Source organism: Oceanobacillus luteolus (genome assembly GCF_023715655.1).
GTDB classification, from domain to species: Bacteria; Bacillota; Bacilli; order Bacillales; family Amphibacillaceae; genus Oceanobacillus; species Oceanobacillus luteolus.
The window spans coordinates 115,344-230,686 of sequence record NZ_JAMBON010000001.1 but is presented as its reverse complement, the minus strand read 5'-3'; the positions used below and the strand labels follow the sequence as shown (position 1 = coordinate 230,686).

At 37.8% G+C, this 115,343-nt stretch carries 126 protein-coding genes (1 of these 126 only partly in view); 10 read left to right on the top strand and 116 right to left on the bottom strand.

Features of this window, described 5'->3' with window-relative positions; translation table 11 throughout:
* The 6 genes in view from M3210_RS01255 to M3210_RS01230 are tightly spaced (at most 29 nt apart) and all read right to left on the bottom strand, a layout consistent with a single transcriptional unit that may run on beyond the window.
* Positions 1-428, bottom strand: the start of a protein-coding gene (locus M3210_RS01255) for a biotin--[acetyl-CoA-carboxylase] ligase (RefSeq protein WP_285853502.1). Its footprint begins 562 nt before the window's first position; the window shows 428 of its 990 coding nt (coding positions 1-428); it begins with the start codon at positions 426-428; its stop codon lies beyond the left edge, outside the window.
* Positions 395-1,594: a CCA tRNA nucleotidyltransferase gene (locus tag M3210_RS01250; protein WP_251510381.1), complete on the bottom strand. Its 1,200-nt coding sequence runs from the start codon at positions 1,592-1,594 to the stop codon at positions 395-397. Before M3210_RS01250 ends, M3210_RS01255 begins: the two co-directional genes overlap by 34 nt.
* Positions 1,595-1,612: 18 nt before the next feature.
* Positions 1,613-2,731: an N-acetyl-alpha-D-glucosaminyl L-malate synthase BshA gene (bshA, locus tag M3210_RS01245; RefSeq protein WP_251510379.1), complete on the bottom strand. Its 1,119-nt coding sequence runs from the start codon at positions 2,729-2,731 to the stop codon at positions 1,613-1,615.
* Positions 2,732-2,734: 3 nt separating this feature from the next.
* On the bottom strand, positions 2,735-3,145 hold the full coding sequence (gene mgsA / locus M3210_RS01240; RefSeq protein WP_251510370.1) for a methylglyoxal synthase: 411 nt from the start codon (positions 3,143-3,145) through the stop codon (positions 2,735-2,737).
* 21 nt (positions 3,146-3,166) lie between these two features.
* Positions 3,167-3,961 (bottom strand): 4-hydroxy-tetrahydrodipicolinate reductase, encoded by a 795-nt coding sequence (dapB, locus tag M3210_RS01235; protein ID WP_251510361.1) that lies wholly within the window; start codon positions 3,959-3,961, stop codon positions 3,167-3,169.
* Positions 3,962-3,990: 29 nt separating this feature from the next.
* Positions 3,991-4,317, bottom strand: a complete 327-nt coding sequence (locus tag M3210_RS01230; protein WP_251510351.1) for a nucleotide pyrophosphohydrolase — start codon at positions 4,315-4,317, stop codon at positions 3,991-3,993.
* Between the two features lie 161 nt (positions 4,318-4,478).
* Between M3210_RS01230 and M3210_RS01225 the strand changes: the two genes are divergently transcribed.
* On the top strand, positions 4,479-5,345 hold the full coding sequence (locus tag M3210_RS01225; RefSeq protein ID WP_251510348.1) for a YitT family protein: 867 nt from the start codon (positions 4,479-4,481) through the stop codon (positions 5,343-5,345).
* A 56-nt stretch (positions 5,346-5,401) separates the two neighbouring features.
* On the opposite strand, the gene M3210_RS01220 is transcribed toward M3210_RS01225, so the two are convergent.
* The 36 genes from M3210_RS01220 to prsW form a co-directional block, all read right to left on the bottom strand.
* Complete coding sequence (locus tag M3210_RS01220) at positions 5,402-6,076, bottom strand: zinc metallopeptidase (RefSeq protein ID WP_251510345.1); 675 nt, start codon at positions 6,074-6,076, stop codon at positions 5,402-5,404.
* A 62-nt stretch (positions 6,077-6,138) separates the two neighbouring features.
* Positions 6,139-6,387 (bottom strand): sporulation protein YpjB, encoded by a 249-nt coding sequence (locus tag M3210_RS01215; protein WP_251510343.1) that lies wholly within the window; start codon positions 6,385-6,387, stop codon positions 6,139-6,141.
* Positions 6,388-6,441: 54 nt separating this feature from the next.
* Entirely contained in the window at positions 6,442-7,020 is a 579-nt protein-coding gene (lhaT, locus tag M3210_RS01210) for a lipoprotein heptaprenylglyceryl N-acetyltransferase LhaT (protein ID WP_251510340.1), read from the bottom strand.
* A 185-nt stretch (positions 7,021-7,205) separates the two neighbouring features.
* On the bottom strand, positions 7,206-7,991 hold the full coding sequence (locus tag M3210_RS01205; RefSeq protein ID WP_251510338.1) for a menaquinol-cytochrome c reductase cytochrome b/c subunit: 786 nt from the start codon (positions 7,989-7,991) through the stop codon (positions 7,206-7,208).
* An 18-nt stretch (positions 7,992-8,009) separates the two neighbouring features.
* On the bottom strand, positions 8,010-8,684 hold the full coding sequence (qcrB, locus tag M3210_RS01200; protein WP_251510336.1) for a menaquinol-cytochrome c reductase cytochrome b subunit: 675 nt from the start codon (positions 8,682-8,684) through the stop codon (positions 8,010-8,012).
* A 4-nt stretch (positions 8,685-8,688) separates the two neighbouring features.
* The gene (locus M3210_RS01195) at positions 8,689-9,204 is read right to left on the bottom strand and encodes a QcrA and Rieske domain-containing protein (protein WP_251510333.1); all 516 of its coding nucleotides are present in this window, start codon (positions 9,202-9,204) and stop codon (positions 8,689-8,691) included.
* A 191-nt stretch (positions 9,205-9,395) separates the two neighbouring features.
* Complete coding sequence (locus M3210_RS01190) at positions 9,396-9,857, bottom strand: YpiF family protein (protein ID WP_251510330.1); 462 nt, start codon at positions 9,855-9,857, stop codon at positions 9,396-9,398.
* A 53-nt stretch (positions 9,858-9,910) separates the two neighbouring features.
* A complete protein-coding gene (locus M3210_RS01185) occupies positions 9,911-10,483 on the bottom strand; it encodes a ReoY family proteolytic degradation factor (protein ID WP_251510328.1) in 573 nt (190 codons plus the stop codon).
* Positions 10,484-10,496: 13 nt separating this feature from the next.
* Positions 10,497-11,756 carry a tetratricopeptide repeat protein gene (locus tag M3210_RS01180; RefSeq protein ID WP_251510326.1) on the bottom strand — a complete coding sequence of 420 codons (1,260 nt, stop codon included), beginning with the start codon at positions 11,754-11,756 and terminating at the stop codon, positions 10,497-10,499.
* Positions 11,757-12,331: 575 nt separating this feature from the next.
* The gene (gene aroA / locus M3210_RS01175) at positions 12,332-13,627 is read right to left on the bottom strand and encodes a 3-phosphoshikimate 1-carboxyvinyltransferase (protein WP_251510324.1); all 1,296 of its coding nucleotides are present in this window, start codon (positions 13,625-13,627) and stop codon (positions 12,332-12,334) included.
* Positions 13,628-13,646: 19 nt separating this feature from the next.
* A complete protein-coding gene (locus tag M3210_RS01170; RefSeq protein WP_251510321.1) occupies positions 13,647-14,750 on the bottom strand; it encodes a prephenate dehydrogenase in 1,104 nt (367 codons plus the stop codon).
* Between the two features lie 4 nt (positions 14,751-14,754).
* The gene (gene hisC / locus M3210_RS01165; RefSeq protein ID WP_251510319.1) at positions 14,755-15,849 is read right to left on the bottom strand and encodes a histidinol-phosphate transaminase; all 1,095 of its coding nucleotides are present in this window, start codon (positions 15,847-15,849) and stop codon (positions 14,755-14,757) included.
* A gap of 4 nt (positions 15,850-15,853) precedes the next feature.
* A complete protein-coding gene (gene aroH / locus M3210_RS01160; RefSeq protein WP_251510318.1) occupies positions 15,854-16,231 on the bottom strand; it encodes a chorismate mutase in 378 nt (125 codons plus the stop codon).
* Between the two features lie 2 nt (positions 16,232-16,233).
* Entirely contained in the window at positions 16,234-17,298 is a 1,065-nt protein-coding gene (gene aroB / locus M3210_RS01155) for a 3-dehydroquinate synthase (protein WP_251510317.1), read from the bottom strand.
* Positions 17,298-18,467 (bottom strand): chorismate synthase, encoded by a 1,170-nt coding sequence (gene aroC / locus M3210_RS01150; protein ID WP_251510315.1) that lies wholly within the window; start codon positions 18,465-18,467, stop codon positions 17,298-17,300. Before aroC ends, aroB begins: the two co-directional genes overlap by 1 nt.
* 117 nt (positions 18,468-18,584) lie before the next feature.
* On the bottom strand, positions 18,585-19,364 hold the full coding sequence (locus M3210_RS01145; RefSeq protein WP_251510313.1) for a CheR family methyltransferase: 780 nt from the start codon (positions 19,362-19,364) through the stop codon (positions 18,585-18,587).
* Between the two features lie 163 nt (positions 19,365-19,527).
* Positions 19,528-19,974 carry a nucleoside-diphosphate kinase gene (ndk, locus tag M3210_RS01140; protein ID WP_251510311.1) on the bottom strand — a complete coding sequence of 149 codons (447 nt, stop codon included), beginning with the start codon at positions 19,972-19,974 and terminating at the stop codon, positions 19,528-19,530.
* 79 nt (positions 19,975-20,053) lie between these two features.
* Positions 20,054-21,025, bottom strand: a complete 972-nt coding sequence (hepT, locus tag M3210_RS01135) for a heptaprenyl diphosphate synthase component II (protein ID WP_251510309.1) — start codon at positions 21,023-21,025, stop codon at positions 20,054-20,056.
* 42 nt (positions 21,026-21,067) lie between these two features.
* On the bottom strand, positions 21,068-21,781 hold the full coding sequence (gene menG, locus M3210_RS01130; RefSeq protein WP_251510306.1) for a demethylmenaquinone methyltransferase: 714 nt from the start codon (positions 21,779-21,781) through the stop codon (positions 21,068-21,070).
* Between the two features lie 3 nt (positions 21,782-21,784).
* Positions 21,785-22,576 (bottom strand): heptaprenyl diphosphate synthase component 1, encoded by a 792-nt coding sequence (locus M3210_RS01125; protein WP_251510304.1) that lies wholly within the window; start codon positions 22,574-22,576, stop codon positions 21,785-21,787.
* 111 nt (positions 22,577-22,687) lie between these two features.
* Complete coding sequence (mtrB, locus tag M3210_RS01120) at positions 22,688-22,906, bottom strand: trp RNA-binding attenuation protein MtrB (RefSeq protein ID WP_251510302.1); 219 nt, start codon at positions 22,904-22,906, stop codon at positions 22,688-22,690.
* 193 nt (positions 22,907-23,099) lie between these two features.
* Positions 23,100-23,372 (bottom strand): HU family DNA-binding protein, encoded by a 273-nt coding sequence (locus tag M3210_RS01115; protein WP_251510300.1) that lies wholly within the window; start codon positions 23,370-23,372, stop codon positions 23,100-23,102.
* A 328-nt stretch (positions 23,373-23,700) separates the two neighbouring features.
* Entirely contained in the window at positions 23,701-25,179 is a 1,479-nt protein-coding gene (gene spoIVA / locus M3210_RS01110) for a stage IV sporulation protein A (protein WP_251510297.1), read from the bottom strand.
* 475 nt (positions 25,180-25,654) lie between these two features.
* Complete coding sequence (locus tag M3210_RS01105) at positions 25,655-26,380, bottom strand: YphF family lipoprotein (protein WP_251510295.1); 726 nt, start codon at positions 26,378-26,380, stop codon at positions 25,655-25,657.
* An 18-nt stretch (positions 26,381-26,398) separates the two neighbouring features.
* Positions 26,399-26,596, bottom strand: a complete 198-nt coding sequence (locus tag M3210_RS01100; protein WP_251510293.1) for a DUF2768 domain-containing protein — start codon at positions 26,594-26,596, stop codon at positions 26,399-26,401.
* A gap of 229 nt (positions 26,597-26,825) precedes the next feature.
* The gene (locus tag M3210_RS01095; protein ID WP_251510291.1) at positions 26,826-27,086 is read right to left on the bottom strand and encodes a stage VI sporulation protein F; all 261 of its coding nucleotides are present in this window, start codon (positions 27,084-27,086) and stop codon (positions 26,826-26,828) included.
* 63 nt (positions 27,087-27,149) lie between these two features.
* Positions 27,150-28,184, bottom strand: coding sequence for an NAD(P)H-dependent glycerol-3-phosphate dehydrogenase (locus tag M3210_RS01090; RefSeq protein WP_251510289.1), 1,035 nt, complete (start codon positions 28,182-28,184; stop codon positions 27,150-27,152).
* 19 nt (positions 28,185-28,203) lie between these two features.
* The gene (gene der / locus M3210_RS01085) at positions 28,204-29,514 is read right to left on the bottom strand and encodes a ribosome biogenesis GTPase Der (protein ID WP_251510287.1); all 1,311 of its coding nucleotides are present in this window, start codon (positions 29,512-29,514) and stop codon (positions 28,204-28,206) included.
* Positions 29,515-29,599: 85 nt separating this feature from the next.
* Positions 29,600-29,785 (bottom strand): capping complex subunit for YIEGIA, encoded by a 186-nt coding sequence (locus M3210_RS01080; protein ID WP_251510285.1) that lies wholly within the window; start codon positions 29,783-29,785, stop codon positions 29,600-29,602.
* Positions 29,785-30,678 (bottom strand): YIEGIA family protein, encoded by an 894-nt coding sequence (locus M3210_RS01075; protein WP_251510283.1) that lies wholly within the window; start codon positions 30,676-30,678, stop codon positions 29,785-29,787. Before M3210_RS01075 ends, M3210_RS01080 begins: the two co-directional genes overlap by 1 nt.
* 124 nt (positions 30,679-30,802) lie before the next feature.
* Positions 30,803-31,933 (bottom strand): 30S ribosomal protein S1, encoded by a 1,131-nt coding sequence (gene rpsA, locus M3210_RS01070; protein ID WP_251510281.1) that lies wholly within the window; start codon positions 31,931-31,933, stop codon positions 30,803-30,805.
* An 89-nt stretch (positions 31,934-32,022) separates the two neighbouring features.
* A complete protein-coding gene (gene cmk, locus M3210_RS01065; protein WP_251510279.1) occupies positions 32,023-32,709 on the bottom strand; it encodes a (d)CMP kinase in 687 nt (228 codons plus the stop codon).
* A gap of 118 nt (positions 32,710-32,827) precedes the next feature.
* Positions 32,828-33,496, bottom strand: coding sequence for a flagellar brake protein (locus M3210_RS01060; RefSeq protein ID WP_251510276.1), 669 nt, complete (start codon positions 33,494-33,496; stop codon positions 32,828-32,830).
* A gap of 91 nt (positions 33,497-33,587) precedes the next feature.
* Positions 33,588-34,931, bottom strand: coding sequence for a germination protein YpeB (gene ypeB, locus M3210_RS01055; RefSeq protein ID WP_251510274.1), 1,344 nt, complete (start codon positions 34,929-34,931; stop codon positions 33,588-33,590).
* A 15-nt stretch (positions 34,932-34,946) separates the two neighbouring features.
* Positions 34,947-35,729, bottom strand: coding sequence for a spore cortex-lytic enzyme (sleB, locus tag M3210_RS01050; RefSeq protein WP_379597714.1), 783 nt, complete (start codon positions 35,727-35,729; stop codon positions 34,947-34,949).
* A gap of 145 nt (positions 35,730-35,874) precedes the next feature.
* Positions 35,875-36,522: a glutamic-type intramembrane protease PrsW gene (prsW, locus tag M3210_RS01045; protein WP_251510270.1), complete on the bottom strand. Its 648-nt coding sequence runs from the start codon at positions 36,520-36,522 to the stop codon at positions 35,875-35,877.
* An 89-nt stretch (positions 36,523-36,611) separates the two neighbouring features.
* On the opposite strand from prsW, the gene M3210_RS01040 reads away from it, so the two are divergent.
* Positions 36,612-37,574, top strand: coding sequence for an asparaginase (locus M3210_RS01040; RefSeq protein WP_251510268.1), 963 nt, complete (start codon positions 36,612-36,614; stop codon positions 37,572-37,574).
* Positions 37,575-37,636: 62 nt separating this feature from the next.
* Here M3210_RS01040 and M3210_RS01035 read toward each other — a convergent pair whose 3' ends face one another.
* The 21 genes from M3210_RS01035 to M3210_RS00935 form a co-directional block, all read right to left on the bottom strand.
* A complete protein-coding gene (locus M3210_RS01035) occupies positions 37,637-38,626 on the bottom strand; it encodes a YpdA family putative bacillithiol disulfide reductase (RefSeq protein ID WP_251510266.1) in 990 nt (329 codons plus the stop codon).
* A gap of 231 nt (positions 38,627-38,857) precedes the next feature.
* Complete coding sequence (locus tag M3210_RS01030) at positions 38,858-40,138, bottom strand: Glu/Leu/Phe/Val family dehydrogenase (protein WP_251510264.1); 1,281 nt, start codon at positions 40,136-40,138, stop codon at positions 38,858-38,860.
* A gap of 202 nt (positions 40,139-40,340) precedes the next feature.
* The gene (locus M3210_RS01025; RefSeq protein WP_251510262.1) at positions 40,341-40,919 is read right to left on the bottom strand and encodes an adaptor protein MecA; all 579 of its coding nucleotides are present in this window, start codon (positions 40,917-40,919) and stop codon (positions 40,341-40,343) included.
* A 141-nt stretch (positions 40,920-41,060) separates the two neighbouring features.
* Positions 41,061-41,363: a hypothetical protein gene (locus M3210_RS01020; protein ID WP_251510260.1), complete on the bottom strand. Its 303-nt coding sequence runs from the start codon at positions 41,361-41,363 to the stop codon at positions 41,061-41,063.
* Positions 41,360-41,980 (bottom strand): CPBP family intramembrane glutamic endopeptidase, encoded by a 621-nt coding sequence (locus M3210_RS01015; protein WP_251510258.1) that lies wholly within the window; start codon positions 41,978-41,980, stop codon positions 41,360-41,362. The genes M3210_RS01020 and M3210_RS01015 overlap by 4 nt, the downstream gene beginning before the upstream one ends.
* A complete protein-coding gene (locus M3210_RS01010) occupies positions 41,938-43,470 on the bottom strand; it encodes a RecQ family ATP-dependent DNA helicase (RefSeq protein ID WP_251510256.1) in 1,533 nt (510 codons plus the stop codon). Before M3210_RS01010 ends, M3210_RS01015 begins: the two co-directional genes overlap by 43 nt.
* Entirely contained in the window at positions 43,463-44,554 is a 1,092-nt protein-coding gene (locus M3210_RS01005; RefSeq protein ID WP_251510254.1) for a YpbB family protein, read from the bottom strand. Before M3210_RS01005 ends, M3210_RS01010 begins: the two co-directional genes overlap by 8 nt.
* Before the next feature lie 299 nt (positions 44,555-44,853).
* Positions 44,854-45,789: a hypothetical protein gene (locus M3210_RS01000; RefSeq protein ID WP_251510252.1), complete on the bottom strand. Its 936-nt coding sequence runs from the start codon at positions 45,787-45,789 to the stop codon at positions 44,854-44,856.
* The gene (locus M3210_RS00995; protein ID WP_251510250.1) at positions 45,776-46,321 is read right to left on the bottom strand and encodes a sigma-70 family RNA polymerase sigma factor; all 546 of its coding nucleotides are present in this window, start codon (positions 46,319-46,321) and stop codon (positions 45,776-45,778) included. Before M3210_RS00995 ends, M3210_RS01000 begins: the two co-directional genes overlap by 14 nt.
* 151 nt (positions 46,322-46,472) lie before the next feature.
* Positions 46,473-46,883 (bottom strand): DUF4430 domain-containing protein, encoded by a 411-nt coding sequence (locus M3210_RS00990; RefSeq protein ID WP_251510249.1) that lies wholly within the window; start codon positions 46,881-46,883, stop codon positions 46,473-46,475.
* Between the two features lie 31 nt (positions 46,884-46,914).
* Positions 46,915-48,678 (bottom strand): ATP-binding protein, encoded by a 1,764-nt coding sequence (locus tag M3210_RS00985; RefSeq protein ID WP_251510248.1) that lies wholly within the window; start codon positions 48,676-48,678, stop codon positions 46,915-46,917.
* Positions 48,678-49,397: a response regulator transcription factor gene (locus M3210_RS00980; RefSeq protein ID WP_251510247.1), complete on the bottom strand. Its 720-nt coding sequence runs from the start codon at positions 49,395-49,397 to the stop codon at positions 48,678-48,680. The genes M3210_RS00985 and M3210_RS00980 overlap by 1 nt, the downstream gene beginning before the upstream one ends.
* A gap of 178 nt (positions 49,398-49,575) precedes the next feature.
* Positions 49,576-50,766, bottom strand: a complete 1,191-nt coding sequence (ccsB, locus tag M3210_RS00975) for a c-type cytochrome biogenesis protein CcsB (protein ID WP_251510246.1) — start codon at positions 50,764-50,766, stop codon at positions 49,576-49,578.
* 45 nt (positions 50,767-50,811) lie between these two features.
* A complete protein-coding gene (resB, locus tag M3210_RS00970) occupies positions 50,812-52,449 on the bottom strand; it encodes a cytochrome c biogenesis protein ResB (protein WP_251510245.1) in 1,638 nt (545 codons plus the stop codon).
* A 97-nt stretch (positions 52,450-52,546) separates the two neighbouring features.
* Positions 52,547-53,119, bottom strand: a complete 573-nt coding sequence (gene resA, locus M3210_RS00965; RefSeq protein ID WP_251510244.1) for a thiol-disulfide oxidoreductase ResA — start codon at positions 53,117-53,119, stop codon at positions 52,547-52,549.
* A gap of 77 nt (positions 53,120-53,196) precedes the next feature.
* Complete coding sequence (locus M3210_RS00960; RefSeq protein WP_251510243.1) at positions 53,197-53,919, bottom strand: pseudouridine synthase; 723 nt, start codon at positions 53,917-53,919, stop codon at positions 53,197-53,199.
* Between the two features lie 121 nt (positions 53,920-54,040).
* On the bottom strand, positions 54,041-54,571 hold the full coding sequence (locus M3210_RS00955; protein WP_251510242.1) for a spore maturation protein: 531 nt from the start codon (positions 54,569-54,571) through the stop codon (positions 54,041-54,043).
* Between the two features lie 2 nt (positions 54,572-54,573).
* Positions 54,574-55,158 (bottom strand): nucleoside recognition domain-containing protein, encoded by a 585-nt coding sequence (locus M3210_RS00950; RefSeq protein ID WP_251510241.1) that lies wholly within the window; start codon positions 55,156-55,158, stop codon positions 54,574-54,576.
* Positions 55,152-56,084: a D-alanyl-D-alanine carboxypeptidase family protein gene (locus M3210_RS00945; RefSeq protein ID WP_251510240.1), complete on the bottom strand. Its 933-nt coding sequence runs from the start codon at positions 56,082-56,084 to the stop codon at positions 55,152-55,154. The genes M3210_RS00950 and M3210_RS00945 overlap by 7 nt, the downstream gene beginning before the upstream one ends.
* A 286-nt stretch (positions 56,085-56,370) precedes the next feature.
* On the bottom strand, positions 56,371-56,979 hold the full coding sequence (gene scpB / locus M3210_RS00940; protein ID WP_251510239.1) for an SMC-Scp complex subunit ScpB: 609 nt from the start codon (positions 56,977-56,979) through the stop codon (positions 56,371-56,373).
* Between the two features lie 2 nt (positions 56,980-56,981).
* Complete coding sequence (locus tag M3210_RS00935) at positions 56,982-57,719, bottom strand: segregation/condensation protein A (protein WP_251510238.1); 738 nt, start codon at positions 57,717-57,719, stop codon at positions 56,982-56,984.
* 147 nt (positions 57,720-57,866) lie between these two features.
* Here M3210_RS00935 and M3210_RS00930 point away from each other — a divergent pair, with 147 nt between their 5' ends.
* Positions 57,867-57,962 carry a YjcZ family sporulation protein gene (locus M3210_RS00930; RefSeq protein WP_251510237.1) on the top strand — a complete coding sequence of 32 codons (96 nt, stop codon included), beginning with the start codon at positions 57,867-57,869 and terminating at the stop codon, positions 57,960-57,962.
* Between the two features lie 88 nt (positions 57,963-58,050).
* On the opposite strand, the gene M3210_RS00925 is transcribed toward M3210_RS00930, so the two are convergent.
* The 18 genes from M3210_RS00925 to M3210_RS00840 all read right to left on the bottom strand — a co-directional run bounded on the left by M3210_RS00925 (position 58,051) and on the right by M3210_RS00840 (position 74,266).
* Complete coding sequence (locus tag M3210_RS00925) at positions 58,051-58,410, bottom strand: GNAT family N-acetyltransferase (RefSeq protein WP_251510236.1); 360 nt, start codon at positions 58,408-58,410, stop codon at positions 58,051-58,053.
* 187 nt (positions 58,411-58,597) lie between these two features.
* Complete coding sequence (locus M3210_RS00920) at positions 58,598-59,032, bottom strand: peptidylprolyl isomerase (RefSeq protein ID WP_251510235.1); 435 nt, start codon at positions 59,030-59,032, stop codon at positions 58,598-58,600.
* A 76-nt stretch (positions 59,033-59,108) separates the two neighbouring features.
* Positions 59,109-60,416: a diaminopimelate decarboxylase gene (gene lysA / locus M3210_RS00915; protein ID WP_251510234.1), complete on the bottom strand. Its 1,308-nt coding sequence runs from the start codon at positions 60,414-60,416 to the stop codon at positions 59,109-59,111.
* 125 nt (positions 60,417-60,541) lie between these two features.
* Positions 60,542-62,008 (bottom strand): spore germination protein, encoded by a 1,467-nt coding sequence (locus M3210_RS00910; RefSeq protein ID WP_251510233.1) that lies wholly within the window; start codon positions 62,006-62,008, stop codon positions 60,542-60,544.
* A gap of 22 nt (positions 62,009-62,030) precedes the next feature.
* Positions 62,031-62,459 carry a stage V sporulation protein AB gene (locus tag M3210_RS00905; protein ID WP_251510232.1) on the bottom strand — a complete coding sequence of 143 codons (429 nt, stop codon included), beginning with the start codon at positions 62,457-62,459 and terminating at the stop codon, positions 62,031-62,033.
* A complete protein-coding gene (locus tag M3210_RS00900; RefSeq protein WP_251510231.1) occupies positions 62,446-63,054 on the bottom strand; it encodes a stage V sporulation protein AA in 609 nt (202 codons plus the stop codon). The genes M3210_RS00905 and M3210_RS00900 overlap by 14 nt, the downstream gene beginning before the upstream one ends.
* Positions 63,055-63,685: 631 nt before the next feature.
* A complete protein-coding gene (gene sigF / locus M3210_RS00895) occupies positions 63,686-64,441 on the bottom strand; it encodes an RNA polymerase sporulation sigma factor SigF (protein WP_251510230.1) in 756 nt (251 codons plus the stop codon).
* An 11-nt stretch (positions 64,442-64,452) separates the two neighbouring features.
* On the bottom strand, positions 64,453-64,893 hold the full coding sequence (gene spoIIAB / locus M3210_RS00890; RefSeq protein ID WP_251510229.1) for an anti-sigma F factor: 441 nt from the start codon (positions 64,891-64,893) through the stop codon (positions 64,453-64,455).
* Positions 64,890-65,243: an anti-sigma F factor antagonist gene (gene spoIIAA / locus M3210_RS00885; RefSeq protein ID WP_251510228.1), complete on the bottom strand. Its 354-nt coding sequence runs from the start codon at positions 65,241-65,243 to the stop codon at positions 64,890-64,892. The genes spoIIAB and spoIIAA overlap by 4 nt, the downstream gene beginning before the upstream one ends.
* Before the next feature lie 104 nt (positions 65,244-65,347).
* The gene (locus M3210_RS00880) at positions 65,348-66,526 is read right to left on the bottom strand and encodes a D-alanyl-D-alanine carboxypeptidase family protein (RefSeq protein ID WP_251510227.1); all 1,179 of its coding nucleotides are present in this window, start codon (positions 66,524-66,526) and stop codon (positions 65,348-65,350) included.
* Between the two features lie 123 nt (positions 66,527-66,649).
* Complete coding sequence (locus tag M3210_RS00875) at positions 66,650-67,954, bottom strand: pyrimidine-nucleoside phosphorylase (RefSeq protein ID WP_251510226.1); 1,305 nt, start codon at positions 67,952-67,954, stop codon at positions 66,650-66,652.
* Between the two features lie 5 nt (positions 67,955-67,959).
* Complete coding sequence (locus M3210_RS00870) at positions 67,960-68,793, bottom strand: purine-nucleoside phosphorylase (protein WP_251510225.1); 834 nt, start codon at positions 68,791-68,793, stop codon at positions 67,960-67,962.
* Positions 68,794-68,798: 5 nt separating this feature from the next.
* Positions 68,799-69,980 carry a phosphopentomutase gene (gene deoB / locus M3210_RS00865; protein ID WP_251510223.1) on the bottom strand — a complete coding sequence of 394 codons (1,182 nt, stop codon included), beginning with the start codon at positions 69,978-69,980 and terminating at the stop codon, positions 68,799-68,801.
* Positions 69,981-70,005: 25 nt separating this feature from the next.
* Positions 70,006-70,896, bottom strand: coding sequence for a site-specific tyrosine recombinase XerD (gene xerD / locus M3210_RS00860; RefSeq protein ID WP_251510222.1), 891 nt, complete (start codon positions 70,894-70,896; stop codon positions 70,006-70,008).
* Positions 70,897-71,223: 327 nt separating this feature from the next.
* Positions 71,224-71,682 carry a ferric iron uptake transcriptional regulator gene (fur, locus tag M3210_RS00855; RefSeq protein ID WP_251510221.1) on the bottom strand — a complete coding sequence of 153 codons (459 nt, stop codon included), beginning with the start codon at positions 71,680-71,682 and terminating at the stop codon, positions 71,224-71,226.
* A 108-nt stretch (positions 71,683-71,790) separates the two neighbouring features.
* Positions 71,791-72,429, bottom strand: a complete 639-nt coding sequence (gene spoIIM / locus M3210_RS00850) for a stage II sporulation protein M (RefSeq protein ID WP_251510220.1) — start codon at positions 72,427-72,429, stop codon at positions 71,791-71,793.
* A 110-nt stretch (positions 72,430-72,539) separates the two neighbouring features.
* A complete protein-coding gene (locus tag M3210_RS00845) occupies positions 72,540-73,721 on the bottom strand; it encodes an endonuclease Q family protein (RefSeq protein WP_251510219.1) in 1,182 nt (393 codons plus the stop codon).
* 2 nt (positions 73,722-73,723) lie between these two features.
* Positions 73,724-74,266 (bottom strand): NUDIX hydrolase, encoded by a 543-nt coding sequence (locus tag M3210_RS00840; RefSeq protein ID WP_251510218.1) that lies wholly within the window; start codon positions 74,264-74,266, stop codon positions 73,724-73,726.
* Positions 74,267-74,399: 133 nt separating this feature from the next.
* Between M3210_RS00840 and M3210_RS00835 the strand changes: the two genes are divergently transcribed.
* From M3210_RS00835 to M3210_RS00820, 4 genes are read left to right on the top strand one after another with little or no spacing between them, the layout of a single operon-like run.
* Entirely contained in the window at positions 74,400-75,320 is a 921-nt protein-coding gene (locus M3210_RS00835) for an aldo/keto reductase (RefSeq protein WP_251510217.1), read from the top strand.
* Between the two features lie 59 nt (positions 75,321-75,379).
* Positions 75,380-76,120 (top strand): glycerophosphodiester phosphodiesterase, encoded by a 741-nt coding sequence (locus tag M3210_RS00830; RefSeq protein ID WP_285853478.1) that lies wholly within the window; start codon positions 75,380-75,382, stop codon positions 76,118-76,120.
* 35 nt (positions 76,121-76,155) lie between these two features.
* A complete protein-coding gene (rnz, locus tag M3210_RS00825) occupies positions 76,156-77,070 on the top strand; it encodes a ribonuclease Z (protein ID WP_251510216.1) in 915 nt (304 codons plus the stop codon).
* A 46-nt stretch (positions 77,071-77,116) separates the two neighbouring features.
* Entirely contained in the window at positions 77,117-78,487 is a 1,371-nt protein-coding gene (locus M3210_RS00820) for an aldehyde dehydrogenase (RefSeq protein WP_251510215.1), read from the top strand.
* A gap of 157 nt (positions 78,488-78,644) precedes the next feature.
* Here the strand turns inward: M3210_RS00820 and M3210_RS00815 are convergent, their stop codons facing one another.
* The 5 genes from M3210_RS00815 to M3210_RS00795 all read right to left on the bottom strand — a co-directional run bounded on the left by M3210_RS00815 (position 78,645) and on the right by M3210_RS00795 (position 85,176).
* Positions 78,645-79,901: a DNA polymerase IV gene (locus tag M3210_RS00815; protein WP_251510214.1), complete on the bottom strand. Its 1,257-nt coding sequence runs from the start codon at positions 79,899-79,901 to the stop codon at positions 78,645-78,647.
* Positions 79,902-79,992: 91 nt separating this feature from the next.
* Positions 79,993-81,117: a M20/M25/M40 family metallo-hydrolase gene (locus M3210_RS00810; protein WP_251510213.1), complete on the bottom strand. Its 1,125-nt coding sequence runs from the start codon at positions 81,115-81,117 to the stop codon at positions 79,993-79,995.
* 27 nt (positions 81,118-81,144) lie between these two features.
* Positions 81,145-82,704, bottom strand: a complete 1,560-nt coding sequence (locus M3210_RS00805; protein ID WP_251510212.1) for an acyl-CoA carboxylase subunit beta — start codon at positions 82,702-82,704, stop codon at positions 81,145-81,147.
* Positions 82,704-83,525, bottom strand: coding sequence for a methylmalonyl-CoA epimerase (mce, locus tag M3210_RS00800; protein ID WP_251510211.1), 822 nt, complete (start codon positions 83,523-83,525; stop codon positions 82,704-82,706). Before mce ends, M3210_RS00805 begins: the two co-directional genes overlap by 1 nt.
* A 13-nt stretch (positions 83,526-83,538) precedes the next feature.
* A complete protein-coding gene (locus tag M3210_RS00795; protein ID WP_251510210.1) occupies positions 83,539-85,176 on the bottom strand; it encodes an acyl-CoA mutase large subunit family protein in 1,638 nt (545 codons plus the stop codon).
* A 125-nt stretch (positions 85,177-85,301) separates the two neighbouring features.
* On the opposite strand from M3210_RS00795, the gene prli42 reads away from it, so the two are divergent.
* Positions 85,302-85,427 carry a stressosome-associated protein Prli42 gene (prli42, locus tag M3210_RS00790; protein ID WP_251510209.1) on the top strand — a complete coding sequence of 42 codons (126 nt, stop codon included), beginning with the start codon at positions 85,302-85,304 and terminating at the stop codon, positions 85,425-85,427.
* A 115-nt stretch (positions 85,428-85,542) separates the two neighbouring features.
* Here the strand turns inward: prli42 and M3210_RS00785 are convergent, their stop codons facing one another.
* The 7 genes from M3210_RS00785 to M3210_RS00755 all read right to left on the bottom strand — a co-directional run bounded on the left by M3210_RS00785 (position 85,543) and on the right by M3210_RS00755 (position 94,068).
* On the bottom strand, positions 85,543-85,974 hold the full coding sequence (locus tag M3210_RS00785) for a BrxA/BrxB family bacilliredoxin (RefSeq protein WP_285853477.1): 432 nt from the start codon (positions 85,972-85,974) through the stop codon (positions 85,543-85,545).
* A 111-nt stretch (positions 85,975-86,085) separates the two neighbouring features.
* Positions 86,086-87,357 (bottom strand): dihydrolipoamide acetyltransferase family protein, encoded by a 1,272-nt coding sequence (locus M3210_RS00780; RefSeq protein ID WP_251510208.1) that lies wholly within the window; start codon positions 87,355-87,357, stop codon positions 86,086-86,088.
* Positions 87,358-87,379: 22 nt separating this feature from the next.
* Positions 87,380-88,363 (bottom strand): alpha-ketoacid dehydrogenase subunit beta, encoded by a 984-nt coding sequence (locus tag M3210_RS00775; protein ID WP_251510207.1) that lies wholly within the window; start codon positions 88,361-88,363, stop codon positions 87,380-87,382.
* A gap of 15 nt (positions 88,364-88,378) precedes the next feature.
* Positions 88,379-89,371, bottom strand: a complete 993-nt coding sequence (locus M3210_RS00770) for a thiamine pyrophosphate-dependent dehydrogenase E1 component subunit alpha (RefSeq protein WP_251510205.1) — start codon at positions 89,369-89,371, stop codon at positions 88,379-88,381.
* Positions 89,372-89,400: 29 nt separating this feature from the next.
* Positions 89,401-90,822, bottom strand: coding sequence for a dihydrolipoyl dehydrogenase (lpdA, locus tag M3210_RS00765; protein ID WP_251510204.1), 1,422 nt, complete (start codon positions 90,820-90,822; stop codon positions 89,401-89,403).
* 35 nt (positions 90,823-90,857) lie between these two features.
* The gene (locus M3210_RS00760) at positions 90,858-91,952 is read right to left on the bottom strand and encodes a Leu/Phe/Val dehydrogenase (protein WP_251510203.1); all 1,095 of its coding nucleotides are present in this window, start codon (positions 91,950-91,952) and stop codon (positions 90,858-90,860) included.
* Between the two features lie 79 nt (positions 91,953-92,031).
* Positions 92,032-94,068 (bottom strand): sigma 54-interacting transcriptional regulator, encoded by a 2,037-nt coding sequence (locus M3210_RS00755; RefSeq protein ID WP_251510202.1) that lies wholly within the window; start codon positions 94,066-94,068, stop codon positions 92,032-92,034.
* Positions 94,069-94,353: 285 nt separating this feature from the next.
* On the opposite strand from M3210_RS00755, the gene M3210_RS00750 reads away from it, so the two are divergent.
* Complete coding sequence (locus M3210_RS00750; RefSeq protein ID WP_251510201.1) at positions 94,354-94,596, top strand: DUF2627 domain-containing protein; 243 nt, start codon at positions 94,354-94,356, stop codon at positions 94,594-94,596.
* 163 nt (positions 94,597-94,759) lie between these two features.
* Positions 94,760-96,124 carry an aspartate kinase gene (locus M3210_RS00745; protein ID WP_251510200.1) on the top strand — a complete coding sequence of 455 codons (1,365 nt, stop codon included), beginning with the start codon at positions 94,760-94,762 and terminating at the stop codon, positions 96,122-96,124.
* A gap of 101 nt (positions 96,125-96,225) precedes the next feature.
* On the opposite strand, the gene spo0A is transcribed toward M3210_RS00745, so the two are convergent.
* From spo0A to M3210_RS00630, 23 genes are all read right to left on the bottom strand, one after another.
* On the bottom strand, positions 96,226-97,002 hold the full coding sequence (gene spo0A / locus M3210_RS00740) for a sporulation transcription factor Spo0A (RefSeq protein ID WP_251510193.1): 777 nt from the start codon (positions 97,000-97,002) through the stop codon (positions 96,226-96,228).
* Between the two features lie 201 nt (positions 97,003-97,203).
* The gene (gene spoIVB, locus M3210_RS00735; RefSeq protein WP_251510183.1) at positions 97,204-98,406 is read right to left on the bottom strand and encodes a SpoIVB peptidase; all 1,203 of its coding nucleotides are present in this window, start codon (positions 98,404-98,406) and stop codon (positions 97,204-97,206) included.
* A 223-nt stretch (positions 98,407-98,629) separates the two neighbouring features.
* Positions 98,630-100,330, bottom strand: a complete 1,701-nt coding sequence (gene recN / locus M3210_RS00730) for a DNA repair protein RecN (RefSeq protein WP_251510180.1) — start codon at positions 100,328-100,330, stop codon at positions 98,630-98,632.
* A 26-nt stretch (positions 100,331-100,356) separates the two neighbouring features.
* Positions 100,357-100,806, bottom strand: a complete 450-nt coding sequence (gene ahrC / locus M3210_RS00725; RefSeq protein WP_251510178.1) for a transcriptional regulator AhrC/ArgR — start codon at positions 100,804-100,806, stop codon at positions 100,357-100,359.
* 19 nt (positions 100,807-100,825) lie between these two features.
* Positions 100,826-101,644 (bottom strand): TlyA family RNA methyltransferase, encoded by an 819-nt coding sequence (locus M3210_RS00720; RefSeq protein WP_251510176.1) that lies wholly within the window; start codon positions 101,642-101,644, stop codon positions 100,826-100,828.
* Between the two features lie 157 nt (positions 101,645-101,801).
* On the bottom strand, positions 101,802-102,686 hold the full coding sequence (locus tag M3210_RS00715) for a polyprenyl synthetase family protein (protein WP_251510174.1): 885 nt from the start codon (positions 102,684-102,686) through the stop codon (positions 101,802-101,804).
* 1 nt (position 102,687) lies between these two features.
* Positions 102,688-102,924 carry an exodeoxyribonuclease VII small subunit gene (locus M3210_RS00710; RefSeq protein WP_251510172.1) on the bottom strand — a complete coding sequence of 79 codons (237 nt, stop codon included), beginning with the start codon at positions 102,922-102,924 and terminating at the stop codon, positions 102,688-102,690.
* Positions 102,908-104,266, bottom strand: a complete 1,359-nt coding sequence (gene xseA / locus M3210_RS00705) for an exodeoxyribonuclease VII large subunit (RefSeq protein ID WP_251510170.1) — start codon at positions 104,264-104,266, stop codon at positions 102,908-102,910. The genes M3210_RS00710 and xseA overlap by 17 nt, the downstream gene beginning before the upstream one ends.
* Entirely contained in the window at positions 104,256-105,116 is an 861-nt protein-coding gene (gene folD / locus M3210_RS00700) for a bifunctional methylenetetrahydrofolate dehydrogenase/methenyltetrahydrofolate cyclohydrolase FolD (RefSeq protein ID WP_251510168.1), read from the bottom strand. The genes xseA and folD overlap by 11 nt, the downstream gene beginning before the upstream one ends.
* Positions 105,117-105,127: 11 nt before the next feature.
* Positions 105,128-105,511, bottom strand: a complete 384-nt coding sequence (gene nusB / locus M3210_RS00695; RefSeq protein WP_251510166.1) for a transcription antitermination factor NusB — start codon at positions 105,509-105,511, stop codon at positions 105,128-105,130.
* 155 nt (positions 105,512-105,666) lie between these two features.
* Positions 105,667-106,053, bottom strand: coding sequence for an Asp23/Gls24 family envelope stress response protein (locus M3210_RS00690; RefSeq protein ID WP_251510163.1), 387 nt, complete (start codon positions 106,051-106,053; stop codon positions 105,667-105,669).
* Positions 106,054-106,078: 25 nt separating this feature from the next.
* On the bottom strand, positions 106,079-107,434 hold the full coding sequence (gene accC, locus M3210_RS00685; RefSeq protein ID WP_251510162.1) for an acetyl-CoA carboxylase biotin carboxylase subunit: 1,356 nt from the start codon (positions 107,432-107,434) through the stop codon (positions 106,079-106,081).
* A 15-nt stretch (positions 107,435-107,449) separates the two neighbouring features.
* Positions 107,450-107,953, bottom strand: a complete 504-nt coding sequence (gene accB / locus M3210_RS00680; protein WP_251510161.1) for an acetyl-CoA carboxylase biotin carboxyl carrier protein — start codon at positions 107,951-107,953, stop codon at positions 107,450-107,452.
* Between the two features lie 416 nt (positions 107,954-108,369).
* Positions 108,370-108,933, bottom strand: coding sequence for a SpoIIIAH-like family protein (locus M3210_RS00675; RefSeq protein ID WP_251510160.1), 564 nt, complete (start codon positions 108,931-108,933; stop codon positions 108,370-108,372).
* An 11-nt stretch (positions 108,934-108,944) separates the two neighbouring features.
* Positions 108,945-109,565: a stage III sporulation protein AG gene (spoIIIAG, locus tag M3210_RS00670; RefSeq protein ID WP_251510159.1), complete on the bottom strand. Its 621-nt coding sequence runs from the start codon at positions 109,563-109,565 to the stop codon at positions 108,945-108,947.
* A complete protein-coding gene (gene spoIIIAF, locus M3210_RS00665) occupies positions 109,562-110,176 on the bottom strand; it encodes a stage III sporulation protein AF (RefSeq protein ID WP_251510158.1) in 615 nt (204 codons plus the stop codon). The genes spoIIIAG and spoIIIAF overlap by 4 nt, the downstream gene beginning before the upstream one ends.
* 10 nt (positions 110,177-110,186) lie before the next feature.
* Positions 110,187-111,356, bottom strand: a complete 1,170-nt coding sequence (gene spoIIIAE, locus M3210_RS00660) for a stage III sporulation protein AE (protein WP_251510157.1) — start codon at positions 111,354-111,356, stop codon at positions 110,187-110,189.
* 11 nt (positions 111,357-111,367) lie between these two features.
* Complete coding sequence (spoIIIAD, locus tag M3210_RS00655) at positions 111,368-111,760, bottom strand: stage III sporulation protein AD (protein WP_251510156.1); 393 nt, start codon at positions 111,758-111,760, stop codon at positions 111,368-111,370.
* Between the two features lie 92 nt (positions 111,761-111,852).
* A complete protein-coding gene (gene spoIIIAC / locus M3210_RS00650) occupies positions 111,853-112,053 on the bottom strand; it encodes a stage III sporulation protein AC (protein ID WP_251510155.1) in 201 nt (66 codons plus the stop codon).
* Between the two features lie 18 nt (positions 112,054-112,071).
* Positions 112,072-112,584, bottom strand: a complete 513-nt coding sequence (spoIIIAB, locus tag M3210_RS00645) for a stage III sporulation protein SpoIIIAB (protein ID WP_251510154.1) — start codon at positions 112,582-112,584, stop codon at positions 112,072-112,074.
* Positions 112,581-113,504 carry a stage III sporulation protein AA gene (spoIIIAA, locus tag M3210_RS00640; RefSeq protein ID WP_251510153.1) on the bottom strand — a complete coding sequence of 308 codons (924 nt, stop codon included), beginning with the start codon at positions 113,502-113,504 and terminating at the stop codon, positions 112,581-112,583. Before spoIIIAA ends, spoIIIAB begins: the two co-directional genes overlap by 4 nt.
* Before the next feature lie 172 nt (positions 113,505-113,676).
* Positions 113,677-114,237 (bottom strand): elongation factor P, encoded by a 561-nt coding sequence (gene efp / locus M3210_RS00635; protein ID WP_251510152.1) that lies wholly within the window; start codon positions 114,235-114,237, stop codon positions 113,677-113,679.
* Between the two features lie 18 nt (positions 114,238-114,255).
* A complete protein-coding gene (locus M3210_RS00630; protein WP_251510151.1) occupies positions 114,256-115,317 on the bottom strand; it encodes a M24 family metallopeptidase in 1,062 nt (353 codons plus the stop codon).
* Positions 115,318-115,343 lie beyond the last annotated feature (26 nt).

The window sequence follows — 115,343 nt, the reverse complement described above, 5'->3', positions numbered from 1 at the left end:
ATACTAAGCCACATTCCTTTTTTATCTGCAGAATGCCATTGACGATTCATTCTCCCCCGGCCCATTGTTTGCTCATCCAAAATGGCGACAGTTCCGTGCTTTGCTCCTTCTTGTGCAGCTTGATGAATCAAGAGCTGAGTTGAAGGTCCAGATTCTTTATGAATGATGGTATGTCCTAACCAACTAGTTTCCAATCCCCACTTAATCGTATTTTCGCTCACTTTGTCTGGTTGCTTTAGTATTCGATAGCCTTTTCTTGGTACACCTTCAACAACATACCCATCTTTTTCGAGAGCTTTCATATGTTTCCAAACACTATTTCTAGATATTTCTAAAATTCTTGAAATCTCTTGACCGGAAATAAAATTATCTTTGTTTTCGGAGAGTATTTGAATTAATTTGTTTCTATTGGATTCCACTTTAACCATTCCTTTATTTCATCATACTGATTATGGACTTTCCCTGTAACGACAGCCTCTTCAATCTTGTCCAGCGTCTGCTTTATCCAGGAACCCCTTTTTCTGTCTGGGAAAAATGATAAAAGATGGTTACCGTTTATCTTCAGTTCGCTTCTCGATTGGATAGGCAGCTTTTCTTTGGCATGATGAAGTTCGGTCAAACTGATTTGTACATTAAATATTGAATCTACTAATCGAATAAATGATTTCATTCCTTCTTCATTCAGTCGGTAGATTGTCATTTCATCCAGTCCATTGGCTTCATATCTTTTTATGTCTGAACAAAGCATGTCAGCCATCCTTTTCGTATGGTTTGAACATTTCCAAGCTTTCACCCATTGTTGAATAGAGATTTCAGGAAACCGAAACTGAAAATAAGCAATTACTTCTGCGAATGTATGTAATGGTTTCATCTCTTCTGGAAGTTCATTAATCAAGCCAGGATGGTCTTTAAAAATAGGTAACACATCACTTATTTTTGTTTTTACTAAATAATTGATTCCATTCTTGATACTATCTCCAGCGAAAAAAAGCTCCATTTCTTTTGTGATTCTTTCAATCGAAATATCCAAGATGGCTTGTTTTGAGGCAACCATTGCATCATAGGTACGTTCTTCAATTTGAAAGCCAAGTTGGCTAGAGAATCGGAGGGCACGAATAATCCGTAGTGCATCTTCGTTGAAGCGCTCCCTTCCGTTCCCTACTGTCCGTATCAACCTGTTTTCCAAATCATTTTTGCCGCCAAATAAATCAATGATATTGCCTTCTTTATCCATTGCCAGTGCATTCATCGTAAAATCACGACGTTCTAAGTCCTGCTCTATATTCCTGATGAATTCCACGTGATCTGGGTGTCTCCCGTCTGAATAATCCCCTTCAGTACGAAATGTTGTAACTTCATAGGATTCTTTCTCAAAACGTACAATCACTGTGCCGTGCTCAATTCCGACTGGAATGACATTTGGAAAGATTTGCTGTATTTCACTAGGTGTAGCAGAGGTAGTAATATCAATATCTTTGATTGGCCGCTGTAATATCAAATCCCGTACACAGCCACCGACAAAGTATGCTTCATGATTATGCTCTTCAATTTTTTCCAGTAGAGGTATAACTCTTAAAAATTGTTTGGTTAACATGCTATCACCGTTATTCTCTCAATTTAGTAGATCTTTATATAAATTTATATATTGTTCCAAAATAATCTCTGATTGAAACCTTTCCTTGACTGACCTGATAGCAGCCACTGATAGTTGCTTTTGGTAATCAGAATCAGTAAGCATGGACAAAGCATGTGCAGCTGCAGCATCCGTATCGCCCTTGTCTACAATAAACCCTGTTTCTCCATGGACAATCACTTCTGGAATACCACCGACATCTGTCCCAATACAAGGTACACCGCAAGCCATCGCCTCTAATAAAACAAGACCGAAGCTTTCTTTCTCAGATAGTAAGAGCAGCAAATCACTAATCGCCAGTAAATCACTAATATTATTCTGCTTTCCTAAAAATAGGACGTGATCTTCAAGGTTTAATTCTTTAACTAGCTTCTTTGCGTTAGAATACTCCGGACCATCACCAATGAGTAATAACTTTGTTGGTGTTTGTTTATTTATTTTATAAAAGGTTTGAATGATATCCGGAACCCTTTTTACTTTGCGGAAATTGGATATATGAATAATGACTTTTTCTTCTGGCTTGATGTTAAATTGCTGTTTCATTAATGGTGCTTCGTACGGATAATATTCTTTTTCATTCACAAAATTATAGATGACAGAAATTGGTTTTACCGTTTCTATCATCTCTTGTGTCTGTTTTGCTAAACTTTCCGATACACTTGTGACAGCATCAGATTTTTCAATACCATACCGGATCATTTTCTTAAATGTATCATCAATGCCTAATACAGTGATGTCCGTACCATGTAAGGTAGTAACAACTTTCACTTTATGTTCGGCAATATCCCTGGCAAGAATGGCACAAATCGCATGTGGTATGGCATAATGCACATGAAGAATATCTAATTTCTCTTGGTCGATAATTTCTGCCATTTTAGACGCTAGTGCCAAATCATATGGTGGATATTGAAACACAGGGTAATGATTGACTTCAACCTGATGGAAAAAGATCTTTGGGTGGATTTTATCTAACCTAAAGGGCAAGTCTGAAGTAATGAAATGGATTTCATGCCCATTCTCAGCCAACAGCTTACCTAATTCCGTTGCGATAATTCCTGATCCACCTACAGATGGGTAACAAGTTATTCCGATTTTCATTTATTATTTTTTATCCTTTGCTTTAATAATTTCTCGCCACTTAAAGTCGCCCCGTTCCAAACCATGGATAAATATCTCCGCTGCAGCCAAGTTTGTCGCTAAAGGTATATGATAGACATCACATAATCGCATAAGTGCTGTCACATCAGGTTCGTGTGGTTGTGCTGTTAAAGGATCACGGAAGAAAATAACCATATCCATTTCGTTATTTGCAATCAAAGCACCAATTTGCTGATCACCGCCGAGTGGGCCTGACTGAAATCGATGTATGGAAAGCTCTGTAGCTTCTGATATAAGCTTTCCAGTTGTTCCGGTAGCGAATAATTCATGCTCGTTCAGGATATATTCATAGGCTATTGCAAAATTTATCATATCTTCTTTTTTCTTATCGTGAGCAATTAATGCGATTTTCATTGCGTATAACCTCTTTTCTCTCTATAATATGTTCTCCAAACCGTATACAAGTTCGTCCAATTCCATCACTTTATAAATGGATGTTTTAATGCCATCCATGAAAGACTCACGATTTAACGAATCATGTTTAATTGTAAATAATTGTCCAGGACCTCCGAATATAACTTCCTGATGAGCGACTAGCCCTGGCAAACGGACACTATGAATGTGCATGCCATCAATCTCGGCACCACGTGCACCTGCAAGTTCTTCTCTTTCATTTGGATGTCCTTGTTTTTTCTCTGTTCTTGACTTACGAATCATTTCAGCAGTTTTTACAGCTGTTCCTGATGGGGCATCGACTTTTTGGTCATGATGCATTTCAATAATCTCTACATCTGGGAAATACTTCGCAGCCATTTGAGAAAACTTCATCATGAGTATTGCACCGATTGCAAAGTTAGGGGCGATGATACAACCAACTTTACGTTCTAATGCAATAGCTTTTAATTCTTGGACACTTTCCTCAGAGAAACCAGAAGTTCCGATTACCGGTCGGACATGATGTTCAAGTGCAAGTTTTGTATGTAAGAATCCTGTTTCAGGACTTGTCAAATCGATGAAGACATCTGCGTCCACTTTTGCAAAACATTCTTCAGGTTCAACAAATATAGGCACTGCAGCATGGGTATGTTCGGAGACATCTTTAAGGAATTTCCCTTCATTCTTTCGATCGATTACAGCAACTAGATTGAAATCTGGAACTTGATCAATCATTTTTATAGCTTCGTTCCCCATTTTCCCTCTCGGGCCTGCTAATATAATGTTAATTGTCATTGACGTTTCACCTCATAAGTTGTTTAAGATTATTTCTTTGTCCATCTATCTTTATCACGTGTTTCAAATTTCGACATCGATTGCTCGAAGGTGTCAGATAAATCAATATTAAGCGAATTGGCGAAACTTGCAAGTACAAAGAGACAATCACCAATTTCTTCTTCGATAGTCTTTTCTCTTTCTGTTGATTTTTTTGGTTTTTCTCCGTAATGGTGGTTTACTTCACGGGCAAGCTCCCCTACTTCCTCCGTTAACCTTGCAATCATTGCCAGCGGTGAAAAGTAACCCTCTTTAAACTGGCTAATATAATTATCCACTCGTTCTTGGATTTCTTTGGTCGTATAGCTTTGCTCCATCGTGTTCGATCTCCTTTATCCACATCAATTGCTTATCTTTCATGTTAGCTAACCTTTCGCATTTTGACAAACTTTTTCTTTAGAATATCATTAAATTGTTCTCCTTGGGTAAAATGATTATAATTGATATACCTACTCTTGATCGAAAGGAGATAACTCATGTGCTGTTTGGTCTAAGAATCAAGAGCATTATATTCATCTTATTGGGAGCCGCAATCTACTCCTTTGGGATAGTTCATTTTAATATGCAAAATAACCTCGGTGAAGGCGGATTTACCGGAATTACACTTTTATTGTACTTTTTATGGAAATTTGACCCAGCAATCACAAATATACTGTTAAACATCCCGGTATTTCTGATCGGCTGGAAACTGTTAGGTAGAAATACTTTCATATATACTCTTATCGGAACCTCTGCAGTTTCCCTATTTTTAGCGATATTTCAACGATATCAATTTGATATACAACTGGAAAATGATATGATGTTGGTCGCTTTATTTGCAGGTGTATTTATTGGGGTTGGTCTTGGAATCATCTTCCGGTACGGAGGCACAACCGGAGGAGTAGACATCATTGCGCGTTTAGCTAATAAATATCTTGGTTGGAGTATGGGCAACACCATGTTTTTATTTGACTTCCTAGTCATTACTTCTTCTGTTTTATTAATCTTGGAACTTGATCAAGGAATGTATACGCTAGTTGCTGTTTATGTGGGTGCACGGGTACTTGATGTTATTCAAGAAGGGGCCTATCTTGCAAAAGGGGCAACGATCATTTCTGAGAAAAGCGAACAGATAGCAAAAGAAATCCAAAAAATGGATCGGGGAGTTACTGTCTTGAAAGGTCGAGGAAGTTTTACCGGAGCAGAGCGAGACGTACTCTACTGTGTTGTGGCGAGAAATGAAATTGTCCGACTAAAAAATATCATTATCAAAGTGGACCCTCACGCCTTTATATCCATTAGCACAGTTCAGGATGTACAAGGTGAAGGCTTTACCTTGGACGAGAACAAAAAACCACTATTATAAAATTAGTAAAGGGATGACGAAAGATTCGCCATCCCTTTAATCTACATAGAGCAATACTACTCTCTACTATTTAAGAAAATTAAAATAAACCGGGCTAGTTCAAGTACTGCCACAAGTGCTGCTGCAACATAGGTTAGCGCCGCCGCATTCAACACTTTTTTCGTTTCTCTTTCCTCGTCATTTCGAATAATCCCTGTCGAGATGAGTTGCGTCATCGCACGATTGGAAGCATCAAATTCAACTGGTAAAGTTACAAGTTGGAATAATACTGCTGCCGCAAAGAAGAGTATTCCGATGAGGAAAAGGCCTGTCGCTTGAAAGAAAATACCGCCTAGTATTAGAAAAAAGGCTAGATTCGAGCCTAAGTTTGCAACTGGGACAAGGGCACTTCTGAACCGCATAAAAGCGTATTCTTCTTGGTCCTGAATTGCGTGTCCTACTTCATGGGCTGCTATTGCAGAGGATGCCATCGAACGCCCATGGTATATATCCTCAGAAAGGCGAACCACTTTAGAACGAGGGTCATAATGATCTGATAACTTACCTCTTGTTTGTTCAATGTTCACATGGTATAGTCCGTTATCATCCAGAATTTTTCTTGCCACCTCGGCACCTGTTCTTTGGGAAGAAGTTGGCTTTTTAGAATACTTACTGTATGCGGATCTAACTTTTGCTTGAGCCCATAATGGAATAATGATAAGTAAGGCTATATATATTAAGTAACCGCCCATCTTTTTCCCTCCAATATAAAAGTCTATAAGTCAATTTTAGTCAGGAATCCAAATTCAGTCAACTAATTTGTCCCGTTCCGTTCCTTTCGTTCTTGTTTGTTTTGCTTCTCTCCCTTATACTTTCTCCAACTAACATAAGATAATGTAAGGATAATAAAGCCACCAACAATTAGCAATGCTGGCAATAACGGAACTAACTCGGCATTAGTAAATAACCAATTTGGAAATGTGAAAGCATTTGCACTAGACGAAAGAATGAACGTACCAATAGCACTCGAAACCATTAATAGTAAAGCTGATGTCATTCCCATTTTAGTCACCTCACCTATTTTCATTTATATGATGAGGGACTGCCATTTATCACTCTAAGATAATATCCTAGTCTTTCTAACCGTCAACCAGTATGCAAGGAAGAGACATGCAATACTTAGCCAAAATGTAAAATAGCCTATCTCCTTCATATACTGTGTTAAAGACGAATAAATTGGCATCATTCCGAACACGTAATCAATCACATCATTATGTAACGTCCATATTCCAGCAATGACAAGATGCCTCATTTTGATTTTATAAAATGGAGCATAAAGTATGCCTTGAATTGCCATTCCTGCATGAGATAACATCAGCATGTATCCTGCTGGAGATAATGAACCTTCAACAATCAATGTCAGAACATTCATTACTACAGCCCACGTCCCGTATTTGACTAGAGTTACAAGGCCTAATGCCTCGATATACGGTACATTCTTATTGAAAAGGAAGAATAAAAGAAAAATCGTGAAAAACAAGCTGGCTGTAGGGCTGTCTGGCACAAATAATAAGTATTTATCCGGTGTAATTGATAACTGAGGAATATACCAGATATAACCATAAATTGTTCCAAAGAGGTTAACCAAAAATAATAATAAAATAAATTTCTTATCTGCAAGTATGTAATTGAACATGATATAAACCTCTCTTATTCAAGATTTTTAGATGTAATTCCACTATATACACTATACTTCCAAGTAAGCAAGCATTATAAGATAATATATGCACTTCTAACTCAATACTACAGACATAGGGAGGAGCGCAATATACAAAACACCCCTACCATCTCAAGCATGGTAGGGGTGTAATCATTCTAAAATTATTCTTCTACAGATTCATTTACAGATAAAATGAAATCAACTAGTTGCTCTAGTTCTTCATCAGATCCAGTAAACTGATCTGGTGGCATTGTGCCGATACCATTTACAGAAATATCTGCAATTTCTTCAGCACTATAGTCAATGCCAACTAATGTAGGAGCAGCTGTACCTTCTAGCTCAGCCCCATGACAAGCTAAACAACTTGTCTCGTAAACAGCATACCCTGGATGTTCTGTATCAATTTCAACTTGAACATCTGATGGCGGTACTGGAGGGTCCATTTCCGCACGGCCTTCCCAGTCTACTGGCGCAGCAGATGAATAAGTTAACCAGATAACAGAAACCAAAGCTAAAAGCATCATACCAACAGCAATTGGTCGTTGTTGGGGTCTTCTTCCTGGACCGTTATCTAAGAACGGGGCTAGGAATAGAGCACCGAATGCAATACCTGGAAGTCCAAGCATTCCTAAAATAATATAGTTTCCTGAAGCAAATTCATATTTCAATAGTTCATATAAGAATAAGAAATACCAGTCTGGCAACGGAATAAACGAAGCGTTTGTTGGATCAGCCAATCCTCCAAGCGGAGAGGGTTGCGCTAATGTAAGTATTAAAAATCCAATTAGGAATACGGCACCTGCCAACCATTCTTTTAATAAAAAGTTGGGCCAAAAAGCTTCAGTTCTGCCAGGATACTCCGAATAGTCTTTCGGGATTCTTGAGGCCGTCGGTCCCTGTTTAATTCGGGAATCACCGACAAATTTCATACCTTTCCCTCTTTGCATGTTGCTTTCCCCTCCTTTTTATAGTGGTCCAGAAATACCTTGTCTTCTAATTAAGATAAAGTGTACTGCTAATAGAGCAAACAAAGCTGCTGGTAAAAAGAATACGTGAATTGCAAAGAATCGAGTAAGTGTTTGGGCACCAACGATTGATGCATCACCAGCTAATAGAATCTTCAATTGTTCTCCGATAAATGGAACCTGTTGTGCCATTTCCAGTCCAACTTGAGTAGCGAAGAACGCTTTGTTGTCCCATGGTAATAGATAGCCTGTGAAACCTAAGCCGAGCATTACAAAGAATAGTAATACCCCTACCATCCAGTTCAATTCACGAGGCTTCTTGTATGCGCCTTGGAAAAATACACGTAATGTATGTAGTAAAAGCATGACAATTACCACACTGGCACCCCAGTGGTGCATTCCTCGAACAATTTGAGCATGAGCAACTTCAGTCTGCAAATAATAAACTGATCTCCATGCATTTTCAATATCTGGTACATAGTACATAGTCAAAAACATTCCAGATAAAATTTGGATTACAACGACGAAAAATGTCAATCCGCCAAAACAGTAAACAAAAGCAGAGAAGTGATGGGCAGGATTAACATGCTCAGGAACTTCATGATCGGCAATATCTCGCCAAATTGGCTGAAGATCGATGCGTTCGTCAATCCAATCATATATTTTCTGTAGCATCTTTTTAAGCCTCCCTGTGTGGTTTTGGATCTCCTAAGAATAGCATTCCATCCTTGATTTCCATTTCATATTCATCTAGTGGTGTCAATGGTGGTGTGCCGGGTACGTTTACACCGTTCTTATAATAGCGACCATCATGACATGGACAGAAGAATTCGTTTGGATACTTTTCGCTTCCTTCCCAAGAAACAACACAACCTAAGTGTTTACATACTGGGGAGAAAGCTACAATTTCATCATTTTCATCTTTAAAGACCCACGCAGAGCGGCTTACTTGAGATTCATACCAACCGTCCACTTGATCGACACTCCAGTCAATCCTTGTTGGTTCATTTGTAATTTCATCAACAGCGATACCAACGTTAGCTAGACCACCGCCTTCACCTGACTTCAATACAGGATCGATAGCCATTCTAACAGGAGAAATTAAAAGGCCAGCTGCCATAAATCCCCCTACACCCATAAGCGTATAATTTAAGAATTGTCTACGGGATACTTGTTGCTTTTTTTCTTCACTCATGATTTTCCCCCCTCTTTTACAATAATTAAGGACATTTATAAATTAACTTACATTACTAGGACAATACCATGATAGCGCAATCTTCTAGTTGGGTCAATAAATAACTAGAGTTACTAGAATTCTTTCCTACTTTGCTAATAAAAAACCTTTATTTGAACAATAAAATTAATTGGTGTTTCAGGCTTATAGCTTTACTGCCAATAAGAGCGGATGATTTCAGTAAGCTGCTTGACTTGATCTCGGATGATTCCCTGCGTTTCTTTTGTTCGTATATCAGCACCGTGAAGACCAGGCAACCATAATAAATTTCCATCAAGTTCTTTTTCATACTTCTTCCACGTTGCATCAAAAGTAAGCAAAATAATATGTTGGAAGGGTTGATCCTTAGCTTCAGCTATCCAATCGTTCAACCGCTGGACCTCTACTTCCTTGTTTCCTTCTTTTAAGTAGTAGTAACTAGGTATCAGCATTACTCTACCACTTAACTCCTGTTCTATTTCACTGCCGAATATCCCCATAACCTCTTGTTGAAATGCATGTTTTTCAGATTCTGCATCATCTGCCAGTTGGAATGGTATGATTGGCAATAGAATTGTGTCAATATATTCCTTGGCTTGTACATATTTCTCTAAGTCTTCTTTTCTCCACTTCATTTAAAACATTCAGCCTTTCTTTAACGGTTTTTGATATTATCAAATTACCCGATTCACGTGGAAGTCGGTTGATTCAATAGAGAAGCTTCCACCTGTTGCAGTTCTTTCGATAGTTTGTGGAACTTCTCTGGATCTCTTTCATCAAGAGCTTGGTCAATCGCTTTTATCAATAATTCTTTTTTTCTGTATTGCAAAGTATAATTGATAATTCTATCGGCTTCTACCTTATCTTCATTCGTAATGTAATCATCATTCGTTAGAAACGGATTTTCTTCAAGAATCAACGCAAACTGTGGAGATTGCTTCCAACGATAAAAGTTCAGTTCAATATACAATGGTTCCTCGGCATTTAACCGAATATCATGAAATGCTTTCTCGGGTTCGGAAGTAACCAATTGATTACGATAGAATCGAAAAGCAACTCCATCCGAACATGTACTTGAGATGACAATACTGCGAGGGCAAAATTTAGCATTCCGAACGAAATGGACATTTCTCAACACTTTATGATTACTTGCCAAATAGGTAAGTATCCAATTACTTTCCCGAGACTTCAGCTCATACTGGTTTAAAAACCAATAGATAAATGCTTTCTTTTCATGCGGCTGAATAATTGGAGTCCTCATGAATTAATCCTCCTCAATCGTCTTGGGCTTGTAGCCGAGATAAATACTCTTCGACTATATAATCATCTGGAACAAAGTTAAGGTATTTATTCAAAACATCAATAGCTTCCGAAATTAAACCTTCCTCTGTTAGAAAATAACCATATTCCTTTAAAAAGTCAGGGTCGTCACTTAAATTCTGATAAGCTTCCCGATAAGAAGAAAGTGCCTCTTTATATTTTTCTTCTTCGGTATATGCTTTTGCCAGCTCCCAATCGTATAAAGATTCAAGAGATCCGGTCGACTTGATACTAGTAATCAATTCGATAATCTCAGAATGTCTATTTCTCTCTTTCAAAAATTCCAGTAAAAAGAGGATTGCTTCCAAGTAATCAGGATCTAAAGCTATTGCTTCCCTAACATATTCCTCACTTAAACGGTCATCATTCAGCTGATGAGCAAGGTTGCCGGTGAGAAAGTACAGATGTTTATTGAAAGAATCATGTTGAAGTCCTTTCTTTGCAATCTCAAATGCTTCCGATGGCATACCTTCTTTATTTAATGCTTCTGCTAGATTCTCGTAAACCGTATGGTAATAAGGATCAATTTCAATCACTCGTTTCCATGCAGTTATCGCAATGTCATATCTCTCCGCCTGATTGGCAGTGACACCAAACTTAAAAAATTTATCTGGACTTTTATCTGACCCTGCCTCGAAGAATTCGAGTGCTTTTTCATATTCACCAACCCCGGCATAGGACTCAGCCAACCGGTCTTTTATCGAGACATCTGCTAATAAGTCATGTTCTTTCACAACTTTCTCGAAGTAAGTGACCGCTTTTATGTATTCGCCGATGGAAAAGAACAATTCTCCTAAGGCAAAGTCTATAATTATTTCGTTCGGGAGTTTTTGTTTCGCTTCAAGCAATTTCTGTTCAGCAACTTCAAAAAGCCCCTGTGCTTGATATAAGTCCGCCAATTGCACTAATGCCTGAATATAAGCCGGGTCTTCTTCTGATATATCATCAAGTAAAGATATAGCCAGCTCATCTTGTTCCTTCTCAATATAAATATCAACGAGCAGGAGCTTTACATCACTTTCGTCCGGATATTTCTGTAAAAGATCAGTCAGAATTATTTCAGCTTCATTCAATAAGCCCCATTTTAAATAAAGTTCAGCAATGGTAAATTTTTCATCATCATTTGCTTGTGGAATGTATTCCTCAAGCAAATTCAGTGCTTGATTGATATCGTTTTGTTCTACCAATTCAATTGCTTGTAAGATGGTATCCATTTCTCCATCCTTTCTTTAATAATACTGCATATAGTTTATCATAACGAAAAGTATGATTTGGTTCAATCAATAAATAAATGCTGCATAATAGAATTGAAAGCTTAACGGTTATGATCGAAGCCCGTAGTCCAAAGCCCGCCCATTTTCTTTATGCGTCTCGAGCATCTACGCAAAGGACGTGCTAATGCATACGTTGTTATCCCACGTTGCGTCCACAGTCTGCCTCGTATCACTGTTTGGTCTCACTCTCACTCCGACCTGTCCTCCTGAAGTAGTCTCGAGATATTTGGATAATTAATGTAATCGATTTTTTAACTAAATTCAATGCTGCAAATAATTAATATTTGCTGGGAACAGTCCCCGATACACCGGAGATTCCTGTGAGAGCAAAGGAATCGGTGAGACCCTGCAAGGCGCCTCGCGCGGAGGAGGCTCACCAGCCGCCCACGGAAAGCGAAGGTGTATCGGGGGCTGCGGACCGGAGTAGGATTTCTAAATTAATCAACAGTTAATTTCTAATGTTTATGAAAACCTAAAGAGAGCCAAGCTATTTGGCTCTCTTTAGGTTTTATGGTTTATTCGTTTGATGTTACTATCTTTAAATCGTCAAAAAATCTTGGGTAGGAGATGGCGATGGAAGATACGTCGTCAATAATGATTTCTTCCTCGGAAAATAAGGATGCAATAGCACCCATCATAGCCATTCTATGATCATGGTAAGCGGATATTTTGCCACCAGTTAAAGATGTCTTTCCTTCAATTATCATTCCATCGTCGGTAGCTTTTATATTCGCACCAAGTGTAGTTAGCAGCTCTACTACTGCAGCAATCCGATCCGTTTCCTTTACTCTGAGTTCTTCAGCGTCCTTAATGATTGTTCTTCCCTCAGCTTGAGTCGCTAGAAGAGCAATAATAGGAATCTCATCAATTAACCGCGGAATGATATCGCCTGAAATTTCAATCCCAGACAACGGTGCACTCTTTATCAGAATATCACCAAAAACTTCTCCGCCAACTTTTTGTTGATGGCTGATTTCCAAGTCGGCTCCCATTTTGATTAGTACATCTACGATTCCAGTACGAGTTGGATTAAGTCCAACATTCTTTAATAGAAGTGAACTATTCTGTTTCGCAGCAGCACCTGCGAGGAAAAATGCAGCCGATGAAATGTCGCCTGGAACATAAACATCTGTAGCCTTTAGATTTTGTTTCCCTTCCATTCGAATGGTGTTCCCTTCTACATGAAGGTTCACTCCAAAAGCTTCTAACATTGTTTCTGTATGGTTTCTAGTTTGAGTTAGTTCCGTAATCTTTGTTTCCCCTTCAGCAAATAAACCTGCAAGCAATAGAGCAGATTTCACTTGAGCACTTTTAACCGGAAGCTTATATTCAATAGCCTTCAGGTCTTGGCCGACAATAGCGAGGGGAAGCAAACGGGCGTTTTCTCTACCATAGATTTTTGCGTTCATCTTTGATAATGGGAGAATCACTCGATCCATCGGCCTTCCTGACAAAGAAGCATCTCCAGAAATGGTAGTGAATAAAGGTAACCCTGCAAACAAACCGATTAAAAGGCGAGCTGTCGTTCCTGAGTTGCCAAAGTATAGTGGATTTTTGGGTTCTTTGAAACTGGACGGTCCATCGCTATTTATTAAAATTGTCTCTCCATCTCGTTCGATGTCCACTCCCAATTCACGAAAAGCATCGATGGTACGCAAACAATCTTCACCATCTAAGAAGTGCCTGATTTTAGTCTGGCCTTTTGCTAAGGAGCCAAAGATGACTGCCCGGTGGGAAATTGATTTATCTCCAGGTACCTCTATCTCCCCCACAATAGGTGATGCTTGGGGTAGCAGTCTTTTTTCAGCCATACGTGCTCATCCTCTCACTTCAATTTTGTATCATTGTTTCATAACCATTTTGTTCTAAATATTTCTTACCTTTCTTTTGCGCTTTTTCCGTATAGAAACTTAGACGAAGCACCCCGGTAATTCCTTCACGGATTTCTAGAATTTCAATGTTTTTAACGCTTATCTCATAGTCTGCTAAAATTTTAAACACAGAAGCCAAAGCCCCGGGTTGGTCACGTATATCGACATAAAGATCATAAAATGCTGGTATCGCTCCACCATCTTTTGTTGGAATACCATCACGATACGTCTTTGCTGTCTTTAAATAATTAATCATTTCTTGCTTCTCGTTATAATCTACGAGACTTTTCAAATGCATCATTTCTTCAATCCATTCTTGTAACAACACGGACATTTTTCTCCGATTATGATAGAAAATATCCTGCCATAATTCTGGATTACTTGAAGCGATTCTAGTAATATCTCGGAAACCCCCAGCAGCTAATTTGGGTAAGAAAGCATGAGTTTCTTGCCATTTCTTAGCCTGATGGACAAGTGAAGATGCAATCAAATGCGGAAAATGAGAAACGACACCAGTCATTTCATCATGTTCTTCCGGCTTTAAAACGATAAACTTGCTTTTCGTTGGTGTCAGCACTTCTTTTAACGTATGTACATCTTTTTCCGTACTTCGTTTCGTCGGGGTTAAGACATAAATTGCATTTTCAAATAGATGCGATTTCGCCGCTTCAATTCCGCGTTTATGAGATCCAGCCATTGGATGGCCACCGATAAATACAATCTGTTGGTTAATAAGTTTCTCCGCTGTTTCAATGACTGTATTTTTCACAGACGCCGTATCTGTTACAATTACTTTTCTTTCAAATGTAATGGAGTCAAGCATCTCCAATAATTCAATGGTTTCTGTTATTGGAGCTGCAAGGATTATAATATCAGCATTTTGAGCGGCATGTTTAAAGTCTGTATAAGCTTCATCTATAATTCCATTTTTTAGGCCGTAGTCCAAGCTTTGTTCATTCAAATCGTAGCCCAGTACGGTATGTTCAGGATTTATTTTTATGGCTTTAGCAATAGAGCCACCTATGAGCCCTATACCTGCTACTAAGATTTTTCGATTATCCATATGTTCACCCATTACTTTCAATAAATTTCTTTATGATTTCTTGGAGCTCTGTCATATCTTCTTTATTACCTATGGTTATCCGAATTGAATTAGGATATCCAAGCAATTCTCCAGGTCTTACAATGAAGCCATTTTCAATCAAGTATTGAAACATCTCTAGGCCACTTACTGGAGTCGATACAGAAATGAAGTTTGTATAACTAGGATAATATGCCCAATTTATCTCATCGAGAAATTGACAGAAATCATTTTTAACATCACGGTTTTTCTCTACTGTTTCACGAATGAAATCCTCGTCTTGTATCGCGATCGTAGCAGCTTTCTGAGCGACAGAGGTGGTGTTGAATGGACCTCTAACGACGTTTAAATGATGAACCAGATCCGGATGTCCAATTCCATAACCTATCCGTAACCCCGCCAACCCATAAGCTTTAGAAAAAGTTCGCAAAGAAATCAGATTAGGATAATTCTTAATGTATGTATGTGAATCAAGCAATTGCGCCTCATCCACGTATTCTCGGTATGCCTCATCCAGTACAACCAATACGTCTTTGGGGCAATCTTCCATAAAATTAATGAATTCTTCTCCCTTGATCAATGTACCTGTCGGATTGTCTGGAGCACAAATCCACACAACGACCGTCTCTTCATCAATGGCTGCATTCATTGCTTGCAAATCATGTTCTCCATTTGCTTTTACAGGAATTTCTTTAACAGTTCCACCTTCAACCAATGTATTGTGCCTATACTGCGGGAAAGAATTAGCTGCCATAACGGTATTCGTATTATCTTGGACAAATGCCCGGCAGATAATTTGAATGATCTCTTCTGAACCACTTCCAAATAGTAACTGATTTTCGTCTACTGCAAGTTTTTTGCTAAGCGCTGTTCTCAATTCACTCGTATGCCCATCCGGATAAATATTTAATTCAGGAAGGTTCTCTGTTAAATAATTTTTGACTTGAGACGAATAACCATAAACATTTTCATTAGACGCGAGCTTCACTATTTTCTCTAAACCGTATTCCTCTTTGATTTCATGGGTTTGTTTACCCTGTTGGTATGCAGTTAGTTTGCTGAGTATTGTTTTCTGTTTCACTTTATTACTTTCCCCTCTTCTCAACTAATTCTGGACGAAGCGTTACAGCTTCATTATGAAAAACATGTCTAATCTCGTCTTGAGCCAGATCTGTGTTGACAACCATCATAATACGAATACAGGATTTCAAACTGTTTTGCACATCAATTTCGGCCATACACATGACAGGCACATATGTCCAGCCTGGAAATTCTCTTAAGGCCCGAGCAGGAAACACTGCATTTATATCTTTTGTAGCGGAAATGAATACATGTGACACATTCTCTGGTTTCACATTGTTGCTGTCAATCATTTCCTTTAACACGAGTTTCGTCTGTTGGATAATTTCCTCAGCGTTATTTTCTTTTATTGTGGTTGCACCTCGTATTCCCCTCGACACCATGTTTACACCAACCTTTCTTTAAATGTATTAAGATGATTATTTAATTCATCGTCGGTAATCTGTTCTACTTTTAACTGTCCAGGTGCTTCCATTAAAACCATTTTAATTTGTTGTCCGATAGTCTTCTTATCTGATTTCATATGATTTATGATTTCTTTACTATCGAAGGTCGATAGTATCGGATAATTATTCGCTACGAGCCAGCCTTTTAATCGATCAAATGGAAGTTTTTTCTGATAAACTTTTTCACTTACATGGATAGAGAACAATAACCCGATGGCAACTGCCTCTCCATGAGTGATTTTGCCATATCCTAATTCAGCTTCCAGTGCATGAGCTAGCGTATGACCTAAATTCAAGAACATACGGATTCCATGTTCTTTCTCGTCAGCTTCCACAATTCCTTGTTTCACTCTTATACCAGCCATAATATATTCCTGTAACTTCTCCGTTGATATGGATTCTAAATCTGTTTCAATCATGGAATAAAATAATTCTTCACTGGAAATTAACGCCTCTTTAATTAATTCTGCATAACCAGAACGTGTCTCGCGTTCCGATAAGGAAGTTAAAGTTTCCATATCATAAAAAACACCCACTGGAGGATAAAAAGCACCGATTAAATTTTTTCCAAGAGAATGATTTATAGCCACTTTACCTCCTACACTGCTGTCGTGAGCAAGTATCGTGGTTGGTACTTGAATATAATCGATACCCCGCATAAAGGTAGCGGCGACAAATCCGGCAAGATCTCCTACTACTCCACCACCTAAAGCAATAATCAAAGAGTTTCGATCCATACCGATTTCAATTGCTCTTGTCTGTATCTCATAATAAACATCAATATGTTTAGATTGCTCACCTGAAGGTATCGTGTATGAAGCCAAAGAAAAGTTATCCAGACCTTTCTTTACATCTTCTAGATAATACTTAGCTACATTCTCATCGGAAATTATAAGTACCTTCGTATAGGACTTCTTTAAATACTCATGTAGTTTAAAACGAAGTCCATTTCCAACTAAAATGGAATAGACTCCGTTACTATGTTTTACAGATAGCTCTTGCACTAAAACCACCTAATTTCATCTCGGTACTGGTCAATGGCTTCTTTTAGCTTTGGAAATTGATCATGTGGGAATTGCTCAGTAATCGCTTTTGCAATTTCAAAAGCAACTACATGCTCCATGACTACAGAGGCTGCTGGCACTGCACAAGGGTCAGATCTTTCAATTGTCGCTGTGATTTGTTCCTTTGTATCAATATCAACACTTTGCAACGGTTTCTTCATCAATGTAGGAATTGGCTTCATGACCCCTCTTACTACTATTGGCATCCCAGTAGTCATACCGCCCTCAAAACCGCCCAATCGGTTGGACGTACGATAATATCCCCGTTCCTCATTCCAAGCAATCTCATCATGGTTCTCACTTCCAAAAATCTTTGCAGCTTGGAAACCAATACCAAATTCAACACCTTTAAAAGCATTAATACTTGCTACACTACCCGCAATTCTTGCGTCGAGCTTACGATCATAATGAACATACGATCCTACCCCAGCTGGCACACCTTCCACATAGACTTCACAGACACCGCCAAGCGTGTCTCCCTCGCTTTTTGCCAAGTCGATTTTTGCCATCATCTCTTTTTCAGCTGATGAATCAAGTACCATAACTGGTGAATTTTGAGCGATTTCTTGTCTTTCTTTGATTGACAGACCATCTTTTTCCTCAGCTATGATTCCACCAATTTCTTTTACGTATCCGGCTACCTCTATACCTAGTTCCCTAAGCAACTTTTTCGCAACAGCACCAGCAGCGACTCTTGCAGCCGTCTCTCTCGCAGAAGAACGCTCAAGAATATTTCTTATATCTCGATGACCATATTTTAAAGCACCATTTAGGTCGGCATGTCCTGGTCTCGGACGGGTCACAACACGGCGTAGCTTCGTATCTTCAGCAATCGGATCCTCCCCCATTATATCCGTCCAATGTTTGTAGTCATCATTATTGATAACTAGTGATATTGGCGAGCCTAACGTATATCCGTGTCTGATACCACCGGTAACCTCTACAAGGTCCTTTTCAATTTGCATTCTTTTTCCACGACCATAGCCCTGTTGTCTCCTTAATAGGGAATGATTGATGTCTTCCTTTGTAATAGGTAGATTAGAAGGAACGCCTTCTACAATTGTTGTTAATTGTTTACCATGTGATTCACCTGCAGTTAAGTACCTCAATGTAGCATTCTCCTTTTTCCCAAGCAATTAATAATTATGTACTGAATTAGATTTCTAATTACTATAACATATTCGAACATTTTTTTGGAATTAAATTACCGTAAAAATTAAATAATTTTAGTTTTTATGCTTTTGATAGAAAAATGTATCCAATAATTTGAAATTATACTTCTCCGGTGAGAAGATTTGTTCGGTACTCCCTACAAAAAGCACCCCCTGATTGGTCAGCGAGTTACTAAATCCAGTATAAATTTGCTCTTTTGCTTCGTCCGTAAAGTAAATCAGAACGTTACGACAGATTATTAAATCATAGTTAGTAGGATAGCGATCAGCCAATAAATTATGTTTCTTAAACGTTATATTCCTTCTCAACGCCGGGTCAACTTTATACTTTGCTTGAGTTTTAGTAAAATATTTTTGTTTTAGAGAAGGAGGAACCTCTTTCAAAGATTGTTCAAAATATAAACCTTCCTTCGCCTTACTAAGTGCTTTATCATCAATATCAGTCGCCAGGATCTCAATTTGTACGTGAGGGAAATATTCTTTGAATAGTATAGCGATGCTATAAGGTTCTTCTCCAGTCGAACAAGCGGCACTCCAAATTGAAATTCGGGATTTATTATGTGAAATATGCGGAATTACTTTGTCCTTTAGAACATCCCATCGCTTGATGTTGCGGAAAAATTCTGAAACATTAATTGTCAATCGGTCTATAAATTCTATCTGTAGTTCAACATCTTTATTCATTGCTTCGTAGTATTGAACATAGCTGGAAAACCCTCGTTTATCACGCAATGTTGTTATTCTTCTTTTCATTTGAGTTTCTTTATATAGACTGAGGTCAATATCATATTTTTTGTTTACTTTTTGGATAAATTCTAGATAGTCATCCAACATATTGCTCCCCCTATGCTGTTTCATATAAACATTTTAATAATTTGATGATGGAATGAAGCTACAACCAGCGTACTTGCACCACATATCATACGCCAGAGATTAATACATCATGTATTTTTATTTGTAAAAACCTCCGTTATATAAACGGAGGTTAGTGGTTGGATTAGTAGATCCAAGTTGTATCAACTTTTTCGTAAGATACCAATTCTTTTTCGTCAAAGAATAAGTTGATTTCTCTTTCTGCACTTTCTGGTGAATCAGAACCGTGAATGATATTCTTTCCAACAGTTACACCATAGTCACCACGGATTGTGCTTGGAGCAGCTTCACTTGGGTTTGTTTTCCCCATCATGTTACGTGCTGTTGAGATAACATTTTCACCTTCCCAAACCATTGCAAACACTGGTCCAGAAGTGATAAATTCAACTAATTCTCCGAAGAAAGGTCTTTCTTTATGTTCACCATAATGTTCTTCAGCCAATTCGTTGGAAACTTGCATCAGTTTCGCACCCGCTAGTCTGAAACCTTTCTTTTCGAAACGTGAAACGATTTCTCCGATTAGATTGCGTTGTACACCATCTGGTTTTACCATTAAAAATGTTTTTTCCATTCCTACACCTCTTTAGTTATGCTGATTTATTAACCTATAAAATTATACAAAAGTCTTGAAGAAATAACAAATTTTATCATTAAACTCTTCTTCTTCCAATGTATTTAGCAATGGTTTGTAGTGTTATCTTTGATTTGCTGTTAGGCAATTCATTCAAAGTATCCAGTGCTTTTTTCAAATACATGTCACTTAATTCATAGGATTTCCGTATTGCACCGGTTTGTTTTAATGTATTAATTACTAATTTCATGTCGTCTGACTGTATGAGATCAGGTTTTTTAAAAACCTCTTGTACCATTTCATTAAATTCCCGGTCTCGAATGGCATATAGGACCGGAAGGGTAATATTCCCTTGCAAAAGGTCATTTCCCGCAGGTTTTCCTAATTGCTTCGCCGTTTCCGTAAAGTCCAATATGTCATCAATTATTTGATACGACATTCCAATGTAATAGCCATAACGATAAAGGAGCTTCACTTCCTTATCGGAAAGACCTGAAAGAAGTGCTCCAAGCTGACAGCTAGTCGCAATTAAAAGTGCTGTTTTACGTTTAATTCTTCGTAAATAATCTCTAAGATTCTGCTCCCAGTTAAATTTATCCTGAATTTGATCAATTTCTCCTATGGCAACTTCCACTAACGCTTTAGAGAGTACCCGATGTGCTTTCGGATTATTTATTGTTGTTACCTCTTCTAAGGCTCTGGCAAGGATATAATCCCCTGTATACATTGCTATACGGTTTCCATATAAATGTTTTATGGTGGGCTTGCCTCTGCGTAACGTTGCTTCATCAATCACATCATCATGGACAAGCGTTGCCATATGTATTAATTCAAGTGCAACAGCAGCTTTACTTATACTTTCTGCATCATAGTCACCCAGTTGTCCGGCTAAAATCACAAATACAGGACGAATTCGCTTTCCACCAGCATTTAATAAATCTATCGAAGCTTGACGTAAGACAGGGTGTTCAGCTTGAATCGTTTGATTTAAAGCTTCTTCGATTACTTCAAGATCCTTTTTTAAGTATCCGTATGTTTTAGGTAGTTTCATATGTGTCACCTTTATTTTCAAATTACATCTAAAAGGCCTTTATCAGCGAATTTGCTTCGTTCCCATATGCATCGCTGCTACGCCAAGTGTATAGCTCTTCACCTCGACAAAAGAAAAGCCTGCCTCTTGAAACATTTCTTTCAGTTTCCTTTTATCAGGGAAACTCTTTGTTGATTCGTTTAACCAAGCGTACTCATCATAACTTTCCGCGAATATCTTCCCAAACAATGGCATGATAAAACGAAAATAAAAGAAATATAATTGCTTAAAGCCAATCAACTCCGGTTGAGAAGTTTCGAGGCAAACTACCTTTCCATTTGGTTTTACAACCCTGTACATCTCTTTTAATACGGTCATATAGTCGGGAACATTTCTAAGTCCAAATCCGATTGTCACATAATCGAACGTATTATCAGGAAAAGGTAATTCCATTGCATTGCCATGTACAAATTTCACTTGATTTAAATTCAATTTTTCTTTTTTATCTTCGGCAATAGATAGCATATTTTCGCTGAAATCCAAGCCAATTATTTCTCCCTCTTCACCTACTGCATGAGCTAGAGAAACAGACCAGTCCCCAGTACCACAACATACGTCTAATGCCTTCGCGCCCTTTTCCACATGCATTCTAGCCATAACATCATTTCGCCAAGCTTTGTGCTGTTGAAAAGAAATAATGGAGTTCATGGAATCGTAATTTTTATATATTTTTTCAAATACGTAATGTACTCTTTCTTCTTTTGATTGTTTATGCACGTTTTACCCTTCTTCCGCATTTAAGGTATTTCTATATACATGGTCGACCATTTTCTGGTTGAAATAAGATTGAAGGTCGGTAGTTGAATGAGGCAATTTCATTAATTTATTATTAAAACTTGTCCATTCTCTTTGAATGATCGAACTAAATTTATCTTCAGCAGTCATATATGGGTTCGTTTTCTTGGAATCCATCATACTGTTAAGTAAAATCTCATCGTTGACGATACGTTCCTTTTCTTTGCTAAGGAGTTTGATATATTGCCATTGTTTCACACAATTTATAAAATCGATATGCTGAAAATAATTGGCGACGGTTTCAATTAGGAGACTCTCAACTTCCACTTTTAAGCTTGTATATTCACTGAAAGTTTCATACTCTCCATAATAAAGCTTCATCTTTCGTTCATTAATCGCTTTTATTGCTGATGCTAGTTTATGTATGAATGTCAAGTCATCTATTTCTGAAAGCAGATAATAGTATAATCCACTATAATAATCACCTGCTAGTACATAAAGCTGCTTAACAAGTTTCTCATCGTCAGTTTCATTATCATCATTATCCATAACAAGCTCATGGGTATCCAACGCAACTTGAACAAGCATCGTAGTAATGATATAAACGTCGCGGTTCGTTTGCGCTGAAGCAGTGTCCTTAGGAATGAGCTTCAATAGGATAAACAATTTATCCTCATCAATTACGGGCTTTTGTATAGTTTTCCTTAGGAAGTCATGATTTGTTTTGTTTTCTATTATCTCTTTGTATAAAGTTATTTCATTCATTGATTTACTCAAAAAAATCACCTAAGCCCTTTCATCAATTGAAGTGCCTTAGTCATTATAGCATATTTAACTATAATCTACATCCTTACTGACAGGAAAAGATGATAGATTATAGAGGACTTATTATTCGTTGCTCATTTCCCCATTACTAGTTTGAATTAATGCTTTACCTCTGATTTTAACAGCTGAAGTATGTTCAGTGAACTGTGCAATCATAATCTCATTTTTATCGAGTTTTTCTGTATGATGAAATTTTGTGTTTGTTCCACGCGTTAATCCTATCACGTTTACCCCGTCTTCAAGTGCTTTAATTACGATAAAATCAGTTTTAGTATCTTTCATACTTCCATCCCCTTAAACAAAGTATTTTAAAGAACAATAATAATTCCTAGCAAATTTGGACGTTTGGGAGAATCCATCTACCATCCTCTATTATATGCATATTTTCACATTGACTGCATTCTATTTGCTGTGGATAACAGTACATAAAAAAGGGTACGTAGGAACGTACCCTTTATCAGCCCTATGTAGCAAATTATTTAACAGCGTCTTTAAGAGCTTTACCTGGTTTGAACGCAGGAACTTTGCTTGCAGGGATTTCAATTTCTTCTCCAGTTTGTGGGTTACGGCCTTTACGAGCTGCACGATCGCGCACCTCAAAGTTTCCGAATCCAATCAACTGTACCTTTTCACCGTTTTTAAGTGAATCCATGACAGAGTCAAATACAGCTTCAACTGCTTTCGTAGCGTCTTTCTTAGAAAGCTCAGTCTTCTCAGCTACTGCATTGATTAAATCTGTTTTGTTCATGACATTCACCTCCTCCCAAAATGTTAAACTTGACAGTGCAACAAACAAAAAACTACTTAATTCATTTGTTCACAACTTTGCCTTTTTTTATACTTGGTTACTAAATCAAATTAGTAACAAGCCTTATAATATATGACTTTGCATTAAAATTCAACAATATGTGCGCTTTTTCTCTAATATTTTTGTAAAACATGGTATTTCACCCAATTTTACAGATTATTCAAGCGTGAAAGTAGTTTTTTATTTGTTTTTACCGTTACTATAGCTATTCGACAACAAAAAGGATTTTCCTTCCGTTAAAAAAATAAAAAGCAGCCTATTTCAGCTGCTATAAGATAATTGCCAACAATCCGCCAGATCCTTCGTTAATAATTCGCTCTAGTGTATCCTTTAATTTATATCTAGCATTTTCTGGCATTAATGAGATTTTTCCTTGAATTCCTTCACGTACAATGGAGCTCAGTGACCTGCCGAAGATATCGGATTCCCAAATGGATAGAGGATCATCCTCAAAGTCTTGCATCAAATATCTTACTAGCTCTTCACTTTGCTTCTCCGTTCCGATAATAGGAGCAAATTCTGACTCCACTTCAACTTTTATCATATGAATGGAAGGTGCAACAGCTTTAAGCCGAACACCAAATCTTGTTCCTTGACGAATTATTTCAGGTTCATCCAGTATCATATCCTGTACACTAGGTGCTGCGATACCGTAGCCTGTTTGTTTAACCATCTGTAGTGCACTTGCAATTTGATCATATTCCCTCTTCGCGTGAGTGAATTCCTGCATGAGTTCTAATAAATGATCTTTCCCTCGAATTTCTTCCCCGACAATCTCTTTTAAAATCTCATCATACAGTTCAGGCGGTGAGTGGAGATCAATTTCAGCAATTCCATCTCCCATCTCCATTCCAGCTAGATTTGCACGCTCAATGTATTCATATTCAGAAAATGTCGCAACAATCTCATCAACATCTCGCAATCGCTTTATGTTTTTGACTGTATTCTGAATGGCCTCCTGGTAATTTTCTCTGAGCCAATGATCTTCTTTTAATACCATCACCCAGCTCGGAAGGTTTACATTCACTTCCAGTACCGGGAACTCAAATAATGCTTCTCTTAGTACTTTATAGACATCATGCTCCGTCATATTTTCTACACTTACAGCTATAACAGGAATATCATATTTCTCGGATAGTTCTTGGCGTAAAAATTCAGTCTCTGGACTTGTCGGGCGTACGGAGTTCACAACCATAATAAATGGCTTTCCTACATCCTTTAACTCTTCAATTACCCTTTCCTCTGCTTCCACATAGTCCGAACGAGGAATCTCACCGATGGAGCCATCTGTAGTAACAACAATTCCAATGGTTGAGTGTTCTTGAATAACTTTACGTGTTCCTATTTCTGCTGCATCATGAAACGGAATAGGTTCTTCATACCATGGTGTATGAATCATCCTTGGCCCGTTCTCATCTTCAAATCCTTTGGCGCCTTCAACTGCATAACCTACACAATCGACAAGACGTACATTTACATCTAATCCTTCATCTACATTTACTGTAACCGCTTGATTTGGAATGAACTTAGGCTCTGTCGTCATGATGGTTTTCCCTGCTGCGCTTTGAGGAAGTTCATCTAAGGCTCTTGCCCTATCACTTTCATCAACGATATTCGGCAGTACGACAAGTTCCATAAACCTCTTGATAAAAGTCGATTTTCCTGTACGGACTGCCCCCACGATTCCGAGATATATATCTCCATTTGTCCGCTTAGAAATATCTTTAAAAATATCGATTTTCTCCAAAGTAATCCCTCCCGATCCTAAAACTATAATTAATACAACAGATTATTTCTTGCCACTACAAGTCTATGATGTTGTCCCAAAGAATTATGCATGATTCAGGTATACTAGAATAGCAAAAATATATTTTTAAAAATTATATATACTCCATTGCTGATTATCACCCCATAATTCTTATTTAGGATAACAAGGAGAGCTTACTCCTTTTTTAAACATATTAAAATTGATACAACCTGCTGGAAATTATTATGAAACACTCTTATATGTTTCACAGTCCAATCTCACCGCCTCCCAAGGAAAACAAGGTATCTCAGGAGCGGCCGAGCTATTGATGATAGCAAATAGCCTAGATTTTATTTATCAGCACTTTATTTAATCTTCCATTAGGATATTAAAATCAATAAAAACACCCTTGCAACAATATATATGTCGCAAGGGTGTTTGTTTATGCCTGGATCTTCACTATAGTACTATCCTTTCATTCTTCCATCATAAATACCGGTTCTCCGTCTTTAACAGTATAAGGAAGAGAATATGTTGGTGCAAAAGGGGTATGATCCGTCAATAAGAATCGAATGTCATCCCCCTCTTTATAGTCATGGTCATATTCCTCTAAAGCACGTTGTAAGTCAATTCGATAGTCTACAAATAGATTTCCATGCACGTCCATTACAAGTGGAAGGTTTTCTTGACTATATGGGCTTACTACGGTTGGTGGTTCGTCGAGTTTTAATTTTTCGTGATCGATTAGATAAATCCCATCTTCTACTTTTTCACCAAATGCAGGATAGGTGTGTTCTTGCCTAAATGCATTTAATCGAATGTTGACACTACGAATCTTTTCAGTAACGCGAAGATCAATGACTTTAACTGTTGGATTTTCTTCCGGCGTAATTAAGATATATTGATAATATCCACCATTTTCAAAAGCATTCCCCGGAATTTCAGAGATGGCATTTTGTTCCTTCAATAAGCTGAAGTCAACCAGATACTTTTCAAAAATAGGTGTATCACTAGGTTTAGTCCGGATAGGTACCAATCCACCAGTTTTCTCGCGATAAGTATCTACTGCATTTTGTACAATTTCAAGCTGTGTATCATGGGGGACTTGATTCTCTGCTCTTTCACTATCCGGATACATGCACCCTGTCAGCAAGAGAATAAATAATCCTAATAAAGTACCTTTTATGTATGAAACTTTCAATGCTTAACCTCCTGATAACTATCTTGTAGGTCCTGTAAAGACGACAAAGAGAATGATAATAGCTCCTGAAACTAAACTGAAGTATGCTAAAAGGGATATTACATTTGCTAACCAACCTGTTAATTTCTTTCTGCTTAACCAGATTAGACCTAATGCTATAAATAATAAAATCATTCCTACAAACGAAATGTACATTTTTAGCATAGATATACTCATTTTATAATTCACCTCTAACTTGTAAAATCTACCGAAACCATCCCATATTATATCATAAGCATGAAGTATTCTTATATTAAAATGATGCAAAAAAAGAACCGAGACGGAGGGGGCTGACTCCATCTCGGGTGACTAGATAATACCCACGCAGACTCTATCCATGAATGCTTGTGCGATGTATTCTATGCGAGAATTATGACTTATGCATCCTCATCTGCCTAATACCGCATTAATTATCGAAAAATTTATTCATGGCTTTAGAATCCATTGGCATTTTATTCTTAACTATAGCCTCAACAATCTTATCCTCTTTTTGCTTCGAGACAGGCTTACCTGCCATCCGTGATAAACGTTGGATAAGATCACGAACTGTTTGCTCATCGGAAAAATCTGCATTCTTTACCGAGTCAGCTACTTTAAATATTTCATCAGGTGATATGTTTGCGTTTTGTTGAATTTTATCGAACATTCCTTTTTGAAAGTTGTTCACCGCATTTCCTCCTTGATTCATAATTTCAAAATATTATATGCAAGCGAAGGAAATGCGTGTGAATTAAGAATCATGTTCTTTTAGCAATATCTCCAGTTCTGCCAATTCTTCACGTTTGTCTCGGTTCATTAATTGATTGACTACCTCTTCAGGTTTTTTACCTTCAAAAAGAATTTGGTAGATTCCCGTTGTAATGGGCATTTCAACATCTTGTTTTTCAGCGATTTGTTGTGCAGCTTTTACCGTACGGACACCTTCGACTACCATGCCCATTTCTTCCAGCACAGCTTCCAATTCATGCCCTTTTCCCAACAGGTTTCCTGCACGCCAATTTCGACTGTGTACACTTGTGCACGTTACAATCAAGTCACCTACACCAGATAATCCTAGAAAACTGAAAGGATTGGCACCTAAAGAAGTACCAAGTCGTGTAATTTCCGCAAGCCCTCTTGTGATCAATGCAGCTTTTGCATTATCACCGAATCCTAAACCATCGGAAATACCAGCCCCAAGTGCAATAATGTTTTTTAAAGCTCCACCCAATTCTATTCCCAATACATCCTGACTTGTATAGACCCTAAACGTATCACTATTAAAGAGATTTTGGGCGTGCTTGTTTTTATCTGCATTTTTAGCGGCTACCGTAACCGTTGTCGGATGTCTCAATGCAACCTCTTCCGCGTGGCTTGGCCCAGATAATACAACAATATTATCTGCTGGATATTCAGGCAACTCTTCAGCTATCATTTCAGACACACGCATTAGAGTAATCGGCTCAATACCTTTTGTAGCATGAATGATTGTTGCATGTTCCGGTATAATTCCTGTCAATGATCGCGCTACCTCACGTATTGCTTTTGCAGGTACGACGATCACAATCGCTTCCACATCTTGTACAGCTTCTTTGAGATTGTAAAATGCAGTTATCTGATCAGGTAGAGTAACATCCAGATATCGATCGTTCCGTTTTGTTTTGTTAATCTCCTCAGCCTGTTCTGCCCTATGGCTCCATAACCTGACATCATGGCCGTTTTCAGCTAATACAATACTTAAAGCTGTTCCCCAGCTTCCTGCACCTAACACTGCTACCTTTTTCAAGATAATTCCTCCTTTAACTCTACTGTCGCTTCCTTACGAAAATTTTGATTGGCGTACCAGTAAAGTCAAACGCTTCCCTGATCTGATTTTCTAAAAATCTTTCATATGAAAAATGCATCAGTTCCGGGTCATTAACAAAAACCACAAAAGATGGGGGTTTTACCGCAACTTGTGTACTATACAATACCTTCAACCGTCTTCCCTTATATGTCGGTGTCGGATTGATAGCTAACGCATCCATAATCACGTCATTTAATAGATTGGTCGGTATCCGTTTTACATGGTTTTCACTCGCCATATTGATTACAGGCAATAGTGTATGCAATCGCTTTTTAGTTTTGGCGGATAGAAACACAATTGGTGCGTATTCAAGAAACTGAAAATGCACTCTAATTTGTTCTTCAAATTCCCGCATTGCTTTTTCATTGGATTCAACCGTATCCCATTTATTGACCACAATGACAATAGCTCTTCCTTCTTGATGAGCTATTCCTGCAATTTTTTTGTCTTGTTCCATGATTCCAGTTTCTGCATCAATTAAAATAAGGACAACGTCGGAACGTTCAATTGCTTTTAATGCACGAAGCACACTATATTTTTCGGTCGTTTCATACACCTTTCCACGTTTTCTCATTCCCGCGGTGTCCGTAATTACATAGTCCTGCCCTTCTCGACTGAACCTTGTGTCTACAGCGTCTCTCGTAGTACCAGCGATATCACTGACGATTACACGTTCTTCATTCAGCATGGCATTTACTAAAGAGGATTTCCCTACGTTCGGACGACCAATTAAACTGAAATAGATTGTTTCATCGTCTTCTTCAGGTTCCTGCTGTTCCGGAAAGTAACTGACTACTTTATCCAACAGATCACCTAAACCAAGTCCATGTGCCCCCGATACAGGGAATGGCTCACCAAAGCCAAGAGAATAGTATTCATAAATGGTTTCTCTCATTTCTGGGTTATCCATTTTATTTACACCCAATACTACAGGTTTATTAGATTTAAATAATAGTTTGGCTACCTCTTCATCTGCTGCAGTGATCCCGCTTTTCCCATCAACTAGGAAGATGATTACATCCGCTTCATCGATGGCTATTTCGGCTTGTTCTCGCATTTGTACAAGTAATGGCTCATCACCAGATTCAATTCCACCTGTATCAATAAGATTAAATTCATTATTTAACCACTCTGCTTTAGAGTATATCCGATCCCTAGTAACACCAGGAATATCTTCAACGATGGAAATTCTGTCACCCACTAGACGGTTGAAGATTGTTGATTTGCCGACATTCGGTCGACCTACTATTGCTACTACTGATTTTCTCATGAAAGGAACTTCCCTTCTCAAACATACTTTTCATTACTTCATTATTCTAGCAAAACCAAGCCATATAAACAATTTTAAACCAATATCAATGTTTAACGACGATATAAAGCTCTTCACTTAATGCATGGGCAATTCCATCTGTTATCGCCTCAAGATTAGCACAAATGGTTTGCAATTCATTCTTGGATTCACAAATAAAAATTGGTGCTCCACCAGTAATTTTTGTGTTATTAGTAGTTACAACTGCGAGGATGGCTTTCTCAATTACCACTATTCATCACTCTTTCCATTATAAGGTTTTGATTCAGATGGAAGTCTTATCGCACTCTCCAACACAGGTACAGAACCGATTATTTTAATTGCTAAATCAATATCACGAGTTTGAGGTAGAATAAACATTCCTACTCTGCCATCAACCAGATCTCTTTTAATTAATGGTGTTAGAGCTGGAGTTCCTGAATCACGAAAGATACCTAATGAAACGGATACATCATGAAGCATTGCTTGTCTTTGCCCTAAATTAGCTAACGTTTGCACGATGTCCCTATTTTTCGGAAGTATCAAAAAGCCCATCCCGTACTTTAATATTTCTTCCCTTCTTTCTTCTACCCCAATATTCATAATATAAATATTATCAACGTAAAGCCCTGCTCCTTCAAACTTTAAAGGGATCGGAACAATCTCAGCTATATCCTTTATTGTACTTCCACTCATCAATTTCATCGCTATTAATATACAGAGTATGCTGCCTAAAATAGCAATTGGTAAAATAAAGTGAATGTATAATAATGCGGATATGAAAGCAGTGAAAATACATAAATAATTTCTGCTTTCAAAGGAAATCGCTATACCTTCTATATAAGACTTTCCTCTCGGTACAAGCTCAAATTGATCAATCTCAGTCAATGTGTTTCTTTCCATATTTCTAACGTCACGAAACTGTGTTGCGGCCACTGTCAACAATGTTACTGCTGTATATTCTTGCTCAAGTAAGGCAGGGACTGCAATCGCACCTAATGCTGCTGCGATAAAGCCTAAAGAGACGTGGATAATCTTACCGTGAAGGTATGTTGGATATTGTCTGTAATCCGTTTTCAACATTAAAATACGCGATAGAGTACCTACCGCTATTCCAAACACAATAGCATATGTATACTCATTCATATTCTCACTCCTTTGTCATCATTGTTCCAAAAAAGTGAGCTTGTTATACGAAATGATATCCGGATTAACTCATATAGTAAACACAAAAAAAAGCTTTCCCTATAGGGAAAGCTTTTAATTCTTTTTATTTATATTTATCCAGTTGATCACCAATCACGTCTCCCAATTGAAAACCGGAATGATCATCATCTTTTTCATAATTTTTTACTTCTTCTTGTTGCTGTTGTTGCTCAAGTTCTTTGATACTCAGTGATATACGTTCTTCTTCTTCGTTTACATCAAGTACTTTTACATTGACTTTTTGGTCGACTTCAAGAACTTCCTGAGGGGTACCAATATGACGGTTAGCTATTTGTGAAATATGCACTAGTCCCTCTACTCCCGGGAACAATTCAACAAATGCACCAAAGCTCACCAGTCGTTTTACTGTACCTTCAAGTACATCACCTTGCGCAACCTTTTCACCGATATTTGTCCATGGTCCTGGAAGTGTCGCCTTATGGGATAGAGAAATTCTTTCGCTGTCACGATCAACGGATAAAATCTCTACTTTGATTTTATCTCCTTCTGAAACAACATCTGATGCTTTTTCAACATGATGGTGGGCTAGTTGCGAGATATGGACTAAACCATCTATACCACCAATATCAACAAATGCACCAAAACTTGTTAAGCGTTGTACAGTCCCTTCAATTACTTGACCTTCTTCGAGCGATTCCAACAGATTTTTTTTGTTCGCTTCAGCTTCTCTTTCCACTACTGCACGGTGTGATAAAATCACACGGTTTTGGCTGCTATCCAGTTCTTCAACGATGACCTCAAGAGTCTTTCCGTTATAGTCACTGAAATCTTCTACATAATATGTTTCTACAAGTGATGCAGGGATAAATCCTCTCACACCGACATCGACAACAAGTCCACCTTTAACTACTTCTTTAACGACAGTTTCAAAGACTTCTTTATTGTCAAATTTCTCTTGTAGATCTGCCCATGCTTTTTCAGCATCTACTGCTTTTTTAGATAACACAACTTCGTCATCCGTAACTTTTTTCACTTGCAGTGTAATAGTATCTCCTTCGCTTACAACATCACTTGGAAGCTCAACATGCAGACTGGAAAGTTCACTTATCGGAACAATCCCTTCTGTTTTATAACCGATATCAACGAGAACTTGTTTTTCCTCTACCTTAACAATCGTCCCCGTTACCGTATCCCCTACGTTTAGTTCTGGTATTTCGTTAAATTCGTTACTCATATCCTTAGCCCTCCTATTGACATCATACGATTATAAATGATTCTTTTTATAACTTCTAATAATTACATTTTTTTGTCAAGTAAAGTCTTCTACAATTGTGTAGTTTTGTACTTCTCTACTTCGAGTAAAATACGATCGACAACTTCTTCTATAGATAAAGAAGTAGTGTCTACTTCAATTGCATCCTCAGCCTTTGTTAATGGAGCGATTTCACGATTAGAGTCAATTTCATCTCTTTGTTGAATTTCCTTTTTCAGTTGGTCTAGTTCTGACGGGATGCCTTTTGCCATGTTTTCTTCATGACGTCTTTTTGCCCTTTCTTCCACCGAAGCCACAAGAAAAATTTTAACTGCAGCGTTGGGAAGTACGTGGGTGCCTATGTCCCGACCGTCCATAACTACTCCACGGTCTTTAGCCAATTCCTGCTGTCTTTTCAACATTTCTTTTCGTACAGTAGGGAGTTTAGCTATGTATGATACATTTGCAGATACAGGTTGATGACGTATTTCATTTGTGACATCCTGCCCGTCTAAAAGAACCCGCTGCCCGTTTGATTCATTGGTCAGTTCAATATCGGTTTCCAAAAGCACTTCCAACACTGCTTCTTCATCTGAAGGGTCTATATCCAGATTCAGTACCTTTAATGTGAGGGCTCTATACATCGCTCCTGTATCCACATAAATATATTTTAATTTTTCAGCTACAATTTTTGCGACGGTACTCTTTCCAGCTGCTGCTGGCCCGTCGATTGCAATTGCTGTATTATGTTCCTGCATGTACAACCTGCCGTCCTCTCCGACCATGCATCTTACCTACCACATGATCAAGCAATTATTAAACTTATCTACTATTCATCATAGCATAATTTAAATTGTAAGGTCTAGAATTCTCTCCTTAAGAATATTCTTTTTTTCTCATTTCCCTCTGTTTTTCAAAACAATAACTGACAATTAACTGTTGCTCTTGTGTTTTTATAGATTCGAACTTAACGGAAGCTGAACGAATACCGTCTTTTGATTGGATAAACACTACTTTAGCACTTGTATGTATATAATGATATGTCCCAGATATGAAACCAAGACTCAGCCAGATATCAACGACTTCATCCATTTCAAGGGATTCTTTTTTAGGTAAGATAAGTGATAAGCCGCCACCACTAATATCTGATGTAACTGTAGTAAATGCTCGATTGTATTTATCTTTCCGGTGAACAGCGACATCTACAATTGCATCTACCCGCACAAACTCCCTACGTTGAATCCTATGTAGATCTTCTAATTTAGGCATAGGAACCGCTAAGGCAGGAAATTTTAATTTTAGCCTGGCAGCAATTTTAGTGGAAAACTCATATACTGCTTGGTCGTCTCCTACAAAACTTAAGTTAAAAGATGTACCGACGGGAAAATATATAGTTTTCCTTGTAGCCTTATGAACCGGATTGTCCAAAATAATATAGTTTTCTTTCATATCGATTATTTTACTGTAGTATTCTTCCTTACTCTTCCCTGGTTCATTTAATATCAAACTGACCTTTGTTCCAACTTTGATGGAAATCCCCTTCATCTTGTTACCTCAATTCTTCTCTCAATTATTCAAATTATTATATATTTATTATTACAGATTTATTTGAAAAGGGGAAGGCTTTAGCCTACCCCTAAAAATCAAGAGAATATTTTAATTCCTTGCCTCCTAGTTTTTCAACCATTTCTTCCGTTCCATCTTCTGCATTGATGAAAATACGATACGTTTCATTATTCAATGTACCTAGGAATTCGTACACTAAAACTTCTTCATCAAGGTCATTAGTGATTATCGCAAGGTCTGCCTCTTCAATTTTTATATTCGGATTAACATACTCTAAGGCATCTTCTTCACTAAGCGTAGGTTCAGCTATTTCTCGTTTATGATGGTTACTATAATAGTTTTCTGCAGTTAAACCGAGAATATCTCCATTGTCCAAAGCAACTTTTACTTCCACCGAATCAGAGTACACACGGATTCCATCCTGGTTATACAGGAAAGAATACATTCCGACTTTATCCAATTCCATGCTTTGATATAATTCCATATTTTCAATATTCATTTGTTCCAAATATTCCTCAGCTTTTTCTGCTCCATCATGCAAACTTAATTTTTTCTCCCCAATCGGGCGCTCAATTAATATGGTTAGCGGGTATCCTCCCTTTTGTGTCACATCCATATATGCCCTTTTATCATCATCATGATAGGAAACGGTATAAAAAGGTATATCTGCTCCATCTCCTGAAGAGGTAACATCCATTTCTTCACTCTGATCAACACCTAAAACTGTTCGCCCCAAGTCTTGTACTTCTTTTTCGGTTAGCTTTTCTCCAGGCAAATCTTCAATATGATTTTGCGGTTTTGTACTTACACCGATTAAACCAGATTGGCTATTCGCCTCAGTATAGCCTTCCACTTGTTTTTCAACGGTTTTAAAACCATCAATGATTGTATTGTCAGATTGGTCATTATTCACCAAGGCTAGTTGAACATCCATCCAGCGTAAATTATTTTCAAGCGCCATATGTTGCACATGTCTTAATTCGTCCTTAATTTCCTTTGCTTGCACATATAAATCCTCTAACACCTTTGTCTCCTCTGATGTCAATGGATCGTCATCTAGATTGCGGATTGCTGTTCTATAAGTGAAATCACCGATATCCGATAGAAACTCCTCTGTCTTATTAAAAGGCAACAGACCAAGAGGCAACTGAGAAACATTTGTATTAGCTTCTGAAGCAATTCGCCAAATATCAACGAATTGAGGCGACAGCCGTTCATGTGAATTCATTGCGAGTACTGTCCCGATTTCATCATTCAATAAATCCATATAATAAGTAAGTTCATGAAAGGATTTTTGATAGCTATTCTCTGCTTGTATTAAGATCGCATTCTTCTCTTGATGTTCTTGGTATCCCCAAACTGCTGTTCCAATTAAACCTAAAGTTAAAGCACCAATGGTAATCCAACGAATCATACTATTCACGCCTTCCTATTTACAAAAGATATGTTTACCGATTTGCTTAATTTGAGGTCTGGTCCATATCCAAGGTGAAGTTGCGGTATCTGGATTAAAGTAGTACAACGCATTCGACGAAGGATCCCAACCATTAATCGCATCGAGAACTGCTTCTTTGGCTGTTTCATTTGGAGTTAACCAAATTTGTCCATCTGCTACAGCAGTAAATGCCCTTGGTTCAAAAATAACCCCTGATACTGTATCAGGAAAGCTCGGGCTAGCCACTCTATTCAAGATAACAGCAGCCACTGCCACTTGTCCTTCATATGGTTCACCTCTTGCCTCCCCATAGACTGCGTTAGCCATCAACTGAATATCATTCTGTGAAAATCCTTGAGGTACATTTACCGCAGTTGTATTATCTGTTTGTTGGGCTTCCTGGTTCTGTTGATTTCCAGTGTCTGACTGTTTATTAGTTCCGCCATAATGCGTAAACCGGTTACCTTGTTTAATTTGTTCTTTTACATACGCTTCATCATACTCACTCGCTTGGACCAGTTTGTTTTTAGTTTCTTCACCTGCTAATCCATCAATCTCCATCCCAAATTCATATTGGAAGTTTCTAAGTGCCCAATACGTACCCCAGCCAAACACGCCGTCAATATTTCCGTTATAAAATCCTAAATATTGTAACCTAGCTTGAAGTTCAATTACATCATCACCAACCGCCCCATGTTGAATTACTTGGGGACTAAACGCTTTTATTTCCTGATTGTCATCGTTAATAAAGAGTAACAGGAATAAACTAAAGATGATTAATAAACTAATCTTTTTTGTTCGCAAACCTAACCCTCCTCTAATGCAATTACTTGAGGATAGTTTTTGTTGCAACTCTATTTTTATACATGATAGAAAAATAAAAAGCATGTAGAGGTGTGATGCTCTACATGCTTACTGTTCTTTAATTGAGATTTGGTTGGTTTGCTACTTTCATCCGATGTAGTCCAAACATCCATAAAACAATCATAAAAGGAATCAAGTAATATAACCAATTCGTTGTGACGGTTTGTAAAATATAATTATAAATGCCGTGAAGCAAGAATGGGATGAAAAATGCCAACCATAGGTTATACTTCGTTCTACTTTCACGAGTTTTTGCTTTTCCAATATAATAGCCCATAATCACTCCGAACAAGGCATGAGAAGATACGGGAAATATGGCTCTGGAAAAACCATACTCTATTCCATTCGTTAATAAAAAGAGGATATTCTCAACTGAGGCAAAGCCAAGACTGATCGCTGTAGCATAAACTATCCCATCATAATGGTCATCAAATTCCTCATGATGGTACATGGAGAACATAAAAATAAACCATTTTAAAAATTCTTCTAGCAATGCAATTTGGAGAAAGGATTCTAAGAAGCTATTTAAAACAAAGCCTTCTTTTACAAATGCGTGTTGCACGAACATAATAGGAAAAACAAGAACACTACCCAATAAAAAACAACGGATGATTAGTGGGATAGGCTCTTGATATTCATCTTTCAAGTAAAAAAATGACATTAATGCTACAACAGGTGCGAGCCCGACTGTAAATATAGCGATCATAACCTTAAACCTCTTTCCAAATACATTACTTTTATCGTATCATTAAGTTGTCCTATTTGAAATAGTAAAATTTTAAGCAGGTGAATACGATGAAAAAAATATTATTGATTCATACGGGTGGCACCATTTCTATGTTGGAAAATAAAGAAACTGGTGCGGTAAATGTAACGAACGAACACCCTCTAAGCCGAGCAAAAGACCAGTATCAACAAATTGCAGACATTGATGAACAAGTAATCTTTGACCTACCTTCTCCCCATATTACTCCTAATCATATGTTACAACTGGCAATTGAAATACAACGTGTTCTACCAAAGTATGATGGAATCGTTATAACCCATGGTACAGATACTCTTGAAGAAACAGCATATTTTTTAGATCTTGTAATTAATACTGAAAAACCGATTATCCTTACAGGCGCCATGCGGTCAAGTAATGAAATCGGATCAGATGCACTATATAACTTAATAAGCTCGTTACGGGTAGCATGTGAAGATAACGCCAAGGATAAAGGTGTTCTGGTCGTAATGAATGATGAAATACATACAGCTGCCAACGTAACAAAAACATCAACAAGTAATGTCGCAACATTTCAAAGTCCTCAATATGGACCTATTGGAATTGTCACAAAGGAACTAATCATATTTCATCACGGCATTTTAAGGCGGGAACACTATCCAGTTCACCAAATCAATTCGAATGTCTATTTGCTTAAGGCATATGCTGGAATGGATGGCAGATTAATCGAAGCTCTCCACACAATCAAGCCGGACGGATTGGTAATTGAAGCACTTGGGCAAGGTAATTTACCGGCTTCTACAGTTGAATCAATCCGCAAATTACTCGAGAATAAAGTACCAGTTGTTCTCGTTTCCCGAAGTTACCAAGGAATTGTCCAACCGACTTATGCTTATTCTGGCGGGGGCAGGCAGTTGAAAGAAATAGGAGTTATTTTTGCCAATGGGTTAACTGGTCCGAAAGCAAGACTAAAACTATTGATAGCACTAGAAAACACGAGAGATATAAAATCATTGACAACTATTTTCAACTAAATAAAGAGAGTTAGCACTTCATGCTAACTCTCTTTAAGAATTACAAATAATAGACTGGATATTTATACTTTACTTGAATGTAGAGCAGCTATCGATTCTGCAATAGCCTCTCCATGAAAACGCCCATTCTCAATAAATATCGCATTGTTGTTAAATCCTGCAGCTACTACTCCCGCTATATAGAGCCCCGGTACATTGGTTTCATAAGTCTCGTCATCATACATTGGAATCCCAGTTTGTTCATCCGTATGTACCCCTACTTGGTTTAAGAATTTAATATCCGGTTGATAACCTGTCATCGCAAACACATAATCATTAGGGATTTTATCTTCAACTCCAGCCACGTGGTAATAGACCTCTTGCTCTGTAATTTCTGTCACATGAGCGTTAAAAATCATTGATATCTCGCCTTTTTGCACAAGTGAATCAAATCCAGGTAAAATCCAAGGTTTTACACTTTTGGAATATTTATCTCCCCGATACATCACCGTTACATGAGCACCAGCCTTATGCAGCTCCAATGCTGCATCTACCGCTGAATTCTTGCCTCCGATAACGACAACATTTTTATCATAATAAGGATGAGCTTCTTTAAAATAATGACTTACTTTAGATAATTCCTCACCAGGTATCCCCATCCAATTTGGTTGATCATAATATCCCGTTGCAATAATAACAAACTTCGCTTTATATTCTTTTGTAGCTTGATTTCTATTTTCCGTTTGTACAGTAAACCCCTTATTGTCTTTTTCGATATGTATAACTTCCTCGAAAGAATGAATCCGCAATTCTTTTCTTTTTGCCACTTCACGATAATAAGTCAGTGCTTCATTTCTCACAGGGCGTTGTTTTTCTGTAATGAATGCTACATTCCCAATTTCGAGTTTATCACTGGAACTGAAAAATGTTTGATGTGTCGGAAAACGATATAGACTATTTACGATATTTTCTTTTTCGATAATTAAAGGGTTAATACCTTTTTCCTGTAAAGCAATTGCTGCTGCCATCCCACAAGGACCAGCACCCACAATGATAACTTCTTCCTGCTGCATAACTTGCCACTTCCTTTATATATGCTCTATGGTCCATTTTACTATAAATAAATTTAAGTACAAACGAAGATGTGTTGGAAAATGTATAAACTGCTTCATGAAAATGCAGTGAGATTAATAAATGTATAGCTGTGAGCAGTCCTCCAGTAGAGGCGTAATGAACTTTCTAAGTTATTATGCAATATAAAAACTCTTATCAGACAAATGATAAGAGTTTTTGTTTAGGTTGTTTTAGACCCAGCCTCGGAAACGGGCTGCTTCTGCCATTTTCCTTACACCAATCATGTAAGCGGCAAGTCGCATATCAACCTTTCTAGTCTGGGAAAGGTTATATATCGTTTCAAAAGCATTTATCATTATTTCATGTAGTTTTTGATCTATTTCCTCTTCTGACCAGTAATAACCTTGATTATTCTGCACCCATTCAAAGTAGGATACAGTTACCCCACCAGCTGATGCCAGTACGTCTGGCACGAGCAGTATTCCTCGCTCTGTCAAGATTTGGGTTGCTTCAGCAGTTGTTGGTCCGTTTGCAGCTTCAACGATAATACTCGCTTTAATTTTATGCGCATTATCTCTAGTTATTTGATTCTCTACAGCAGCAGGAATAATAATATCACATTCCTGTTCAAACAATTCCTTATTTGAAATAGTATTATCAAACAGATTGGTTACGGTTCCAAAACTGTCTCTTCTATCCAACAGATAGTCAATATCTAACCCATCCGCGTCATATAGTGCACCGTGGGCATCTGCTATTCCAACAATCTTTGCCCCTTGGTCATATAAGAATTTCGATAAGTAGCTTCCTGCATTTCCAAAGCCTTGAATAATGATTCGAGCACCTTTTATGTCAATGCCACGTTTTTTAGCAGCTTCGTTTAGAACAATCGTTACCCCTTTTGCGGTTGCAGATTCTCTACCATGTGATCCACCAAGAACAATTGGTTTTCCAGTAATGAAACCAGGGCTATTATATTCGTCGATTTTACTATATTCATCCATCATCCAGGCCATAATTTGAGAGTTTGTGAATACATCTGGTGCTGGAATATCTTTAGTAGGTCCAACAATTTGACTAACAGCTCGAACATATCCCCTACTTAGTTGCTCTAATTCGCGGAAAGACATTTGTCGCGGATCGCAGATGATTCCACCCTTGGCACCACCATACGGAAGGTCTACAATCCCCGCTTTCAAACTCATCCAAATGGATAAAGCCTTCACTTCTTTGGCTGTAACATCTGGGTGAAAACGAATTCCACCCTTAGTAGGTCCAACTGCATCATTGTGCTGTGCACGATAGCCTGTAAAAACCTTTACTTTCCCATCATCCATCCGTACTGGAATACGAACTGACATCATACGAAGTGGATCTTTCAACAATTCATAAACTTCATCCGAATATCCCAGTTTTTCTAAGGCCGTTTTAATCACTGTTCTTGTGGAATCTAACACATCTAGATTTTCATGATTTTCTTCGGTAGAATCTACTGCTTTATCGGTTACCATGAATTTACCCCCTAGAATACATATATAATAAAAAACCTTCTACTAAGAAGTTAGTATACACTTTAACAGTAAATATGCAATAAAAATACTATAAAACAGGTAACTACGATTCGGGATATAAATACCTGAAACACTAATATAAATGATTAATAATTCATTTCCCATAATACCCTCAGATTTAAACATGGAGGCCAATAACTTATCAGTAGAAGTTATCGATCAACTGTTTCACTGCTTGATTTTCATAAATTATCTTACCGTATTCTTTTAGACGATGGGAGGTCAGAATACTGGACTGGGAATACTCCGACATTACTGCAATGATGCTTTCCTTCTCCACACCGGATAAATCGTCCTCTTCAAAGAGCATGTAATAATAATTGTCCAGGTAGTATACCTGCCCATTTTCAATACCCATAGGAGATAAATAGGAGGCAACATGAATAAGATTCTCAATATCATCAAACAAAAATATCAATTCATGACTTTCGTCTAATGTCACCTTCATTTCGATGAAATCATCATCTTCACCTACAATATCATTCATTTGAGTGACAAGAATATGCATTCCTTGCGCTTGCATCATAAACACCTGAACAAGAAGCATACCATCTAACTCTATATCTAGTTCATCACTTGCATCATACATCATTTCACTGAACAAATGCCGGACACTTGCTGCATCGTGCCATATATCATCGCTCGTAAAGCCACGTTCAATTAAATCATCAAACGTTAAGAAAATCGTAAACTGGTGACTTGACAGTCTTTCAACACGCATACAGTATCCCCCTTACGTAAAAATATCCCACTTTAACATACAATGGTCGAAATCGCTCCGGTTAATCATTGAATGTATACTAATACTATATGCAATTATTTAATTTTTAGGTAGTGCACTACCCATCGTTCCACAGCTTTATTAAAGTCTATGCAACAGAGAAGTAAATTCATCCTGCCAAATATATAAAGCAATACATATGCTTAGTGCAACAATAAAAATCACGAAAGCAAAACGAATAAATGGTCTGCTGAATTTAAGCCTAAACCGATTGTTCTTTGTATGTATTTCTTTTCTGGGAGGCAAGTTTAAGACATCAATTTCATTATCTTCTTTCAGAACAATTGTTTCTTCATGCTTTTCATTTCCACTTTCAATCTCATCAAAAAGCTGACTCAACTCATTTGCCTGATCCTCATCCTTATTTCCAGGTTGTATACTCAATATGAATGCACCTCACTTCTGAAGCGTATATATAATCCCAATAAAAAGTCTACTATAAAATGAAGTGTTATTGTAACAATTAAATTCTCAGTCACTGAGAATATATACCCAATAAAAAAACTCACAAGCAATACGGATAATAATAGTACTGGTTTTTTTAAATACCGTATATGTACGATTGCAAAAAGAATACTTGCGAACAGATATCCAAATGTACTCTGAATGACTCCTCTGAAAAGTAATTCTTCAGAAACGGCGACAAGTAATGAAATGCCGAATATAAAAGAAGCCGGTTGATCACCAAATATTCTCCTATTGACTCCCCCATCATCAAATGCCGTATCAGGAAGGAGATTAATTAGTAAGATGTCAATTAGCACAATAATAAATGCTGGTATAATTCCAAAATAAAAAATTTCCTTCAGCTGCCAATCAAACAACAATAACCAATCAGAAAAATGGTCGAATAAAAACAAACTTAGTAAAATGGAGATGCCAAGGAATAGCAATTGTGAGAACAAAAGATTTAACTTCAATTCTTTATCTGAGAGCTGTTTAATTAATTCACTTTGTTTCATATTCCACCCACAAGAAGTTTCCTGAGCTTGTCCTTCCATGGTATTTCCTCGTCTCTAGCTGGTTTAACAGAAGGAGCCCATTTCGAAAGATCAATTCCACAATTGCTGCAACATTGGAAAATCGGTGTTGAATATCCTTTTTGAAACTTCTTATAAATTGTTTCCCTTAGACAAGCTGTAGTTTCTACTAAGTCTATCATTTCCTCTAACTCTTGTTTTTTATATGAATTTCTTGATTGTATCCATTTATTGAGCTGACGAAATACTCGTTGCCATTGAATGGGATCATAGACGATATTCTTTGCCATAATCATACCATGTTTTTCGAAATGAAACCGTAAAAACCTCCATTTTGTTTCACTTATTTGAAAGCGTTCATACAATTCTAAATCCCGGACTGGCAGCTCTAACCCTTCCTCCCCCATTTGTTTCAATTGCTGCATCACTACTCTTATTTCATCTTCATGCGGCAATTCATTTTCAATGATGTTCTTCGGTATTGCAATATCTCCCACTCCAAATAGCAACAGACAGATGCTTGGTTTACCATCCCTTCCCGCCCTTCCAACTTCTTGAATATAAGCCTCAATTTGAGAAGGGATATGAAAATGGATGATAAGTCGAATATTTGATTTATTAATCCCCATTCCAAATGCGCTCGTACAACAAATAACATCTAATTGATCATTCATGAATTGTTGTTGAATCTGTATTCTATCCACCGGATCAATACCACCGTGATAAAAAGCTACCTTTAATGATGGCATCATTCTCCTCAATGTCTCCACCATATTTTCTGCTTGAATTCTACTAGAGAAGTAGATTAAAGCGGGCCCCAAATGCTTACCTAAGTATGTTGTCATCAATTCTATTTTTTCATGAATGGTAGACACTTTCTCTATAATAAACGTTAAATTTTTACGATCCATTGGATATATGTGTTTCGTTATCGTTTTTAAATGCAGGTTCTCTATAATATCTTCTTGAACAGCTGGTGCTGCAGTGGCACTCAAAGCAAGAACTGGCGGACTTTCCAATTGTTTAATTATAGCTCCCAGTTTTAGATAATCCGGGCGGAAGTCATGCCCCCACTGGGAAATGCAATGAGCCTCATCAATGACAAATAAACTGATTTTTATGGAAGACAGCTTTTTAATAAATTGTTCCTGTTGTAATAGTTCTGGTGATATATATAACAATTTGTATTGGTTGAGATGTTGATAAATAAATTGTCTTTCCTCATAGCCAACCAAACTGTTTAACGCTACAACTCGTTTAAAGTTTTTTGATCTTAGTTCTTTTACCTGATCAATCATTAAGGATATTAAGGGAGAAACTACGATAGTGAGACCATCCATTAACAGGGAGGGCAATTGATAACAGATAGACTTACCGGACCCTGTAGGTAGGACTCCCAATACATTCTTCGCTTGAAGGACATCTTCAATAATTTCCCGTTGACCTTTTCGAAACTGATCATATTGAAAATACCGCTCCAATTTTTGCTCCAGTTGCATTGTTTTAGACAAATTGACCGCCTCCCTCCCTAAATTTATGTTTGAATACAAGCATCAATCGAATTTGAAAAAAGCTTATATCGCTTGGAACAGCATCTTTGATCACCTTTAACTTATATGATTCAGTATGTTCAATAGCATGCATAATTTCTTCTGCTTCTGTTTCGGTAACGAAAGATGAAAATGGAAATGCTGAATCATAAAGTGCTATTTCGGCTAAATGATCGTATATCGTATTCAATTTTAAATGCCGTTTATGCGCTATTTCTTCCGGTGTAAAATCTCGTAAAAATAGTTCATAAGTTTTCCTGGCTGAATCTGTCAATCTGGATGGAGTTTGCAGATCAGCTACCATTTCAAAAAGTACATGATATGTATTTTTTTCCGACTCGATCTTTCGAATAAATTGATGGCTGACTCCCACAAGGGTTAATATGACATCGTCCTTGCTTTTATTATAAGTTGTTGCCAATTGTTCGATACTTTTACCATAATGCCCAAATCCAGAAAGCCGATCAACAAATAGATTTGCTTCTACTTCTGGTAAATCTTCTAATAAATCGACCAACTCTTCATATAACTTTTGTATGTACTGATTTTTATTAGCTTTTTTTTGATTATATACATTCCTGACAAACCTCTCAGCATCAGATTGATGAATGACAGGAATGAAATTAAAATTATTCTCTTTTATATTACTTAAAGTTTGAATTAATAGTAGTAGACGTTCATAAAATAAGGATGCTTTCTCTTCATAGACTATGCCTTGGAAATAATGTAATGGCAATCTCTGTTGGTGCTCTGATAGCCAATAGTCCGCCTGTTCTGTATAAGCAATGAATTTCCGGCTGTTTTCTCTTGCTTTTTCTATCAGTAACCCGAGCTGTGTTAATTCTTGTATCTTTTCATCGAATCTGCTTTTTTCCAAGCCTTTGTAAACTCCATAATAATTTTGGATGCCAAAAATATATGCATCCTGTATAGTTTGGATGTTTTTACTACCAACTAATAAATTATATATGCTTGAAACACTTCTTTCCTGACTTATATTTTTTGCTATCGTTAAGATTATTCCAGTAAAGATCAAGCAACTCACATCCAATCCATCTGAAAGTACTAGTAAATATTAATTAGAGAATAGCGATAGGAAGATATGTATAAGTAAAGATGAGGAAAAAATCCATGAGTAGGAAATAAGAATATCATGATTGAACAATCATGGGTATTACATATTATAATTTAGAATACATGATTCGCCAAGTGTTTAAAATAAGAGTGGACAATAAAAGTACGAAGACTTCTATGAAGCTTTCGTACTTTTTACTGTCAATAGACAACTCTGATTTAAAAACAGAGTTGATCTGAAGGTATCATTTGTACAAGCATTGCAACCACTCATTGTAATAGGATGGGATTTGCTGCAACCGGGACTTCAATTGGAGAATTAAACTGATAACACCCAATCTCTTCAACTGGTATATGTTCAAATTGCACTTTAGAGAATCCATAACTTTTTGCAGTCAGCAATATGGAGTCTATCATCTGGGTTGTAATATCCTCAACTTTCAAAGTCCCTATTTCAAACTGAACGATCAACAGCTCCCCCTCTTCTGTAACCTTAAAGTCCACTGAAGGATTAATTGTATTTTCTAAATAAGTTTCAGGATTTATCTGTTGCAGCATACGTAACGCATCATATATTGTTTTACTATCTTGTGGAAGACTGACATAATATTTTTCTTTATAAAGCATAAAACTGGCTTTTTGGTCGGTTAAGTCTTTTTCTTGAATGTAATCTTCATCTTGCAATAAATCATACGAATACAGTATTTCTTTCATTTGCTCGCTATGATAATCTCTATCTTCTGCTTCCGGAACAATCAACGCTACCGGTATTACATAATCTCTAGAATGATTAAAAATATTGAAATGGACGATTTTTCGCCCGGATGGCACTTGCTTGATAACTCCGATTTGGCTATTATCCATGATGAGATTTTCGTCCATAGACTCAACTTGATCAGATTCATTATTTGTTCCATCTGACGACTCTATTGCTCCGCTATATATTTGTGCGTCATTTGCGGAATCCTGCGTCTCCATGGACATCTTTCCGTGATTGGTGTTGAGGAGGAATGGGATGCTAAATATCAGAATGAATATGCCTGCAACTGAAAGAATCGGTAAAAGTCGCTTCTTTTTCTTCATGGATTGCTCATCTTCTGATAAAGCAATAGATATTTGTTCAAATAACTCTTTTTTATCTAAACCATCTTCGACTGTTGGTAAGCGTCCTAGTAACTCTTTTACCTCTCTATCATCTGAAGCCATCTTTCATTCCTCCTTTCCGTTTTTTATCTTCATACAATTTTTTTAGCTTGTTGATACCTCTGTGTTGTAGTGTTTTTACATTACCTATGGACATATCCAACATTTCTGAGGTTTCTTTAAGAGTAAATCCTTGTATGTATCGCAGAACTATCACTTGCTTTTGATTCAAACTGCATTCATCAAGTAATCGATAGATGAGTTGGATATCTTCATCCTCAATAAGCAACTCATCCGGCAATTTTTGATCGATCGTCACAATGCTTGCCATCTCGTCCCAGTCTACTGTTTGATTTGCATAGTTACGCTTCCGTTTTTCTTTTCGAAAGTAATCATAAATGACATTTCTAGCAATGGAAAAAGCCCATGTCTTTTCACTTGCCTCACCACGAAAGCTACCATAGGATCTAAATATACGAATATATATTTCCTGCACAAGATCCTCTGCAAGGTTCTTATTCTTGACCATATAATACACAAAATTATAAAGATCATGATGATATTTCTCATAGAAGTTATTAAACAGAGCTTTCATCTGCTTCCCCCAATTCCCTCCATTAGACGATATATAAGAAAAAGTGTTTCAGTTTTTACCTACTTTATCAGAGAACACAATAACTTCCAATATGAATCCTTACATTATTTAAGAAATAAAAATCGAGCGGTGAATCCCACCGCCCGATTGATTATTGCAGATCTAGTACAATTTTCTCTCCTCCGCTAAGTATATAATCCTTAGCAGGTATATCAGAAAGTTCATCATTTACGAACAAATGCCAACTTGTATCTTCTTCTTCACTGACCTTCATTCGTTCAATGGAAGTAAGTTCATTGTTTTCATCGGTTTCAATGTAGAATGTTTGATCGAGAACTTCAAGTAGATTTGCTCCTTCTTCAATTTCGACTTGCTGCTCATTAATGAACTGCTGCCCATCGTACATGGAAATAGTTAGTCGTACAGCATTTTCCGGCACTTCCTCTGAACTATCAGTATCATTGGTACTGACAATAGGTGATGTATTTTCTTCATCACCACAGGCACTGAGCAATATTAAAATTAATAAGATAATAGTTGATTTGATGAACAATTTATTCATGTGCTTGTTTAAACCTCACTTTAATTCTTTTCTATTTAGTTTGAGGGATTGTAAAACTAAAGGTTGTTCCCTGTTCTATTTTACTTTTCACCCTAATTTTTCCTTGGTGGGCATGGATTATATTTTTAGCGATTGCAAGACCAAGACCTGTACCTTTTTTCTGTTTATTTCTTGTACGTGACTTATCTGCTTTATAAAATCGTTCAAAAACAAACGGTAAATCCTCTTCAGGAATACCACTTCCATTGTCAGCAATTTCTGCGCGGAATTCAGATTCATCACTTTCAACTGAAACGTGCACATACCCTTGTTCACCAATATGGCGGATTGCGTTATCAATCAAGTTGGTAAAAACTTGTTCCACTCGGTCTCCATCGAATGTTACCTCGCCTTTTTCAACTTTCATCGTAAGCTTCAGCTCTACTTGATTTTCTTCAGCAATTGGTTGAAATTTTTTTATGATTCTCTGGATATACTTTTCAATTTCTAATGTCTCTACGTTCAATTGAATATGTCCAGCTTCCATTCTTGCCAAATCCAATAACTCATTAACAAGTCTGCTCATCCTTAACGATTCGTCATGAATGATTGCCGCAAGTTCATTTTTATCTTCTTTTGTTTCAGCAACATCGTCGACAATTGCTTCACTGTAGCCTTGCAATAAAGATATTGGTGTACGCAATTCATGAGAGACATTTGCCACAAAGTCTTTCCGCAGCTTATCCAACTTTCTCTCTTCCGTCATATCCCTAATTACAGCTACCGCACCACGTACATGGTTTTCATCGTATAATGGAGTCATGAGCATAACATAATCTCTTCCTTGCATATGCATCTCCCGCACGATTTCAGATTCACCTTCAATAACTCTCTGCAATGCTTGTCTTAATTCATCTGGCAATTTCTGATTAAGATCTTTTGGATCAATATTGTTTTCAAAATACCAATCTTCAATATACTTTTCTGCAGGCGGATTAATAACGATCACATCTTCATTACGATTGAGCGTGATTACTCCGTCTGCCATTGAATTAACGATACTTGAAAGCTGCTCTTTTTCCTGATTCAATGCGTTAATGTGGTATTTTAATTGTCTCCCCATACGATTAAATTCACGTGCTAAATCACCGAGTTCATCGTGAGTCAACACTGGAACTTTTGTATTAAACTCACCTCTTGTCAAGTCTGCTGCTGCTTCACGCATTTTAATTAATGGTGAAGTAATCCTCGTTGAGAGGAAGACTGCAAAGAAAATAGTCAATACAATTGCAAAGCCTGCAGCTATAAGAATGATTCTCTGGGTTTCTGCTTTTGTTTGATTAATCACATCAAGTGATTGGTAGATAAATACCGCTCCCTCGTTTAGAAGCGGTTTACCCACTATAATCGCAGTCGTATCTTGTTCTGGTAGAACAACCAGTTCTTTCACTTCACGATTTAACGTAAAAACTTCCGATAGTTCTGGTTTGTTCTTGATCCAATACAAGCTGATATCACTCAATTCACTGTCAGTGCTAGTTGATAACCAATAGTCACCCGTAGGATACAGAATTGCGATACGAGCGGAAGGATCTTTAAATAGTTCAGCAGATTCTTGGATAAAAGTACGATTATCTTGCTGATCAATAATCGTCGCAACCCTCGAAGCGGTTTCCAACATAGTTGCTTCCGCTTCATGGATATAAAAATTTTCAAAGAACTGCATTAACAGTAAGGAGAGAATAAATAAAACAAAGAAAACTAGAAGAATAATCGTTAATGCCAATTTAATGACAATATTATTGCGCCAGACCATTATTCTCCCTCAACAACTTCAAATTTATAACCTACACCCCAAACAGTAACAATCATTTTTGAAGCCTTCTCTGAGACAGAACTCAATTTCTCTCTAAGTCGCTTCACATGAGTATCAACGGTTCTTAGATCACCAAAAAACTCATACTGCCATACTTCTTTTAATAAGGTTTCTCGTGTAAATACTTTATCGGGAGATTTCGCTAAAAAGCATAACAGTTCGTATTCTTTCGGAGTTAAATTCACTTCTTGATCATCTGCAGTTACCCGATGAGCATCGTAATCAATAGTTAAGTGAGGATATACGAGGACATCCCTGGCCGAACCATCTGCATTAGTAAATGTAGAAGTACCGACTCTCCGAAGAATTGCTTTAATTCTTAATACAACCTCTCTTGGACTAAATGGTTTAACAATATAGTCGTCGGCCCCAACCTCGAATCCTTGAACTCGATTGGATTCCTCTCCTTTTGCCGTCAACATAATAACCGGAGTTGTTTTATGCTTTCTTAGTTCTTCACATACCTCTATACCATCCATTTCCGGCATCATTAGATCAAGAATAATACAATCATAATCTTCCTCTAAAGCCATTTCTAATGCGTCATGGCCGTTATCAGCTTCATCAATAATATAATTTTCCCTTTCTAGATACATCCTGACCAATCTGCGTATTCTATCTTCATCATCTACAACTAATATTTTTAAGTCCTTTTCCATTCATAAACCCCCTATAAACTCTATTCCATCATTCAAAATTTAGTAGGAAAGTAAGAACATTCAATAATCCATATCCTATTCCATTATCTATTATTATAAATGAATATAGTAAAAAAGTATAAGAAAAGAGACAAGGCGGCAGCATTCCGTAGAATAGCGCTTTGTCTCTTCCATTTATTTATGCATAAGAATGTAAACCTGCAAGTACCAGATTAACTACAATAAGGTTGAACATTATAATACCGAAACCTACTACAGCAAGCCATCCTGATTTTTCACCATGCCAACCTCTGGATAATCGTAAGTGGAGAAACGCTGCATAGAAGAACCAAGTTATCAATGCCCATACTTCTTTCGGGTCCCAGCCCCAGAATCTTCCCCAGGCGATTTGTGCCCAAATAGCTGCAAATATGAGGCCTCCTAAAGTGAATATAGGGAATCCGATAGCAACTGCCCGGTACATAATTTCATCTAAAAGATCTGCTTTTACATTTCTCAATAATGGTTGTAATGCTGCTCCTACACGTTTTCTTAATATAAGAACGGTTAATAGATAAATAATTGTTCCACTAAATACCGACCAAATAACGGTATTAAATTTCCTTCCAGCATCCGCACCTTGCATCCAAGTCGGTGCTTCAAACCAAGGCTCCATAACCTCTTCAGTAATTAAGACTCCATTATTCGGAGCCGCAATTGCCGGTAAGTGGTATTCAGTAGTAACCATTTGCGTTCCTTCCTGATACTCAAAAGTAGCCTTATATCCCATTATATTAAATACTGTAGTTATAACGATAAAGCCTATAAATAGGAATGCTGTATAAAGAATAACCTCCAGCCAAGTATTTTTACTCGTACGTTTTGACTGATCAATTTCCTTTATTAAATACATCAACCCGGCAACAAAACTAATAAATAAAATACCTTGTCCAATTGCCACTGTTGAAACATGAATATATAACCAGTGGCTATTCAAAGATGGTACAAGTGGAGCAACTTCCGATGGAAACATACTTGCATATGCGATGATCAACATTGCAATCGGTAATGCAAATAGTCCTAAAAAGCTAAGTCGATACATAAAATAGATAATGATAAATGCCAGGATCATTGCCATTCCTAAGAAAGTTACAAATTCAAACATATTGCCTAATGGTGCATGTCCACTAGACATCCATCTTGTGATAAAATATCCAAAATGGGATAAGAAACCTAGTATAGTTATCGTGATTGCGATATTCCCTGATATTCCTTTTTTCTTTACTTTACTATCTTTTTGGCGAATGGTCGCCCCAAAGAATAGCGTCGCTATTAAATATAAAATAAAAGCAGCATATAACAAATTGCCACTAAGACTTACTAAATCCATCAAAACACCCTCCTAAAGAAGTTAGTGGACTAGACAAATAGGTAGTTATTTGTCTAGTTCTTGTCTATCTTCAACCATTTTTATATTCGTTTGCTCAATAGCTTTCTCTATATCTTTTGATAAACCGAACCAGTTTTTATTTGTATGTCCAGCCAGCAAGACTCCATCAGCTTTTGGATGAATCCAAACTCTTCGATGTTGCCAATACATACCTTGGATGACACCAATCATGAAAATTGCAGCACCAATACCAAAGAATATAAGTGTACGGTCGACTCTTAACGTCAGTCCACTAACATAATGGGTATCAAAATCTTGTATTGCAACTTTATAATCATTTTCTCCCGTCGCATCGATATTTCTACCAATTCCTAAGAAACTCACTTCCGGCTCAGATGCATCTGGTGGATAAACGACTACGACAAATGCTGGGTTTCTAGGGTAATTGGTTTCAGATGCTGGTACTCCTTCATCCGTTAAATAATAGTCAGGATAATATTGATCAAGCACTACTCGGAAACCGCTGTCTAATATGTATTCGGATTCCGGGTTAAATAAATCGATTGTAAATGAGTCAATGGCAGTTGCTTCTTCATCATTTGTTTCATGAATTTTAAACGTCATACTTCGAAATTCATTCTGCTGATACCCCGACTGATATAACGTATAGCCATCAAATTTTGCAGGTTTATTCATTTGAATAGAATCATCTAAAATAGGTTCTAGTTCTGGTTCTGCACCTGGGATGTCTTGTTTAGCCTTATAAATCACAACATCGGTTTGGTAATTGCTTGCTACCATTCCACCTGAAGCAATAGCATCCCTAAAACGATCATCATCTGGGTCATGCATTTCTAATAAGAATTGTTCATTTTCAATATAATACTCACCTTTTGTACCAGGGATGACAATAGTCTCCCCTTCTCTTACCCAGACATATTCGTCTGTAAACATAATTGGTGTCGTACGTAAAATTGCTGCAAGCAGTATGATAATTAGCCCAATATGATTGACATACGGACCCCATCTTGAGAATCTTCCCTTTTCCGCAAGAATATGTCCGTTCTCTTCAGTAATTTTATAACGTTGTTTCTTCAACTTTGCTTTAACTTGTTCTATTTCTTCCTGAGATACTTTTTCGGTCTCACTGTAGAAACGTTGTCTATTAAGAAAAGTTTCATGTCTCTTAGGTTTTTGAATTCTCAATGCTTTATATAATGGTATAAAGCGATCAAGACTGCAAATAACTAATGATACACCAATCAAACCTAATAAAACTAAATACCACCATGAATCGTACATTTCATGGAATCCTAGTTGATAATAAATTTTACCGATTAATCCAAATTGATCTTCATAATAAATTGCTGGGTCACGTGATGTTGCATTTGCCGGAATAAATTGCGATTGCGGAAACAATGTTCCAATCATTGATGCAACTAATGCAACGACAATCAGCCAAACCCCTACTTTCACAGAAGAGAAAAAACTCCAAACTTTATCGATAAATGATTTCCGATATGTCTGCGAACGACGAGCGGTACCTTCATAACGCATGTTAAGGAGCATCTTTTTATCATTTCCATCGATATGCTGGTTGCCTTCAATCGGTTTTCCGCATGCTTCACAAAGTACCGTTCCCTCTGGATTCACATGCCCACATTCACACTTAATCTTATTCATTTGCATCCCTCTCAGTTGTTCATATCAAACTTGGAATAGACTTATCACTTAAGCATCCATTTGATAGAATAATAAGCTAAGCTAATTACAAGCTCCTTTACTCGGGCGTAATTTCGTTCAAATAACCTTCCAATAAATCTAAGGTTAACGCCCCATTTACTATATCCTTTATCTCACCATCAGGGCTAATGAAAAATGTACTTGGAATTGGACCAACTTTATATAAATCCCTAATTTCTCCATTGCGATCATGAGGAATAGGGAATGTCAGATCATAACGATCGATAAACTGGTCAACGACAAGTTCTGTACTATCCAGACTTACAGCAACAATTTCTACACCTTTCTCCTTATATTCAGGATATAATTCCTGCATATAGGGCATCTCTGCTTCACATGGTTTACACCATGTAGCCCAAAAGTTCAGCATTACTCCTTTACCTTCCAAATCACTTAAGCGAACCGTCTCCAATTCGTTATTATCACTAATCTGCTGCAATTGAAAGTCTGGTGCTTGATCTCCAGCCCTATACACCGTATTATCTTTTTGAAGATTAGTGACTATCGCAAAAATAAGTGCACCAACAAGTACTGCCAAAATAGCTCCTCTATATATCAGTCTGTTGCGTTTTTTCCTTTGCTTTTTTTGATGCGCTTTCTCTAAATTCAAGTAAATCACTCCCAGTGTATTATACCATTATCATACCGATGACCAATGGTAAATACTGTGTCTAAAATGGTACAATTTCATGTAGCTTTATTTCTGATTTGCTTCACTTCTTTCGGGGTCAACGCTCTAGTTTCACCAGGCACCAGACCATCCAAGGTGAGGTTGCCATACCTTTCCCTCTTAAGCTTTTGTACTGGATACCCGAGCGCTTCCATCATTCTTCTCACATGTCGATTTTTGCCCTCGATTAAAGTCAACTCTAATAACATGGAATTCTTTTTACGATCTACGGACAATATTTTGTACCGAACCGCTTTTAGCAAATCCCTATCTGACTTCACACCTTTTCTAAGCTGAGCGAGCTCTTCTTTACTTGGTATTCCCCGGAGCTTTGCAACATAGACCTTTTCGACTCCATGACTAGGGTGCATCAGTAGATTTGCAAACTCCCCGTCATTTGTTAACAGTATAAGACCTGAACTGTCATAGTCGAGACGGCCAATCGGGTAAATCCTTTCTTCAACTTCCGGGAAAAAATCAAGTACTGTTTTCCTGCCTTTATCATCTTTGACGCTCGAGATGACACCTCTCGGCTTGTACAACATGTAATATACTGGAGCCTCCTTTTCAAGAGGTACACCATCCACTTCAATTTCATCTTGAGGACCCACTTTAGTTCCTAAAGTGGTTACGATCTGATTATTTACTTTAACCTTACCTTCTACAATCAATTGTTCTGCTTTCCTTCTAGACGTAAGGCCACTTTGTGCAATCACTTTTTGTAGTCTTTCTTCCGCCATTTCATCATCATCCTATAATTTATTTTATTTCGATACACCAGCTCGTAACAATTCATTGGAATGAGTTCTTTTTAATAAAACAATAATAGCGTTTAATGTACATTAAACGCTACAAATTAGCTTATCCAAATACGAGTGTAACTATCACAATCGAAACAATTATACCAACCAAATCCGCTAATAGTCCAACCTTAAGTGCGTATCGCATTCTTTTGATTCCGACCGCACCAAAATAAATTGTCAATATATATAACGTGGTATCCGTGCTTCCTTGCATAGTGGAAGCGACTCTCCCAATAAAAGAATCAGGGCCATAGGTTTGAATCAATTCAGTTGTCATACCGAGGGCGGCTGTACCTGAAATCGGTCGTATTAATGCGAGGGGCAGGACTTCTGGTGGAAATCCCAATAAAGTCAGGACAGGTGCCAGGAGGCCTATCAAAGCATCTAATGCACCAGAACTTCGTAAAATGGTGATAGCTACAATCATACCTACTAAAAAAGGAAGTAAAGAAAATGCCATCTTGACACCTTCCTTTCCTCCTTCAACAAACAATTCATAACTGGGAAGTTTTTTCCAGGATGCTGTAACTAACACAATTAGTAGAAAACAAGGTATAAACCACATGCTGAGTGTTGTCATCCAACTCATAGCTATTTCCTCCGAGACTCTTTTTTATAGTAGTACCTGTCGATCAACACAGCACTTGTGACACCAGCAAGGGAAGCTATTAATGTAGTTGCGACGATTTCGGTTGGAGAAGTGGAATTATATTGCATCCGAATCGCAATGACTGTCGTTGGTATTAGTGTGAGACTGGAAGTATTTATTGCCAAAAAGGTAATCATCGACCGAGAAGCGACATCAGAACCACTTAACTTTTTCATTTCTTGCATCGCCTTTATTCCCAAAGGTGTTGCAGCGTTTCCTAATCCAAAAAAGTTTGCAGTGAAGTTGGAGAGAATATAGCCCATTGCCGGATGGTCTTTTGGTATTTCAGGAAAAATTTTAACAATCATCGGTCGCATGATTTTGGTGATAACTTTTAAAATCCCCGCGGCTTCTGCAATTTTCATTACACCAAGCCAGAATACTAGAATACTAATTAAACCTATCGATAATGTAACTGCTTCACCTGCGCTCTCAATAATTGCTTTATTGACTTCGTTCATCGTCCCATTGAATATAGCAAACAGGATGCCAAAAATTATCATACATGCCCAAATTAAGTTTACCATGGTTCGATCCCTACCATTTTCCGGAAGACAGAAGAGAGAGATGACATAAGTCGGTTGTTCGGTTCCTGAACAAACGCCGTATCATCAAACTCTGAATCATTTAACTTTAATTCTTCACCTTCTTTATCATTCCTTTCATCCAATTCATCAAAGCCCCATTCAAAGAGTGAAATATGATCGTTCCAATCATTTGGTCCATTTAAGGTTACAGCAATCAAAGAGTTTCCATCCTTTTCTGCAGTTGTCACCAATGTTCTGCCCGTCCGTCTTGTATATCCTGTCTTTCCTCCGGAGGCATGGGAGTAGTAACCTGTGACAAGTTTATGTTTATTCCGCCAACTATACGATCGATTTTCCGATAAATAGCTTACTGCTCCACTAATCTCTTTGAAATGTTCATTATTCATTGCTTCTTTTGTTAAAATTGCCATATCATACGCACTGGAATAATGTTCTTCGTCATCCAAACCATGAGGATTTTTGAAGTTGGTGTTGTCCATGCCAAGCCATCTTGCCTTTTCATTCATTAAATAGACAAACCCCTCTTCACTTTCACCTATGTGCTCAGCTATAGCAACTGCTGCATCATTACCAGAACGTAGCATCAAACCGTATACAAGATCTTTAATTTTAATTTTTTCACCTTGCTCTAAGTAAATCGATGAGCCTTCGGTATAAACAGCTTTTCTCGATACAGTCGTTGTTTCCTCCATTTTGCCGGATTCAATAGCAAGAATTGCTGTCATGATTTTAGTTATACTCGCAATAGGACTTTCTTCAAAAGCTTCTTTTTCAAATAATATTTCACCCCGTTCCGCATCCATTAATATTGCATGTTCTGCAGAAACATCTGGGGCAGCCTGTCCACTTCCAAGGAATAAGAAAAACAGCGAAACGCTTGTTAAAATTCCCAACACTACTCGCATGCCAATAATCCTCCTAGCTTCGTTCTCTAATTCATTCTATGCAACGAGGATTTCCTTATATGCAAAGGAATTTGTTTTCGCAGATGATTATAAGTCGGAAATCGATGACTTTTTAATAGATGTATTGTAGTGCTATTTATTATGTATATTAAGTTAGATTGTAACGTTGGGCTGTAGTCAGAACGAAGGGAAGAGACTTTACTGAGGTTTACAGAGGGAAAATATGGGGTGACTCCAATGAAAAGGCCATGTAAGAAAGGCTTGGCCTTCATAAAAGGAGTCTATTTTAATTATTTTCAAAAGGATTATCATTGTTATCCATCTCATCATTAAATTTTTCAAAGAATAAATCGACTTCCTGACTATTCATGTCTTCCTCATCGGACTCAGGTAAAGGTGGCAGCTCTTCAAGCGAAGTTAATCCAAAATAAGTCAAAAAATCTTTTGTTGTACGGAATAATATAGGACGACCCACTGTTTCTTTTCTTCCCATTTCCTCGATGAGCGAGCGATTAATCAAAGTTTGTACAGGACCATCACTCTTGACTCCTCTGATTTCTTCAATCTCAGCACGGGTAATTGGTTGCCTGTAAGCAATAATTGCAAGGGTCTCCAGTGCCGCCTGTGACATTTTATTTGTTTGTGGTGTCTCCAATAATTTTTTGAAGTACTCACTATGTTCTGGTTTTGTTGTAAGATGCAAAGCATCATTTGCTTCCATGATAAGAAGTCCTCTATTTGTATTTTCGTAATCATATTTCAACTCTTCGATAATATGGGTTGCAGTTGCTTCTGATATATCCAGCACTTTACACAATTGTTTAATGGTGATTCCTTCATCTCCAGACGCAAAAAGCAATCCTTCGATTACGGCTTTATAATGACCTATTTCCACTTTCATTCCTCCATTGCATACAAATATAACGTATCAAAATGCTTTGTTTGTTTGCAGTATACCTGTTTTTCCTTCATCAGCTCCAGTAGCGCTAGAAAAGTAACGACAATATGAGACTTGGAAGGAACAGTAAACAGTTCATCAAATCGTACTCCACTTTTTGCACGTTTAACGATTGTAAGCACGTCGCGCATTCTTTCATCAATCGGAATCTCTGCCCGTTGTACTTTTGTATCTAATGGCTCGTTCCACTTTTTTCTTTCAAGCATTTTTCCAAGTGCACCGATCATATCATAAATCGTTACATCCCCTGGAACAACAGGTGGCTTCTCGATAAGTAAGTCTTTAAAGCCCATTGGGGGGCGAGTATAAGTATGTGTCGCCTCTCCTTCTTTTTCTTTTAGCTTTTCTGCCGCTTCTTTGAACTTACGATACTCAATCAAGCGCTGCATTAACTCTTCTCTGGGATCTTCCATATATTCGTCTACTTCTTCTGTCACTTCCTGTTTAGGTAAAAGCATTTGACTTTTAATGGCAACAAGGGTTGCAGCCATTACAAGATATTCACTTGCGATATTTAACTCCAATTTTTCAAACGTATAAATATATTCCATGTATTGTTTTGTGATTTCTGCTACTGGAATATCGTAAATATCAATTTCATATTGCTTAATTAAATGAAGCAATAAGTCAAGAGGACCTTCAAATTGCTCTAACTTCACCTTATAAGCTTCTTGCATTGTCCTCAACCTTTCTAAAAATCTCTTTAAAAATTTCAGTAATCTGCCCAAACAAATTTCCACGGTGTACATAAGCTATATCGTAAGTAAAGTCAAAAAGCATTACTGACTTGATTACCTATGTATCAAATAAGGGAGGTTTAAGTTATGAGTGGTGGTTACGGTGGCGGCTTCGCAGGAGGCTTTGCTCTAATTGTCGTGCTGTTCATACTTTTAATTATCGTAGGGGCAGCATGGTTCTAAACCATGTAATGTAATTCATTACTAGCATTAAGGTTGACTGCGATTAAAGCAGGTGTAAAAGCCAGCCCAGTATTGGGGCTGGCTTTTACTAGTTTTCAGCATTACATTTTTCGTAAAATTGTCTTATCTGTTCACTAGGATAGACGATATACTTTTCGCTATATAATCGTTTGATTTCCTGAACTAATTTTTTTCCAATCCCCAAATTCCGATGCGATGGGTTGACAGACAAGTCTTGGATTACAGCATGAATTCCATCCTCTATCCTGAGGCCTATAGCCCCCAGTATATCCTCATCATTTCTCCATAAATATAAATGCCAATCCGGATTTGTTTCATACTCTTTAATGTATTGCTGGAGCTTTTTTACATCCTTTTTGTCATCCGGCATAAAGGATAATAAGCCCATAGCAATTTTCTCCATATTTTTCTTATAACGAATTAACATATTAACCCCTCATTAATCTACTAAGATTCATCTTGAGTTCATTATAATGGATAACTGCCTTCTAGACATATATATATTTATGGCACTTTAATTTAAGTTTGTCAAATGAAATAAGTGGATGGAGCTCTTCAGTATCAAGTTCTGCCTATTTCAATTAGGAAACAACACAATTATACGAAATTTGAAATTATTCTGCTACTCGAACTTCTTTCATGACATCGCCATTCTTCATACTTCTCGCGATGTCCAATCCTGATGTAATTCTTCCGAAGACAGTATGTACACCATCCAAGTGCGGCTGTGGCTCATGTACTAAGAAAAATTGGCTTGAACCAGTATCTTTACCTGCATGCGCCATGGAAAGTGCTCCAGCTTCATGCTTATGCGGATTACCTTCCGTTTCACATTTGATCGTCTTACCGCTGCCTCCTGCACCTGTACCAGTAGGATCTCCTCCCTGGCTTACAAATCCAGGAATTACTCGGTGGAACGTCACTCCATCATAGAAGCCAGAATTGGCAAGTTCTTCAAAGTTTTTTACCGTGTTTGGTGCTTCTTCCGGGAAGAATTCCAACTCTATTCTTTCCCCGTTTTCCATTAAAATATAGCCTGTTTTAGCCATGCATAAACGCTCCTTTATAATTTCATTATCTTGTATAGTTTACCATTACAAGCAGTCCTTGAAAAGAAATCTCCTTTTATTCATAGGATAAATCATTTTTAATAATATCTTCAGCCGTTTCTCTCTTTACTACAAGTTTGTCTGTCCCATCCTCAACAAATACCACTGCGGGTTTGGCCAAGCGGTTATAATTACTTGCCATTGCGTATCCGTAAGCTCCTGTTGCAAAGACAGCCAATATGTCTCCAGGCTCTGTTTCTGGAAGTGGCAGATCCCAAATGAGCATATCTCCAGATTCACAAGCTTTCCCAGCGATAGAGGCTTTTTCAATTGGCTTTACTGTAGCTTTATTCGCAATGACTGCTTCATACTTCGCTTCATAAAGAGCCGGACGAATATTATCCGCCATTCCACCATCCACAGAAATATAATTTCTAATTCCAGGGATCTCTTTAGAAGACCCAACTGTATACAATGATACTCCTGCGTTGCCGACAATAGATCTTCCTGGTTCAATCCATATTTCCGGCATTAAAATGTTTAATCGCTCACTATTCTTCTTAACTGCCTCGACTATCTCATCAACGTACACATTATATTCTAGAGGATTGTCAATCTCTGTATAGCGGATTCCATATCCACCACCAAGATTTAAAACTTGCGGTTTAAAACCATCCCTATCTAACCACTTTTCAATCTGTTCAAACAAAAGATCTACAGCGACTTTGAATCCTTCTGTCTCAAATATTTGCGAACCAATATGACAATGTAGACCCTTCAGACGAATATGTTTATGATTGTGAAGTAGCTGGAAAGCTTGATCAGCTTGACCATTGACGATATTGAATCCAAATTTGGAGTCTTCATTCCCAGTCATGATGTATTGATGAGTGTTTAGTTCCACTCCTGGCGTCACACGAAGGAGAACATCCATTGTTTTTCCTTCTTGCTGAAGAAGCTCCTCAAGAAGCTGGATTTCGTAAAAATTATCAATTACAATACAACCGATTTGGTGATCGATCGCCATCTTTAATTCATGCCGACTTTTATTGTTTCCATGCATATGAATGCGTTCTGATGGAAATCCAGCTTCCAGCGCAGTGAATAATTCACCTTGCGATACGACATCAAGGCATAATCCTTCTTGATTAGCGACTTGAACCATAGCAATACAAGAGAAAGCTTTACTTGCGTATGCTACTTTTGCTTTAACGTCGAGGTTTTCGAAAGCTTTGATGAAGCTTCTAGCATTTTTACGAATGATTCCAACATCATAAACATAAAGTGGGGTTCCATACTTTTCAGCAAGTGTCAAACTATCCACACCGCCAATCACTAAGTTACCCTTATCATTTGTGCTAAACGGATGATGATTAATTATCATAATTTGGTTTCCCCCAGTTTCCGATTTAGTAAAATATAGATTACTTTATCATATTAAAGAGGAAAACAAAAGGACAATGCTTAAAAAAACTTGAAAGCGAACACTATTCCTGTTCGCTTTCAAGTTTATTTGACAGGTTGTCGATAATTATTTTTAGGATGAACAATACTTGGTCGCGTATTTGAATATGGAACTGGAATCCGGAATATTATATGGAGCAACGCGGTTGGATTAAATGGAATTACCGGCCAAAAATATGGAGTTTTCAACGATTTTCTAGATACGACAAATAGTACGATCAATGTAATTCCAATGACAAACCCAGCTACATCAAAAATTGCCGTGGTAATTAGTAAGAAATACTTTGCCAGCTTATTCGCTGTACCCAGTTCATAACTTGGCGTTACATAAGCTCCTACTGCTGCTATTGCTACATAGAGGATGACCTCTGCAGTGAACAGCCCTACATCGATGGCGATCTGACCAATTAAGACTGCTGCAATTAAACCCATTGCAGTAGATAAGGGCGTAGGAGTATGAACAGCTGCCATACGAAGAAATTCAATACCAATATCTGCAAGAATTATTTGTATGACAATCGGAATATTACCTTCATCATTTGGTCCGATAAAAGAAATTGCTTTTGGTAGCAATTGTGGTTCTATAACAAATAGTAACCATAAAGGTAGTAAAAATAACGATGCGAATACTGCTAGAAATCTAATCCATCTAACAAATGTCCCGAATACAGGAGATTGGCGATATTCCTCCGCATGGTGCAAATGATGGAAATACGTGGTCGGGAGAATAATGAGACTTGGCGAGGAGTCCACTGTCACTAATACATGTCCTTCCAGTAAATGATTGGCTGCAACATCTGGTCTCTCTGTATAGCGTACAAGCGGAAAAACATTCCACTTTCTTTCAACAATAAATTCCTCTAATGATTTATCTGCCATTGAAAGGCCGTCTATTTCAACCTCCTTAATACGCTTTTTAATTAAATCCACAAGACCTTCACTCGCTATATCCTCTATATAACTGATACATACATCTGTTTTCGAACGCTCACCGACCTTCATCATTTCATTACGTAATCTAGCATCCCGTAATCTTCTTCTTGTTAATGCAGTATTTTCAACAATATTTTCCGTATAGCCATCTCTCGATCCGCGAATGACTTGTTCTGTATCAGGTTCTTCAGGTGATCTTCCTGGATAACTTCTTGAATCGATGGCAAAAGACTCATCGTATCCATCAACAAAAATCACGATTAAGCCCGATAGTAGTTCATCGACGGACTCATCTAATGTTTTTAGCTTAGTTACCTGTTGATGAACTAACCTATTCGTTAAGATTGCTGGAACTTCCTCTTTATTTCTTTCGCGTTCATTAAGATTCAATAATTCTTTTATTATTTCTTGAACATTGCCTCCATCACATAATCCATTAACAGAATAAAGTTGTATCTTTCTTTCTAATATGATAAGTTCTCTAAATTCAACATCATAGGAAACGCCCAAACCTAAGCGTTTCCGCATATATTCCTCGTTTTTCTTCAATTCATGATAAACACGTATTTTATTACCCATCCTATTCAACTCCAGATAGTCACTAAACTGTAACAAAATATAACCATTGAAATAGTGAACCAATTATTTTTCCAAACATTACGGCCATCAGTAGCCATAATAAAAAACCATCGACCCGAACACGTCTTAATAGAATTGGAAATACATTTAGTATCTCTGTCAGCGCTGCTGCAAGCATTCCATTGAATACTCCATGGAAGAGCCCCCATAATACAAGCAGGAGAATTGGCTCGCTCCAACTCACATCAAAGAATGAGAGATAAGTACCAAAGATCAAACCGAGAATGATGCTTGCAATATATACTTTTATCAATTTTTCTGTTTTGCTTAATTGAATTAAACGTGGAATGATTCTCAGCACGGTGATGAATGCTACAAACCCGGTCCCTACTACAATTCCACCACTGAAACCAACAAATATCTGAATGAGGTATAGACTAACTTCTTTCATCTATCCTGTTCTCGTGCAATATTAAATATTGATCTACATCAGCCTGATAATTCTCAATTTCCACCTCTAAGGGACTCGGTTCTTCATTAAAACGTTTGTTGAACCAGTGGTTGAAAAACAATAAGGTTCCAATACCTAATCCAAGAGAATATGGAACCTGGATCCAAAGAGGGAATTCATTCTCTACCCCAGTCAATATATAATGCAGCTTTTGCTGCACTTCTTGCATGCTTACATCATAATGGAAATTCATAATTGTCATCGCTGTTCCAATAAATAATAAAATCCAAATTACAACAGCAATGAATAAGTTTGCTTTTTTCTTTTTTGTCTCAATACGAATTACTGTCTGAGCTGGTCCAACTGATTGGACATCTAACTCCTTATACTCTGCCATCAACTCTTTAATAATTAAAAATGAGTCGATTACTATGATATTATTGTCTTTTTTGCTCATACGATAGATTGGTTTGTTTTCTAAAATGCTTTGTAATTCTTCAGGGGCTGCGATATAAGCAATATCTTTAAGATGCAAATGCTTATACTCCTGTAAATTTAAATTTCTTTTCATACGTAAATAGAGTGTTTTGGTCATCGCATCATCAACCTTTTAACTATCGTTTTTTTTAGTATGACAATATGAAAGGATTTTTATCCAGAAAAACTTTTTTAGTTTATTATATAAGGAGGATAATAAGTTGAGTGCTGATTAAGTAAATTCCGTGGATATCCTCTTCTCTTCGAAGTCCGCAGTCCAAACACCTCTAGCTTACCGCAGGGTCCCGTGAGCCTCCATCAGGAGGCTCGGGGTATTTGGACTGCTACCTGCTAAGGCTAAATTAGGTACATTGAATTATGAAGAAATTCACAGCATATTTATAGAGTAATCCGCCGTGTGATTCGATTGTTTGATATAGGATTTATGCAAAAGTATTAATAAATATTTGAATTCCATTTATTCAATGCACCAAATAACATATTTCCTGGGAGCAGCCCACGATACACCGGAGACTCCTGTGGGAGGATAGGCAGAGGTGGGACCCCGCAAGGCGCTTACGCTGAGGAGGCTCACCAGCCGCCCACAGAAAGCAGAGGTGTATCGGGGGCTGCGGACCTTCAGAAGAGACTCCCCCAATTACTTTGTGAGCAATTTGTATTGTCCTTGCAAGAGGATTTTTGCTTAAATAAAAAAGCAACAAGGAAATGATTTCCTTGCTGCTTGATTGTTATACACCTAAGTATTCCTTTATTTCTTGTAATAGTTTCTTCTCTATCCTAGAGACTTGAACTTGAGATATTCCTAAGCGTTCTGCCACTTCGGTTTGTGTTTGATCCTTATAATAACGTAGATAAACAATAAGGCGTTCCCTTTCATCCAAATGCTGAATCGCTTCTTCCAATGATAGTTTTTCAAACCACTTCGAATCTTCTATTGAGATTTGGTCGAGTAATGTTATTGGGTCACCATCATTCTCAAAGACTGTCTCATGTATGGATTGAGGTGTTCTTGCCGCCTCTTCGGCATGGATAATTTCTTCTGCTGGAATATCCAATTCCTTTGCCATTTCATTTACCGTCGGCGATCTCCCGAGTTTCTTCGTTAGGGAGTCTTTAGCCCTTCTAATCTTATTGCCTGTCTCTTTTAACGTTCTGCTGACCTTAACACTACCATCGTCACGAATGAAACGCTGAATTTCCCCAATTATCATTGGGACGGCATATGTGGAAAAACGAACATCATAGGATAAATCGAACTTATCAATGGATTTGATCAAACCAATACTTCCAATTTGAAAGAGGTCGTCTGGATCATAACCGCGATTAATAAACCGCTGCACTACAGACCATACAAGCCGAACGTTTTGTTCAACTAAAAAATCTCGTGCTTCTTTATTACCGTTTTGGCTTTGCAATATTAGTTCTTTCACTTCTTCGTTCGTAAGCTTATGCTTACTTGATTCGGCTTTCATATTAAGATTCATCGGCATTCATCCTAATTATATACCGTTTTATTTTTAATTAACTGTTTGGACATTTCCAATATTGTACCCTTGCCCGGATGGGAAATGACTTCCACTTGGTCCATAAAATTTTCCATGATGGTGAACCCCATACCAGAGCGTTCCAACTCCGGCTTTGAAGTATATAATGGTTCACGAGCTGATTCAATATCTTCGATTCCAAGTCCATTATCTTCTATTCGAAGTTTGATTTCATAATCATCCACCGTACAAGTAATTTTGATAAAATGATCCGGCTCATTTTGATAACCGTGAATTATTGCATTCGTTACAGCTTCTGAGACCACGGTTTTAATTTCGGTCATCTCATCTACTGTTGGATCGAGCGGAGCGATGAACGATGCAACTGCAACTCGTGCAAAGGATTCATTTTCACTGACACTTAAGAATTCAAGTTGCATACTATTTTTCACGACGCCACCCCCAAAGTTTCCAATGCAAAGGATTCATTCTCCGCAAGTCGGATAATCTTAAACAAACCTGCCATCTCAAATAATCGTTTGATGGATGGTGAAACAGAGCAAACGACCATTTCACCACCAAGTTGCAACACCTCTTTATACCTCCCCAGAATAACCCCCAAACCAGAACTATCCATGAATGTTATACCATCCAAATTTAACAGGACATGTTTAACGGGATGTTGGTAGAGCATGTCTTTCCATTCTGAACGGAGAGATTCTGCTGTATGGTGATCTAGTTCCCCCGATAATCTTACAATTAGAACATCCTCCTTAACGGAAAACAAGGATTGTAGCCCCAAAATAATCTCCTCCTCTTTTATTCCTCACTCTATGTTTCTGTATTTCCTTAAACAATTCCTGCATCATGACAAAAGTAGTTGGTATTTTCTATAATTCGCGCTGTTTATTCGAAAACAGTCACTTCTTGCAATGAACGTTTTAATAATGTAAAGAATGATGCTTTTTCAATAGATTGTTCAACGGTTAATGGTGCTTCCATAATCAGTTCGTCACCATTTTTAACATATAGGGTTCCTACCTGATCACCTTTCTTGATCGGGAGTGTCAACTCTTCGTTTAACTCATATTCTGTTGTCAGATTTTCTGTGTCCTCCCCCTTGGCATGCAGGGTACTGATTTGTTGCGCGGTAACAATATTCGTTTTTTTCCTGTCACCTTTCACCATCGATATATCTGTTATTACATCTCCTTTATCAAAGAGCTTCTTCGTTTCAAAATGATTAAACGCATAATCAAGCATGGAAGAAACTGCAGCATTCCTCGTCTTTGAGTTGTCAAAGCCTAATACCACTGCAATAACCCGCATATCATTATTTTTCGCAGTTGCTGTTAAACAATATTTTGCTTCACTTGTATATCCCGTTTTTAATCCATCTACGCCTGGATAAAATCTTACTAATTTATTCGTGTTTACTAACCAAAATTCTTTATCTGTACCTTTTCTTAAATAGTCTTCATAAATGGAAGTATACTCCGTTACTTCTTCATGTTTTAATAGTTCACGGGCCATCATAGCCATATCATAAGCAGTACTATAGTGGTTTTCGGCCGGCAGTCCAGTCGTATTTTGGAAGTTTGTATTTTCAAGTCCCAACTCTTTCGCTTTTTCATTCATTTCTTTTACAAAGGCTTCCTCACTACCTGAAAGACGTTCTGCTAGAGCAACACTAGCATCGTTAGCAGAAGCAATGGCAATCCCCTTCAATAAATCTCCGACCATCATTTCTTCGCCCGCTTCCAAGAAAATTTGTGAACCACCCATAGATGAAGCATTTTCACTCACGCGGATTTTCTCATCTAATGACAAGCTGCCATCATCAATAGCCTCCATGATCAATAGGAGGGTCATAACCTTAGTCATGCTTGCTGGCGGCAATTTTTCATGTGGATCTTTATCAAATAATATGGTTCCGGTATCCTGTTCAATTAAAATAGCCGATTTTGCCTCTTCTGCAAGATTCGGTTGATTATTCTCTTCCGACGCTGCGCTGACCTCTAGTAAAGGAGCAAAACTAGTAAATAGTAAAAAACAGATCCCCATAACTATCCTGCTTTTATTCATAGATTTACCTCCAAAAATGTAGTATAGAAATATGATATCCAAAAGAGGTTTTTTTATACGATTCTGTTGTCCGTCACAATAAAAAAACCCTTATTCATATAAATGAATAAGGGTTAAATTGAATCAGCCATCAATTAACTCATAGATTAACTTTGGTGGTTCCACTTTATTTTCATCAACTTTAATACTTTGGTAAATATTTTCTTTAATAGCGTCCAAATCTTCACTATTCGAATGGATAGTTAATAAGGTCTCGCCTTTTTCCACAAAGTCCCCGACTTTTTTATTCAAAACGAGCCCAACTGCCAAGTCTATCTCTGATTCTTTAGTCTGTCTTCCTGCTCCAAGCATCATTGCCGCAGTACCAAGTTCATTAGCTGTTATTTTTGATACGTATCCCGATGACTTGGATGGTAAATCAACTTGAAGTGCCGCTTTTGGCAGAAGATCAGAATTGTGGACAACCGACGAATCTCCGCCCTGAGACTTAAGGAAGGTTTCAAAAACAGATATTGCTTTTCCATTCTTGAGGTTGTCGGATAAAATTTGTCTTGCTTCATCCAGCGTATCCGTCCTTTTCGCAGCTACAAGCATTTGACTTCCTAACACTAAGCAAAGTTCAGTCAAATCTTTTGGTCCTGCGCCTTTCAACGTGTCAATTGCTTCTTTAACCTCAAGCGCATTACCGATTGCAAATCCTAGCGGTTGGCTCATATCGGAGATAACTGCTTTCGTATTCCTATTTAACTGGTTGCCAATCTTTACCATTGATTTTGCAAGTGCACGAGCATCATCCAACTCTTTCATAAAAGCACCAGCTCCTGTCTTAACATCTAAAACAATCGCATCGGAGCCTGCTGCAATTTTTTTACTCATGATGGAACTTGCAATAAGTGGGATAGCATTTACAGTTGCTGTTACATCCCTTAAACTGTAGAGCTTCTTATCAGCTGGTGTAATATTACCAGATTGCCCAATTACCGCTACTTTATTTTTATTTACAAGCTCAACAAACTCTTCTGTCGACAGTTCAACATGGAAACCTGGTACACTTTCCAGCTTGTCAATGGTCCCTCCTGTATGTCCCAGACCTCGTCCACTCATTTTGGCTAGTGGAACACCAGCTGAAGCAACTAAAGGGGCAAGGATTAATGTAGTTGTATCCCCCACTCCTCCTGTAGAATGCTTATCGACTTTTATTCCTTCAATTTTGGATAAATCAATGGTATCACCTGAATGGACCATTGCCATTGTAAGATTTGAAAGTTCCTTTTCCGTCATGCCTTGAAAATAAATTGCCATGAGTAAGGCACTTACTTGATAATCTGGAATATCACCATTCGTATATCCTGAAACAACAAAGTGAATTTCTTCTTCTGTTAATGCTTCTCCATCCCGCTTCTTTTCTATTAGACTATACATGTTCATTTGAATCACCCTTTTTCATGAATGTTTATAGTTGAGACGATTTCTTTAACTAAAGCTAAAAAGTTTGAACGAACCTTATCCGTCGTTTCAATTACTTCTTCATGCGAAAGCGGTTGATCCAGTATTCCTGCAGCCATGTTGGATATACAGGATATCCCTAAAACCTTCATACCTACATGATTTGCCACAATTACTTCGGGAACTGTTGACATGCCAACCGCATCACCACCTAACAGGCGAAGCATTTTTATTTCTGCAGGTGTTTCATAAGATGGACCTGTATTTCCAACATAAACACCTTTTCGGTAGGTTATTCCGTTATCATTGGCACATTTTTCTGCCATGCTAATCAGGGAAGGATCATAAGCATTAGACATATCAGGGAAACGCACGCCTTGTGATTCATCATTTTTTCCAATTAACGGATTTGTGCCCATATTATTAATATGATCGGTTATGAACATTAGGTCTCCCGCGTGATAGTTTTCATTTATTCCACCAGCTGCATTGGTTACAATTAAATGAGATACACCAAGCTTCCTCATTACCCGAACAGGAAAAGTAACCTCTTCCATTGAATACCCCTCATAAAAATGGAAACGGCCTTGCATCGCAATTACTTGCTTTTCTCTTAATCGACCAATAACTAATTGGCCCGCATGTCCCGAAACGGTGGACACAGGAAAATGCGGAATCTCTTCATATGGTATAGTAGTGGCTTCCGTAATTTCATCCGCCAATACACCCAAACCTGAACCTAGAATTAAACCAATTGTAGGTGTGCTGTTTAATTTATTTTTGATATATGTTGTAGCTTCCAAAATTTTATCATTGACCATCTAAGTTATCTCCTTTTAACATCATCTAAAAAACTTGTTCCATGTGAAGGTAACGGAACAGAAAAATTGTCAGCAATCGTTGCACCGACATCTGCAAAAGTTTCCCTTATTGGTAGTTCTTTTCCTTGGTCCATACCTGTATGATAAACAAGCAATGGAACATATTCTCTAGTATGATCTGTTCCTGGATGGGTTGGATCATTGCCGTGATCAGCCGTGATAATCAATAAATCATTGTCTTGCAGTTTATTAAGTACTTCCGGTAACCGATCGTCAAAGGCTTCCAATGCATCCCCATACCCTTGCGGATCTCTTCGATGTCCATATTTGGCGTCAAAGTCGACTAAATTCAAAAAGCTTAAGCCTGTAAAATCTTTATCCATCGATTGCACTATTTTTGTCATCCCGTCTTCGTTATCCACCGTACGGATTGCCTCGGTTATACCTTCACCATCATAAATATCAGAAATTTTGCCCAAGGCAATTACATCTAAATTATGGTCTTTTAATTCATTCATTACTGTCCTTCCAAAAGGTTTTAATGCGTAGTCGTGACGATTGGCAGTTCGTGTAAAGTTTCCTGCAGTACCAATAAACGGTCTCGCAATGACTCTACCTACCATGAACTCTTCTCTCAATGTCAGTTCTCTTGCAATTTCACAAATCCGATATTGCTCTTCAATCGGAATGATTTCCTCATGACATGCAATTTGTAATACAGAATCAGCAGATGTATAGACAATGAGAGCCCCAGTTTCCATATGTTCTGGTCCCAATTCATCAATAATTGCAGTCCCAGATGCTGGTTTATTTCCAATAACTTTTCTTCCTGTCCGTTCTTCCAACTCTTTGATCAGTGCATCAGGAAAGCCGTTAGGAAAAGTTTGAAACGGCTGTTGTACATGTAAGCCCATCAGCTCCCAATGACCTGTCATTGTATCTTTTCCAACCGATGCTTCTTGCATTTTTGTGTAGTATGCTTGGGGTTTTTCAGCTTTTTCAATCCCCTTAATTTCTTTAATGTTTGAGAGTCCAAGCTTACCCATTACCGGCATATCCAGTCCGTCCATAAATTTGGCGATATGCCCGAGGGTATCCGCACCTGCATCATTATAAGCCCTCGCATCAGGTGCTTCGCCTATCCCAACTGAATCCATTACTATAAGAAATATGCGTTTAAAAGTCATCTCTTCATTAGCCTCCTTGTCTTACTTATGCTCTTGGATGATATGCTTTATACATATCCTTTAATCTTGTTTTTGTAACGTGAGTATAGATTTGAGTTGTCGAAATATCTTCATGGCCTAGCATTTCTTGAACTATTCTTAAATCTGCTCCGTTTTCTAATAGATGGGTGGCGAAAGAATGGCGTAACGTATGAGGTGTAATATTCTTTCTTATTTCTGCCTCAAGCGCTCTTTTCTTTAATATCTTCCAGAAGCCCTGTCGTGATAAAGGTCTTCCATGCTGGTTAACAAATAATGTTTTGGTCGATTGGCCTTTAACTAGATGAGGTCTACCAAATTCCAAATAGTCCTCCAAAGCCTTTTTTGCGGTATCTCCCAAAGGAACAATTCTTTCCTTGGATCCTTTTCCAAAGCATTGAACAAATCCCATCATTAAATGTAAATCATTCGTCTTTAGACTAATCATTTCCGTAACCCTGAGTCCGGTAGCGTAGAGCAGTTCTAACATAGCTTTTGTCCGTAAGCCTAACGGAGTATGATCATTTATTTCCAACAGTTTATCAATGTCTTCCTGGGAAAGGATATCAGGAAGCGTACGATCCTTCTTCGGCTTTTCAACATGTAGACTTGCATCTTGCTTTACAATTTGTTCTCTGACTAAGAATTGATGGAAAGAACGAATCGATGAGATATGGCGAGATATAGTAGCAGACGATTTCCCATTATCCTTTAAGTGGTATAAGAATTGAAGAATATCATTTCGAGATACATCATTCCAAGATATTTTTTGTAATTCTTTGGTTATGTATGCTATATAATTTGTTAAATCGCGTCGGTAGGAAGTTAGTGTATTGACAGCCAGACCTCTCTCCACTTGCAAAAAATGCAGAAAGTCCTCTAATTCATTTTTTAGCATGATCCCATCTCCCTATTAAAAATAACACGCTCAAAGTCCATGTGGAAAGATATAATATTTCTCACTAATTCTACTGTACCCTCTTTACGATTCTTTGTAAATTATGTAATAAAAAAGATTACAGTTGTTGTAAAAGTTAAATTTAAATCATTCAGACATTCTCTTCTAGTAGACCGCAGACCCTAAACACCTTCGCTTTCCGCGAGAGATATTTGGACTGCGGACTTTCATTAGAACCACAAAAATCTAAACTTAGTTAAGCAGCAGTCTATGTATATTATCAAAATAAAAAACAACCTTATCCAATGGATTAGGCTGTTATACGTTTTATTGGGTTGCTTTTACTACTGCTCCTTGGCATTGTCTACAGATACCATGGAAAGTCAGACGATGATCTTTCACTTCAAAGCCGAAGTCTTTTTCCACTATTTTTTCAACATCTTCCAACAAATCATTAACGATTTCTTCAACAGAACCACATTCAATACAAACTAAGTGGTGATGAAAATGTTTGGCACCTTCCTTACGAAGATCGTAACGAGAAACACCATCTCCAAAGTTTATTTTATCGACAATCTTCAACTCGGATAATAATTCTAATGTCCGATATACAGTTGCTAAACCAATTTCAGGAGATTTTTCTTTAACTAATAAATAGACATCTTCTGCGCTCAAATGGTCTTCTTCTCTTTCCAATAGTACTCGAACAGTAGCTTCTCGTTGAGGTGTCAGCTTATAATTTTGTGCGTGGAGTTGTTTTTTTATTTGTTCAATCCGGTGTTCCAATACTCGTTCGCCTCCCTCATATCCCAACTTTATTATATGCACCATTCTACAAGGTGTCAAAGTATAAATTACAATTTTATATTAATAATAATTATAAATTAATGTTTATTATAAGTAAAATGATTTGATCAGGAGTTCCATTGCACCGCTAGAAATGTATGCTTCAATGAAAGAAGCTGTACTTGACATAATTAAAAGAAATGAGAATATGACAATATAATTGACAAAGGGTTGCCATAGTGAATCAACATTTCTACGAGAAAATATCTTTCTCAAACTAATTATCGCAAAAATCATCGACAGTGTACCCGCAACAAGGTAAACAGGAATGATGATGAAATTATGAGGTGCAATCGTTAATGAGGCAAAGAGCAAACCCTCTGTTCCAAGTTGATTGACGATAAAACCGACAGAGAAGCCCACGACCAAGCCTTTAACGAAAAGTAATACCCAAACCAACGGTAAGCCAATGACTGAAAGACCTAGTAGAAATAATAGAGCTAAGTACTTTAAATGATAGAAAAAGCTCGCCTTCCAAAGAGTAAAGTGATCAAAACCTTGTTCATTAATTGTAAAATTAAAAAAACGTTCCAAATAAAAAAACAAGTCCTGTTTCTGGGCAAAATTCATACTATTTACGATGATTGCACCAAATATAATGCCTGATAGCAATAATACACTCATAAATAGATAGATGATTGCGTGTGATTTAATATGGAAAGCGATTCTCATTCTCAATTCATGCATGTGGATCCTCCTTCAGCAAATTTCTATAAACATTCTATGAAGGAGTATATTAAAATAGAACAGGGTGCTAGATTCACTTTACCAATAGAAAAAACAGAAAGAGCTTCATCTTATTTCAGCTCTTTTCTGTTGCTTACCACTTTTCCGTATTTCCCACCACCGCCGGGGGATATCACTAGTCTTCCTTCCCGATTATCAATAATAGCATCGACCAACTTTTGTGGCACTACTTTTTTTAATTCTTTAGATTCAACTTGATGGATAATATCCATTTCTGTTCCAAAGATATCCAATAATTTTCTATAGGTTTTCGGCCCCAATGTTGGAATGTATTCAAGAGGAATTTGATGGATATAAGGGGGACGTTTCGGTAAAATATGACCTCCTGATAACTCTTGAATCCTATCCTTCACCCCATTAATTCTTTTTAAGGAACCACAATATGCACAAGGTTGAGTCTTTGATGCTTCGTTTAGACAGTCTTTACACACAGTGTGATAATATTTACCAAGTCGGGGATTCATTCCAAAGTTTCGATTAATTCCCCTGCCATCAACTTGGTGGATAGCCCATAAAAATTCCTTAAATGTCGATTCTTCCATTCTAATTTCCTGATACTCTCTCCCAATTTTGCCTAAAGAATGGGCATCGGAATTAGTCAAAAACGTGTATCCACTCAATTCATCAATTCCATTCACCATAAAAGTATCAGAACTTAATCCCAGTTCAACTCCATCAATCAAGGAAGCATCCAACACTTCTTCCAACGATCGTTCTACGCCCTTACCGTATAAGCTTTTAAATGGGGTGAATATATGGGCAGGTATGAAAATCCCTGAAAGCTCCTTTACTTTATACTGCAATGCTTTCACTGATCCGTAATATCTCTGGGAACTGAGATTGATATTACTCATCTTATTCTTGAGCCATTGTGTAAACGAACCAATTGCAGCTAATGTCGGAAAAAAGCAAAGTACATGGATGGGGCCCTTACAATTTTCATCATAGACTTCTATTTCAGAACCCATAATCAGGGTGACTGTCTCAAAGCGGATTCCCCCATCTATCAATTCCTCAGCTAGCCCTTCATTAAGAAGTCCTCTGATTTCAGCCTGGACAGCTGGGACGTGGCAGTCAATTACCCCAACCATATCCATCCCTTTATTCTGACTAGCTTCAATAAGAATATTAGTAAGCGTCAAGCTTTTTGCCCCAGTTATTTTAACTGCTTTACCGTTATGATCTCTACCGATATGGATATGCATATCAGCAAAATATTTCTTCAGTTTCATCACTACCTCCAAAGTGAGTGCAGATAAAGAATTGCATAATTAGTTTTTGCATCATGTATTTTTTCCTCTTCTACATATTGTTTCGCTTCATCGAGGGTTAATTCAATTATTTCTATAAATTCATCATCATCACCAGCAGGAGGTGTGTCAAGCTTCTCTAATGTATCCGTCACATAGAGATATACAAGTTCGTCTGCGAAGCCTGGTGATGTGTAAAAGGATGTGACGAATGATAATTCTTTTGTCGTGTAACCGGTCTCTTCTTCTAATTCACGGATAGCTGCTGCCAGAGGTTGCTCATTATTATTCAGCTTTCCTGCTGGAATCTCTACCAATGTCTTTTCCAATGGTTTGCGATACTGTTCAACTAAAACAATCTTTCCATCTTCTGTTATCGGGATCACTGCTACCGCACCAGGATGTTTTACAATTTCACGTTTAGATTTCTCTCCATTCGGCAAGAGGACATCGTCAACTTGGAGATCAATAATCTTTCCTTCAAAAATTTTCTCTGTATGAATCGTTTTCTCTTCAAACTTCTTCATGATAATCTCCTTTATTACCTATTTTGTTTTCAGTTTAGCATATTTCGATTTTGCCTGCCTTAGTTTGCGGTTGGCTTCCATTAAGATTCTTCCCTATAATAGAGGTACCTTAACAAATAAGAAAGGTGATATGATGGAGAAACAACAATTAGGAAAATCAGACATATATATATCAAGACTGACATTGGGTTGTATGTCGCTTGGAACGGACAGAAAGCATGCGAAAGAAATTATCGATACTGCGCTTGATCGGGGAATCAATCATTTGGATACAGCCGACTTATATGACTTCGGTTTAAACGAAGAAATAATTGGGGAAGCAATTAAAGACAAGCGTAAAGATATCATATTAACGACTAAAGCCGGGAACCATTTCTCCAAGGAATCAAAAAATTGGTTTTGGGACCCTTCTAAAGAATATATAACAGAGGCGGTAAAGAACAGCTTAAAGCGTCTTAAGACGGATTATATCGATTTCTTCATGCTGCATGGCGGCACGATCAATGATCCAATGGATGATACAATTGAGGCAATGGAAGAACTGAAGCAAGCTGGTTGGATCAGGGCCTATGGAATTTCATCTATCCGACCAAACGTAATTCAGAAGTACATCGAAAAGTCCTCTATCGATGGGGTGATGATGCAGTATAGTTTACTCGATAGACGCCCAGAAGAAGAGATTCTCGAAAAATTAATAGCTCATAATATCAGTGTCATTACAAGAGGTTCATTAGCTAAAGGATTACTTAGTGTAAATTATAAAGAAAACTTCATCAAGAAAGGCGAAGAAGGATTCTTGGACTATACCGGACCTGAACTAATGAATACACTAGAGAACATTGCAGAAGCATCTGAAGGGATACCTTTGAATGAAATTGCAATAAAATATGTCATCAAACATCCGGCAACGACAAGTGTGACGATTGGCGCAAGCAAAAGAGAGCAAGTTCTTGAAAATACACGTCCAGACTTTACCAATGGACTTCCTGACACTGTGTATGAAAAATTAAAACAGATTACAAAATCAAATGTATATAAAGAACATCGTTCCTGAAAACTTAACAACGTCATCCTACGTTGACATGATTAAAGATGAAATAAAGTATGGGAGGATTGATTCGTATAAAGACGAAAATTATCGCCCACCGTGGAGCAAGTAAATATGCGCCTGAAAATACGATGCCTGCTTTTGAGCTGGCTTATCAAATGAACGCTGATGGAATCGAAACGGATATCCAGTTAACAAAAGATGGCGTACCCATTCTAATCCATGATGAAGAATTAGGACGGACAACTAATGGATTTGGCTTTGTTAAAGACTATGAACTTTACGAATTACAAAAACTTGACGCCGGTATGTATTTCTCAAAGAAATTTATAGGCACACGTATCCTTACCCTCGATGAATTTCTACAGTGGGCAAAAGGTAAGCCGTTATACTTAAATTTAGAACTTAAAAATAATAAGATAGATTACGAGGACATAGAAATTAAAGTTCTCGATGCAATCTACAAATACAAACTAAAAGATCGAACAACCATTTCCAGCTTTAATGCCGCTAGTATCCAGCGGTTGCGCCGACTCGATAAGAGCATCGATATAGCGCTCTTGCGTTCAAGATCACATGGTAACCTAGCACATTATGCAAAGGGACTTGGAGCCAGTTCATTACACATTAGATATAATCTATTAAATAAAGCATTGGTTAAATCAAGTGAAGTATTAAATCTCCCAATTCGCGTATATACGGTGAATCGCAGCATTAATATTTGGAAATGCTTAAAACTAAATATCGACGGTATTATAACAGATATGCCTGATAAAGCAATCAGAATACGAAATACAAGGAAATAATTTAGAGCACTAAAGATATTTTTGGAGGAAATCGGATGGAAATAACATTTCTTGGTACAGGCGCTGGCGTTCCTTCTAAAGGACGAAATGTATCAGCTATTGCTCTCCACTTATTGCAGGAAGAGAACCATATTTGGTTGTTTGATTGCGGAGAAGCCACCCAACATCAAATTTTACACACAACAATTAAACCTAGGAAAATCAATAAAATATTCATCACTCATTTGCACGGAGACCATATATTCGGACTGCCTGGGCTATTGAGCAGCCGATCTTTCCAAGGCGGTGAAGATACAGTAACCGTTTATGGACCTGAAGGAATAAAGGAATTTATCAAAACGGCACTTCATGTTAGTAAATCACATCTGAACTATCCCATCTCAATTGTGGAAATAAAAGATGGCACCATCATTGATGAGGATAACTTCACTATTTATGTAAAAGAATTAGAGCATGGTATACCAAGTTTCGGTTTTCGGATCGTAGAGAAAGATGCGCCTGGTGAATTACTCGTTGAAAAACTGAAGGCTCAAGGTATCCCATCCGGTCCATTATATGGTGAAATAAAGAAAAATGAACAAGTTCACACGAAAGAATTCGGTACGTTATATCGTGAGAATTTTATCGGTCCAGATAAAAAAGGGAAAATTATCACAATCCTTGGTGATACAAGATATAATCAAAACTTTACAACCTTTATAGAGAATTCGGATTTGCTTATCCATGAAGCAACATTCAATGCTGAGCAAAAGGATTTAGCATATCGGTATTTTCATAGCACTACTGAACAAGCAGCTATGTTGGCAAAAGAGGGTAACGTAAAACACCTGATCATTACACATATATCTTCCCGCTACCTAGAACAAGATCATGATGACCTTTTAAAAGAAGCTAGAAATATTTTCCCAAATACTGACCTTGCGATGGATTTTTACCATTTCAAAATATGAACGTGCCAATCTAGCAAGGTAATCGTTGACTTTAGGAGAGAGAAAAATGAACAACATAAAAGAAATCGTCGAAAACCAGCGGACCTTCTTTATTCGTGGAAATACGATAGATTACGAATACCGCAGAGAGAACCTAAAAAAACTCAAAGCAATGTTGAAGGAAAATGAATCAGAAATTTATTTTGCATTAAAACAAGATCTAAACAAATCCAAACATGAAGCGTTTCTAACTGAACTAGGATTCTTATATTCAGAAATTGATTTTACATTAAAAAATTTAAAAGAATGGATGGCACCAGTGAAGATGCCTTCCCCCCTATCTCACAAAGGATCTAAATCATATATTGTAAAAGAGCCTTACGGAGTCGTGCTTGTAATCTCTCCATGGAATTACCCTTTACAATTAGCTCTTGCACCTGCAATCAGCGCTTTGGCTGCTGGTAATTGCGTAATCATCAAACCTTCTGAACATGCCAAGCATACTTCACAGCTGCTGTCGTCATTGATTCAATCCACTTTTGACCGCTCATTGTTCAGCGTCATGGAAGGAGATATAGAAACAACGCAAAACTTACTTAAAGAAAGATTTGATTATATATTCTTTACTGGAAGTACAAATGTAGGAAAAGAAATTATGAAAGCAGCGAGTGAACACCTCACCCCTGTCACTTTGGAGTTAGGTGGAAAGAGTCCGGCAATCATCGATGCAGATGCCAATATTAACTTAGCAGCAAAAAGAATTGCTTGGGCAAAATTCACCAATGCTGGACAAACTTGTGTAGCACCTGACTATATTTATCTGCATGAAGATGTGAAATTTAAATTCACGAAGGCTCTAGTAAAACATATTAAAGCTCTTTATGGTAAACATCCACTTTATAATGAGGAATATACGAAGATAATAAATAATAAACATTTTGAAAGATTAGTGCAGCTGCTTGATCAGGGATCAATCATTCATGGAGGAAATTACAACTCTGAAACTCGCTTAATTGAGCCTACATTAATAGAAAAGGTAACGTGGGATGATCCAATTATGCAAGAAGAGATTTTCGGTCCCCTCCTCCCTATTCTTACCTTTAAAAATATTGAAGACGCATTATACGTAATTAAACGCCAAGAAAAGCCCCTTGCATTATATTACTTTGGAGAAAATGAAAAGATTCAACAGCAAGTTATAGAATTCATCTCGTTTGGCGGAGGAGCGATAAATGACGCTCTGTTTCATTTAGCAAATCCACATCTCCCATTTGGTGGTGTTGGGAACAGTGGTATGGGTGCTTATCATGGCCAATATGGTTTTGACACATTCACCCATAAGAAAGGTATTTTAAAACAAACCACGAAATTCGATATGCCTTTCCGTTATCCCGGAAGTAAATTCAACACATCGGTCGTTAAAAGGATTATGAAATAACCTATCAATTATTTTCGAATTTTAAAATTATGACAGTAATAATTCTCCTGGGAGTCTGCAGCACGTATTTACTGCATGCATATTTTAGATACCTAATACAAATACAATTAGAAAATCCCATACCTAGACATTTATAAAATGCATTTAGGAATGGGATTTATTTTGTGTAGTCGTCAAGGAAATCTTTTTGAAAACTTGTCTTAAATTGGTTTAGCTCTTTATTATCGTTTTTTTGCAAGGCTTTAAACGCATTACTACCAAATTTCTCTGAGAGTTGATTGATGGTTTGCTTTAATTTCTCCTTTTTCTCAACTTCTGCATAGGTAAATAAATCAAGCTGCTCTCCTACATTACGCTTCTCTTCAATATGTTGTACGGTAACACCAAGCAAGCGGATTGGTTCTTCATTCCAATGATGCTGAAACAACTCTGTTGCAATTAAAACCAAATCATCTTTAGCATCAATATAATTATCTAGTTTTCTACTTCGAGTAATCGTTTTTCGATCGTGGTAGCGAATCATGATTTGAACACTTTTACCGACAACTTCTTTTCGTTGCATTCGAACAATCACTTTTTCAGCTAATTGATCGATTAACTGTTTAATTGCAGTGACATCTGTCGTATCCTGTGGCAATGTTTGTGAGTTGCCGATACTTTTAAATTCAAAAATTGCATCTGGATCTACTTCACGATCGTCTACACCGTTTGCTCGGTTTTTTAATCGTTCACCATTAATCCCCAACAGTTGTTTCAGTTGATAGACATCAGCTTTTGCTAAATCTCCAATCGTATGGATATGAATAGACTTTAACTTTTCAGCAGTCTTTTCACCGACTCCATACATTTCATCAATAGCAAGCGGCCATAATGTCATCGGTAATTCTCGTTTGCGCATAATCGTAATGCCAAGTGGTTTTTTTCTATCTGATCCCATTTTAGCAAGAAACTTATTCGGAGCTATCCCTATACTACAGGGTAAATCAAGCTCATCCAGAATACGTTTTTGCAGGTTTTGGGCAATTTCAATCGGTGTGCCTTGATCATGAACATCTGTCACATCGATATACCCTTCATCAATGGATACAGGCTGTACAAGATGAGTAATTTCGGACATCATTTTGAAAATTTCCCGTGAAGCAGCTCGATAACGTTCAAAATTTGGTTTCAAGACAATTAATTCTGGACAAAGCTTTTTTGCTTCCCAAACATTCATAGTCGTGCGCACACCTTTTGCCCGCGCCTCATAGCTGCTCGTTACGATGACTCCTTTACGTTCTTCAGGGTTACCCGCAATGGCAATGGGCTTCCCTTTCAAATCCGGGTTAAAGGCCATCTCAACAGAGGCATAAAAGCTATTCATGTCTATATGAAAAATTATTCTTCTTTTGGTGGGTCGCTTCAATTTAGACATGTTAAACATCCTTTATAGATTCTTTCTTATATTATATCATAGAAAAAGCACCTTATAAGCCAGACTAAATGACTTATAAGGTGCTTGTATGTTAATTTGTCGATTCTTTTACAATTGCAGTGATCAATTCAGTGATTTTCACTAAGTCATGAATTGCAATTCTTTCGTCAGTGGTATGGATTTCCTCATAACCTACCGCTAGGTTTACAGTCGGAATACCAAAACCAGCGATTATGTTAGCGTCACTGCCCCCACCACTCTTAAGCAGCTTACTTTCTCTTCCAATCGCTTTTGCTGCTCTTCTAGCAACTTCTACTACTTGATCTCCACTCTTTTGTTTATATCCGGGATACATCAGTTTAATTTCCACTCTTGCTTCTCCGCCAAGCTCTTCAGCTGTTTTCTCAAAAGCCTCTTTCATGGCAGCTGTCTGTTTGTCTAATTTTTCCCGGCTCAATGAACGTGCTTCTGCAAGAATTTCCACATGATCTGCTACAATATTGGTTTGCTTCCCACCTTCAAACCTTCCAATATTCGCAGTTGTCTCTTCATCGATACGACCTAGATTCATCTTCGAGATAGCTTTTGCTGCAAGAGTGATTGCAGATACTCCCTTCTCCGGCTCCACACCTGCATGGGCGGTTTTTCCAATAATCGTTGCAAAAATCTTTGCTTGGTTTGGAGCTGCGACGATAATATCACCAACTTCACCGTTGCTATCAATAGCATAACCATAGGAAGCTTTTATTAAAGAAGGGTCCAATGCCTTTGCACCAACCAAACCTGATTCTTCACCAACGGTTATTATAAATTGAATATCACCGTGAGGAATCTCCTCTTCTTTTAGTAATCGAATCATTTCTAAAATAGCCGCTAATCCAGCCTTATCATCAGCACCTAAAATTGTTGTGCCATCAGACTTGATATATCCGTCTTCTATAACCGGTTTTATATTTTTTCCCGGGACAACAGTATCCATGTGAGATGTAAAATAAATCGGCTCAACATTTGGTAATGTCCCTCTTAATGTACAAATTAAATTCCCTGCACCATGGCCTGTTTTTTCGATACTATCATCTTCGATCACTTCGACGCCTAGTGCACTAAATTTCTGTTTTAAGACACGAGCAATCTCTTCCTCATGCTTTGTTTCTGAATCAACTTGTACTAGTTCTAAAAATTCCTCTACTAATCTGTCTTCATTTACTGTAATCATGATATAGCCTCCACTACTTTACCGTCCTTAAAGCGGAATATTCCCATGCTTTTTATGTGGACGTTCTTCCTGTTTATTTCGAAGCATCTCTAATGCTTGAATGAGCTTGATCCTTGTTTCCCTTGGATCGATCACATCATCTACCATACCTAATCCCGCAGCGACATATGGGTTGGCAAACTTCTCCCGGTAGTCATTTATCTTTTCTTGGCGCAACTTTTCAGGATGATCACTCTCGGCGATTTCTTTAGCATATATAATATTGACCGCTCCCTCTGGTCCCATTACAGCAATTTCAGCATTTGGCCAAGCATAGACTAGATCTGCCCCGATTGATTTACTGTTTAAAGCTACGTATGCTCCACCATAAGCTTTTCTAGTTATAACTGTTATTTTCGGTACGGTTGCCTCTGAATATGCATAAAGTATTTTCGCTCCATGACGAATGATTCCACCGTGTTCTTGTTTTACACCAGGGAAAAATCCTGTCACATCTTCGAAAGTTATAATCGGTATATTAAAACAGTCGCAGAACCGAATGAATCTTGCTGCTTTGTCACTTGAATCAATATCAAGTCCTCCCGCCATATACTTAGGCTGGTTACAAACAAGTCCCACCGATTCTCCTTTAATTCGAGCAAAGCCAACGACGATATTTTTTGCGAAATCTGGATGAATCTCAAAGAAACTATCCTCATCGACTACATCTTCAATAACACTCTTTACATCATATGGCCTAACGGAATCAAAAGGAATTAAGTCTGTTAAATCTGGACGTAATTCTTCCTCGATTCCTTTTGTTTCATAAGATGAAGGCTTTGCCTTACTTTCAAAGTTAGGTGGAATATAAGACAACAATTTCTTAACAGCATCTAAAGCTTCTTCCTCTGTCGCTGCCTTCAAATGTGCATTTCCACTCTTTGAATTATGAATGTACGCTCCACCTAAGTCTTCTGAAGTGATTTTCTCCCCCGTTACAGCTTCGATTACTTTTGGTCCAGTTATGAACATTTGAGAAGTTTCTTCAACCATGATGACAAAGTCAGTAATTGCTGGTGAGTAAACTGCTCCTCCCGCACTAGGCCCCATAATGACAGAGATTTGTGGGATGACACCAGAATAAATGGAATTCCGATAGAAAACGTGACCGTATCCATCCAAGGAGGATACGCCTTCTTGAATACGTGCTCCTCCTGAATCATTTAGTCCAATAAACGGTACCTTTGATTTTGCTGCGAGATCCATAACCGCTGCTATTTTTTTACCGTGCATCGCTCCAAGTGCTCCTCCGAACACGGTAAAATCTTGGGCAAACAAATAGACAGGATTGCCATTAATTGTAGCATAGCCCGTAACGACTCCCTCACCTTTTCCACCGGAGGTGCCGTTCATGCTGAAATCTGCAGTCTGTGTCTCGATGAATGGGTTCAGTTCTACAAAGCTGCCTTCGTCTACTAAATAGTCAATCCGCTCCCTTGCAGTCATTTTACCCTTGGCATGCTGCTTGGCTATTCTTTCATCCCCGCCGCCTAACTCCACTTGTCTTCGTTTATCATATAGCTCATTTATTTTATCATAGATGTCCATTATTCTTCACTTCCCTTAGCCTGCTGGCACAATTCGACTAACACGCCATGGGTTGATTTAGGATGAATGAATGCAATCTCACTTTGATGCGCACCTGATTTTGGTTCTTCGTTGATTAATTTGACCCCTTTATGTTTAAGTTGGGTGATTCTAGGATGTATGTCATCCACTTCAAAAGCAATATGATGGATACCTTCCCCTTTTTTATCTAAAAACCCTTGAATAGGAGAGCTTTCATAAAGTGGTTCCAACAATTCAATGCGAGTTTCGCCGACTTTTAAGAAAGCAATCTTAACACCTTCCGATTCAACCTCTTCAATTGATTCGACTACGAGACCTAGACCATCTGTGTAAAATGGTAATGCATCTTCAATTTTATGGACGGCGATTCCAATATGAGCAATTTTCTTTGGTGGTGTTGCCAATTCATCCGGCCGTAACAAGCCTTTAATGTATCTTGCCATTTCCTCTGTTGAAGAGCCACTCGTAAAAATTCTTTTAATTCCCTTCTCCAGCAAGAACGGGATATCTTCATTCGGGATGACTCCTCCTGCAATGACCGGGATATCCCCAGCATTACGTTTCTCCAGTTCTTCAATCACTTTAGGAAAAAGCGTGTTGTGTGCACCAGATAGGGAAGATAGACCAATGATATCCACGTCTTCTTGAATTGCTGCTGTTGCAATTTGCACTGGTGACTGGCGTAACCCGGTATAAATTACTTCCATTCCATGGTCGCGCATCGCTTGAGCAATTACTAAGGCTCCACGATCGTGCCCATCCAGCCCAGGCTTGGCGATTAATATCCTTATTTTCTCCATCAATCTTTCCCCCTTAAGATCCTGTATACTCACCAAACTCTTTTCTAAGCACATTGCAAATCTCACCAATAGATGCATAGTTTCGCACGGCTTCTAAAATATATGGAATAAGATTTGCGTTCGGGTCTTTTGCCTGATTTCGTAATTCTTGCAGATGTCTATTTACGTCTGATTGGTTACGTTCACTACGCACTTGTTCTAAATTTTCGATTTGTTCCTTTCCAAGTGCTTCATCCACTTTTAATAGTTCTGGGTTAAGCTCTTCTTCAAGTTTGAACTTATTTAGACCTACAATAATTTCTTCTCCATTTTCAATTCGTTTCTGGGTCTCATAGGCATTTTGATGAATTTCACGTTGCATATATCCTTCTTCAATCGCTTGAACAGCTCCACCATACTTTTGGATTCGCTCAATATATTTCATCACTTGCTCTTCAATTTCATCAGTTAACGCCTCGACATAATATGAGCCACCAAGTGGGTCTACCGTGTCCGCTACACCACTTTCATGGGCAATGATTTGTTGTGTGCGGAGTGCAATCCTTGCTGAATCTTCCGTCGGTAACGCCAGCGCTTCATCTCGTGAATTTGTATGCAGACTTTGTGTACCTCCCAACACTGCAGCAAGAGCTTGCATTGTTACCCGCACAATATTATTATCAGGTTGCTGAGCGGTAAGTGTCGAGCCTCCAGTCTGTGTATGAAAACGGAGCTTCCAGCTTTTTGGATCTTTGGCGTTGTAACGCTCTTTCATAATCTTTGCCCAAATTCTTCTTGCTGCTCGGAACTTTGCAATTTCTTCAAAGAAGTTGTTATGTGCGTTAAAGAAAAAAGCTAAGCGAGGAGCAAAGGAATCAACATCTAAACCTGACTCCATAGCAGCTTCTACATAAGCCATTCCATTAGCCAGTGTAAAAGCAACTTCCTGTACAGCATTAGATCCTGCCTCGCGAATATGGTAGCCAGATATACTGATCGTATTAAATTTAGGTAAGTTCTTCTGGCAATATTCAAATATATTTGTAATCAGTCGCATGGAAGGTTTTGGAGGGAAAATATAAGTGCCTCTCGCAATATACTCTTTTAGAATATCATTTTGAATGGTACCAGTTAATTTTTCCGAAGGTACTCCCTGCTTTTCCCCTACAGCTATATACATGCATAATAAAACAGCTGCCGGGGCGTTGATTGTCATGGATGTACTTACCTTATCGAGCGGAATTTCGTCTAACAATCTCTCCATATCCGCCAATGTATCAATTGCTACTCCAACCTTACCTACTTCCCCTTCACTCATCACATCATCAGAATCATAACCTATTTGAGTAGGAAGATCGAAAGCAACGGATAGACCTGTCTGCCCCTGGTCTAATAAGTAACGAAAACGTTTATTTGTTTCAGTTGCCGAACCAAATCCTGCATATTGACGCATCGTCCACAACCGACTGCGATACATTGTTGGTTGGATTCCACGTAAATAAGGAAACTCACCAGGAAATCCTAGCTCATAATTTTCTTCCTCCGTTCCGTATAATCTTTCTACCGGGATTGTTGAGGATGTGTGAAAGTTTTCTTTACGTTCAGGAAAGCGCTTTAATGTTTTTTCAACTTGAGCTTCCCACTTTGCTTTTTCATTTGCAGGCTTTTCCATAATTTCATTCCCCCTATATCCAACAATTGAGTGATAAACTTATTTCAAAGGGATTTCTACTTGTCCAATGTGTAAATTCACGTTAAAATACATACAGTAGCATTCTCGTTAAGGAGGTCCGTAAGATGTCGAAACAATCATATGCAAAAAGAAAGTCAAAACGTGAGCGCAGAACAAAGTTAATTATTTATATTATGATTGCACTAATGCTTTTATCAACTCTGACTGCCGGCCTAGCTTTCTTTATCTAATAACCTGTTCACTTAAATTCCTAATCAAGATATTGTGTCATCTAACTAAAACCAACTACATTTATGTAAGCAAAAAGGAGACTGACGAAATGATGTCAGTCTCTATTGGTGTGGTTTAAACTTCGTTGCAGTGTTCGTCATATAGCTTTTGAAGCTTATTGGTCACATCAATAGCATTATATCCTTCGATATCATGACGCTCTAACATCGTGACAATCTTTCCGTCCTTCATCAATGCAAAGGATGGAGACGATGGCGGAAATCCTTCAAAATATTCTCTTGCTCTCTCTGTTGCTTCCCGATCCTGACCAGCGAACACAGTCACTAAATGATCTGGGCGTTTATCATAATGTATGGAGTTAGCTGCTGCTGGACGAGCGATACCTCCAGCACATCCACATGTGGAATTAATCATAACTAAGGTTGTACCATCTCGCTTAAGAGCCTCATCAACCTCTTCAGGTGTTTTTAATTCCTCGTAGCCGGCTTCAGTTATATCTTTACGAGCGGCATCTACTATGTCATTCATAAATAGGTTGAAATCCATCGTTATCTCTCCCTTCTAGGATACTGATAAATAATTAAATTACATAAATCAGCTTATCAATTAATGTTGTTTATTTCAATTCAAACAACTCAGGCATCTTGCGCTATCTTCCTAATAAATAGAAGTAGTCTCTTCATTTGTTTGTTGAAGAATCTCTTTCAATCGGTTCAAGAACCTTCCGCAAATTAATCCATCCAAAATTCTATGATCTAAAGATAAACAAAGATTAACCATATCTCTTGCTGCAAACATATCATTGATGATAACCGGACGCTTCACTATTGATTCCACCTGTAATATCGCAGCTTGTGGGTGGTTGATGATCCCCATCGATTGGACAGAACCGAATGTACCGGTATTATTTAGAGTGAATGTACCTCCACTCATGTCCTCTGATGTTAATTTACCACTTCTCGCTTTAATAGCTAATTCATTAATCTCACGGGCAATTCCTTTTATCGATTTTTCGTCAGCATGTTTGATTACTGGAACAAATAATTCTTGTTCATTTGCTACAGCAATGGAAATATTGATGTCTTTACGCTGGATAATCTTATCCCCGGCCCATGTGCTATTAAGCTGCGGAAATTCTTTCAACGCTTGAGCGACCGCCTTTACGAAGAACGCAAAATAAGTCAGATTATAACCTTCTTGTGCTTTAAATTCTGTTTTTAGGGAGTTACGTAAGCGAACTAAATCAGTAACATCTACTTCTATAGTCATCCAAGCATGGGGAATTTCTGTGGTAGAAGTGACCATTTTCTGTGCAATAGCCTTCCGGACACCAGTTACAGGAATTTCAACATCTCCTGCTTTAGTTGTATTCTCATCACTCTTGATTGTTTGCTTCGGTTGCACTTGCTGTTGAGATGCTGATTCTTGTTCCCGAACCACTTGTTCTTCTTTCTGCGTTGGAATCTCGCCACTTGCAATTATTTTCTCGATATCTTTTCTTGTAATTCGGCCACCTCTTCCAGTTCCGTTGACAAGATTCAAATCGATATCATTTTCTTGCGCTAATCTTAATACCGCAGGTGAATATCTTTTTTTCATCGATTGATCTTCATCCGCTTCCTTTGTGTCTTCCGTCGTTTTACCATTAGGTTCATTACTGGTGCTCGAAGTGATTTCACTTTCGCCACCTTCGATTTCAATATGACAAATCACTTCTCCGACAGCTAGAGTTTCTCCTTCTTCAGCTGTCAATTCCTTGATGGTGCCTGAAAAGGAAGAGGGCACCTCAGCATTCACTTTATCTGTCATTACTTCGGCAATTGGATCGTATTTACTAATCTTGTCTCCAGGTTTAACGAGCCAAGTTGTAATCGTTCCCTCTGTTACACTTTCTCCAAGTTGGGGCATTGTAATTTTCTCTAAAGCCATTATTTTTTAACCTCCTTCTGCATTAAAATTCAGCTAAGTCACGACATGCCTTTTCGACTTTGTCAGGATTGATCATGAAGAATTTTTCCATTGGTGGAGAATATGGCATTGCAGGGACATCAGGTCCAGCAAGGCGCATAACGGGTGCGTCCAGATCGAACAGACAATTCTCAGCAATTATCGCTGCCACTTCTCCTATAATACTACCTTCTTTGTTATCTTCAGTTACAAGCAATACTTTACCCGTTTTCTTTGCTGCTTCAATAATTGCTTCTTGATCAAGCGGATAGACTGTACGAAGGTCAAGGATATGAGTATCGATTCCATCCTCCGCCAGCTTTTCAGCTGCTTGCAGTGCAAAGTGTACCCCTAAACCATAAGTAATGACCGTAATATCATCACCTTCTCTTTTCACATCAGCTTTTCCGATCGGTAGTACATAATCTTCGTCTGGAACTTCTCCCTTAATAAGTCTATAAGCACGTTTATGTTCGAAAAACAGTACAGGATCATTATCGCGAATTGCAGCTTTCAATAATCCTTTGACATCAAAAGGGGTGGACGGCATAACAATTTTCAAACCAGGCTGATTGGCGAATACTGCTTCTACTGACTGTGAGTGGTATAAAGCGCCATGCACTCCTCCACCATAAGGTGCTCGGATTGTGATTGGAGCGTTCCAGTCATTATTGGATCTATACCGGATTTTTGCAGCTTCCGAGATAATTTGATTTACCGCCGGCATAATGAAATCTGCAAATTGCATCTCAGCTACCGGGCGCATTCCATACATTGCTGCACCGATTCCAACCCCGGCTATCGCAGACTCTGATAATGGTGTATCAAGGACTCGATCTCCTCCAAATTCTTCGTATAATCCGTCTGTAGCTTTGAAAACCCCACCTTTTTTACCAACATCTTCACCTAAAATAAATACCTTTTCATCGCGTTGCATTTCTTCTCGTAAAGCAGTGGTTACCGCCTGTATATAAGACATGACTGCCATGACAGTTTCTCCCTCCTATTCCTCGTAAACAAAACGTAAAGCATGTTCCGGTGCAGCATATGGCGCTTCTTCCGCATATTCCGTTGCCTCATTAACCAGTTCTTTAACTTCGGCATGTATCTTTTCATCTAGTTCTTCTGTCAGTACACCCACCTCTTTTAAGTAATTAGAGAAAGTGAGTACACAATCATGCTTTTTCGCTTCTTCAATTTCTTCTTTTTCACGGTACGTACGGTCATCATCATCACTGGAGTGAGCAGTTAGACGATAGGTAACCGCCTCGATCAATGATGGTCCCTCACCATTTATAGCCCGTTCCCTTGCGTCTTTTACCGCTTCATAAACTGCAATCGGATCATTACCATCAACTGTTATACCGTGCATTCCATAACTACTCGCACGAATCGATATATTTTCACTCGCAACTTGCCTGTCAAATGGAACAGAAATGGCATATTTATTATTCTCAACCATCGTAATTACAGGTAGCTTATGAACACCAGCAAAGTTTAACCCTTCATGGAAGTCTCCTTGGTTTGATGACCCTTCACCTAAAGTGACAAAGGAAACAAAATCTTGTTTCTCCATCTTCCCAGCTAAAGCGACCCCTACTGCATGAGGTAACTGGGTTGTAACTGGAGATGAGCCTGTTAGGATCCTGTTTTTCTTCTGACCAAAGTGTCCTGGCATTTGTCTTCCGCCGGAGTTTGGATCCTCTGCTTTTGCGAAAGCAGATAACATCAAGTCTTTAGGAGTCATGCCAAAAGCTAATACTACTCCAAGATCACGGTAATAAGGTGCTGTCCAATCCTTTTGTCTATCAAGAGCAAATGCTGCTCCTACCTGTGCCGCTTCTTGACCTTGACAGGAAATTACGAAAGGAATCTTACCAGAACGATTTAATAACCACATGCGTTCATCGATTTTCCTTGCAAGCAACATCGTTTTGTACATCTCTAAAACTTGTTCCTCGCTTAAGCCAATTTTCTCATGACGTTTATTACCCATTATCGGTTCACTCCTTCTATCTTCAATCATCAACCATGAATCTGTTTTCCATCAACAGCTAATGCGGCTTCCCCTATCGCTTCAGATAGCGTAGGATGAGGATGGATTGTCCCTGCAATTTCCCACGGGGTTGCATCGAGCATTTTTGCTAACCCAGCTTCTGATATCATATCAGTAACATGTGGCCCAATCATATGGACTCCAAGTACATCCTCTGTATTCTTATCTGCTATTATCTTCACAAATCCAGCCGATTCACCGTAAACCAGTGCCTTACCGACAGCTTGAAATGGGAATTTACCCACTTTAATATCGAAACCTCGTTCTTTTGCTTCCGCTTCTGTTAATCCCACACTGGCTGCTTCAGGGTTGGAATAAATGCAACTTGATACAGCTTCGTAATCAATGGGCATCGGTTGTTGATTAGCGATATGCTCCACAGCATGGATACCTTCATGGGAAGCAACATGGGCTAGTTGCATACCTCCTATAACATCACCAATCGCATAGATATGTGATTCTTTTGTTTGAAAATGTTGATTCGTTTTTATAAACCCATTTTCCAGCTGAATATCCGTATTATTCAATCCAATGTTCTCCACATTAGCTGCACGTCCAACAGAAACTAGGATTTTATCAGCTGTAAAGGAAGTTGGTTCACCTTTAACTTCCGCTTTAATCGTCACACCATTCTCTATTTGTAAGGTATCACCGAGTACATTTGCTTCCTTTACAAATTTTATTCCTTTTTTCTTAAGTAAGCGTTCCATTTCTCTTGAAATTGCGTGGTCCTCAGTCGGTAAGATTTGTTTCCCATACTCTATTACGGTCACTTCAACACCAAAGTCCCTCAACATCGAGGCCCATTCAATTCCGATAACACCACCGCCAACGATTATGATGGATTCCGGCAAAGCCTCCATTTGCAGTGCTTCATCAGAAGACATCACGTACTCTCCATCAATATCTAGCCCTGGAAGACTTCTAGGATGTGAACCTGTCGCGACAATGACATTTTTAGGTGTTAAAATTGTATTCTCGTCTCCATTTTCGTACTCAACCGATATCGTTCCAGGCATTGGAGAGAATATACTGGGTCCAAGAATTCTTCCGAAACCATGATAGACATCGATCTTTCCTTTCTTCATTAGACTCTGGACACCTTTGTGCAGATTTTCCACTATAGTATTTTTTCTCTCTTGTACTTTTAAGAAGTCCAGTCGAGTATCCTTCGTCTCAATCCCAAAAGTTGCTGCCTCTAGAGTTTGGCGATAAACCTCAGCGCTCCGAAGCAACGCTTTTGATGGTATACATCCTCGATGAAGACAAGTACCACCGAGCTTTCCATTTTCAACTATTGCTGTCTTTAATCCAAGTTGAGAAGCACGAATAGCCGCGACATAACCGCCAGTACCTCCCCCTAGTATGACTAAATCATAATCTTCTGCCATGTAGAACCGCTCCTTTCGCATTAGCAAGCATTTTACTATCTATTTAAAATATGGCGTTCATTTGTTAAAAACTGACTCCGGGATTGACGTTTTGCATTGATTCTTTCTTCCGCCATTCGATCTGCTGCAACATAAGTAGGTACATTATCTCTTTTAGAAATTTCATATACTCGCTCAAGATTGGAATAAATGATTCCTACCTTTTTCAATGCTCTTTCTTTGTTATACCCAGCGAGCTCATCAGCGACATTAATTACTCCCCCGGCATTGATTACATAATCTGGAGCATAAATGATCCCCATCTCATGCAAGGCATCACCATGTCTATCCTCAGCCAATTGATTATTCGCTGAGCCAGCGATGACTTTCGCTTTAAATTGAGGAAGTGTCTCATCATTAATAATTGCTCCTAATGCACATGGAGCAAATATATCACAATCTACCCGATAAATTTCATTCGGACCGACTGCTTTAGCCCCAAAGTTCTCAACTGCACGCTTCACTGAGTCCTCGTTAATATCTGTTACAATCAATTCTGCGCCTTCGTTGTGGAGATATTCGCATAATGCATAAGCTACGTTTCCAACCCCTTGAACGGCTATAATTTTACCTTCAAGTGAATCACTTCCGAACGCTTCTTTAGCAGTCGCTTTCATCCCTTGGTAGACTCCATAAGCAGTCACTGGTGATGGATTTCCGGCTGCTCCTGGTGTATTCGGGGAAATGCCTGTAACATACTCCGTTTCTAAATGAATAAGATCCATATCCTCAGTTGTAGTACCGACATCCTCAGCCGTAATATAACGACCACCCAATCCTTGAATATAACGGCCAAATGCCCGGAACATTTCAGGATTCTTATCTTTTCTTGGATCACCTATAATAACAGTTTTTCCTCCACCTAAATCTAATCCGGCAGCGGCATTTTTATATGTCATACCTTTTGCCAACCGTAATGCATCTTCAATTGCTGCTTCTTCTGAATCATACGTCCACATTCTTGTTCCACCTAAAGCAGGACCTAAAGTTGTATCATGAATTGCAATAATTGCCTTGAGACCAGATGCCTTATCTTGACATAAAATCAATTGTTCATAATCGTATTTACCCATGACGTTAAAGATTTCCATTTTGATTCCTCCATGTTTTAATTTATTGGTAAAACATTTAAACGGCTGAATGTAAGCGCTTTACTATTTTTAGATAACATTATTCAAGCTGATACTTCTCTATTTTATAATAAAGATTTCGAATGGATATATCCAATGCCTGTGCGGTTTTTGTTTTGTTGAAACCATTACTCTTATATACTTTGTTAATATAATCCCTTTCAAACGTTTCGACTGCTTCAGATAATGATTCCCATTCTGGAAAAAGTAGATTGGATTGCTTTTCATCTTCCGAGTTCTGCTCTAGTTTTGGTAAGTGATCTTTCGTAATCACTTCTTCCTGATTATCCATAAAAATCATCGCTCTACCTAATATATTTTCAAGCTCTCTCACATTTCCTGGCCAGTGGTATTGTTCCAACAAATCAACTGCTTCTTCACTAATACTTTTGACGTTTCTCCCGTAATCACTGTTCAGTTTTTGAATGAGATGATACGATAATTCCGGAATATCAGATTTCCTCTCGCTTAGTGATGGTATAAATATCGGCAAGCGATTTAACCGATAGTACAGATCCTCCCTGAAAGTACGATTATGAATCGCTCTTTCTAAATTCAGGTTAGTTGCTGTAATTATTCTCACATCTACCGGAATTGGTTCCCTGCCGCCTACACGGATGATTTCTTTTTCTTCCAATACACGTAATATCTTTGATTGCATATTTAAGGAAAGTTCCCCGATTTCATCTAGGAATACACTGCCTTTGTGAGCTTCTTCAAACGCACCGATTTTCGTTTCTTGTTCCGTGGTTGATTCCAGACCAAATAATTCGATTTCGAGCAGTCTCTCATTTATGGCAGCACAATTAACCCGTATAAATTTATTATGTTTACGAATGCTTTCATTATGGATGGCGTGGGCAAACAATTCCTTACCAGTGCCGGAATCACCTCTAAGTAATACAGTGGCTGGTGTTCTCGCACCGACTTTTGCTTGTTCCAGGGCAAGTTGCAACTCAGGAGAAGATCCGATAATATCGCCAAAAGTATACTTGGCCTCAAGGCTTCTAATAAGTTGCTTTGCTAGCTTGAGTTCTTTTGTCAATGCTTGGATTTCTGAAACATCATGAAGTACCCCAACACTTCCACGAATTTTACCTTTTACTATAATAGGTGCAATATTCACAATAACATCTTTTTTATACTGACCGACTTTCATCCGGACTCCGCGGTAGGCTTTGCCTGTTTGCAATACCTTCATATGCATGCTCTCCCCTTCGTGGATATCCACGGTGGCAGGTTTCCCAATGACCTCTGCCTCAGTTAAACCTGTTATCCTTGTATATGCAGGGTTGATCATGATGCCGTTACCTTTTTCGTCCACTACACTAATTGCTTCATCCGATGATTTTATGATTGCCTCAAGCATATTCTTTACTTCTATCAAGTCGGTATTTTCTTCTGCGAGTTTGACGACTTCCGTAATATCCTTAAATAATGTAAAGGCACCAACCAATTCACCTCGCTCACTAATAAGTGGGATTCTTGTGGAGATAATCTGTTTACCGTTATCCAGCGTAAACTTTTTATTAATTTCTTTTTCCCGACTTTTAAGCACTTGTGGTAAACGTGAATTTTTTATTACATCTTGGATAGGGGTACCTATAAAGTCATTCTTAGGGATACCGACTATTTCAGCGGCCTTCTCATTCACAAATCGAATAATTTCTTGATTGTCTATTACGATCATTCCATCACGAATGTGATTGAGAATCAACTCTTGATTGTCACTTTGTAGTTTAATTTGCTCGAGTAATGCACCTTTCTCTTCAACAAGTTCCGATATGATGTAGGCTACTGCTCCTGGAACTACGACTGTCTTGTCTTTTCTTGAACGTATCATTTCTTCCAGTACAGTATTATCCCCAGTAGCTTCAATCATAATATCGATGTCATGATCCAGCCATTCTTTCCATTCAGTTCCTGTATTGATATGTAATTTCTTAGCTAAAGCTAAACCTGGAGCTGTTTCATTATGATCGACTACTGCTACAATTTGCATACTCGCAGTGGATTGGATGATTTTTATTAAGGCTGTGCCTCCCCTACCAGCACCGACAATCAACACTTTTTTCATCGCCTCACCACCTTTGCATTATATTGCATACCTATATGATACTTTAACATGAATTAATTAGCAATGTTAAATTGATTGTGATAATTACTGCATAGTATACTTCACGCTTCTCAGAAGGCTAATAAAAAGACCTTGGAATGCGAAGTGTATCAAAAAATCTTAGTAGTAATCTATGTTCATTATGTATTTTCAACGAACAAATGACGATTTAATACCGAATTAATGTTTATTTTGTTATACTTTATTATAAGATGTATTTTACAAGTGAACTAAAGGGGAATTTACATGGTTAGAAATTTGGCGATTATTATACTTTTGATTCCTGGGGTTATTGCCGCAATTGGAATTAAACTGATGCGTGATACATTATTCAATGACTTTTATACAATTTTTGTGTATTCATGGATACAATTTTCTGTCGGGTTATTACTCTTTATAGTGGGAGTTGGATTCCTTGGAGGGTTTATCATCTTTCGGGACAGGAAAAGGAATATTAAAGTTAAAAAGGGTAATTCGATTGACGCTTAAAATCAATACTTTCGTTTAAAATGTTCCTAATTACATTAACTCTTCTCTCTCATAAGAAGAGTTTTTTATTTTGCAAACTTTTTTGTTCATTTTCGTCATTTTTTGACTTTTTTATGGTATGATTATTAGAAAATTATATTTTATTGTGTCAGGGGGAGAATGAATGAAGGTCGCAAAATTTGGCGGCAGTTCAATGGCCAGTGCTAACCAGTTAATTAAAGTTGCAAATATTGTAAAGGATGATGCGAGCCGCAAATTTATCGTTGTGTCTGCTCCAGGAAAACGATACAAAGAAGACACTAAAATGACCGACTTGCTAATCGATCTTGGAAAAGCATACATCAATCAATTACCATACGAACATCAACTGAACATCATCATGGAACGTTTAACCGAGATTGTAACTGAGCTCGACCTCCCACGTGATTTATTGGAAGAGTTTGCAGTATCTTTAAAAAAGGTTCAAAAACTACATCCAAATAAAGAAAGTTTGATGGATGCTGTAAAAGCAATCGGTGAAGACAGCTCAGCAAAAATGCTCAGCGCATACTTAAATAAGATAGGTATACACGCTTCTTATGTGAATCCTAAAGAAGCGGGATTAATTCTAAGTGATGAACCAGGAAATGCACAGATATTACCGGAAAGCTTCGATAAAATACGGGAATTAAAGGAACGCGAAGGAGTATTGGTAATTCCAGGTTTCTTCGGCTACACGAAAGAAGGGAAACTTGTAACATTCTCACGTGGCGGCTCAGATATAACAGGATCAATAGTTGCAGCTGGAGTGAATGCTGAGCTATATGAGAATTTTACGGACGTTGACTCTGTCTATTCTGTCAATCCTGCTTTTGTTCCTAATCCGAAAAAAATTACAAAGCTTACCTATAGGGAAATGCGTGAACTTTCCTATGCAGGGTTTTCCGTATTTCATGATGAAGCATTGATCCCAGCATATCACGCGAAGATCCCGGTAGCGATTAAAAACACAAATAATCCTACCGCTGAAGGAACGTTAATTGTTGCTGAAAGAGATTTAAACGGGCAAGTAGTTACAGGAATTGCAAGTGATACAGGTTTCTGCAATCTATTCGTAAGTAAATATTTGATGAACCGTGAAATTGGGTTCGGACGTAAACTGTTAAATATCTTTGAAGATGAAGGCGTATCTTTTGAGCATGCTCCTTCAGGTATTGATAATATGTCAGTTATATTCCGAGAAAGAAACTTGCCTCGGGAAAAAGAACATGTCATCATTGAACGTATCAAGAATGAACTACATCCGGATACAGTTAGTATTTCAAGAGGAATTGCAATTATCATGGTTGTAGGAGAAGGACTTGTTAATTCAATCGGGGTTGCCAACCAGGCTACAGAAGCTTTCACTAAAGCAAAAGTTAATATCGACATGATTAACCAAGGTTCATCTGAAGTATCGATGATGTTCGGCATTCAAGCATCGGATCTAGAACGTGCAATCCGTTCATTATATCAATCCTATTTTGTTGAAAAATCAGTCGTAAAATAATATAACGTTATCTTTAAATTACTGTATTCGATTCAGAATACCTAATTTATTTGTACAAATAAAATACCAACGAATAGACTTTCCATTCGTTGGTATTTTTATCAGCTGACTTGATGTTCCAATCGCAATCTGTCGGCAACCATAGCGATAAACTCCGAATTGGTTGGTTTTGCTTTTGAAATATTAATTGTATAACCGAATAAAGCCGAAATAGAGTCAATATTCCCTCTATTCCAAGCGACTTCTATAGCATGCCGTATAGCCCGTTCCACTCTAGACGCAGTAGTATTGAACTTTTTGGCGATTTGTGGATAAAGAGTCTTTGTAATGGACCCCAATAGTTCAATATCATTATAAACCATGGTTATCGCTTCACGTAAATACATATATCCTTTAATATGAGCCGGTACCCCTATTTCGTGTATTATATTCGTAATATTTGCTTCAAGATTATGTGTTTTCGTCACTTTTTTCTGCTTTGGTACTTTTGTTTTAAATTCTGTATTAGTGTTGATTGTGCGAATTCGGTCTGCAAGATGATCCAAATCAAATGGCTTTAAGATAAAGTAGGACGCACCGAATTCTACGGCTTTTTTCATTACTTCCTCTTGCCCAAAAGCTGTCAACATGATGACTTGAGGTGTTTTAGTCAATTCCATGGACTTTAATTGATTTAATACTGCAATACCATCAATATGAGGCATAATAATATCTAAAATAAGTATATCTGGTTCCAAAACTTCTAACATCTCTAAACATTCTTTTCCATTAGAAGCGGTTCCAATTACTTCAATATCCTCTTGTTCATCAAAATATTCTTCCATTAATGACACCAACTCTGGGTTATCATCGACTAAACATACCGATATACGCTCCACTCTATGAATCCTCCTTATTATTTCCTTTTCTTTTTACATATTCTACAAAAGAATGAATTATCCTTCTTTATTTTAAAAGAATTTGTAAATTTAAATATTTCACTATATTCTCGTCAATTTTCTTTTTGATTCGATAATATTCGACAAGAAAAACAAAAAACTTGTAACAGAGTCTCGTCTGTTACAAGTTCGACAAAGGATTCAACTAGCCTGAGCCATCGTTTCTGTTTTCTCTTCTATATTAATTCCTGCATCTTGGAGCATCCATTCAATATGGATACCGTATCCAGATGTCGGGTCATTTACAAACACATGGGTGACCGCGCCAACTATTTTTCCGTCTTGGATAATCGGACTTCCACTCATCCCTTGTACAATGCCTCCTGTACTCTCCATAAGTTTCGGATCCGTGATTTTTATTACCATTCCTTTAATATCTGGCTTTTTCTGGGGTACAGAGCTTACAATTTCAATATCAAATTCTTCGACTTTTTCATCATCAACAACTGTTAGTATTTTGGCTGGTCCTTCTTTTACTTCATGTGCACGAGTGATGGGTAGTGGTTCATCGTACTTACCGTTCTTAATACCTTTATCCAGTACACCAAAAATCCCATGTGGAGTGTTTTTTATAATACTCCCCAATATGTTTCTATCTGCTGAAAATCTTGCATGTTTTTCGCCCGGGGTTCCTTGGTCTCCCTTTTCTATATCAACAACCGAGGAACGAACAATTGTACCTCTTACCATATCAATTGGCTTTCTCGTATCCATATCTGAAATCACATGTCCCAATGCTCCATATCGTTTACTATCTGGATCATAAAACGTCATCGTTCCAATTCCTGCTGCAGAATCTCTAATATAGAGCCCTATCTTATATTCATTGTCACGTTTATCTAGAACGGGTTGCAAAGATGTTTCATGTAGTTTGTTCCCTCTTCGTAACTTGATTTTTAAAGGTTCATTTTGTTTACCAGCTTTATTCACGAGCGTTTTGATTTCATTCATCTCTCTAATTGGATTGCCGTTTATTTCAACAATCATGTCACCTATCATTACTTTTGCATCTTGTCCTGGAGATAGTACCCCCTGTTTACCTTGAATAGAATGATGACCGACAACTAATACCCCCATTGTTTCTAATTGAACACCGATTGACTGTCCTCCAGGAATGATACGAATCTCTTCACGATTAATCGGTTCAAAATTGGATGACTGTTCGTCCTTTGTAGCCACATCAACAGGTTGTACATTTGAAAAAGCCGTTTCATCACGTTCTATTACAGGTGCCGTACTTTCTTCCGCTCCAACCGGGTTAATAAATGTAGAAGTCAGAAGGAATATAAAGCTGATGAATAGCGAGTAGGTTAATCTTATCCATTGTTTAGTTGGTTCTTCCATAATCTTAAACACTCCTCGTATCTCACCCATACCAAATTATTTCTTTGTACCTGTAATTTGACCTGATGGACTTGTTTTTAAACTGGTGATTCATAAGCGAACTGCTTAAGTTTACCTTGAATAATCCTCGAGTTCATGAATAAGCTATCTGGCATAAGAAAAAAATAATACCAAAAGAAAAAAGCCAGTGATGTTATTTTCTGGCTTAATCTCGATAATATTCCTATTGATTTTTCTTTTTAAATGCATTTGCAAGTTCGAGCATTTCTTTGGCATGTTCTTTAGCGGTTTCAGTCAATTTAGTACCTGTAATCATGCGACTTAGTTCTTCCATTTGCTGTTCTACACTTAACTCGGTGACTGTTGTAGATGTCCGGTCATCTCTTTCATGCTTTTGAATTAATTTGTGAGTGTCTGCCATGGCCGCGACTTGTGGTAAATGCGTAATGCATAATACTTGAGAAGCCTTAGAAATTTCGTATATCTTCTCTGCAATTGCTTGTGCAACGCGACCACTGACTCCGGTATCAACTTCATCAAAAATTACACTCGTCACTCCTTGATGCTTAGCAAAGATTTTTTTCAACACAAGCATAATGCGGGAAAGTTCACCGCCCGATGCTACTTTTGTCAAATCCTTTAATGGTTCGCCGGGGTTAGTGGATATCATAAATCGAATGTTATCAAACCCTTCACTGTGAAGCTTTGGATTTTCGAGATCACTATCGAAACTAATTTCAAACTTGGCTTTTTCCAAATACAGACTTTTCAATTCATTTTGTATCTCAACCGTTAAAGCCTCAGCAGCCTTCTTTCGTAAATCGTGAAGCTGTTTCGCTTCAAGGATTGCATCCTGCTCGACTTCTTCAATTTCTTCAACCAATGCTGTCAAATGGACATCTTTATTTGTAATCTGCTCAAGTTCTTCTTCAATTTTTGCAGTATAAGTAATCATTTCATTAACTGTAGGACCGTATTTCCTTTTCAGTCGAGTAATTTCATTTAATCTGGATTCTATTTCATTAAGGCGTTCTGGATTATACTGTAAATTATCAATATAATTGCGAAAATCGAAAACAAGTGTTTCAAGGGAATAATAATGATTAGCAATTTCCTCCGCTTTTTCATTGATGAACGGATCAATATTCTCATGCTCATCTAAAGCAATCATCGCTTGATTCAGCCACTCCAAACCTTTACCTTCCCCATATAGTGCATTATAGGCATCCTGCAAAGCGGAATAGACTTTCTCAAAATTAGCAAGTGAGTTTCTTTCTCTCTCTAGAATTTCATCTTCATCCGGCGTTAGATTCGCTTCCTCAAGTTCTTTCAACTGAAACTCCAGCAAATCTTGTCGGTGAGCAGTTTCTTGCTCATTTTCATTCAACTGTTTATATCGTTGTTTTAATCGTTGGAGTTTTTCATATAAATAGGTATACTCATCCTTCGCCTGTTTGATGTTGTGGAAATCATACAAATCTAATAGTTGAATATGATTATCTCCGTCCATCAATGATTGGGTTTCGTGCTGACTATGTATGTCAATAAGCGTTTTACCGAATTCCCTTAATATGGCAAGCGTAACTAATTTACCGTTTACTCTACAAATACTTTTTCCGCTCTTTGTAATCGTTCGTTCTAAAACGACTTGCTCATCAGATATTTCTATTCCAAACTGCTTTCCAATATCATATATAGGGTGCGATTCGGATTCGATTGTAAATAACCCTTCAATCTCAGCTTTATTTGACTTATGACGAACGTAATCTACGGAACCTCTTCCTCCAGCAAGCAACTGGATCGCATCAATTATAATTGATTTACCTGCACCCGTTTCCCCCGATAGAACCGTTAATCCTTCATTAAACGTTATTGAGATTTCATCGATAATAGCAAAATTTTGTATGGATAATTCCGTTAGCATGTTCGTTCACCTCTTTTTCTTCGACGTTAGAGCATACTAATAAAGCGGTTTTTAATCTCTTCCGCGTCTTTTTCCTTTCTGCAAATAATTAAGCAGGTATCATCACCGCAGATGGTTCCCATGATTTCTTCCCAGTCTAAATTATCAATGAGTACACCAATTGCATTCGCATTTCCTGGAAGAGTTTTCAGGATGATGAAATGACTCGCATTGTCAATATTAACAAACGCATCAATCATGAGTCTTTTAAGCTTTTCTTCCGGATTAAACTTCAAATCTGCCGGCAGACTGTATTTATATTTACCCGTTAATGTTGGAACTTTAACTAAATGTAATTCCTTAATATCTCTTGAAACAGTTGCTTGAGTCACATTATAACCAAGTGCTTTCAATTCATCGACAAGTTCATCTTGAGTTTCAATTTCATGTTCATTAATCAATTCCCGTATTTTTATATGACGTTGGATTTTACTCATTTATCTGACCACCATTCCTTCATTCTTTATCCAACAAACGGTGATGGGCGCTATTGGCTAAACTTTTCAAATCAAAAGTACGTTCATTCACTTTCATCCCAGGCTGATATTTGAAATGCGCCAAGAACTCAATATTTCCCTGGGTACCTTTTATTGGAGAATACGTGATACCATGCAACAGAAAATCTTCGCTTTCAGCAAAACCAATTATTCTTTCCAGGACTTCTAAATGAACTTCAGGGTCCCTCACTATGCCGCCTTCACCGACTTGCTCCTTTTTCGCTTCAAACTGAGGTTTAATAAGTGCAACCACATCATTTTCTTGGGTTAAAAGCTCTCTCAACACAGGTAATATGAGCCGTAAAGAAATAAATGAAACGTCGATGCAAGCAAAGTTTGGATCACCATACTTTAGCATTTCCTTTGTTACATAACGGAAATTCGTACGTTCCATTACAATAACCCGTTCATCTTTCCGTAATGACCAATCCAATTGATTATACCCCACATCAATGGCATAACTCAGCTTTGCCCCGTTTTGAAGGGCACAATCTGTAAATCCTCCAGTGGATGAGCCGATATCCAAAACAATTCTTTCTTTAAGATCAAGTTGGAATTCTTCTATCGCCTTTTCCAACTTCAATCCTCCGCGGCTTACATATGATTTTTCCTTTTGTTTTATCCGGAGTGGCTGTGACTCATCCACCTTTATTCCAGGCTTGTCGAGTCTTTCTTGATTCGAAAAAACCAAACCAGCCATAATTAATCTTCTGGCTCTATCTATGTCATCTACTAATTTTCGCTCCAATAATAATTCGTCTAATCGCTTTTTAGCCATATACCTATCCCTTATCCTATATTCATCATTTAATATTAATAAGCTATTCTGATTTATTATACATGAATTCTTGTCCCTGCGAAAACAAATACAATTCCGTTAGTTAGATGAAGCAGGAAAAAAGCCGCTCATCTTGATTGAACGGCTGAATTTTAGATTAATGATTACGAGTACTTATATAATCGACTAAAGCACCTAAAAGCGAATCAGTTACACCAGCTAATTGCAATTCACTTTTTGCTTTGTTTACATACTTCTCTTTTTGTTGAATTGCTCCATCAAGACCGAGGAGTTTCGGGTAAGTACTTTTTTCATTACCTTCATCACTGCCAACCGGCTTGCCAATTTCCTCTTGTGTTCCTGTAATATCCAAAATGTCATCCTGTACTTGGAAAATTAATCCTAGGTAATATGCATAATTCGTTAAATGAACTAATTGTTCATCTGTCGCTTTTCCTAAATAAGCTCCGGCATATACAGCATATTTTAATAATTCCCCTGTCTTAAGATCATGAATTTTTTCAAGTTGTTCCAAAGAGACGGTATTTTTTTCAGCTTCCATATCAAGAATCTGTCCACCGACCATTCCCAATGGACCGCTGGCCTGAGAAAGTCTCTTCACCAATTCAACTTTTTCTCTATCTGATAAAAGAGGATCTGCTGCAATCAATTCAAAACTATGGGTAAGTAATGCATCCCCTGCCAAAATAGCTGTAGCTTCATCAAACTTCTTATGATTTGTCAATTGACCACGGCGATAATCGTCATCGTCCATCGCTGGTAAATCATCGTGGATTAAGGAATATGTATGAATCATTTCTAAAGCGATTGCGGAAGACATTGTTTTCTCAATATTTTGGTCAAAAGCCTCATAACTTGCTATCAATAAAATTGGTCTTATCCGTTTACCGCCCGCTTGCAAGGAATAGAGCATGGAAGCTTTGAGCTGTTCAGGAATAGACAATACAGATAAACGCTTCTGTATTTCATTCTCTAATAACAATTTATAATCCTTTAAATAATTGTCTAATTGAAGTTGCATCCTAGTTTTCCTCCTCCACTTCGAAAGTGGTGACTTCCCCATGCTCATTTAAGATTTTCGCCATTTTTTCTTGAACATTGTTGATTTTATCACTGCATAATTTGGATAGGATCATACCATCTTGGTAGTATTCAATTGCTTTTTCTAGTGGAACATCTCCTGTTTCCAATTTATCAACGATTTTTTCCAACTGTTCCATTGCCTCTTCAAAGGAAAGTTCTTCATATTTCTTCGTCATCTGGATTCTCCTTTATTTTTAGCACTTCCGCTTTTATCTTTCCATCCGTAAGTTTAATGCTGATGGTATCCTTTTCCCTCACTTGACCTACGGATTTTATGAGCTCTCCTTCTTGATTATAAGGTAAAGCAAAACCCCGTTTCATGATCTCTAATGGATTCACAAGGCTCAATTTATCGATCAGACTTCTTAACTCACGGTTATTTCCATCTACAATCCGCTTCATATAACGTTCGTTTTTATCCTTGAGTTCAAATAATTTCTTGGCAGCCTGTGTAACCTGTTCTTTTGGATGCTGCATATTAAGTCTTCTTGACAGTGATTCAAAGATTAAAGTTTTATTTTGTATTCCATTCTGGAATGTTCGGCCTAATACTTCTATCCTCTGATCTAACTGCTGTTCTTTCTGTCTGAGTAGTTCCTTTGGATAACGGAAAGCATAGGAATTTGTCAGGTTTTGGATATGTTTGGTTTCCGTCTCTATTAATCGCTTCATTTCTATATTCATTCTTTGCGTAAGCTGTAAAGTCGTTTGTTTCAATTCATCCTTAGAAGGAACGGCGAGTTCTGCCGCTCCTGTCGGAGTAGGTGCACGTAGGTCTGCTACAAAATCACTGATTGTTGTATCCGTTTCATGCCCGACTGCAGAAATAACCGGTATTCTGGAATTAAAAATAGCATCTGCAACGTTCTCTTCATTAAAGCTCCATAGTTCTTCAATAGAACCACCGCCACGGCCGACGATCAAAGTATCAAACCCACCTATTCGATTCGCCGTCTCAATTCCGTTTTTTATAGACACAGCAGCTGAAGCTCCTTGAACTTGAACCGGAATAACCACTACTTCAACCAAAGGGAATCGTCTATGTATCGTTGTAATGATGTCTCTAACTGCTGCACCAGTCGGTGAAGTGATAACACCTATCCGCTTAGGGAAAAGCGGGATTGGCTTCTTGCGTTCAGCAGAAAAATATCCTCGCTGTTCCAATTTGTTTTTCAGTTGTTCGTAAGCTAGATAAAGTGCACCGATTCCATCAGGTTCCATTTCATATATATACAATTGATATTGGCCGCTTGCCTCATAAACACTAACATTACCCCGAATTAAAACGTTCATCCCATTCTCTGGGTAAAACTTTAAGCTTCGATTGTTACCAGCAAACATCACTGCCTGAATGCGTGTTTCCTGGTCTTTTATCGTCATGTACATATGACCACGGCTATGATGTTTAAAATTAGAAATTTCTCCCCTCAACCAGACTTCCTGTAAATGCCTGTCGAGGTCAAGCTTGCGTTTGATGTATCTTGTCAATGCAGTGACTGTTAAGTATTTATCCTTCAATACCAGTCAATCCTTTTGCAGCTTTTATCGTATTCGATAATAACATTGTGATTGTCATCGGACCAACTCCGCCAGGAACAGGTGTGATAAATCCTGCTTTATCCTTGCAACCTTCAAAGTCAACATCACCAGTCAATTTTCCTTCCACGGTCCGATTGATGCCTACATCGATGATAACTGCCCCTTCTTTTATATCTTCGGATTTAATATAGTTTTCCCTTCCAATCGCAACTACAAGAATATCTGCTTTTTGAGTAAATTCCCGCATATTTTTTGTTCTTGAGTGACAATAAGTGACTGTTGCATTTTCATTTAACAACAATTGTCCTACAGGCTTTCCTACTATATTGCTTCTGCCGATGACAACAGCATGTTTTCCTTCTATTTCAATACCTTTTGACTTGATCATCTCAATGATTCCATAAGGAGTACACGGTAAGAAACTATCTTCACCAGTCATCATTTTTCCAATATTGATAGGATGGAAGCCATCTACATCTTTTTTAGGATCGATTCGATCAATGACTTTTTGTTCATCAATTTGTTCAGGTAACGGAAGCTGGACAAGTATTCCGTGAACGGAAGAATCTTGATTTAATTGATCGAGCAAGGATAAAAGTTCTTGTTCAGAAGTTTCAACTGGTAATCTGATTAAATCAGAATCCATTCCAACTTCTGCCGCTGCTTTTTCTTTTCCTTTTACGTAAGACAGAGATGCGGGATTATCCCCTACTAAGACAACTACTAATTTCGGTACCAGATTTTTTTCTTTCAATTGTAGAATCTCTTGAGATAAATTGCGTTTAATTTGAGCAGATAATTCTTTTCCACTTATAATATCAGCAGTCATTTTCCATTCCCTCACTTTTGAACGATTTTAGATAACACACCATTAATAAATTTCCCTGATTTCGCATCACCATAACGATTGGCCAGCTCTACAGCTTCATTGATTGAAACATTCGTAGGAATGTCGTCCAGATATTCAATTTCAAAAGCAGCAAGACGTAAAGCTGTTCTCTCTACAGAAGCTAAACGATCTAAAGACCAATTTTCAAGATGTCTGGAGATTGTATCGTCTACTTCCTGCTTTTTATCCATTACTCCTTCAATCAACTGCTTGAGGAATTTATCGTTATTTTGCTCTTCTAGGTAATCTTGTACGATGTGATTGTCGACCTCATCATTTATATCTATTTGAAAAAGAAATTGAAATGCTTTTTCTCTTGCTTCTCTTCGTTTCATCCTATTGCTCCTTTTACACGTTTCTTCACAAATAATAACATGTTTTACAGTTTGAATGCTACTCACAGGAGATTCTTACGTTCCCGTTATGTAATAGTATTCCCATCATATCAGAATAAAAGAAGGCCAAAGTGATTAGCTCTGGCCTTGGTGTCTTACTCTTTATCTTCTTTTTCATCCATATGAATGCCGACTACATGGATATTAATCTCCGAAATATCAAGTTGAGTCATCGTCTTCAAACTTTGTCTGATATTCGTTTGCAGTTCCTGAGCAACTTTAGGTATGGAGGAACCAAAGTGTAGAATACAATATACGTCAATGTTAATTCCGGTGTCCGTAAGTTCAACCTTCACACCTTTGTTATGAGTTTGCTTTCCAAATCGTTCTGCTACTCCAGATGCAAAGTTGCCACGCATGGCATATAATCCCTTAACGTCCGTTGCTGCAATACCTGCAATCACTTCAATTACTTCTGGGGCAATTTCCACTTTACCTAAGGACGTGTCGTCACTAACATTCAATAATGGTTGTTCACTCATGAAATCACACCTTTTTAGTAAGTTGTCATTTTTTCTCAACGATTGGGTTTTCATCAAGGAAGTTCGTATTAAAATCTCCATTTTGGAACACTTCATGCTCCATGATTTGTCGGTGGAATGGAATGGTTGTATGAATTCCTTCAATAATAAATTCATCGAGCGCACGTTTCATTTTTTTAATAGCTTCGTCTCTTGTTGGAGCGTATGCTATAAGTTTTGCAATCATCGAATCATAATATGGTGGAATTGTATAACCGGTATATGCTGCTGAATCCACACGGATACCGAACCCACCTGGCGCAAGATACATATCTATCATACCGGCAGACGGCATAAAGTTCTTGTACGGATTTTCCGCATTGATTCTGCACTCGATAGACCATCCATTAAATGTGATATCCTCTTGCTTTAGACTAAGCTTTTCATTATTTGCTATTTTGATTTGTTCTTTTATCAGATCAACACCGGTAACCATTTCCGTAACAGGGTGTTCCACTTGAATTCTAGTATTCATTTCCATGAAATAGAATTCCTGTGACTGACGGTCAAAAATAAACTCAATCGTACCTGCGCCAACGTAGTCAACTGCTGCAGCTGCATTAACAGCTGCTTCACCCATCTGTTTCCGAATTTCTGGTGTAATCGCTGGAGATGGTGTCTCTTCAATTAATTTTTGCAATCGACGTTGAACGGTACAATCACGTTCGCCCAAATGAATGATATTACCATGTTTATCCGCAAGAACTTGAATTTCCACATGGCGAAAGTCTTCGATGAATTTCTCTAGGTATACTCCCGGATTGCCAAATGCAGTTTCTGCTTCCTTTTGTGTAACCCGAATTCCTTTAATCAGGTCTTCCTCATTTCTTGCTACACGAATACCTTTACCACCGCCACCTGCAGTAGCTTTAATTATAACTGGGTAGCCAATTTTCTCGGCTACTTCCCTTCCCTCTTCTTCAGTTTCAATAATTCCATCTGAACCGGGAACAATCGGCACGTTAGCCTGCCTCATCGTTTCACGAGCGACGTCTTTTATGCCCATACGTTGAATAGCTTCAGGTGTAGGTCCAATAAACGTGATATTACATGCCTCACACATTTCAGCAAAGTCAGCATTCTCAGCTAAAAACCCATATCCTGGATGAATCGCATCCACATCTGTCAATGTTGCGAGACTCAAGATATTAGTAAAATTAAGATAGCTATCCTTGCTTAATGTTGGCCCGATACAATACGCTTCGTCAGCCAATTGAACATGTAACGATTCTTTATCTGCTTCCGAATAGATTGCGACTGCCTCAATGCCCATCTCATGACAAGCACGGATAATACGAACAGCAATCTCGCCTCTATTCGCGACTAATACTTTCTTAATCATTACTCCATCCCCTTATTATTTCTTTACACGGAATAATGGCTGACCATATTCCACTAATTCTCCATTTTGCACGAGTATTTCAACGATTTCTCCGCTCACTTCAGCTTCAATTTCGTTAAATAACTTCATCGCTTCTACGATACAGACAATGGATTGAGGTTCTACTTTCGTTCCAACTGTCACATATGGATCATCTTCAGGTGATGGTGCAGAATAGAATGTACCAACCATTGGTGAGACTACTTCATAATCGTAATCCACCGTTTCTGTCGATACTTCTTGTTTCTCTTGTTTTACGGTTTCTTGTTTCACTTCTTTTTGTACTTGCACTGTTTGTTCTTGAGCTTGTGCTGTTGCCGGCACTTCAATCACTTGTGTTGCTGGACTCGCAGCCTTAGATACAACTTCCGTTCCCTTCTTCAAAGTAACTGTTGTACCATTCGACTCATAATTGAATTCTGTAATAGAAGATTCATCAATTAGTTTGATGATTTCGCGTATCTCTTGTACTTTTAACATCAGTAAACGCACCCCTTATATGTTTTGTATACGGTATATTTTACTTAATTCATGCAAACCTCACAACTACATCGAAAACTTAGATGTTCACTATGCCTATGCCATTTCACTTTATTCTAAGCCAATGCTTTATCGATAGGCAAGTGTAACAACAGAAATATGTAGTATGGTTTCCATCTATCCATTATATCAGTAGTGAATGACTATAGCTAATAAAATTATAAGTTACAATTAGAAGCTGGTGCTATAAAGGAATAGAGCATAAATTAAATACTGATCGAACTAAAATACTTTTCATTTGTGATTAAGCTACGCAGTCCTGGGGAACGATGAGCATAGGATACGGATTGTTATTCGTGAATCGGCTATGAAATAATAAATCCAGACGAATATTCGTCTGGATTTTAATAGATTATTTATCTAGCAGAAGCAGATTGATAGTTTACTTCAACAGTTACATCGCGATTAAATTCATCTCTTACCATTTGCATAATTTTTAGTGCTTCTTCGCTGGATAACTCGTCCGCACGCACTTGGACATGCACTTTATCGTCGTCGGAACTTCTAACCAAGACATCTTCATAACCCGCTTCTGAGACGATGGATTGTTCCAGAATCTTCTCTTTCATTTGGATTGTTTCCAGTTCGTCAATCCCTTTTAAAGCATTATCTTTTTCTTCTATTGAAGCCGTACTTGAGGAAACAATCGCTTCTAAACGGGATTTTTCCATACTGCGATCATCTTGCACTTCCATTCGAATCATATCGAATAATTCATCACTCGTGACATTTGTAATATCAGTTACCTCTGCTTCAGCAGAATCCTCTGTGGTTGATTCAGTTTGCACTACTTCTTCATTCTCATCGCTTCCTTGATTCACTAAGGTTAAATCGTCATTTGGAGACATAATATAAAAGACACTTAACACAACCAATAAACTTAACATCGTAAGTAACCAAACCGTTTGTTTTTTTAACATGATACTCCTCCTTAATCTTTAGGCATTACAGAAATTCGGTGGGTAGGAACATCTAGGACACTAGATATTGCCTCAATAATCCAACTTTTTACATTTGCTTTTTCAGCACCTTTTGCTACAACGAAAACACCCCTTACATCCGGACGTTTCGTTTGTACAAGTATAGGCTGTTCGGTATCCCCTTGCCTGACTAAAACCGTTTGCATATCTTCTGTACGATCCTCCACTTGTCTGGTACCACCACTTTGATCTTCTTCACTAGTCGTTTGCGTGCCAGAAATGAGGTTATGCTCGTACACTTTTATATCAGATGAATCCAAATTAACCATTACTTCAGCTTCTGATACCCCTTGAATTTTGTTGAGCATCGTTACTAAATCTTGTTCATAACTGCGGGCCAATTCGTCAATCTCTGAAGCTGGACTCGTTGCTGCTTCTCCAGCCTGTGTTTTTTGCTCTGTTACCGGTGATTCATATTGTGGTTCTAATTCATCTTTCTTATTAAACAACAGGTTACTCATTAAAATTAACAACAAGCCAACTAATCCTATAATCAAAAAGTATTTTGGTTTTAGAGTCATCTTTTCTCTTCCAGAATCATTTGAAAGCAACTTATCAAGAAGTCGTTTCAAGATGTCCCCCCTTCCCAGTGAATAGTAATTTTTTTATCTTCCAGCTCCCATTTATCTCTCAACAGTTTGATAATGCTTTCATCCATTTCTCCATCTTCTTCAATTTCTGATGAATTGATCACGATTTGTTCGATTGGTTTTATATTTCCTTCCCCGTCAGCCCCTTTCTCTAAATAAACGATAACCTCTGTCAGTCCTTCGTATGTCTTGGTTGTCTCGTCCTCAAACTGAAAATTTATATCTGTTATGTGAGCATCATGTTCGTCAAGCAGTTCTTCGTTTGTGAGAGATTTTAATTGGACAGCCATTTCTTCTAAAATATATGCATCATGTGTTGATTCTATTTCACTTTTTTGCATTTCTATTGAACTTTCCATTCTTTCCATCTCCCCATCCATTTCAAATAGATTTCTGTAGTTATTATTTATGGCCCCCTCAAAGTCCAAATTAAAGAGCGAAAAGATTGGAGTGAGTAAAATTAAAATCAAGATTAAACCTAATACGAGTTTGATATACTTACTCATTGCAAGATTTGGTGTAAGTAAATCAATGATAGTCGCTAATAAAATAAATATAATAATTTGTGTAATCCAATCTGATATAAATTCCATTATCATCACTCTACCTTAGAAGGAGTGTCAGATTACTTGCCGCAACAATTAGCACAATCGCAAGTAGAAACATGAAAGAGACCGCGAGAAGGCAAGCTAATACATACAAAATATACGTGCTCAGTGATTGTAGGGTAGTAATGATCGGCCCCTTGCCAAGCGGCTCCAAGATTGCCGCTGCCAATTTATAAATAAAAGCAATGACAAGAATCTTAATAGCTGGAAACAAACAAATGAATAGTATTACGACGAGTCCGACTATACCTAAAGAATTTTTTAAGAGGAGACTGGCAGATAAAATAGTATCTGCTGCATCCGTGAAAGTTCTACCGACTACCGGTATGAAGTTGCCTGTGATGAATTTTGCGGTCTTCATTGCTACTCCGTCCTGAATCGCACTAGCTGCACCCTGTACGGACATGACCCCAAGAAAGACTGTAAATAATACACCAAGACTGCTTATCGCTACAGAGCGAAGCAAATTCGCTAGGTTCGTTACTTTATAATTATCAGATAGACTGCTTATAATGACTAGAAGCACAGCAAATGACAACAGGGGAATTGCAAAATATGAAATAAAGACGCCAGTGAAATGAATGAGAAAAATAATTATTGGATGAAAAAACGATACAGCAAATATGTTCCCGAAGGTAACCATGATTCCTAAAATCAGTGGCAATAGACCGATCATAAAACTGCTCATCGTATCGATTGCATCTTTTGCGTAAGTGACAACCGTAAAGAAGCTGGAAAGAGCAATAAAAATCAAAACTAAAAACACGACAAAATACGCAATTTTACTTACGGTGCTTTTCTCAAAAGCTGCATGCATGGACTGAAGGATCATGGAAAATATAGTTAGCAATAATAAGCTTCCAAGTAATTTACCATTGAAGATTAGTTCATGAAACAAAAAATCCATAACCCCTCGGAAAACTTGTTTGAAGGAAAAACTGTCTGTATTTCGAATAAAATCTTTCAGCGACGTACGATCAACCTCTGGTAAATACCCTCCGTATTCACTACCAATGTTTTCCCAGTATTCCTCTACAGATTCTAATGAGATATCATCAATTAGTTGTTCTTGGATTTGCAAATCCCCATCTTCTGCTTTAACGATTATGGGAAACCATAAAGTGATGAATAAGATGATGAAACCCATAACTAATTTTTTAGTCATATGCTTGCTCCTTAAACCGTAGGCAGAAAATTTACAATTGCTTCAATTACTGCTGTAATTATAGGTATGGCAAGTAGAAGAATAAATATTTTTCCAGCAAGTTCAATATTCTTAGCAACCGAGTTCAGCCCTGCATCTTTCGTCATGCTCGCACCCAGTTCAGCTATATAAGCAATACCAATAATTTTCAATATGGTTTCGAGATATAATCCGGGAACACTCGCTTGCTCTCCCAATGATTGGATGACCTGAAATATTAAACGGATTTGTTGGATGACACTAGAGAAAATGATGATTCCCACTAAAATAATGATAAAAAACGCAAAACCTGGATTAATATCTTTTAAAATAATAAAGATTACACTAGCAACTATTGAAATAATAACTAATTGTAATATATCCATATTTTTCTCCTAAGGATTTATTACTTGTCCAATAAAAGTCATTTCGGCTATTAACAAGTGTATTGGAATAATTTCATAAATCTTCTATTCTCCTAAAATAGAAAAACCGATTTTATCTGATTAAATAAATCACTCAGCCCATTAATGACAATATAGAGAACGATAATAAATCCAACTAAAGTTGCGAACTGTGCTATTTCTTCCTTGCCCATCTGCTTTAATATCGTATGGATCAGAGCAAGGATGATGCCAATGCCTGCGATTTGAAATAAAACAGATATATCGGTGAGCATGCTCTTACCCCTTTCTGACTAGACGAGCAGTAACACGATAAATACACCTAAGAGCACACCTAAACTTCTGGCTAGTTTACTGTATTTATGATGCTCGTCCCGCGCATCTTCAAGTTCACGTTCTAAATGAGTCAAAGCAAGACGTATTTGTTTTTGCTGTTGGATAAAATCATGTTGACCTAGTGAACTGCCAAATTGTTTAAGAATCTCAACCTCATTCTTTCTGTAACTGGCTAATTCGGCCAACTCCTCTGCCCTCTTATTCCAAAGTATCGTAAAATCTGTTTCAGCTGTTTTCATATCTTCACTAAGCAGATGGAAAAATTGACTGACTGGGAATGGCAGCTGGTTTGCAATTGTACGAAACGCCATTTGGAGGGGTGATTGACTATACGTTATTTCAGCTTCCAAAAGCTGCAATGCACTTTGCAGTTGCCTAATATGCTTTGGTCTTTTCTCAAATCGATTACTTATATACATCCCTATACATGTGGAAGCGATAATCAGTAATACAGCACCAAGCCACTTCATTTCCATCTGTCCCCATAATGTTGAATTCTTTTCCCATTCGAATCGAAAACCTGCACTTGATGATACGTAGATGTGCGTTTGCCAAGAACAATAAACCGTTTGAAAACTCCCGCTTTAACCATATTTTCTAGTAGCGGACGTCGCTTAATATCATCTAAAGCCTGACCGTGGATGGAACAAATAATCGTTACTCCAGAGTGGATCGCTTCCCAAAGTGCATGGATGTCCTTTTCCCCACCGATTTCATCTGCTACCAAAACTTCTGGTGACATAGAACGAATCATCATCATCATTCCTTCTGCTTTTGGACAACCATCCATTAAATCGGTCCGTAATCCAAGGTCATGTTGTGGAACGCCAAGTATAGAAGCCCCAATCTCCGAACGTTCATCGATGACGGCAACCTTCCTTGCAAATTTGTCTTTCCAACCTGAAGAAATAATTCTAACTATATCGCGGATCAACGTTGTTTTCCCTGACTGGGGTGGGCCGATTACTAATGTATTTACGTAGTTGTCTTCATAAATGAATGGTATAAAGGGCTCGGCAACACCTATTTTTTGTCTTGCTACACGAATATTAAAGTAAGAGATGTTCTGTATGGTTTTTACGGAACCGTCCATGGTGTTGACTCTTCCCGCAATCCCCACCCGATGACCACCTTCTATGGTGATATAACCTTCTCGCAATTCGTTTTCTAACCGGTATAAGGAGTACTCGCTCAATTGATTCAACAAAAACATACCGTCATTTTGACTAGGTAAAACTTCTGTTATCCACTCCACTTCATCTTCAAAGATCAATTCAATGGGCTGATTGATTCTGCAGCGAATTTCTTCAAGCTTGTCCCAGCGGTTCCCAACTCTTAGGGCAACCCAGCTTTTTAAATCTGGTGGAAAAATTCGCAATATCTCTTTCATATAACTTTTTCTCCTATCCTTTCTCGGTTGAAGACTATATAGAAAATGTATGAAGAACAAATTAAAATATGCTTATTACATCTATTCATAGAGGAAAATTCAGTGAGAGGATTTGGGGTAGAAATACAAAAAGGGCAGCATGATGTTCATGCTACCCTCATTTTATATAGTATTAATGTGCACGTGAAACGTATTTTCCTTCGTCTGTACTGATGACTAGTTTGTCACCTTTGTTTACAAAGAGTGGGACTTGGACAATCAGGCCCGTTTCTAATGTAGCTGATTTAGAGCCGCCGCTTTGCGTATCTCCCTTTATGCCAGGTTCTGTTTCCACGACTTCAAGTTCTACGTTTTTAGGCAGATCAATCCCTAAAATTTCTCCCTCATAGGATACAATAGAAACTTCCATGTTTTCCTTAATAAATTTCAATTCATGCTCTAATCTGTTGGCAGGGATTTCAATTTGTTCATACGTATTCGTATCCATGAAAGCATATGAATCTCCTGAACCGTAAAGGTACTGCATCGTTTTTGTTTCTATATGTGCCCGCTCTACTTTTTCACCGCCACGAAATGTTTTATCTTGAATGTTCCCATTTCGTAAATTACGTAATTTACTGCGAACAAACGCTGCACCCTTTCCTGGTTTTACATGTTGGAATTCAATAACCTGTACAAGATCACCATCTACTTTAATGGTCAAGCCAGTTTTAAAATCGTTTACTGAAATCATAATTTTCCTCCTTGAACTCTACAGTTGAATAAATTCTTTGGTGGAGAAGGTCAATCGCTCATTTCCTTCTTCCGTGATTACAATATCATCCTCAATACGACAACCACCGAGACCTGCAACATAAATGCCAGGCTCTACTGTAACTACCATACCAGGCTTAAGCGTCTCTTTAGATAGATGAGAGAGTCTTGGTGCTTCGTGTACTTCCATTCCCAGGCCGTGTCCTGTGGAATGACCAAAGTTTACACCATATCCCATTTCCTTGATATAATCCCTTGTTATCGCATCTGCTTCCTTACCGGTCATACCCGCTTTGATTTCATTTACCCCGCGTATGTTTGCCTCTAACACAATATCATAAATTTTCCGAAGGTCATCGCTGACTTCTCCAACCGCTACTGTGCGAGTTATATCGGAGCAGTAACCATTGTATAGCGCTCCGTAATCCAGCGTCACTAATTCGCCAGATTGGATTTCTTTCTCAGATGCTACGCCATGTGGCATTGCTGATCTGTATCCAGAAGCAACAATCGTATCGAAGCTTGAGGAGGTTGCTCCATTTCTTCTCATGAAAAACTCCAGCTCATTTGCAATCTCGATTTCTTTTACCCCTGGTTTAATATAGGATTGTATGTGTGTAAAAGCATCGTCGGCTATTTTTGCTGCCTGCTTCATAACAGCTAGCTCTTCAGGAGATTTAATTGTACGTAGGCTTTCTACAAGCCCACTTACTGGAAGCAATTCTACATCAAATGTTTTTTTATAGGTTTCATATTGTCCATATGTAGTATGGTCTTTTTCAAATCCAACACGTTTTACCTGTAGAGCATTCAATTGTTTTTTGATTTCTGATTCCAAGCCTTGTTTATGTTCGATTATCTCGAAACCTTCAGCTTGCGCTGCCGCCTGTTCTGTATAGCGGAAATCCGTAATGAATAATGCATTGTTTTCCGAAATGATTGCTACACCAGCAGTTCCGGTAAAACCGCTAATGTATCTTCTGTTTATTGGACTAGCGATTAGAATAGCATCTAGTCCATGGTCCTGAAACTGCTGCCGTAGCTTTTGTAATTTAACCATTTTCTCATTCCTTCCCTGCGCATACA

What these genes read in the sequence shown, in the direction of transcription:
- prsW (WP_251510270.1), bottom strand. Translation starts at nt 36,522, where the DNA reads ATGATCGCTATATTTACAGTCGGGCTCGCACCTGTTGTAGCATTAATG.
- spoIIIAE (WP_251510157.1), bottom strand. Translation starts at nt 111,356, where the DNA reads ATGACTAAAAAATTAGTTATGGGTTTCATCATCTTATTCATCACTTTA.
- M3210_RS00875 (WP_251510226.1), bottom strand. Translation starts at nt 67,954, where the DNA reads ATGAACATGTATAGTCTAATAGAAAAGAAGCGGGATGGAGAAGCATTA.
- M3210_RS01190 (WP_251510330.1), bottom strand. Translation starts at nt 9,857, where the DNA reads ATGAAGTGGAGAAAAGAAGACTTAGAGAAATATGTACAAGCCAAGGAA.
- M3210_RS00720 (WP_251510176.1), bottom strand. Translation starts at nt 101,644, where the DNA reads ATGGCTAAAAAGCGATTAGACGAATTATTATTGGAGCGAAAATTAGTA.
- M3210_RS00710 (WP_251510172.1), bottom strand. Translation starts at nt 102,924, where the DNA reads ATGACGAAGAAATATGAAGAACTTTCCTTTGAAGAGGCAATGGAACAG.
- ypeB (WP_251510274.1), bottom strand. Translation starts at nt 34,931, where the DNA reads ATGATTCGTTGGATTACCATTGGTGCTTTAACTTTAGGTTTAATTGGA.
- M3210_RS00950 (WP_251510241.1), bottom strand. Translation starts at nt 55,158, where the DNA reads ATGGTAAACTTAATTTGGGCATGTATGATAATTTTTGGCATCCTGTTT.
- M3210_RS00745 (WP_251510200.1), top strand. Translation starts at nt 94,760, where the DNA reads ATGAAGGTCGCAAAATTTGGCGGCAGTTCAATGGCCAGTGCTAACCAG.
- M3210_RS00775 (WP_251510207.1), bottom strand. Translation starts at nt 88,363, where the DNA reads ATGGCAGTCATGTCTTATATACAGGCGGTAACCACTGCTTTACGAGAA.
- ndk (WP_251510311.1), bottom strand. Translation starts at nt 19,974, where the DNA reads ATGGAAAAAACATTTTTAATGGTAAAACCAGATGGTGTACAACGCAAT.
- M3210_RS00750 (WP_251510201.1), top strand. Translation starts at nt 94,354, where the DNA reads ATGGTTAGAAATTTGGCGATTATTATACTTTTGATTCCTGGGGTTATT.
- folD (WP_251510168.1), bottom strand. Translation starts at nt 105,116, where the DNA reads ATGACTGCTGATATTATAAGTGGAAAAGAATTATCTGCTCAAATTAAA.
- accB (WP_251510161.1), bottom strand. Translation starts at nt 107,953, where the DNA reads ATGTTAAAAGTACAAGAGATACGCGAAATCATCAAACTAATTGATGAA.
- M3210_RS00955 (WP_251510242.1), bottom strand. Translation starts at nt 54,571, where the DNA reads ATGAGTTGGATGACAACACTCAGCATGTGGTTTATACCTTGTTTTCTA.
- M3210_RS01015 (WP_251510258.1), bottom strand. Translation starts at nt 41,980, where the DNA reads ATGGAAGGACAAGCTCAGGAAACTTCTTGTGGGTGGAATATGAAACAA.
- M3210_RS01180 (WP_251510326.1), bottom strand. Translation starts at nt 11,756, where the DNA reads ATGGATACCATCTTACAAGCAATTGAATTGGTAGAACAAAACGATATC.
- M3210_RS01035 (WP_251510266.1), bottom strand. Translation starts at nt 38,626, where the DNA reads ATGCAGCAGGAAGAAGTTATCATTGTGGGTGCTGGTCCTTGTGGGATG.
- M3210_RS01250 (WP_251510381.1), bottom strand. Translation starts at nt 1,594, where the DNA reads ATGTTAACCAAACAATTTTTAAGAGTTATACCTCTACTGGAAAAAATT.
- xerD (WP_251510222.1), bottom strand. Translation starts at nt 70,896, where the DNA reads ATGCTAAAAAATGAATTAGAGGACTTTCTGCATTTTTTGCAAGTGGAG.
- M3210_RS00870 (WP_251510225.1), bottom strand. Translation starts at nt 68,793, where the DNA reads ATGGTCAATGATAAAATTTTGGAAGCTACAACATATATCAAAAATAAA.
- dapB (WP_251510361.1), bottom strand. Translation starts at nt 3,961, where the DNA reads ATGACAATTAACATTATATTAGCAGGCCCGAGAGGGAAAATGGGGAAC.
- rpsA (WP_251510281.1), bottom strand. Translation starts at nt 31,933, where the DNA reads ATGAGTAACGAATTTAACGAAATACCAGAACTAAACGTAGGGGATACG.
- M3210_RS00760 (WP_251510203.1), bottom strand. Translation starts at nt 91,952, where the DNA reads ATGGAAATCTTTAACGTCATGGGTAAATACGATTATGAACAATTGATT.
- M3210_RS00810 (WP_251510213.1), bottom strand. Translation starts at nt 81,117, where the DNA reads ATGATTACAGTAAATGAAGACAGATTAGTAGAGGAATTTTTAGAACTA.
- M3210_RS01185 (WP_251510328.1), bottom strand. Translation starts at nt 10,483, where the DNA reads ATGAGGACTCCAATTATTCAGCCGCATGAAAAGAAAGCATTTATCTAT.
- M3210_RS00630 (WP_251510151.1), bottom strand. Translation starts at nt 115,317, where the DNA reads ATGGTTAAATTACAAAAGCTACGGCAGCAGTTTCAGGACCATGGACTA.
- M3210_RS00815 (WP_251510214.1), bottom strand. Translation starts at nt 79,901, where the DNA reads ATGTCTAAATTGAAGCGACCCACCAAAAGAAGAATAATTTTTCATATA.
- M3210_RS00820 (WP_251510215.1), top strand. Translation starts at nt 77,117, where the DNA reads ATGAACAACATAAAAGAAATCGTCGAAAACCAGCGGACCTTCTTTATT.
- cmk (WP_251510279.1), bottom strand. Translation starts at nt 32,709, where the DNA reads ATGCAGGAACATAATACAGCAATTGCAATCGACGGGCCAGCAGCAGCT.
- M3210_RS00785 (WP_285853477.1), bottom strand. Translation starts at nt 85,974, where the DNA reads ATGGATTTCAACCTATTTATGAATGACATAGTAGATGCCGCTCGTAAA.
- M3210_RS00920 (WP_251510235.1), bottom strand. Translation starts at nt 59,032, where the DNA reads ATGGCTAAAACAGGCTATATTTTAATGGAAAACGGGGAAAGAATAGAG.
- efp (WP_251510152.1), bottom strand. Translation starts at nt 114,237, where the DNA reads ATGATTTCAGTAAACGATTTTAAAACTGGCTTGACCATTAAAGTAGAT.
- M3210_RS00900 (WP_251510231.1), bottom strand. Translation starts at nt 63,054, where the DNA reads ATGACCAAAACACTCTATTTACGTATGAAAAGAAATTTAAATTTACAG.
- der (WP_251510287.1), bottom strand. Translation starts at nt 29,514, where the DNA reads ATGAGAAAATCAGTAGTAGCAATAGTAGGTCGACCGAATGTCGGCAAA.
- sigF (WP_251510230.1), bottom strand. Translation starts at nt 64,441, where the DNA reads ATGAATCTTAATATGAAAGCCGAATCAAGTAAGCATAAGCTTACGAAC.
- M3210_RS00795 (WP_251510210.1), bottom strand. Translation starts at nt 85,176, where the DNA reads ATGGAAAAGCCTGCAAATGAAAAAGCAAAGTGGGAAGCTCAAGTTGAA.
- mce (WP_251510211.1), bottom strand. Translation starts at nt 83,525, where the DNA reads ATGGAGAAAATAAGGATATTAATCGCCAAGCCTGGGCTGGATGGGCAC.
- M3210_RS00980 (WP_251510247.1), bottom strand. Translation starts at nt 49,397, where the DNA reads ATGGAAAAGGACTTAAAAATATTAGTTGTAGATGATGAAGATAGAATA.
- aroA (WP_251510324.1), bottom strand. Translation starts at nt 13,627, where the DNA reads ATGGCTGAAAAAAGACTGCTACCCCAAGCATCACCTATTGTGGGGGAG.
- nusB (WP_251510166.1), bottom strand. Translation starts at nt 105,511, where the DNA reads ATGAAACGAAGAGAAGCAAGAGAAAAAGCATTTCAATTTCTTTTTCAA.
- ahrC (WP_251510178.1), bottom strand. Translation starts at nt 100,806, where the DNA reads ATGAGTAAAATCCAACGTCATATAAAAATACGGGAATTGATTAATGAA.
- M3210_RS00780 (WP_251510208.1), bottom strand. Translation starts at nt 87,357, where the DNA reads ATGGCTTTAGAGAAAATTACAATGCCCCAACTTGGAGAAAGTGTAACA.
- spoIIM (WP_251510220.1), bottom strand. Translation starts at nt 72,429, where the DNA reads ATGCATGAATTGAGAATGAGAATCGCTTTCCATATTAAATCACACGCA.
- M3210_RS00945 (WP_251510240.1), bottom strand. Translation starts at nt 56,084, where the DNA reads ATGCGAGTAGTGTTGGGAATTTTAACAAGCGTTTCGCTGTTTTTCTTA.
- M3210_RS01025 (WP_251510262.1), bottom strand. Translation starts at nt 40,919, where the DNA reads ATGCGTGTTGAAAGACTGTCAAGTCACCAGTTTACGATTTTCTTAACG.
- deoB (WP_251510223.1), bottom strand. Translation starts at nt 69,980, where the DNA reads ATGACTTTTAAACGCATATTTCTTATAGTAATGGATTCAGTTGGGATA.
- spoIIIAA (WP_251510153.1), bottom strand. Translation starts at nt 113,504, where the DNA reads ATGAAAGAGATATTGCGAATTTTTCCACCAGATTTAAAAAGCTGGGTT.
- M3210_RS01075 (WP_251510283.1), bottom strand. Translation starts at nt 30,678, where the DNA reads ATGAATGAGTATACATATGCTATTGTGTTTGGAATAGCGGTAGGTACT.
- spoIIIAB (WP_251510154.1), bottom strand. Translation starts at nt 112,584, where the DNA reads ATGAAGTGGCTTGGTGCTGTATTACTGATTATCGCTTCCACATGTATA.
- M3210_RS00840 (WP_251510218.1), bottom strand. Translation starts at nt 74,266, where the DNA reads ATGAAGAAGTTTGAAGAGAAAACGATTCATACAGAGAAAATTTTTGAA.
- prli42 (WP_251510209.1), top strand. Translation starts at nt 85,302, where the DNA reads ATGTCGAAACAATCATATGCAAAAAGAAAGTCAAAACGTGAGCGCAGA.
- M3210_RS01230 (WP_251510351.1), bottom strand. Translation starts at nt 4,317, where the DNA reads ATGGAGCAAAGCTATACGACCAAAGAAATCCAAGAACGAGTGGATAAT.
- M3210_RS00985 (WP_251510248.1), bottom strand. Translation starts at nt 48,678, where the DNA reads ATGGTCTGGCGCAATAATATTGTCATTAAATTGGCATTAACGATTATT.
- mgsA (WP_251510370.1), bottom strand. Translation starts at nt 3,145, where the DNA reads ATGAAAATCGCATTAATTGCTCACGATAAGAAAAAAGAAGATATGATA.
- spoIIIAD (WP_251510156.1), bottom strand. Translation starts at nt 111,760, where the DNA reads ATGGATATATTACAATTAGTTATTATTTCAATAGTTGCTAGTGTAATC.
- M3210_RS00925 (WP_251510236.1), bottom strand. Translation starts at nt 58,410, where the DNA reads ATGTTAATTCGTTATAAGAAAAATATGGAGAAAATTGCTATGGGCTTA.
- lhaT (WP_251510340.1), bottom strand. Translation starts at nt 7,020, where the DNA reads ATGTTCAATTACATACTTGCAGATAAGAAATTTATTTTATTATTATTT.
- M3210_RS00845 (WP_251510219.1), bottom strand. Translation starts at nt 73,721, where the DNA reads ATGAAACTGAAGAAATATTTTGCTGATATGCATATCCATATCGGTAGA.
- hepT (WP_251510309.1), bottom strand. Translation starts at nt 21,025, where the DNA reads ATGAAACTACCTAAAACATACGGATACTTAAAAAAGGATCTTGAAGTA.
- rnz (WP_251510216.1), top strand. Translation starts at nt 76,156, where the DNA reads ATGGAAATAACATTTCTTGGTACAGGCGCTGGCGTTCCTTCTAAAGGA.
- M3210_RS01205 (WP_251510338.1), bottom strand. Translation starts at nt 7,991, where the DNA reads ATGCAAAGAGGGAAAGGTATGAAATTTGTCGGTGATTCCCGAATTAAA.
- M3210_RS01220 (WP_251510345.1), bottom strand. Translation starts at nt 6,076, where the DNA reads ATGGGCGGTTACTTAATATATATAGCCTTACTTATCATTATTCCATTA.
- M3210_RS01145 (WP_251510313.1), bottom strand. Translation starts at nt 19,364, where the DNA reads ATGTTGGATGACTATCTAGAATTTATCCAAAAAGTAAACAAAAAATAT.
- lysA (WP_251510234.1), bottom strand. Translation starts at nt 60,416, where the DNA reads ATGATAATTAATCATCATCCGTTTAGCACAAATGATAAGGGTAACTTA.
- M3210_RS00880 (WP_251510227.1), bottom strand. Translation starts at nt 66,526, where the DNA reads ATGAATAAAAGCAGGATAGTTATGGGGATCTGTTTTTTACTATTTACT.
- M3210_RS00960 (WP_251510243.1), bottom strand. Translation starts at nt 53,919, where the DNA reads ATGGCGGAAGAAAGACTACAAAAAGTGATTGCACAAAGTGGCCTTACG.
- lpdA (WP_251510204.1), bottom strand. Translation starts at nt 90,822, where the DNA reads ATGGCAGAAGATTATGATTTAGTCATACTAGGGGGAGGTACTGGCGGT.
- recN (WP_251510180.1), bottom strand. Translation starts at nt 100,330, where the DNA reads ATGCTAACGGAATTATCCATACAAAATTTTGCTATTATCGATGAAATC.
- M3210_RS00835 (WP_251510217.1), top strand. Translation starts at nt 74,400, where the DNA reads ATGGAGAAACAACAATTAGGAAAATCAGACATATATATATCAAGACTG.
- M3210_RS00990 (WP_251510249.1), bottom strand. Translation starts at nt 46,883, where the DNA reads ATGAATAAATTGTTCATCAAATCAACTATTATCTTATTAATTTTAATA.
- M3210_RS00910 (WP_251510233.1), bottom strand. Translation starts at nt 62,008, where the DNA reads ATGGGTAATAAAATACGTGTTTATCATGAATTGAAGAAAAACGAGGAA.
- bshA (WP_251510379.1), bottom strand. Translation starts at nt 2,731, where the DNA reads ATGAAAATCGGAATAACTTGTTACCCATCTGTAGGTGGATCAGGAATT.
- M3210_RS00755 (WP_251510202.1), bottom strand. Translation starts at nt 94,068, where the DNA reads ATGAAAAAAGTGTTGATTGTCGGTGCTGGTAGGGGAGGCACAGCCTTA.
- spoIVB (WP_251510183.1), bottom strand. Translation starts at nt 98,406, where the DNA reads ATGGAAGAACCAACTAAACAATGGATAAGATTAACCTACTCGCTATTC.
- M3210_RS00675 (WP_251510160.1), bottom strand. Translation starts at nt 108,933, where the DNA reads ATGTTAAAAAAACAAACGGTTTGGTTACTTACGATGTTAAGTTTATTG.
- M3210_RS01000 (WP_251510252.1), bottom strand. Translation starts at nt 45,789, where the DNA reads ATGGCTTCAGATGATAGAGAGGTAAAAGAGTTACTAGGACGCTTACCA.
- ccsB (WP_251510246.1), bottom strand. Translation starts at nt 50,766, where the DNA reads ATGGATTTAGTAAGTCTTAGTGGCAATTTGTTATATGCTGCTTTTATT.
- qcrB (WP_251510336.1), bottom strand. Translation starts at nt 8,684, where the DNA reads ATGCTACAGAAAATATATGATTGGATTGACGAACGCATCGATCTTCAG.
- mtrB (WP_251510302.1), bottom strand. Translation starts at nt 22,906, where the DNA reads ATGAAAGATACTAAAACTGATTTTATCGTAATTAAAGCACTTGAAGAC.
- M3210_RS01040 (WP_251510268.1), top strand. Translation starts at nt 36,612, where the DNA reads ATGAAAAAAATATTATTGATTCATACGGGTGGCACCATTTCTATGTTG.
- M3210_RS00905 (WP_251510232.1), bottom strand. Translation starts at nt 62,459, where the DNA reads ATGAAAGAAGTTAGTCTATACCTCATTCAGATATTTGTTGGTTTCAGT.
- M3210_RS00770 (WP_251510205.1), bottom strand. Translation starts at nt 89,371, where the DNA reads ATGGGTAATAAACGTCATGAGAAAATTGGCTTAAGCGAGGAACAAGTT.
- spoIIIAC (WP_251510155.1), bottom strand. Translation starts at nt 112,053, where the DNA reads ATGCTCACCGATATATCTGTTTTATTTCAAATCGCAGGCATTGGCATC.
- aroH (WP_251510318.1), bottom strand. Translation starts at nt 16,231, where the DNA reads ATGGTGTCGAGGGGAATACGAGGTGCAACCACAATAAAAGAAAATAAC.
- M3210_RS00930 (WP_251510237.1), top strand. Translation starts at nt 57,867, where the DNA reads ATGAGTGGTGGTTACGGTGGCGGCTTCGCAGGAGGCTTTGCTCTAATT.
- accC (WP_251510162.1), bottom strand. Translation starts at nt 107,434, where the DNA reads ATGATTAAGAAAGTATTAGTCGCGAATAGAGGCGAGATTGCTGTTCGT.
- M3210_RS00715 (WP_251510174.1), bottom strand. Translation starts at nt 102,686, where the DNA reads ATGCAACTTCAATTAGACAATTATTTAAAGGATTATAAATTGTTATTA.
- M3210_RS01030 (WP_251510264.1), bottom strand. Translation starts at nt 40,138, where the DNA reads ATGGTAACCGATAAAGCAGTAGATTCTACCGAAGAAAATCATGAAAAT.
- M3210_RS00690 (WP_251510163.1), bottom strand. Translation starts at nt 106,053, where the DNA reads ATGAGTGAACAACCATTATTGAATGTTAGTGACGACACGTCCTTAGGT.
- M3210_RS01195 (WP_251510333.1), bottom strand. Translation starts at nt 9,204, where the DNA reads ATGAGTGAAGAAAAAAAGCAACAAGTATCCCGTAGACAATTCTTAAAT.
- spoIIIAF (WP_251510158.1), bottom strand. Translation starts at nt 110,176, where the DNA reads ATGGAATTTATATCAGATTGGATTACACAAATTATTATATTTATTTTA.
- M3210_RS01115 (WP_251510300.1), bottom strand. Translation starts at nt 23,372, where the DNA reads ATGAACAAAACAGATTTAATCAATGCAGTAGCTGAGAAGACTGAGCTT.
- M3210_RS00995 (WP_251510250.1), bottom strand. Translation starts at nt 46,321, where the DNA reads ATGAAAGCTCTGTTTAATAACTTCTATGAGAAATATCATCATGATCTT.
- M3210_RS01170 (WP_251510321.1), bottom strand. Translation starts at nt 14,750, where the DNA reads ATGGATAATCGAAAAATCTTAGTAGCAGGTATAGGGCTCATAGGTGGC.
- resB (WP_251510245.1), bottom strand. Translation starts at nt 52,449, where the DNA reads ATGAATAAGATTAAGTGTGAATGTGGGCATGTGAATCCAGAGGGAACG.
- M3210_RS01060 (WP_251510276.1), bottom strand. Translation starts at nt 33,496, where the DNA reads ATGAAGGGGATTTCCATCAAAGTTGGAACAAAGGTCAGTTTGATATTA.
- M3210_RS01215 (WP_251510343.1), bottom strand. Translation starts at nt 6,387, where the DNA reads ATGGGAATGACATCAGCTTTACTATTAATGGTTTCGAGTGCTATTGGT.
- M3210_RS01100 (WP_251510293.1), bottom strand. Translation starts at nt 26,596, where the DNA reads ATGAGTATATCTATGCTAAAAATGTACATTTCGTTTGTAGGAATGATT.
- M3210_RS00935 (WP_251510238.1), bottom strand. Translation starts at nt 57,719, where the DNA reads ATGCAAGAAGCTTATAAGGTGAAGTTAGAGCAATTTGAAGGTCCTCTT.
- M3210_RS00805 (WP_251510212.1), bottom strand. Translation starts at nt 82,704, where the DNA reads ATGGACATCTATGATAAAATAAATGAGCTATATGATAAACGAAGACAA.